The organism is Myxococcus guangdongensis (genome assembly GCF_024198255.1).
Lineage (GTDB): Bacteria > Myxococcota > Myxococcia > Myxococcales > Myxococcaceae > Myxococcus > Myxococcus guangdongensis.
On record NZ_JAJVKW010000011.1, the window covers coordinates 168,637 to 282,518 of the forward strand.

The 113,882-nt window shown below is 70.1% G+C and carries 99 protein-coding genes and 1 tRNA gene (1 of these 100 running past the window's edge); 52 read left to right on the forward strand and 48 right to left on the reverse strand.

Annotated elements, in window-relative coordinates; all coding sequences use genetic code 11:
- Positions 1-231 precede the first annotated feature (231 nt).
- On the forward strand, positions 232-1,407 hold the full coding sequence (locus LXT21_RS30315; protein WP_254041685.1) for an AI-2E family transporter: 1,176 nt from the start codon (positions 232-234) through the stop codon (positions 1,405-1,407).
- 110 nt (positions 1,408-1,517) lie between these two features.
- Here the strand turns inward: LXT21_RS30315 and bioA are convergent, their stop codons facing one another.
- Positions 1,518-2,849 (reverse strand): adenosylmethionine--8-amino-7-oxononanoate transaminase, encoded by a 1,332-nt coding sequence (gene bioA, locus LXT21_RS30320; RefSeq protein ID WP_254041686.1) that lies wholly within the window; start codon positions 2,847-2,849, stop codon positions 1,518-1,520.
- A 224-nt stretch (positions 2,850-3,073) separates the two neighbouring features.
- Between bioA and LXT21_RS30325 the strand changes: the two genes are divergently transcribed.
- The 3 genes from LXT21_RS30325 to LXT21_RS30335 all read left to right on the forward strand — a co-directional run bounded on the left by LXT21_RS30325 (position 3,074) and on the right by LXT21_RS30335 (position 6,689).
- On the forward strand, positions 3,074-3,868 hold the full coding sequence (locus LXT21_RS30325) for an acyl-CoA desaturase (protein ID WP_254041687.1): 795 nt from the start codon (positions 3,074-3,076) through the stop codon (positions 3,866-3,868).
- 169 nt (positions 3,869-4,037) lie between these two features.
- Positions 4,038-5,219: a GNAT family N-acetyltransferase gene (locus LXT21_RS30330; protein WP_254041688.1), complete on the forward strand. Its 1,182-nt coding sequence runs from the start codon at positions 4,038-4,040 to the stop codon at positions 5,217-5,219.
- A 45-nt stretch (positions 5,220-5,264) separates the two neighbouring features.
- Positions 5,265-6,689 carry a hypothetical protein gene (locus LXT21_RS30335; RefSeq protein WP_254041689.1) on the forward strand — a complete coding sequence of 475 codons (1,425 nt, stop codon included), beginning with the start codon at positions 5,265-5,267 and terminating at the stop codon, positions 6,687-6,689.
- Positions 6,690-6,701: 12 nt separating this feature from the next.
- Here the strand turns inward: LXT21_RS30335 and LXT21_RS30340 are convergent, their stop codons facing one another.
- Both LXT21_RS30340 and LXT21_RS30345 read right to left on the reverse strand, forming a co-directional pair.
- Entirely contained in the window at positions 6,702-7,307 is a 606-nt protein-coding gene (locus LXT21_RS30340; RefSeq protein WP_254041690.1) for a hypothetical protein, read from the reverse strand.
- 151 nt (positions 7,308-7,458) lie between these two features.
- Entirely contained in the window at positions 7,459-8,490 is a 1,032-nt protein-coding gene (locus tag LXT21_RS30345; protein ID WP_254041691.1) for a hypothetical protein, read from the reverse strand.
- Positions 8,491-8,685: 195 nt separating this feature from the next.
- Between LXT21_RS30345 and LXT21_RS30350 the strand changes: the two genes are divergently transcribed.
- On the forward strand, positions 8,686-9,375 hold the full coding sequence (locus tag LXT21_RS30350) for a suppressor of fused domain protein (protein WP_254041692.1): 690 nt from the start codon (positions 8,686-8,688) through the stop codon (positions 9,373-9,375).
- Here LXT21_RS30350 and LXT21_RS30355 read toward each other — a convergent pair whose 3' ends face one another.
- Positions 9,376-11,400 carry an ATP-binding protein gene (locus LXT21_RS30355; protein WP_254041693.1) on the reverse strand — a complete coding sequence of 675 codons (2,025 nt, stop codon included), beginning with the start codon at positions 11,398-11,400 and terminating at the stop codon, positions 9,376-9,378.
- 246 nt (positions 11,401-11,646) lie between these two features.
- Between LXT21_RS30355 and LXT21_RS30360 the strand changes: the two genes are divergently transcribed.
- Complete coding sequence (locus LXT21_RS30360; protein WP_254041694.1) at positions 11,647-12,723, forward strand: dipeptide epimerase; 1,077 nt, start codon at positions 11,647-11,649, stop codon at positions 12,721-12,723.
- A gap of 35 nt (positions 12,724-12,758) precedes the next feature.
- Entirely contained in the window at positions 12,759-13,127 is a 369-nt protein-coding gene (locus LXT21_RS30365) for a hypothetical protein (protein ID WP_254041695.1), read from the forward strand.
- Positions 13,128-13,137: 10 nt separating this feature from the next.
- Here the strand turns inward: LXT21_RS30365 and LXT21_RS30370 are convergent, their stop codons facing one another.
- A complete protein-coding gene (locus LXT21_RS30370; protein ID WP_254041696.1) occupies positions 13,138-14,325 on the reverse strand; it encodes a S41 family peptidase in 1,188 nt (395 codons plus the stop codon).
- A gap of 231 nt (positions 14,326-14,556) precedes the next feature.
- Here LXT21_RS30370 and LXT21_RS30375 point away from each other — a divergent pair, with 231 nt between their 5' ends.
- From LXT21_RS30375 to LXT21_RS30420, 10 genes are all read left to right on the forward strand, one after another.
- Positions 14,557-15,891: an AHH domain-containing protein gene (locus tag LXT21_RS30375; RefSeq protein ID WP_254041697.1), complete on the forward strand. Its 1,335-nt coding sequence runs from the start codon at positions 14,557-14,559 to the stop codon at positions 15,889-15,891.
- 19 nt (positions 15,892-15,910) lie between these two features.
- The gene (locus tag LXT21_RS30380) at positions 15,911-16,486 is read left to right on the forward strand and encodes an imm11 family protein (RefSeq protein ID WP_254041698.1); all 576 of its coding nucleotides are present in this window, start codon (positions 15,911-15,913) and stop codon (positions 16,484-16,486) included.
- Positions 16,487-16,656: 170 nt separating this feature from the next.
- Entirely contained in the window at positions 16,657-17,304 is a 648-nt protein-coding gene (locus LXT21_RS30385; protein WP_254041699.1) for a LuxR C-terminal-related transcriptional regulator, read from the forward strand.
- Between the two features lie 35 nt (positions 17,305-17,339).
- The gene (locus LXT21_RS30390) at positions 17,340-18,881 is read left to right on the forward strand and encodes an AAA family ATPase (protein WP_254041700.1); all 1,542 of its coding nucleotides are present in this window, start codon (positions 17,340-17,342) and stop codon (positions 18,879-18,881) included.
- Positions 18,878-19,705 (forward strand): hypothetical protein, encoded by an 828-nt coding sequence (locus tag LXT21_RS30395; protein ID WP_254041701.1) that lies wholly within the window; start codon positions 18,878-18,880, stop codon positions 19,703-19,705. Before LXT21_RS30390 ends, LXT21_RS30395 begins: the two co-directional genes overlap by 4 nt.
- On the forward strand, positions 19,702-21,363 hold the full coding sequence (locus LXT21_RS30400; RefSeq protein ID WP_254041702.1) for a M48 family metalloprotease: 1,662 nt from the start codon (positions 19,702-19,704) through the stop codon (positions 21,361-21,363). Before LXT21_RS30395 ends, LXT21_RS30400 begins: the two co-directional genes overlap by 4 nt.
- Positions 21,363-21,929, forward strand: a complete 567-nt coding sequence (locus LXT21_RS30405) for a hypothetical protein (protein ID WP_254041703.1) — start codon at positions 21,363-21,365, stop codon at positions 21,927-21,929. The genes LXT21_RS30400 and LXT21_RS30405 overlap by 1 nt, the downstream gene beginning before the upstream one ends.
- On the forward strand, positions 21,917-23,230 hold the full coding sequence (locus LXT21_RS30410; RefSeq protein ID WP_254041704.1) for a phenylacetate--CoA ligase family protein: 1,314 nt from the start codon (positions 21,917-21,919) through the stop codon (positions 23,228-23,230). The genes LXT21_RS30405 and LXT21_RS30410 overlap by 13 nt, the downstream gene beginning before the upstream one ends.
- 583 nt (positions 23,231-23,813) lie before the next feature.
- Positions 23,814-25,931, forward strand: coding sequence for a sensor histidine kinase (locus tag LXT21_RS30415; protein ID WP_407667071.1), 2,118 nt, complete (start codon positions 23,814-23,816; stop codon positions 25,929-25,931).
- 50 nt (positions 25,932-25,981) lie between these two features.
- The gene (locus LXT21_RS30420; protein WP_254041706.1) at positions 25,982-26,980 is read left to right on the forward strand and encodes an aldo/keto reductase; all 999 of its coding nucleotides are present in this window, start codon (positions 25,982-25,984) and stop codon (positions 26,978-26,980) included.
- Position 26,981: 1 nt separating this feature from the next.
- On the opposite strand, the gene LXT21_RS30425 is transcribed toward LXT21_RS30420, so the two are convergent.
- Complete coding sequence (locus LXT21_RS30425) at positions 26,982-27,785, reverse strand: radical SAM protein (protein ID WP_323395182.1); 804 nt, start codon at positions 27,783-27,785, stop codon at positions 26,982-26,984.
- Between the two features lie 256 nt (positions 27,786-28,041).
- Between LXT21_RS30425 and LXT21_RS30430 the strand changes: the two genes are divergently transcribed.
- From LXT21_RS30430 to LXT21_RS44960, 9 genes are all read left to right on the forward strand, one after another.
- Positions 28,042-29,493 (forward strand): asparagine synthase-related protein, encoded by a 1,452-nt coding sequence (locus LXT21_RS30430; protein ID WP_407667072.1) that lies wholly within the window; start codon positions 28,042-28,044, stop codon positions 29,491-29,493.
- On the forward strand, positions 29,478-30,671 hold the full coding sequence (locus LXT21_RS30435; RefSeq protein WP_254041709.1) for a glycosyltransferase: 1,194 nt from the start codon (positions 29,478-29,480) through the stop codon (positions 30,669-30,671). Before LXT21_RS30430 ends, LXT21_RS30435 begins: the two co-directional genes overlap by 16 nt.
- A 47-nt stretch (positions 30,672-30,718) precedes the next feature.
- Positions 30,719-31,525 carry an ROK family protein gene (locus LXT21_RS30440; protein ID WP_254041710.1) on the forward strand — a complete coding sequence of 269 codons (807 nt, stop codon included), beginning with the start codon at positions 30,719-30,721 and terminating at the stop codon, positions 31,523-31,525.
- Between the two features lie 177 nt (positions 31,526-31,702).
- Positions 31,703-33,130: a tetratricopeptide repeat protein gene (locus tag LXT21_RS30445; RefSeq protein ID WP_254041711.1), complete on the forward strand. Its 1,428-nt coding sequence runs from the start codon at positions 31,703-31,705 to the stop codon at positions 33,128-33,130.
- Positions 33,131-33,210: 80 nt separating this feature from the next.
- A complete protein-coding gene (locus tag LXT21_RS30450) occupies positions 33,211-33,858 on the forward strand; it encodes a hypothetical protein (protein WP_254041712.1) in 648 nt (215 codons plus the stop codon).
- 132 nt (positions 33,859-33,990) lie between these two features.
- Positions 33,991-34,887 (forward strand): S1C family serine protease, encoded by an 897-nt coding sequence (locus LXT21_RS30455; protein WP_254041713.1) that lies wholly within the window; start codon positions 33,991-33,993, stop codon positions 34,885-34,887.
- Between the two features lie 16 nt (positions 34,888-34,903).
- Positions 34,904-35,818: a S1C family serine protease gene (locus LXT21_RS30460; RefSeq protein WP_254041714.1), complete on the forward strand. Its 915-nt coding sequence runs from the start codon at positions 34,904-34,906 to the stop codon at positions 35,816-35,818.
- A gap of 160 nt (positions 35,819-35,978) precedes the next feature.
- The gene (locus tag LXT21_RS30465) at positions 35,979-36,419 is read left to right on the forward strand and encodes a type II secretion system protein GspG (protein ID WP_254041715.1); all 441 of its coding nucleotides are present in this window, start codon (positions 35,979-35,981) and stop codon (positions 36,417-36,419) included.
- Positions 36,416-36,550, forward strand: coding sequence for a hypothetical protein (locus tag LXT21_RS44960; protein WP_256572120.1), 135 nt, complete (start codon positions 36,416-36,418; stop codon positions 36,548-36,550). The genes LXT21_RS30465 and LXT21_RS44960 overlap by 4 nt, the downstream gene beginning before the upstream one ends.
- Here LXT21_RS44960 and LXT21_RS30470 read toward each other — a convergent pair.
- Positions 36,547-36,840 carry a UBP-type zinc finger domain-containing protein gene (locus LXT21_RS30470; RefSeq protein WP_254041716.1) on the reverse strand — a complete coding sequence of 98 codons (294 nt, stop codon included), beginning with the start codon at positions 36,838-36,840 and terminating at the stop codon, positions 36,547-36,549. The genes LXT21_RS44960 and LXT21_RS30470 overlap by 4 nt on opposite strands.
- 149 nt (positions 36,841-36,989) lie before the next feature.
- On the opposite strand from LXT21_RS30470, the gene LXT21_RS30475 reads away from it, so the two are divergent.
- Positions 36,990-38,444 (forward strand): MFS transporter, encoded by a 1,455-nt coding sequence (locus tag LXT21_RS30475; protein ID WP_254041717.1) that lies wholly within the window; start codon positions 36,990-36,992, stop codon positions 38,442-38,444.
- A gap of 59 nt (positions 38,445-38,503) precedes the next feature.
- Here the strand turns inward: LXT21_RS30475 and LXT21_RS30480 are convergent, their stop codons facing one another.
- From LXT21_RS30480 to LXT21_RS30505, 6 genes are all read right to left on the reverse strand, one after another.
- Positions 38,504-39,349, reverse strand: a complete 846-nt coding sequence (locus LXT21_RS30480) for a GSU2403 family nucleotidyltransferase fold protein (protein WP_254041718.1) — start codon at positions 39,347-39,349, stop codon at positions 38,504-38,506.
- Positions 39,337-40,407 (reverse strand): hypothetical protein, encoded by a 1,071-nt coding sequence (locus tag LXT21_RS30485; RefSeq protein WP_254041719.1) that lies wholly within the window; start codon positions 40,405-40,407, stop codon positions 39,337-39,339. Before LXT21_RS30485 ends, LXT21_RS30480 begins: the two co-directional genes overlap by 13 nt.
- A 219-nt stretch (positions 40,408-40,626) precedes the next feature.
- Positions 40,627-41,208, reverse strand: a complete 582-nt coding sequence (locus LXT21_RS30490) for a thioredoxin family protein (RefSeq protein WP_254041720.1) — start codon at positions 41,206-41,208, stop codon at positions 40,627-40,629.
- A gap of 40 nt (positions 41,209-41,248) precedes the next feature.
- Positions 41,249-43,558, reverse strand: coding sequence for a protein-disulfide reductase DsbD family protein (locus LXT21_RS30495; RefSeq protein WP_254041721.1), 2,310 nt, complete (start codon positions 43,556-43,558; stop codon positions 41,249-41,251).
- Between the two features lie 183 nt (positions 43,559-43,741).
- Entirely contained in the window at positions 43,742-44,995 is a 1,254-nt protein-coding gene (locus LXT21_RS30500) for a vWA domain-containing protein (RefSeq protein WP_254041722.1), read from the reverse strand.
- Positions 44,996-45,317: 322 nt separating this feature from the next.
- Positions 45,318-45,482, reverse strand: a complete 165-nt coding sequence (locus LXT21_RS30505; protein WP_170300443.1) for a hypothetical protein — start codon at positions 45,480-45,482, stop codon at positions 45,318-45,320.
- A gap of 575 nt (positions 45,483-46,057) precedes the next feature.
- On the opposite strand from LXT21_RS30505, the gene LXT21_RS30510 reads away from it, so the two are divergent.
- Entirely contained in the window at positions 46,058-48,268 is a 2,211-nt protein-coding gene (locus tag LXT21_RS30510; protein ID WP_254041723.1) for a (Fe-S)-binding protein, read from the forward strand.
- Between the two features lie 67 nt (positions 48,269-48,335).
- Here LXT21_RS30510 and LXT21_RS30515 read toward each other — a convergent pair whose 3' ends face one another.
- The 7 genes from LXT21_RS30515 to LXT21_RS30545 all read right to left on the reverse strand — a co-directional run bounded on the left by LXT21_RS30515 (position 48,336) and on the right by LXT21_RS30545 (position 53,056).
- A complete protein-coding gene (locus LXT21_RS30515) occupies positions 48,336-48,890 on the reverse strand; it encodes a DUF2378 family protein (protein WP_254041724.1) in 555 nt (184 codons plus the stop codon).
- Positions 48,891-49,006: 116 nt separating this feature from the next.
- On the reverse strand, positions 49,007-49,468 hold the full coding sequence (locus LXT21_RS30520) for an ankyrin repeat domain-containing protein (RefSeq protein ID WP_254041725.1): 462 nt from the start codon (positions 49,466-49,468) through the stop codon (positions 49,007-49,009).
- Positions 49,469-49,530: 62 nt separating this feature from the next.
- Positions 49,531-50,508: a TolB family protein gene (locus LXT21_RS30525; RefSeq protein ID WP_254041726.1), complete on the reverse strand. Its 978-nt coding sequence runs from the start codon at positions 50,506-50,508 to the stop codon at positions 49,531-49,533.
- 119 nt (positions 50,509-50,627) lie between these two features.
- Entirely contained in the window at positions 50,628-51,155 is a 528-nt protein-coding gene (locus LXT21_RS30530) for a non-proteolytic archaemetzincin-like protein (RefSeq protein WP_254041727.1), read from the reverse strand.
- A 66-nt stretch (positions 51,156-51,221) separates the two neighbouring features.
- A tRNA-Gln gene (locus tag LXT21_RS30535) sits at positions 51,222-51,292 on the reverse strand.
- 220 nt (positions 51,293-51,512) lie between these two features.
- Complete coding sequence (locus LXT21_RS30540; protein ID WP_254041728.1) at positions 51,513-52,670, reverse strand: RtcB family protein; 1,158 nt, start codon at positions 52,668-52,670, stop codon at positions 51,513-51,515.
- Positions 52,667-53,056 (reverse strand): ribosome-binding factor A, encoded by a 390-nt coding sequence (locus tag LXT21_RS30545; RefSeq protein ID WP_254041729.1) that lies wholly within the window; start codon positions 53,054-53,056, stop codon positions 52,667-52,669. Before LXT21_RS30545 ends, LXT21_RS30540 begins: the two co-directional genes overlap by 4 nt.
- A gap of 580 nt (positions 53,057-53,636) precedes the next feature.
- Between LXT21_RS30545 and LXT21_RS30550 the strand changes: the two genes are divergently transcribed.
- The 8 genes from LXT21_RS30550 to LXT21_RS30585 all read left to right on the forward strand — a co-directional run bounded on the left by LXT21_RS30550 (position 53,637) and on the right by LXT21_RS30585 (position 63,981).
- A complete protein-coding gene (locus tag LXT21_RS30550) occupies positions 53,637-55,028 on the forward strand; it encodes a dihydrolipoyl dehydrogenase family protein (RefSeq protein WP_254041730.1) in 1,392 nt (463 codons plus the stop codon).
- A gap of 447 nt (positions 55,029-55,475) precedes the next feature.
- Positions 55,476-56,738, forward strand: a complete 1,263-nt coding sequence (locus LXT21_RS30555) for a glycosyltransferase family 87 protein (protein ID WP_254041731.1) — start codon at positions 55,476-55,478, stop codon at positions 56,736-56,738.
- Between the two features lie 82 nt (positions 56,739-56,820).
- Positions 56,821-57,594, forward strand: a complete 774-nt coding sequence (locus tag LXT21_RS30560; RefSeq protein WP_254041732.1) for an energy transducer TonB — start codon at positions 56,821-56,823, stop codon at positions 57,592-57,594.
- A 44-nt stretch (positions 57,595-57,638) separates the two neighbouring features.
- Positions 57,639-58,391, forward strand: coding sequence for a MotA/TolQ/ExbB proton channel family protein (locus tag LXT21_RS30565; protein ID WP_254041733.1), 753 nt, complete (start codon positions 57,639-57,641; stop codon positions 58,389-58,391).
- Positions 58,375-58,779 (forward strand): ExbD/TolR family protein, encoded by a 405-nt coding sequence (locus LXT21_RS30570; RefSeq protein WP_254041734.1) that lies wholly within the window; start codon positions 58,375-58,377, stop codon positions 58,777-58,779. The genes LXT21_RS30565 and LXT21_RS30570 overlap by 17 nt, the downstream gene beginning before the upstream one ends.
- A 9-nt stretch (positions 58,780-58,788) precedes the next feature.
- Positions 58,789-59,214 (forward strand): ExbD/TolR family protein, encoded by a 426-nt coding sequence (locus LXT21_RS30575; RefSeq protein WP_254041735.1) that lies wholly within the window; start codon positions 58,789-58,791, stop codon positions 59,212-59,214.
- A 200-nt stretch (positions 59,215-59,414) separates the two neighbouring features.
- Positions 59,415-62,576, forward strand: coding sequence for a TonB-dependent receptor domain-containing protein (locus LXT21_RS30580; protein ID WP_407667073.1), 3,162 nt, complete (start codon positions 59,415-59,417; stop codon positions 62,574-62,576).
- 25 nt (positions 62,577-62,601) lie between these two features.
- Positions 62,602-63,981, forward strand: coding sequence for a hypothetical protein (locus tag LXT21_RS30585; protein ID WP_254041736.1), 1,380 nt, complete (start codon positions 62,602-62,604; stop codon positions 63,979-63,981).
- A 172-nt stretch (positions 63,982-64,153) separates the two neighbouring features.
- Here LXT21_RS30585 and LXT21_RS30590 read toward each other — a convergent pair whose 3' ends face one another.
- From LXT21_RS30590 to LXT21_RS30600, 3 genes are all read right to left on the reverse strand, one after another.
- Positions 64,154-64,672 (reverse strand): hypothetical protein, encoded by a 519-nt coding sequence (locus LXT21_RS30590; protein ID WP_254041737.1) that lies wholly within the window; start codon positions 64,670-64,672, stop codon positions 64,154-64,156.
- A gap of 155 nt (positions 64,673-64,827) precedes the next feature.
- Positions 64,828-65,934 carry a metallophosphoesterase family protein gene (locus LXT21_RS30595; protein WP_254041738.1) on the reverse strand — a complete coding sequence of 369 codons (1,107 nt, stop codon included), beginning with the start codon at positions 65,932-65,934 and terminating at the stop codon, positions 64,828-64,830.
- Between the two features lie 217 nt (positions 65,935-66,151).
- Positions 66,152-67,528, reverse strand: coding sequence for a hypothetical protein (locus LXT21_RS30600; RefSeq protein ID WP_254041739.1), 1,377 nt, complete (start codon positions 67,526-67,528; stop codon positions 66,152-66,154).
- Positions 67,529-67,987: 459 nt separating this feature from the next.
- On the opposite strand from LXT21_RS30600, the gene LXT21_RS30605 reads away from it, so the two are divergent.
- Complete coding sequence (locus tag LXT21_RS30605) at positions 67,988-70,813, forward strand: protein kinase domain-containing protein (RefSeq protein WP_254041740.1); 2,826 nt, start codon at positions 67,988-67,990, stop codon at positions 70,811-70,813.
- A 282-nt stretch (positions 70,814-71,095) separates the two neighbouring features.
- Here the strand turns inward: LXT21_RS30605 and LXT21_RS30610 are convergent, their stop codons facing one another.
- On the reverse strand, positions 71,096-71,725 hold the full coding sequence (locus LXT21_RS30610; RefSeq protein ID WP_254041741.1) for an FMN-binding negative transcriptional regulator: 630 nt from the start codon (positions 71,723-71,725) through the stop codon (positions 71,096-71,098).
- 130 nt (positions 71,726-71,855) lie between these two features.
- Between LXT21_RS30610 and LXT21_RS30615 the strand changes: the two genes are divergently transcribed.
- Positions 71,856-72,866 carry a hypothetical protein gene (locus LXT21_RS30615; RefSeq protein ID WP_254041742.1) on the forward strand — a complete coding sequence of 337 codons (1,011 nt, stop codon included), beginning with the start codon at positions 71,856-71,858 and terminating at the stop codon, positions 72,864-72,866.
- 138 nt (positions 72,867-73,004) lie between these two features.
- Here LXT21_RS30615 and gyrB read toward each other — a convergent pair whose 3' ends face one another.
- Both gyrB and LXT21_RS30625 read right to left on the reverse strand, forming a co-directional pair.
- Positions 73,005-75,458 carry a DNA topoisomerase (ATP-hydrolyzing) subunit B gene (gyrB, locus tag LXT21_RS30620; protein WP_254041743.1) on the reverse strand — a complete coding sequence of 818 codons (2,454 nt, stop codon included), beginning with the start codon at positions 75,456-75,458 and terminating at the stop codon, positions 73,005-73,007.
- Between the two features lie 157 nt (positions 75,459-75,615).
- The gene (locus LXT21_RS30625) at positions 75,616-76,074 is read right to left on the reverse strand and encodes a hypothetical protein (protein WP_254041744.1); all 459 of its coding nucleotides are present in this window, start codon (positions 76,072-76,074) and stop codon (positions 75,616-75,618) included.
- A gap of 100 nt (positions 76,075-76,174) precedes the next feature.
- On the opposite strand from LXT21_RS30625, the gene LXT21_RS30630 reads away from it, so the two are divergent.
- Positions 76,175-76,930: a GNAT family N-acetyltransferase gene (locus LXT21_RS30630; RefSeq protein ID WP_254041745.1), complete on the forward strand. Its 756-nt coding sequence runs from the start codon at positions 76,175-76,177 to the stop codon at positions 76,928-76,930.
- 10 nt (positions 76,931-76,940) lie between these two features.
- On the opposite strand, the gene LXT21_RS30635 is transcribed toward LXT21_RS30630, so the two are convergent.
- The 3 genes from LXT21_RS30635 to LXT21_RS30645 form a co-directional block, all read right to left on the reverse strand.
- On the reverse strand, positions 76,941-77,759 hold the full coding sequence (locus LXT21_RS30635) for a helix-turn-helix domain-containing protein (protein WP_254041746.1): 819 nt from the start codon (positions 77,757-77,759) through the stop codon (positions 76,941-76,943).
- 10 nt (positions 77,760-77,769) lie between these two features.
- Positions 77,770-79,920: a cation:proton antiporter domain-containing protein gene (locus LXT21_RS30640; RefSeq protein WP_254041747.1), complete on the reverse strand. Its 2,151-nt coding sequence runs from the start codon at positions 79,918-79,920 to the stop codon at positions 77,770-77,772.
- 140 nt (positions 79,921-80,060) lie between these two features.
- On the reverse strand, positions 80,061-80,429 hold the full coding sequence (locus LXT21_RS30645; protein WP_254041748.1) for a response regulator: 369 nt from the start codon (positions 80,427-80,429) through the stop codon (positions 80,061-80,063).
- Between the two features lie 444 nt (positions 80,430-80,873).
- Here LXT21_RS30645 and LXT21_RS30650 point away from each other — a divergent pair, with 444 nt between their 5' ends.
- Positions 80,874-81,566 carry a hypothetical protein gene (locus LXT21_RS30650; protein ID WP_254041749.1) on the forward strand — a complete coding sequence of 231 codons (693 nt, stop codon included), beginning with the start codon at positions 80,874-80,876 and terminating at the stop codon, positions 81,564-81,566.
- A 12-nt stretch (positions 81,567-81,578) separates the two neighbouring features.
- Positions 81,579-82,292: a ferritin-like domain-containing protein gene (locus LXT21_RS30655; RefSeq protein ID WP_254041750.1), complete on the forward strand. Its 714-nt coding sequence runs from the start codon at positions 81,579-81,581 to the stop codon at positions 82,290-82,292.
- Positions 82,293-82,299: 7 nt separating this feature from the next.
- On the opposite strand, the gene LXT21_RS30660 is transcribed toward LXT21_RS30655, so the two are convergent.
- From LXT21_RS30660 to LXT21_RS30675, 4 genes are all read right to left on the reverse strand, one after another.
- The gene (locus LXT21_RS30660) at positions 82,300-82,908 is read right to left on the reverse strand and encodes a TIGR02265 family protein (RefSeq protein ID WP_254041751.1); all 609 of its coding nucleotides are present in this window, start codon (positions 82,906-82,908) and stop codon (positions 82,300-82,302) included.
- 315 nt (positions 82,909-83,223) lie between these two features.
- Entirely contained in the window at positions 83,224-84,384 is a 1,161-nt protein-coding gene (locus tag LXT21_RS30665) for a pyridoxal-phosphate-dependent aminotransferase family protein (protein ID WP_254041752.1), read from the reverse strand.
- Between the two features lie 102 nt (positions 84,385-84,486).
- Complete coding sequence (locus LXT21_RS30670) at positions 84,487-85,782, reverse strand: M20/M25/M40 family metallo-hydrolase (protein ID WP_254041753.1); 1,296 nt, start codon at positions 85,780-85,782, stop codon at positions 84,487-84,489.
- 101 nt (positions 85,783-85,883) lie between these two features.
- The gene (locus LXT21_RS30675; RefSeq protein WP_254041754.1) at positions 85,884-86,795 is read right to left on the reverse strand and encodes a zinc metalloprotease; all 912 of its coding nucleotides are present in this window, start codon (positions 86,793-86,795) and stop codon (positions 85,884-85,886) included.
- 119 nt (positions 86,796-86,914) lie between these two features.
- Here LXT21_RS30675 and LXT21_RS30680 point away from each other — a divergent pair, with 119 nt between their 5' ends.
- Positions 86,915-87,076, forward strand: coding sequence for a hypothetical protein (locus LXT21_RS30680; RefSeq protein ID WP_254041755.1), 162 nt, complete (start codon positions 86,915-86,917; stop codon positions 87,074-87,076).
- A 52-nt stretch (positions 87,077-87,128) separates the two neighbouring features.
- The gene (locus tag LXT21_RS30685; protein ID WP_254041756.1) at positions 87,129-88,067 is read left to right on the forward strand and encodes an ATP-grasp domain-containing protein; all 939 of its coding nucleotides are present in this window, start codon (positions 87,129-87,131) and stop codon (positions 88,065-88,067) included.
- 12 nt (positions 88,068-88,079) lie between these two features.
- Here LXT21_RS30685 and LXT21_RS30690 read toward each other — a convergent pair whose 3' ends face one another.
- The 7 genes from LXT21_RS30690 to LXT21_RS30720 form a co-directional block, all read right to left on the reverse strand.
- Positions 88,080-88,259, reverse strand: coding sequence for a hypothetical protein (locus LXT21_RS30690; RefSeq protein WP_254041757.1), 180 nt, complete (start codon positions 88,257-88,259; stop codon positions 88,080-88,082).
- Positions 88,256-90,475 carry a peptidase domain-containing ABC transporter gene (locus LXT21_RS30695; RefSeq protein ID WP_254041758.1) on the reverse strand — a complete coding sequence of 740 codons (2,220 nt, stop codon included), beginning with the start codon at positions 90,473-90,475 and terminating at the stop codon, positions 88,256-88,258. Before LXT21_RS30695 ends, LXT21_RS30690 begins: the two co-directional genes overlap by 4 nt.
- A gap of 182 nt (positions 90,476-90,657) precedes the next feature.
- A complete protein-coding gene (locus tag LXT21_RS30700; RefSeq protein WP_254041759.1) occupies positions 90,658-91,995 on the reverse strand; it encodes a hydroxymethylglutaryl-CoA reductase, degradative in 1,338 nt (445 codons plus the stop codon).
- Positions 91,996-92,811: 816 nt separating this feature from the next.
- Entirely contained in the window at positions 92,812-94,059 is a 1,248-nt protein-coding gene (locus LXT21_RS30705) for an MlaD family protein (protein ID WP_254041760.1), read from the reverse strand.
- On the reverse strand, positions 94,056-94,877 hold the full coding sequence (locus LXT21_RS30710; RefSeq protein ID WP_254041761.1) for an ABC transporter ATP-binding protein: 822 nt from the start codon (positions 94,875-94,877) through the stop codon (positions 94,056-94,058). The genes LXT21_RS30705 and LXT21_RS30710 overlap by 4 nt, the downstream gene beginning before the upstream one ends.
- A gap of 6 nt (positions 94,878-94,883) precedes the next feature.
- Positions 94,884-95,696, reverse strand: coding sequence for an MlaE family ABC transporter permease (locus tag LXT21_RS30715; protein ID WP_254041762.1), 813 nt, complete (start codon positions 95,694-95,696; stop codon positions 94,884-94,886).
- On the reverse strand, positions 95,693-96,196 hold the full coding sequence (locus LXT21_RS30720) for a hypothetical protein (RefSeq protein WP_254041763.1): 504 nt from the start codon (positions 96,194-96,196) through the stop codon (positions 95,693-95,695). Before LXT21_RS30720 ends, LXT21_RS30715 begins: the two co-directional genes overlap by 4 nt.
- A 329-nt stretch (positions 96,197-96,525) precedes the next feature.
- Between LXT21_RS30720 and LXT21_RS30725 the strand changes: the two genes are divergently transcribed.
- The gene (locus LXT21_RS30725; RefSeq protein WP_254041764.1) at positions 96,526-96,915 is read left to right on the forward strand and encodes a DUF3488 domain-containing protein; all 390 of its coding nucleotides are present in this window, start codon (positions 96,526-96,528) and stop codon (positions 96,913-96,915) included.
- 4 nt (positions 96,916-96,919) lie between these two features.
- On the opposite strand, the gene recF is transcribed toward LXT21_RS30725, so the two are convergent.
- Both recF and LXT21_RS30735 read right to left on the reverse strand, forming a co-directional pair.
- Positions 96,920-98,059 (reverse strand): DNA replication/repair protein RecF, encoded by a 1,140-nt coding sequence (gene recF, locus LXT21_RS30730; RefSeq protein ID WP_254041765.1) that lies wholly within the window; start codon positions 98,057-98,059, stop codon positions 96,920-96,922.
- Between the two features lie 51 nt (positions 98,060-98,110).
- Positions 98,111-100,072, reverse strand: coding sequence for a sensor histidine kinase (locus tag LXT21_RS30735; protein ID WP_254041766.1), 1,962 nt, complete (start codon positions 100,070-100,072; stop codon positions 98,111-98,113).
- Between the two features lie 179 nt (positions 100,073-100,251).
- Between LXT21_RS30735 and LXT21_RS30740 the strand changes: the two genes are divergently transcribed.
- Positions 100,252-101,364 carry a DNA alkylation repair protein gene (locus tag LXT21_RS30740; RefSeq protein WP_254041767.1) on the forward strand — a complete coding sequence of 371 codons (1,113 nt, stop codon included), beginning with the start codon at positions 100,252-100,254 and terminating at the stop codon, positions 101,362-101,364.
- Positions 101,365-101,376: 12 nt separating this feature from the next.
- On the opposite strand, the gene LXT21_RS30745 is transcribed toward LXT21_RS30740, so the two are convergent.
- On the reverse strand, positions 101,377-101,667 hold the full coding sequence (locus tag LXT21_RS30745; protein WP_254041768.1) for a hypothetical protein: 291 nt from the start codon (positions 101,665-101,667) through the stop codon (positions 101,377-101,379).
- Between the two features lie 59 nt (positions 101,668-101,726).
- On the opposite strand from LXT21_RS30745, the gene LXT21_RS30750 reads away from it, so the two are divergent.
- Both LXT21_RS30750 and LXT21_RS30755 read left to right on the forward strand, forming a co-directional pair.
- Positions 101,727-102,419: a DUF1990 family protein gene (locus LXT21_RS30750; RefSeq protein WP_254041769.1), complete on the forward strand. Its 693-nt coding sequence runs from the start codon at positions 101,727-101,729 to the stop codon at positions 102,417-102,419.
- On the forward strand, positions 102,412-103,674 hold the full coding sequence (locus LXT21_RS30755) for a DUF1990 family protein (protein ID WP_254041770.1): 1,263 nt from the start codon (positions 102,412-102,414) through the stop codon (positions 103,672-103,674). The genes LXT21_RS30750 and LXT21_RS30755 overlap by 8 nt, the downstream gene beginning before the upstream one ends.
- Positions 103,675-103,829: 155 nt before the next feature.
- On the opposite strand, the gene LXT21_RS30760 is transcribed toward LXT21_RS30755, so the two are convergent.
- Positions 103,830-105,038, reverse strand: coding sequence for a hypothetical protein (locus tag LXT21_RS30760; protein ID WP_254041771.1), 1,209 nt, complete (start codon positions 105,036-105,038; stop codon positions 103,830-103,832).
- Positions 105,039-105,330: 292 nt separating this feature from the next.
- Positions 105,331-106,437, reverse strand: a complete 1,107-nt coding sequence (gene dnaN / locus LXT21_RS30765) for a DNA polymerase III subunit beta (protein ID WP_254041772.1) — start codon at positions 106,435-106,437, stop codon at positions 105,331-105,333.
- A gap of 269 nt (positions 106,438-106,706) precedes the next feature.
- Here dnaN and LXT21_RS30770 point away from each other — a divergent pair, with 269 nt between their 5' ends.
- On the forward strand, positions 106,707-107,207 hold the full coding sequence (locus LXT21_RS30770; RefSeq protein ID WP_254041773.1) for a DUF6748 domain-containing protein: 501 nt from the start codon (positions 106,707-106,709) through the stop codon (positions 107,205-107,207).
- A gap of 3 nt (positions 107,208-107,210) precedes the next feature.
- Here LXT21_RS30770 and LXT21_RS30775 read toward each other — a convergent pair whose 3' ends face one another.
- The 3 genes from LXT21_RS30775 to LXT21_RS30785 are packed head-to-tail and all read right to left on the reverse strand — an operon-like array spanning position 107,211 to position 109,107.
- Entirely contained in the window at positions 107,211-107,822 is a 612-nt protein-coding gene (locus tag LXT21_RS30775; protein WP_254041774.1) for a peptidase, read from the reverse strand.
- A complete protein-coding gene (locus LXT21_RS30780) occupies positions 107,822-108,625 on the reverse strand; it encodes an ActD-like protein (RefSeq protein ID WP_254041775.1) in 804 nt (267 codons plus the stop codon). The genes LXT21_RS30775 and LXT21_RS30780 overlap by 1 nt, the downstream gene beginning before the upstream one ends.
- A complete protein-coding gene (locus LXT21_RS30785) occupies positions 108,622-109,107 on the reverse strand; it encodes an RNA polymerase sigma factor (protein ID WP_046710437.1) in 486 nt (161 codons plus the stop codon). Before LXT21_RS30785 ends, LXT21_RS30780 begins: the two co-directional genes overlap by 4 nt.
- Before the next feature lie 292 nt (positions 109,108-109,399).
- Here LXT21_RS30785 and LXT21_RS30790 point away from each other — a divergent pair, with 292 nt between their 5' ends.
- The 4 genes in view from LXT21_RS30790 to LXT21_RS30805 are tightly spaced (at most 9 nt apart) and all read left to right on the forward strand, a layout consistent with a single transcriptional unit that may run on beyond the window.
- Positions 109,400-110,053, forward strand: coding sequence for a cobalamin B12-binding domain-containing protein (locus LXT21_RS30790; protein WP_254041776.1), 654 nt, complete (start codon positions 109,400-109,402; stop codon positions 110,051-110,053).
- A 9-nt stretch (positions 110,054-110,062) separates the two neighbouring features.
- Positions 110,063-110,767: a hypothetical protein gene (locus LXT21_RS30795; RefSeq protein ID WP_254041777.1), complete on the forward strand. Its 705-nt coding sequence runs from the start codon at positions 110,063-110,065 to the stop codon at positions 110,765-110,767.
- Positions 110,764-112,809 carry a hybrid sensor histidine kinase/response regulator gene (locus tag LXT21_RS30800; protein WP_254041778.1) on the forward strand — a complete coding sequence of 682 codons (2,046 nt, stop codon included), beginning with the start codon at positions 110,764-110,766 and terminating at the stop codon, positions 112,807-112,809. The genes LXT21_RS30795 and LXT21_RS30800 overlap by 4 nt, the downstream gene beginning before the upstream one ends.
- Positions 112,802-113,882 carry the 5' portion of a response regulator gene (locus tag LXT21_RS30805; protein WP_254041779.1) on the forward strand. The gene runs 446 nt beyond the window's last position, so 1,081 of the gene's 1,527 nt are visible here — the first part of the coding sequence; its start codon is at positions 112,802-112,804; its stop codon lies beyond the right edge, outside the window. The genes LXT21_RS30800 and LXT21_RS30805 overlap by 8 nt, the downstream gene beginning before the upstream one ends.

Sequence of the window (113,882 nt, forward strand, 5' to 3'; positions counted from 1 at the left end):
CCTTGAACGTGTGATGGCCCACCGCCCTCACTCGCCGCTGACACGCGCCCGCTGCACGCGGCATCGACGGTGCGTCGTGACCGGGAGGCTCGCCCTGGCGTGGCCCCTTGCCTGCCGCGGCGGGAGCCAGCGGCGCCCCTGACGAGCAACCCGACCTGTCGACCCGTGGACAGCCTTCTCGATGGCGGGACATCGGGCTGGAGCCCACTCCACAGCCGGGCCGCTTCGAGCATGCGGGCACTGGCGCTCCGGCCCGGGCGTGCTTACCGCGACACGGTGAACGGCGAGCCGGGGCCCGGGGGTACGGTGGCGGAGCAGGAAGGAGCGAAGCAGCGCTCTCAGGTGACACCGAAGACGGTGTTCACCGTGTGTTTCGCGGTGCTGGCGGTGCTGGCGCTCGTGGTGCTCGTGGTGCGCACCCGCGTGGCGCTCACGCTGACGGGCATCGCGGCGCTGATCGCGCTCGCGCTGGAGCATGGCGTCTCGCGGCTGCAGCGCTGGAAGGTGCCGCGCGCCCTGGCCATCGCGCTGATGCTGACCGGCGCCCTGACGGTCCTGGCGACGCTGGCGCTGCTGGTGATTCCGGCGACGGCGGCGCAGGTGGACGCGCTCGTGGTGCAGTGGCCCCAGCTCTGGCAGGAGGTGCGCGAGTCCCGCCCGTTCCGCGGGCTGAACTCGCGACTGCACAACCTGGGCTGGATTCGTCCGCTCGAGGACGCGACGCCCCAGCTGGCGACGGGGACCTTGCCCTCGCTGCTCATGTACGCCCTGGGCAGCATGGTGGGGCTCGTCGGCGGCGCGCTCAGCGTCTTCTTCCTGGTCGTGTTCATGCTCGTGTTCGGCGGCGGCCTGCTCAAGCGGATGCTCGACCTGCCGAAGCCCGAGCATCGGCTCCGCTACGTGCGCGTGATGCGCAACGTATACCGGGCCACGGGCGGCTACCTGACGGGGCTCACGCTCATCTGCACGTTCAACGCGCTGCTCACCTCCGCGGTGCTCGCGGCCCTGGGCGTGCCGTACTTCCTCCCGCTGGGCATCATGAGCGGCTTCTCCAGCATGGTCCCCTACGCGGGGCCTGTGGTGGCCGGTGGCTTCATCACCCTGCTGACCTGGGCCACGGGTGACATGTGGATGGCGCTCGGCGTGATGACGTACTTCGTGCTGTACGGACAGCTCGAGGGCAACGTGCTGGCGCCGCTCGTCTTCCGGCGCACCGTGCACGTCAACCCGCTGCTCATCCTGCTCGCGGTGCTCTTCTGCGCGGAGCTGGGAGGCATCGTCGGCGCGGTGGTGGCGGTGCCCGTCGCGGCCACGGTGCAGATCATCATCCGGGAGATTCTCCTCTTCCGGCAGGAGCGCCGCATCGCGAGACCCGAAGCGCCACCACCGCCCTCCGTGCTGACGTGAGTCACCCGGACTGACGCGAGGCAGGTGGCCGCTCCACGCGGCGGACCTCCGCACGCACGGCCGCGAGCGACGCGCCTCGCGAGACGGTGGGCCCCGAAGCGGCGAGCGCCTCAGCCCCCAGCGACCTCGCGCAGCGACTCCTCCATGCCGCCCAGCAGCTCATCGAGCGCGGCGTCCGGGATGTTCAGCGCGGGGGCGATGTACACGGTGTCCCCGAGCGGGCGCAGGTACAGCCCCCGCTTGCGCGCGGCCTCGTACACACGCCATCCACCGCTCGCGAGATAGCCCCCGCCGCCCAGGTCCACCGCGCCCACCATGCCCACCGCGCGCGGGCGCACCAGGCCCGGAATCGTCGCGGCCATCCGCTCGAACGCGGCCTTCACCTTCGGCGCCTTGCGCGCCACCTGCCCCAGCACGTCCTCGTCCCGATACACCGCGAGCACCTCGCGAGCGATGGCCGCGCCCAGCGGGTTGCCGCAGTACGAGTGCCCGTAATACAGCGCCCGGGACGACGCGCCGAGGAAGCCCGAGAAGATGCGCTCCGACGCGAGCGTCACCGCGAAGGGCATCAGCCCGCCCGACAGCGCCTTCGCGAGGCAGAGCAGGTCCGGCACCACGCCCGCCAGGTCCACCGCGAAGCGCGCGCCCGTGCGCCCCATGCCGGTGAAGACCTCGTCGGCGATGAGGAACGTGTCCACCGCGCGCGTGGCCTCGCGCACCGCGCGCAGGAAGTCCGGCGAGTACATCTGCATGCCGGAGGCGCCCTGGATGACGGGCTCCACGATGACCCCCGCGATGTCCTCCGGGTGCTCGCGCAGCGCGGCCTGGACCTGGGCGAAGGCGCGCTCCCAGCCGCCCTCCTCCGCTGGCGAGGGCACGTGCACCACGTCGAACAGCAGCGGGCCGAAGATGTCGCGGAACTCGCGCACGCCGCCCACGCTCGTGGAGCCCAGCGTCTCGCCGTGGAACGCGCCCGTCAGCGTGATGAAGCGCGTGCGCTCCGGCTGCCCGTTCTGCGCCCAGTACTGCGCGGCCATCTTGATGGCCACCTCCACCGCGGTGCTCCCGTTGTCCGAGTAGAAGACGCGCGACAGGCGCTCCCCCGAGGGCAGGTCCGCGCGCTCCGAGCCCGGGGCGATGGCGACCAGCTCGGCGGCGAGCGCGGCGGCGGGTTCGTGCGTGATTCCAGCGAGCGAGACATGGGGCAGCCGGCCCGCCTGCTCGACGAGGGTCCGCACCAGGCGCGGGTGACGGTGGCCCAGGGTGGACACCCACCAGGAGCCGTTCGCGTCCAGGTAGCGCCGCCCGTCCACGTCGAAGAGGTAGGGCCCCTCCGAGCGCGCGATGACCAGCGGGTTCGTCCCCGCGATGTACGCCTCCATGGCGGTGTACGGGTGCCAGACGTGCTGCTTGTCCAGCTTGACGATGTCGGCCCGCTCCATGGGTGTTCCCCTTCCCCTGCGTGTGACGTGTAGGCGGAGCGCTCCGTACCGGAAACCGGCCCCCTTGCGCCCCGCGTCAACGCGGCGGGCCACACGTTGGACTGATGGCGCCCTGAAGCCCGGGCCCCTTCGGAGCCCCCGGGGAGGCATCTTCCGTCCCGGGATGACGTGGCCATGACATGGGCGGTGTTGGCTCTCCTGGACACCGAACCGGGAAAAGCGCCATGGCCGTCCTCATCTTCTTCGTCTCGCACTGGCTGCTCTGTGTGTTCTTCCAGAGCTTCTTCCAGCACCGGTACGCCGCGCACCGCATGTACACCATGGGTCCGCGCACGGAGCGGGTGATGCACCTGCTCACCTACCTGGTGCAGGGCTCGTCGTACCTGTCGCCCAAGGCCTACGCGATTCTTCACCGCGAGCACCACGCCTTCTCGGACACGGAGAAGGACCCGCACTCGCCGCACTTCTTCACGGACGTGTTCCGGATGATGCTGCACACGAAGAAGCGCTACGACGACTTCGCGGCGGGCAAGGGTGAGACGGAGAAGCGCTTCCTCGGGGGCTATCCCGAGTGGCCGCTGGTGGACGACACGCTGCGCACCTCGTGGGTGGCGACGCTGGGCTGGGTGGCATTCTACGCCTCGTTCTACGTGCTGTTCGCCACGTCGCCCTGGCAGTTCCTGCTGCTGCCGGTGCACTTCCTGATGGGGCCGGTGCACGGGGCCATCGTGAACTGGTGCGGCCACAAGTACGGCTACCGGAACTTCGACAGCAGCGACAAGTCGCGCAACACGCTGCCCGTGGAGGTGCTGTGCATGGGCGAGCTGTTCCAGAACAACCACCACAAGTACGGCAGCAGCCCGAACTTCGCGGCGCGCAAGTTCGAGGTGGACCCCACGTGGCAGGTGATGCGCGTGCTGGCGAAGCTGGGCGTCATCCGCATCGCCACTCCCCAGCGCGCGGTGTGGCCGGAGCCCCGCGAGGCGGCGCGTGAGGCAGGGGTCGCCCGGGCGGCCTGAAGCCTCCGGGGGCCCGCCAGGCTCCTCGCAAGACCTTGAAGGACACGTCGCGCCGAGGGGATGACCGTCCCCCCGGCGCGAGTCGTTTCCGGCCGTTACCTCCACCGGAGGCCGGGCGAGCGGGCGGGTGGGCGGCGCGAACGCGGGGCCCGCGTTAGAACTGCTCCCCGTGCCTACAGAGACCCCGCTCCGCCTCCGTATCCTCGACGCAGTCACAGACGTCCCGGCCGCTGACTGGGACGCGCTGGCCGGCCTGGACGCACCGCCCTTCATCCGGCACGCGTGGCTGGCGGCGATGGAGGAGAGCGGCAGCGCCACCGAGGAGACCGGCTGGGCGCCACATCACCTGACGCTGTGGCGGGGCGAGAGGCTGGTGGCGTCGGCGCCCGCGTATCGCAAGTTCCACAGCATGGGCGAGTACATCTACGACTTCGGGTGGGCGGACGCGGCGGCCCGGCTCGGCGTGGAGTACTACCCGAAGCTCATCGTCGGTGGGCCGTTGTCCCCGGCCACGGTGCCGCGCCTGCTCGTGGCCCAGGGTGAGGACGTGCCCGCGATGCGCAAGGCGCTGTTGGCCGCGGCGGTGGAGAGCGCGCAGGAGGCGGGTTGCTCGTCGGTGCACTTCCTCTACCCGACGGACGACGAGGCTGACTTCCTGGAGGAGCAGGGGCTGGCGCGGCGGGTGACGCTCCAGTTCCATTGGAAGAACCCGGGGTACGGCGGGTACGACGACTACCTCTCGCGGTTCGACTCCAAGCGGCGCAACCAGCTCAAGCGCGAGCGGGCGGCGGCAGCCACGCAGGGAATCCTCCTGCGCACGGTGCGGACCACGGAGCTGACCCCGGCGCACGCGAAGCGCGCGTACGAGTTCTACACGGCCACGTGCGAGCGGCACGCGTGGGGGCAGATACAGCTCACGCCGGGGTTCTTCTCGCGGGTGTTCAAGGCGATGCCGGACCAGGTGGAGATGGTGGAGGCGGTGCGCGAGGGACGGGTCATCGCGGGGGCCTTCAACCTGGCGACGAAGGAGCGGCTGTATGGCCGCTATTGGGGCAGCACGGAAGAGCACCCGTTCCTGCACTTCCACGTGTGCCTGTACCACTCGGTGGACGACTGCATCCGCGCGGGGCGCAAGGTGTTCGAGCCGGGCGCGGGCGGCGAGCACAAGGTGTCACGAGGCTTCGAGCCCACCGCGGTGCACAGCGCGCACGTCATCTTCGACCGCAGGTTGGACGGCGCGGTGCGCGACTACGTGCGGCGTGAGCGGGCGAGGTTGAACATGGCGGTGGAGGAGGCCGAGCAGATCTGCGGCCTCAAGCCCTGGCCCTTGAAGCAGGCCAGCGGCACCTGACCCGCGTCGACTGATAAGACTCTGTGTCTGAAAGGGGCAGGGTCGATGTCGGGAATCGTCGCGCTGTGGGATGCATGGTGTGCGCGTCAGCGTCGCGCGGGCTTCGAGGGGCGCCAGGGAGTCGAGCCACTCACCCGCGAAGAACTCGAGCGCTACGAGGCCGCGTTCTGGCGACGAGGCTTCGAGCTGCCTGGAGACTTGAGGGCGCTGCTCGAGGCACGCGGCATCGTCTGGGTGACGCCCATCGAATCGGACGAAGGAGAGACGATTCCTGGGCTGCGCCTCCTGAACGACCTGTGGCGGCTCGATGACGACGACCGCCACCTGGAGCTGGCCGAGCTGAATGGCGTGGCGGCCGCGCGGCACTGGTTGTTGTTCACCACGGAGCGAGGAGACCTGGAGCCCGCGTGGGCGTTCGACCACCGCTTCGGCGCGCAGGGCGTGGGCAGTTATCACCAGGACCTCGTCTGCACCGACCCGGTGGGAGAGGACGAGCCGTTGCCCCTGGCGTCTCCCAATCTGGAGGCGTGGCTCGCCGCGAAGCTCGACGACATCGAGACACGACGACGAGGACTGAGCCTCGAGTCCCTCCCCCAGGAGCAACACCCCGTCGAGAGCTTCACGCAGCAGCAAGCGGCGGTGCTCGCGAGGGTGGAGGCGAGGCATCAGCGAGAGGCCTTGAACTGGAAGACCCTCGACCGTGACTGGCGGTACCTCGCGAGCGGGACACGAGACGAAGCCGTGCTCCGTCAAATCCTCGAGGGAGTCCGTCGAGACCGACAGCAAGGCCGCCCGGGCGTGCCCTTCGACGCGATTGCACGAGGGGGAAGCTGGCCCTGGGACTATCCAGGTCCTGCCCAGTTGGCGGCGCGGCTCGATGAGCCTTCGAGACGCAAGGTGATGGCCTGGGCGCTCGAACGGGCGGGAGGTACGGCGCTCTCCGCCGCCATCGAAACGCTGCGCTCGGGGCAACCGGGCTCACGTGAGCTGCAGCGACAAGTCTCGGCGGCCGGCTGGGTCGAGCGAGCCATCGACCTGTCGACGCCAGCGGGTCGAGGACGTGTCCTCGCACGTGCGTCGGCGCTCGCGCTGTCATCGGACCTGTCCGAGAGCAACATGGAGCGAGTGCTGACGCTCTGCGCGAACGTGGGCGGAGGGGCCCCCGGCGCATGGAACCTGCTCGACGCCTGGGACCACCTCGAAGAAGTCCTGGCCGGACGCACCCAGCCGGGCATCGAGCGAGCAGCGCCGCCACCCGAATCAGCGCTCGTCCACGAGCTGCGGGCCTATGTGCAAACCCATCCAGGTCCACAGCGAGCCCTCGCCGATGACCTGGCCACGAGCTGGGGCCCACGGCTCACCACCGCCGCGCCCACGGACCGCGAGTCGCTGACACGGGTCCTGAAATCAGCCCTCAAGTCCCCGAAGCTCGCCGAGGCACTGAGCGCACTGCTCGCACGACTGCCCTGACTGGCCCAGCGGTCAGGTCCCAGTTCCCTGCCGCAAGTACGACGCGAGGTCGGGCCACTCCACCCACTCCTGGCTCTCGGCCCGCCGATTCACGACCTTGAAACCCCGAGGGGTCATCTCGCCATGTCCGATGAGCACCAGGTCCTCGACGGCGGGGGGATATCTCCATTTCCCCTTGATGGCTGACTCACGAATCGCGGTGACGTACTCCTCCACATGGTTCGCGTCGCGCCCGTAGCCAATCATCACCCGAAGCGGCGCATAGCCGACCATGAGCTTCCAGAAGTCCTCCATGAAGGAGTGGACGTTCCAGTTGTTTTCATGCTCGAGAATCACGACCGGCTGGGTGAACGTGCCCCAATCAGAAAAGAGGGTGTAGTCGAAGAGGAACTCACGCGCCCACCCCGTCTTCATCATGCTCGGCGCCCAATCGCGGGGGGCTTCGATGCTGGTCGAGCAGGCCGCCAGATTGAGTTCGCGAGCAGCGGCCTGAAGCCTTCTCGCCATGAACTGGGTCCAGTTCTTCGACCCCTCGACGGGCTCCTCGACGTTCCAGTCCACCGGCAACGCGTTCGTCAGAGACCGCGCGAAGTCCAAGGCATTCACGGCGTCAGGCATGTACCCCCCACGTTCAGGCGCTTCGTCCGCGAAGCGTGCGCGGGTCAATCGCGCACCGTGCCGAACTCAATACCAGAAGCACGCTCAGGCATTCACTCGGCACGGCGGGGTCTGAACGGCACCTGACATCCAGACCCGCGCGGGCCCAAGCTCACCGCACCGGATGCGTCGTCCAGCGCATCCCATCCGCGCTCGAGGCCAGCACGTGGCTCCCGGCCAACCACAGCCGGTCCGCGCCAGCGATCAACCGCCCCACGTCCGGCACGTTCCTCGCCACCGAGGACTCCTTGGGAACGGCGCGCCGCTCGAACCCCGAGGCATCCACGCGGTACACCCCCTCCGCGTCCGCGACATAGAACTCGCCGCCCCACCGCTCCGCCGAGTGGATGCGACCCACGCGCGCGACCACGCGGCACCCCTCTGCCGTGCCCAGGATGACATCCCCCCGCGTCGTCCCCGCGACCACCGCTCCCGAGGGGAAACACCGCACGAACGACACCTCGCCACTCACGAAGGAGTGGACCTCGCGCCACCCCCCCTCCCCGTGCATCCAGAGGCCCTGGCCCCCCGCGTAGAGCACCCGCCGCCCGTCCGCGCCCAGGCAGCTGTCCAGCGCGAGCACCCGCCCCGGCAGCGCGCCCAGGGACTGCGCCCAGCGCATCACCCCGCCCTCGCGCACGAGCACCCCCACCTCCGCTGGCGAGTCGAGCCCGAACCCCCGGCTCCCCGCCAACACGACCTCCTCGCCGCTGAAGCACGCCTGCGTCCCCACGAGCCCCGCGGGCGCCCCCTCGTACTGCAACGCCTCCCACACCCCACCCTCGCCCGCCCGCACGGCCATGAACCAGGCTGAGCCCCCATACGAAACCAGCGCGCCGTGGCGCCCCGACCCCAACAGGCGCAGCGCGTCGACCGTCCCCGTCTGCGTCACCCGCTCCAGCGTCCACCCACCCGCCGTGCGGACCGCCACCGACTGGTACGCGTCCACCTCGAACCTGGCGTCCTCCCCACCGTCCTCGTCGTCCTCGGAGCCGGAGTCGACCAGGGTGGAGTACGCCTCCGAATCGATGGGCAGGTTCCAGTCCTCGACCGGCCCCGGCCCACCCCCGTGGTCATTGTCCGGATGGGGATGGCTGACGAGCAGCATCAGCTCCTGCTCATCGCGGATGCAGCCCGTCGACACGACGCCTCGAAACGTGTGCTCCAAGCACCCTCCCAGGACGAGGTCCGCTGCCTACACCACGGGAGGCAAGCCGGGCCAGCACCCCCTCCCCGGCCCCCTCCGGAGGCCGTCCCGTGTCTCCCACCAGCCAGGCGCGCGCCCGGCCCCTCACGGGGAAGTTGAGAAACCGGGGTGACCCTCTAGAGTAGAACCGTCATGAAAGCCCCGGAGAAGGACGAAGACTTCATCCAGTGGTACGAGGACTGCTGGGCGGACCGCGATGAAGTCGAGTACCCCAAGATGTTCGGCGCCATCGACGAAGGCGTCTTCACACTCGACCAGACGGACGCCATCCAGGCCTGGATGGAGAGCGAAATCGCGCAGGTAGAAGGTGAACCGGACCCCAACTGGGGCCCCATGGGCGTGCGAGTGGCCAAGCCCAGCCCCGACTATCCCTACTGGACCTACGTCACCAGCGGCCTGTCCAACCCCTTCACCATCGCCCCCGGTGAGGAGATCGCCGCCGACGCCACCAGCGGCATCGGCTACGAGATGGTCATCCACACCCCGGAGGAGGCCAAGTGGCCCGTGTTCCGGCTGCTGGACATGATGGCCTACAACCTCGTGTGCATGCGCGCCTTCGCGCTCAACCACCGCTACCCCGTCGAGGGCACCCTGGACGGCGGCGACTCCAAGCTCAGCGGCTTCGTGTTCGTCAGGGACCCCTCGCGCCCCGACCACTTCGCCCTGGAGAGCGGCAAGGTGCAGCTGCTCACGCTCGTCGGCGTCACCAAGAACGAGATGGCCTTCGCGCGCTCCAACGGCATGGACAAGCTGATGGAGAAGCTGGTCGCCGCGGGCTCGGGCTACATCACCCAGCCCGAGCGCGACGAAGTGAAGCTGTAGTCACCCTCTTCGCGCCACGCGCGGCAGCGGCTCCAGGGCCCTGTCGCGCGGGGGCGCGCCCTCCACCAGCGCCCTGAGCGTCCCCGGGTCGAACGGCTTCTCGATTCGAGGCAGCGGCACCGACTGGAGGAACGCCCGCGCCCGCTCCGTGAAGGCGCCGCCCGTCATGAAGACGAAGCGCGACAGGAGCTCCGGCCCGCGCGCCGTCAGCTCCGCGTGCAGGTCCATCCCCGTCAGGTCCGCCATCATCAGGTCGCAGAACACGCGGTCGAAGTCCGCGTCCCGCTCGAGCAGCGCCAGCGCCTCGCGGCCACTATGCGTCACCACCACCTCGTGGTGCCGTCCCAGCAGCCGCCGCAGGAGCGATGCGAGCTGAGGCTCGTCGTCCACCACCAGCACCCGCTTGCGCTCCGGCACGTCCCTGGGCGCGCCCTTGGCCACCGTGTCCGCCACCACCGCCGTCACTGGCAGGCGCACGCGGAACATGCTCCCCGTGCCGGGCGAGGTGTCCACGCTCAGCTCGCCACGCATGCTGCGCACCATGCCCAGGCTGGTGGACAAGCCCAGCCCGCTGCCCTCGCCCACCGCGCGCGTGGTGAAGAACGGCTCGAAGACGCGCTCGGCCACCTCGGGCGTCATGCCGTGCCCCGTGTCCGCCACCTCCACCACCACCCACGGGCCCTCCAGCCATGTGGACAGCGTGACGCGGTGCCGGGTGAAGTCGCCCTCGGGAATCGCGTGCGCCGCGTTGACGAGCAGGTGCAGGAACACCTGCCCCAGCCGCGCCTCGTGCGCCATCACCGTGGGCACCTGCGAGTAGCGCCGCACCACCTCCGCCCGGTAGCGCAGGTGCGGCATCGCCATGGCCAGCCCGAACTCCAGCGCCGCGTGCACGTCCACCGGGGACAGGTGCGGCTCGTCCGCGCGGGCGAACGTCTGCAAATCGCGCACGATGACGCGGATGCGCTCGGCGCCCTCGCGGGCCTCGCGCAGCGCATCCAAGGCCTCGGCCAGCGGACCGCCCTGCACCTGGCCCTGCAGCACCGTCTCCATCTGCTCCAGCGCGAACTGGAGGTTGCCGCTGACGTAGGAGAGCGGGTTGTTGATTTCGTGCCCCACGCCCTCCGCGAGCTGCCCCGCCATGGCCAGCTTCTCCGACTGCACCAGCCGCTCGCGCGCGGCCACCAGCTCCTGCGTGCGCTCGCGCACCAGGGCCTCGGCCTCCAGGCGCCCCGAGTGCTCACGCGTCAGCAGCGCGTCCCGCTCCGCCTCCGCGCGCTTCTTGCCGGTGATGTCGCGCGAGAAGACGGAGACGTTCTGCCCCGAGCACCACGCGTGCACCTCGTGCCAGCGCTCCGGCGCGGTGCGCACCTCGAAGATGGTGGACGAGCCCTCGGCGGCCACGCGCCGCAGCTCGCGCTCGAACAGCGTGCCCACCAGCTCCGGGCACGCCTGCCACAGAATCCGGCGGAAGACCTGCTCCTGCGTGCGCCCGGTGATTTCGGCGGCCTGGCGATTCACGTAGGTGATGCGCCACTCGGCGTCCACGGTGAAGAACGCCTCGGGTGTGCTCTCCAGCACGTCGCGCACCCAGTCCAGCGTGTCGCGAAGGCCCTCCTCCATCCGCAGCGCGCTGGTGACGTCGCGCAGGCGCAACAGCACACCGTCACGCAGCGGCACCGCGGTGCCGAGCAGCCACGCATCGCCCTCCGGGAAGCTGTCCGCGGCGGGTCGCCCGGACTCCACCACCTGCTTGAGGACGGCGAGCCGCCCCCCGAGTCCCGCCACCGGCGAGATGTCGCCCAATCGCTTGCCACGCAGCGAATCGGTGCCGTGCCCGAGCGCGCGGGACGCGGCGGGGTTGGCCCACAGCCACTCGAAGTCGACGATGGCGCCGGACGCGTCGCGCACGGCGCTCAACACCATGCACCCTTCCGAGTCATGGCGCTCCGCTTCTTCCAGCGCCTCCAAGAGCGTGTCCGCGCCCAGGGCCGGGACTGTCTGTCTCGTGTCCTTCGCCGACATGCCCCGCTCACTCCGGGCATCCGCGCCACCCGGAGGCCAAATCTCCGGAACCCTTCATCAGGGCCGCAATTCCTGGAAACGTCCGGAGTCCCCGCATGTCGCCATGAAAGGCCCGCAGGCACAAGCCGAGGATGCGAGACCCACATCCGCCTCCCTGACACCTCGGAGCACCGGGTTGAATACGATGGGCCGACCTCTCGCGTGTCCCCTTCTATCCAGGGAGCGGACCAGGATGCCTTCCCGGACATGACGCCCACCCTCATCACCGACGTCCGCTTCGAGCCGTTGGACCTGCCGCTGACGGAGCCGTTCGGCATCGCCACGGGAGCGCAGCACGCGGCCGAGAACGTGTTGGTGAAGCTGACGCTCGCGGACGGCACGGTGGGGTTGGGCGAGGCGGCGCCGTTCCCCGCGGTGAGTGGGGAGACGCAGGCGAGCACGCTCGCGGCGCTGGAGGCGGTGCGCGCGGGACTCATGGGTCGAGACGTGCGTGCCTGGCGGCCCTTGTCCGAGTGGCTCGGGGATGGACTGGCGCTGGCGCCGGCGGGGCGGGCGGGCGTGGAGATGGCGGTGCTGGACGCGCTGGCGCGGCATCACCGCGTGCCGCTGTACGTGATGCTGGGCGGGGCGGGGACGGTGCTGGACATCGACATGACGGTGACGGTGGGGGACGTCAGGCATGCCGCGGAGTCGGCGCGGTCCATCCTGAAGCGCGGCATCACCACGTTGAAGGTGAAGGTCGGCGCGCTCTCGCCGGACCAGGACGCGGCGCGGATGGTGGCCATCCACGAGGTGGCGCCCCAGGCGCGGCTGTTCGCGGACGCGAATGGGGGTTACGACGTGGCGGAGGCGCTCGCGTTCGTGAAGGAGCTGGAGCGGGCGGGGGTGCCGCTGGCGTTGTTGGAGCAGCCAGTGCCGGCCTCCGACCTGGCGGGGATGGCGGAGGTGGCGAAGCGCTCGAAGGTGCGGGTGTGCGCGGACGAGTCGGCGCGCTCGGCGAAGGACGTGATGCGGCTCATCCGCGAGGGCGCGGCGCACGGCATCAACATCAAGACGATGAAGTGCGGGGTGGTGGAGTCGCTGACGATGTGGAGCCTGGCGCGGGCGGCGGGGTTGGAGTTGATGGTGGGAGGGATGGTGGAGAGCGTGTTGGCGATGAGCGCGTCGGCGCACCTGGCGGCGGGGTTGGGGGGCTTCACGTACGCGGATCTGGACACGCCGTTGTTCATCGCGCGGCATCCGTTCCGGAGCGGGATTCGGTACGAGGGCTCGCGGCTGCACCTGGAGGAAGGGGCGGTGGGGCACGGCGTCACGTTGAGCTGACCCAAGGGGCGGCGAGGGCGCGCTAGGATGGGCGCATGGGTCTGGCCGTCTGTGTGGGTTGCGGCGAAGCGAAGGAGGGCGCGTTCGACGTCTGCGATGGGTGTGGTCTGGACCCCGCGCGCGGCGGGACGGACCGGATGCTCCAGGCGCGCAGCCTGTGGTTGTCGGAGCGGTTCTTCTCGGAGCGGGAGCTGGCGGAGCTGGGGCGCAAGCTGCGCACGGGCGAGCCGGTGGGCTACGACTCGGGGCAGCTGTCGCAGCTGGTGGATGAGCTGAAGACGCAGAAGCTGCCGGTCATCTCCCGTGCGTCGCCGGGGTGCTCCATCGTGACGTGGAGCCTGTTGGGCATGTTGCTGGCGCTGGCCGCGGGTCTCGCGTACCTGTATGGCACGTGGCGACACTGAGACTGTTGCATCAGGGTGACGGGACCGCCGCGGCGGCGACATCGAGGGCCTTGTCGAGCTGCGGGTCCTTGCCGGAGGCGTAGGGCAGTGCGTCGGGGACCTCGACGTCCACGGGGACGCCGACGCCCTCGAGCAGGACGCCTTCGACTTCGACGGCTTCGACGGCGAGGTAGAGCAGGTCTCCGGTGGACAGGCGCAGCGGGGTGCCAGCGAGCACGGCGCCCGCGGTGTGCTGCCCCACGAGGGTGGCGAGCCCGAGTCGCTTCATGGTGAAGGCGACGATCTCCTTGCCGCTTCGGGAGTTGCCGTTGACGAGGAGGACGACGGGTTTCTGCCAGGTGGCGGACCACGCGTTGCGGCGGCCGTCACGGCCGATGCCGACGAAGCGGGGGACGGCGCGGTTGAAGAGGTTGAGGAAGGTGGGGTTGCAGCCGCCCCAGCCGTCGCGGAAGTCGATGACGACGGCGTCAGCCTGGGCGAAGTCGTCCGAGAGGGCGTCCTGGAGCTTCTGTTGATGCTCGGGGCCGGCGCACGAGTAGAGCTGTTGGTAGGCGACACGGCGGCCCTGGTGGTCGACGACGCGGGTGCTGGCGTGCTGGGTGTCGAGCCACTCGGCCTTGGGGTTCACGAGGCGCGGGGTGAGGGTGAGGACGACGGGTTGGGCGCCTTGGGTGCGCTCGATGGTGAAGCGCGTGGGCTTGTTGACGCGCTGGGTGAGTGAGGCGACGGAGGTGAAGGGTTTGCCTTCGACGGAGAGGAGACGGTCTCCGCGCAGCAGGCCCGCTTTCGCGGCGGGGCCGTGGGCGAAGACGTGGCGGGCGAAGAACCCCTGTGGGGTCTCCTGGATGTCGGCGCCGATGCTGGGGACCTCGACCTTGGGGAGCTTGAGGTGGCGCTGGAAGATGGCGGAGAGGTCGGCGTGGCCGGTGGTGCCGCGCGGGTAGAAGACGGTGTGCGAGGCGTTGAGTTCGGCGAGGGCGGCCTGGGTGCGCTGGGCGAAGTCTTCGGCGGTGGTGGCGGCGGCGCCGTAGCCCTGGTGCTTCGTGGCCCAGGCCTCGCCGCGCTTCGCGTCGTAGAAGCGCGAGCGGACATGGTCGACGACTTCGTCACCGGGCTTGAGGAACGGGCTGGCGGCGTGGGCGCTCGTGGCGAGCAGGACGGTGGCCAGCAGGAGGCGGGGATAGAGACGCGTCGGCATGGCTGCGGGCTCCTCGTGGTGGACAGTATCAGGCGCGTCATTCGAGCGAGCACCCATGAGTCACGAACTGCCCCTTCAGAACTTCAAAGGCATCGAGTCAGCGAAGCTCGGTCTGGAGCGCGCGAAAGTCACAGGCGCCCGAAGCAGCCTACTCCTCGGGTCGTCTGTCAGCGTCGTCTGGTATTGCCAGGGAGTGCCCGCCTCACCGCGGGCCTCTTGCCGGGGCCTACCATGACACTTCGTTGGGTGGTGTTGCTGCTCCTGTGGATGGCCATTACGGGGTGTGCGACGGGTCGCGTCGTGAGGATGGAGACCGGGGAGGACATCTTCCTCGTCACCCCTCACGAAGAGCCTGATGCCGAAATCAGTGCGGCTGAACTCGGAGACGACGAATTCGAGGAGGCCCTCACGGAGCTGGCGCGAGATGTTCCTCTCTCTCTCAATCCCATGCAGGCCGCGCGGGAGCGCTTCGGCGTTCCGTCCCGGAGCGGGGTGTATGGGTATGAGCGTGGTTCGGCGCGACTCATCCCTCAAAGTCGAGGGGATGCGGAGGGTCCCCGGCTGCTGGAGGATTATGCGGACGAGGCACTCACGCGCGCCTACGGCCAGTGGTGCGAACGGAAGGACCGCCCTGGGGACTGCTTGCGGCTGCTGGACGAGGGCCCGCTGTTGGCCAGTGATGGCAAGTACACGTGGGCCCTGGCCATCGCCATGGACTCGGTGTGGGAGGAGACCGCCGAAGCACTGGAGGACATGACGGACCCTCAGGCTGTCGTCGCTGGCATCACCGCCTCCGCGACGATGTACCTGCTCTTGTGGTCGCTGCCCGAGCCGGTGAGCAAAGGCGTGGCGGCGACCCTGACGGCATGCCTCATCGCCTACCTGGGCGTGGACACAGTGTGGAGCATGCTGGACGGGTGGTTGACCCTGATGCGGCAGGTGGACCGGGCGACGAGCTTCGAGCAGATCCATGCGGCGGGTGAAGCGTACGGCGAGGTGCTCGGGGAGAACGCGGCACGCGTCTTCGTCATGCTGGCCACGGTGGCCATCGGAAACACGGCGGGGCTGGCGGCGAAGTCAGTGAGGCTGCCGGGTTCCGCCCAGGCGGCCCTGGCCGTGGAGTCCCAAGCGGGCTTCCAGTACGCGGCCATGGGCAGCGTGAGTTCGGTCGCCTTGACGGCGGAGGGGTTCACCATCGCGCTCGCGCCGAACGCCGTGGCCATGGCGAGCCGGAAAGGGCGCAGCGAGCGTCATCACATCGCAACGAACAAGAACGATGTCTCCGCCGCTCGCGGTGGGCCCTGGACGCCAAGGTTCAGGAAGCTATTCGCAGGAGCCGGGATGAAGCTGAAGGACCCCGAGAACGTTGTCGAAGTCGTAGGCCACAAGGGGCCACATCCGCGGCAGTATCACGAGTACGTCCATGATCGACTGGAGCAAGCCTTGGGGGAGTGCCGCAAGGTAGAAGATTGCCGGAAGGCTCTGACGGATACGCTCCGTGTTCTCGCCAGAGAAGCGCAGACCCCAGGAACCAGAATCCACAGGCTTTTGACTCGCACCCCGTGAGGACTCTAGGAAGTCCACCATGCCGAATCCGTCCCGATACTTCAGGCTCAGAGAAGACGTTCAGGGTGGGAACTGGTTCCTTGGAGACCCGCTGGATGAGACAGGCAGCGAGGTCGAAGCCATCTGGCAGTTCACCCGGGGGCGGTCCATCCAGCTTGCAGGCCGCCTGAAGTTTCCTATTGAGGAGCCCGGAAGGTGGTTGGACTACTGTACAGCCGGCGCCGGTGGCGCTCCTGTTGTCCACGTCCGGGTGGCCAACCTCTTCGCCGAGCTGGCGCCTGATGATGTGCAGTTGATACCCGTCGATGTCGAAGGTCGCCCGGAACAACATGTCCTGCTCGTCGCCACGAAGCTGATCCGCTGCATCGACGACGAGGCCTCGGAAGAGGCGACGTACTACCAGCCCGAGGATGATGTGCCGGAGAAGCTCGGCCAGTACAAAGGCATCTACGGGATGCGAATCGACCGCACGAAGGTGGGCGGCGCAAAGGTCTTCCGCACCTGGGGATGGGAGATCGCCCTCGTCATCTCCGAGGACCTCAAGGTGGCCCTGGAGCGCGCGAAAATCACAGGGGCGAAGTTCGAGGAGGTCTGAGCGGACACGCAGACTCCGGGCGGCGAGGGGTACTCCTACCCCGGCTCCGTGAGTCCCCGTGCTCCTGACCTCTTCCGGACTCGGTGACTCCACCCCTTCGCGCTCAGTCGTGAGCAATCACGGCGCCGACGCGAGCGACGCGTGGGGCGCCCCGTTATGGAAGAGGCTCCGTGTTGGATGCATCCCTCTCACCCTTGCGTCTCGCGTTGGTCGCGGAGGACCCGCTCGCTCGGGGTGCGCTCTCACGGGTGCTCGGGGACCAGGGGAGCGAGCTGCAGTTGCTGGCCTCGGGCACACAGGTGGAGCTGGAGACCACGCGAGGCGAAGCGCCTGACGTGGTCCTCTGGGACACCGGTCTGCGCCTCGCCGATACAGAGGCGCGAGTGGACACACCGGACCTGGGCGCGCCGGTGCTCGCGCTGGTCGCGGACGAAGCAGCGGGCGAGCTGGCACTCGGAGCAGGAGCCAAGGGACTGTTGTTCCGAGACGTAAGCCCGGGTCCGCTCACGGCGGCGCTGTACGCCGTGGCGAGAGGGCTCTCGGTGTTCGACCCGGGGCTCTCGGAGCTGCGGGCAAGCACGAGGACCTCGGCCGCCGTGAGCACGAACACGCAGGGACCAGATGCCCTCACGCCGAGGGAGCGAGAGGTGCTCGCGTTGCTGGCCGAGGGCCTGTCGAACAAGGCCATCGCGGACCGACTCGGCATCAGCGAGCACACGGCCAAGTTCCACGTGAACGCGGTGCTCGCCAAGCTGGGGGTCCAGCGACGCACCGAGGCCGTCGTCCGCGCCGCCCGAATGGGCCTCGTCACGCTGTGAGCCAATCGCCCCAGCGATGCTAGGCTCCCACCCGCATGGCGAACCAGGATTGGGTGTCGCGCCTGCTGTCCGGGCGCGCGTCGGTGGACAAGGGGCTCAACGTCCACCTCTCCGAGCGTGACGGCGGCAGCCTCCACGACAAGATGCGGCAGGCGTACTGGTGGATCACCAACAACGCCGTCATCTGCCCCTACTACGACATCGAGTTCGGCGGCTCCGCCGCCCTCAAGAGCAGCGCCGGGGACGAGCTCCACCTCCCCGAGGACATGAGCTACAGCTCCTTCGTCCTCATCCCCCTGCTCACCCTCTTCACCTGCCGCCGAGCCCTCCTCATCGGCGGCCCCGGCCGCGGAAAGACCACCTCCGCCGTCCTCATGGCCCTGCTCTCCGGCATGTCCCGCGAGGACATCCACCGCTCCATCCAACGCGGCCACCCCCAGCTCTCCATCGCCGACCTGCTCGGCGCCCCCCTCCCGTCCGACATGCTCAAGGCGGAGGACCTCTCCGCCGTCAAGGTGAGCTGGCGCAAGTGGATCACCCAACGCGTCAAGATCATCGACGAGTACAACCGCATCCCCACCAAGACGCAGTCCGCCCTGCTCTCCCTCATGGCCGAGGGCTACGCGGAGATGATGGACCAGTACGTCTACGCGGGCCGCTCGTCCTGGTTCCTCACCGCCAATGACGACCAGGGCGGCGGCACCTTCCAGGTCATCGAGGCCCTCAAGGACCGCCTCGACGTCGTCGTGCGCGCCGTCCCCTTCAACTCGAACTTCATCGACACCCTCCTCCAGCGCATCGAAGCCGACAAGTCCCCGGAGGAGATGCTCCCCAAGGACATCGTCTTCACCCCTGGCGAGCTGGAGCGCGCCTACACGTCCATCCTCGAAGTCGAGGTCCCCCGCGACGTCCTCGAGCGCGTGGCCTTCTTCCTGGGCCAGCTCGACTTCTGCCGCATGGCGTCCCCCCGCTTCGAGTTCAAGCACAAGGACACCCTCAAGCTCGCCGGGCAGACGGTGTCCGCCGTGTGCAACGAGCAGTGCCCGCTCGACAAGAAGGTGCACCTCTGCACGCAGACGGAGAACGGCGTCAGCGTGCGCGCCTACCAGACCATCCTCCACTACGCGAAGGCGCTCGCCTTCTTCCGCGGCCACTCCGTCGTGGAGCTGGAGGACTTCCGTCAAATCGCCCCGTGGGTGCTGCACGAGAAGCTGGTCCCCAACACCCGCAGCGCCTTCTTCGAGGTGAAGGGCCACAAGCTCCTCCTCCAGGACCGCGTCGCGTGGATTCGCCACATGTTCGACATGGCCATGGGCCACCACGACAAGCACGAGCCCATCCGCCGCAAGGTGGGCGTGCTGCGCGAGCAACTCGACAAGGGCCTGTCAGGCATCGACCTGCCCACCACCGAGAAGCGCCTCACCACCGTCACCGCGCTGATGAACGAGCTGCTCACGAAGCAGGAGCTCTCCGGCCCCATCTATGAGGACCTCATCCACTTGAAGTCCATGTACAGCCGCTATCGGAACTACGCGACGTGGCTCAAGGAGAACCCGGGCGGCGGAGGTCGGCCATGAGCAGCTACGCCGACGAGCTCGAGTCCAGCGCCCGCGCCCGCTACGTCCGCTGGGACGCGGACCTGTGGCGCGAGCTGATTCAAGGCCCCGCCCGGAAGCTCGGTGACGCCCTCACCCAGTCCGGCGCCGCGCCAGAAGAAGCCGAGGAGCTCCTGCGCGCCTACCTGCGCCTGGGCGCCGAGGCCATCGGCCTGGGCTACCTCTACCCCGCCACCGCGGGACGCCAGAACCTCTTCACCCTCGCGTGGTCCGACCTGGTGCCCCGCCTGCTCACCGGCGTCCCGGCCTCCGAGCGCGCCGGTGTGCTCGCGCAGCTGTGGAACGTGGGGGAGAACCTGGAGTCCGCGCCGCCGTGGGTGCAGCGCATCTTCTACCGCGTGAGCCAGCGGCTCGGCTCGCTCGAGGGCATCGAGGAGCGGCTGCGCGAGACCGCCACGCTCGCGATGGAGCCCCCTACCGCCAAGCTGGGCGACAAGGCCCAGCCCTTCCTCATCGACCTGTCGCGCGAGGACAGCCGCTTCCTCCCCGGCGCGATGCACTTCCTCGCGCCCACCGTGCTGTGCGTGCATGACCGCCACCGACACGCGGTGGCCGGACGCGAGGCCGCGACGCAGGGCCTGCTGCTCGCGGACACGCCGATTCCGCTCGGCGCCATGGGCTGTCGCGAGACGCCCGAGGTGACGCACCAGCACACGCCCCACCTGGGCGCCGTATCGTGGAACGACCCGCGCGTGGACGCGTGGTACGCCACCCTCACCAACGACTGGCGCGCCGCCGGCACGCTGGACACGTCGCAGCACGTGCTGGTGCTCGTGCCCGCATGAGCCCGTCGCGCTTCACGCCCGAGCACATCGAGCAGTGCTGGCATCGAGCGCTGGCGCTGTGGGACGTGCAGGTGCGGCTGAGCCCTCCGGAGCCCCACGTCCCCTTCCACCCGGACGCGGACCACGCGAACGAGCCGCTCGCGTACATCGACCTCGTCAAGCGACAGGTCTTCGTACACTTCGAGCTGCTCCAATCCATGGGCGCGGCGGACAGCTTGATGGCGGTGCTCGCGCATGAAATCGGCCACCACGCGAGGTTCCCTCACACGCTCGGCTGGGACGCGGAGCTGCGCGTCGTGGAGCAGCGGCTCCTCCCCGGGCTGAAGCAGTCGCTCACCAACCTCTTCTACGACTTGCAGGTAAACGAGGTGGTGGGGCGCACCCACGCGGAGGACCTGTGCCGCGTGTACCGGGGCTTCCAGCGCACGAGTGGCGACGCGCCGACCTCGCCCCTGTTCTTCTTCTACCTCGCCATCTACGAGGAGCTGTGGGGCCGCGCGCCCGGGGACCTGGTGCCCCCCGCGGCGATGGCGCCGATGGAGGAGCAGTTCCCAGGCCTGCGCGCGGAGGCGCGGATGTTCGCGCAGACGTTCTACGCGCTGCCGAACCCGCGGCTTCAGTTCCTGTACTTCTGCGCCACCTTCATCCGCTACCTCGGCAAGCCCGACGAGCTGTCCTACGTCCTGCCGCTGGGCGACGACGTCTCACAGCCGGACGTGGATGACTGGGACGCCGCGCTCCAGAGTGGGGGCCGCTGGGAGGACGTGCTCGACGAGGCGCGCAAGCGCGGGTGGCTCGACGCGGTGCCCGCCACGGAGGCGCCGGACCTGCTGGACCAGATTCGCCGCATCACCCATCACCTGCCCGGCACGGGGGATGGGAGGCTGCGCAGGGCGCTCGTCGCGCGGCACTACCGGCGGCTCGTCGACCAGCACCTGGTGAAGCTGCCGTCCGCGCCGTCCCGTCCGGAGCCGTACCTGCGCACCACGCCCGAGGCCTGGGAGTATGGCGACGACCCGTCCGCCATCGACTGGACGTTGACGGTGCTCACGCAGGGGCATCTGGCCGCGGTGTCGCCGCTCCGCCGTGAGCTGGAGGCCGACGTGCCGCCTCCGTCCGAGCTCGGCGTGCCGTCGGTGGAGATCTACCTGGACACCAGCGGCTCCATGCCCAACCCCGCGCAGCAGCTCAACTCGATGACGCTGGCGGCGCAGGTGCTGTCCGCCTCCGCGCTGCGCAAGAAGGCGAAGGTGCGCGGCATCATCTATTCGCACCACGCGCCCGTCGTCTCGCCGTGGATGTACGACGAGGAGCGGGCGCGCGACTTCCTCCTGGGCTACATCGGCGGAGGCACGCTGTATCCCTTCGACATCCTGAGCGGGCTGTCCCAGGAGGAGCCGGACGCGCTGCGGGTCATCATCTCCGACAGCGACTTCCTGGCGAACGTGACGGAGAAGGGGGCGATGGAGGCGCTGGTGCGCGCGGCGAGGCGCTCGCGGTTGCTCGTGGCGTTCCTCGCGTTGGGGGAGGACGTGCGAGCGCGGCAGGTGCTCGGGCCCGTGTTGAAGGAGCGCAACTTCCGCCTGGTGGTGGTGAAATGGCTGTCGGACTTCGGCCAGGCCGCCGCGGCCCTGTCCCAGGCTTTGCTGGAGAAGTGATGGTCTTCGACGTCAAGGACATCCAGAAGCAGCTCACCGCGGCGCCCATCGTGTCGCCGTATCCGCACGACCTGGCGATGGCCATCGTCTGCGACACCTTCCGACTCGCGGGCTTGAGGCCGCCCTCCCGTGCGGATTGGGAGGACCTGGAGCGGCGCGCGAAGCAGGGTGCGCTCTTCAGGGAGCAGGTGGTGATGCTCGCGTACGCGCTGACGTCGTCCTCGCTGCGGGCGGACTCGGTGGCGTCGCTGCGCAAGAACGTCGACACGTCGAGGCTCCTGCGCGGGTTCTTCCTGGAGGTGGAGCCGCTGACGGCGGAGATGATTCGCTCCAACGCGTTCCGACAGGAGGAGTTCCTGCGCAAGTGGGTGCACGCGGTGGACGGGCAGGTGAAGGACGAGTCGCCGAAGGAGTCCGCCGCGCGGCTCAACCAGCTCGACTACCGCACCGCGCTGCGGGAGATGGAGCGGGCGGAGGAGGCCCGGAAGAGGGAGGCGGACCGGCGCGCGAAGGAGCTCCAGGAGGCGGCCCAGCGCGCCACCGACGCACGAGGATGGCGCGAGTGACGTTGGGGCTCCCGTCGGACGCGCGCGTGGCACCTCGCGCGAACATCCGCCGGGACACCGCCTCGCAGCGAGTCCATGTCCCCTGGGCGAGGGGCCTCGCCCGCGAGCTGTCGCACTTCGCGTCGCTCGAGGACGAGGGAGAAGCCCGCGCGGCGCTGGAGTCGCGGTTGGGAGCGCTGCGCGGCACGCTGCTCGCCTCGCCGTACTACACGCGGCGGCTTCGTGAGGCCGGATTGCATTCGGGAGATTTGCGAACGCTCGCGGACCTGGAGCACTTCCCCACGCTGGAGCGCGGCGTGCTCGCCACGCACTGGGACGAGGTGCCTCGCCCCCTGGAGCCCGAGGACGAGGGCGTGGTGGTGCGCAGCTCCGGCTCCACGGGGGAGCCGGTGAAGGTGGTGAGGGACAGGCTCGACTGCCTTCACATGTGGGCGGTGCTGCGGTTCTGGCTGGAGCGTGCGGGTGCGGTATTGCCGCCGCGTCCACGCGTGGTGTTGCTGGACGCGTTGCCTGGAGGGCTGGAGTACTCGGTGCGGCTGCGCATCCTCGAGGAGGGGGCGCTGCATCGAGTCTCGGTATTGCGGGAGGACGCGCGAGAGCGGCTGTGCCGGGTGCGGCCGACGGTCCTCTTCTCGGACCCGGAGGGTCTGCGCTGGCTGGCGGAGCAGCGCGAGGTTCCCACGCCCGCGCTGGTGCTCACCTCAGCGCAGCACCTGCCCCAGGACACGCGCGAGGCACTGGCGCGCGTGGTGCCGGCGCCGGTGCTCAACTACTACGCCTCGACGGAGACAGGCCCGCTCGCGTGGGAGTGCCTGCAGGGCGTGGGGCGCTTCCATGTCCTCGCGCCGGATGTGTGGCTGGAGCCGAGGGAGGGCGAGGTCGTGGTGACGCGGCTGCGGCCCAGCGTGTTGCCCCTGTTGCGCTATCGCCCCGGGGACTCGGGCGCCGTGCGACGGGACACGTGTCCCTGCGGCTTCCACGGCTGGACACTGGAGGGCTTCGGGGGACGAGGCGCATGTCACTTCACGACGCCCTCGGGTCGACAGGTGGACGCGTGGGCGCTGGCGTGGGTGTTCAAGCACCACACGCTGCGCGCCTTCCGTCTGACGCAGGTGGAGGGCACGCGCTTCGAGCTGGAGCTGGCCGACGCCCGAGCGCAGGACGTGCCCGCGCTGTGCGAGCGCCTCCTCGCGGCCCTGCGCAACCTCGGCTGGCGCGAGTCTCCGCGGATTGACGTGCGCGCCGTGAGCGCCGAGTCCCTGGCCACGGGCACCAAGCCCCTGCCCTTCCGCGTCTTGTGAGCGGCCCCTGAAGCGCTGTCCGCTTGCCTCGACAGGACAGGGCAGGCCGTCAGGAATTGCGCCCCCGTGTCAGGGCTTGGTCATCCGCGAGCAGCCACACCCACGCCGCTGTCACCGTGTGCGCAGGTCCGCCACACCGCCCACTTGGAGGTACACGCCACGCGTTTGGACATGACAGACGCCCTGGACCTTCGTCGGAGGCGCCGCATGCTGGATGCCCCCATGTATCCTCTCTGACTCACGCACGGCGCGGCGCCACTCCATACCCAAACAACACACCTGAAAGTCTTCATCACCAGCGTCAGACAACTCCGGGTCAGCGGCGCCCCGTCCGACGGACGCGCCGCCATCCATTGAACAGGTTCGTGCGGGAAGCACCTCGGCGAAGCACCGAGCGTGTTCATTCAATCACTTGCATCATCTGGGGGAGCGAAGGACTCGCGAGTCGTACCATCATGCGTGACCTGCCTCTCACCGCGAGCGCCTCCCCATCGGGCGCCCACGGTGTCACCCCGCCGTGAGGAGGCCCTTCGCCTTGCCCACGCCCGCCTCGCATCTGGAACCCTCGCGTCCGTCCGGCGCCATGCGCGCCCTGGCCCCCCTGTCTCCCGACCCCCGGAAGGCCTGGAGCTGGCTGCAGCGCTCCCGGCTCGGACGCTATGGCGTCGCGCTGCTCTTCTTCTGCTTCGCGCTGCTGCTCCAACTGGAGCTGTGGCCGCTGATGTCCACCAGCCCCTTCCTCTTCTTCTACGGCGCCGTCATGGTCGCCGGCTGGTGGGGCGGCTGGGGGCCCTCCCTCATCGTGACGACGCTGTCGCTCGTCGCCGTGGACCACTACTTCCTCCCCCCGCGGCTCACCCTCCAGATGCGCTCCGCGGACGTGCTCGCCCTGGGCATCTTCGCGCTCCTCGCCATCTTCATCACCAAGCTCAACGTGTCGCTCAGCCGCGCGCTGGAGGAGCGCGCCAGCCTGCTCGAGCGCGCGCACCAGGCCCGCGCCGCGTCCGAGGCCGCCAGGACACGCCTGCACACCATCTTCATGCAGGCCCCCGCGCAAATCTTCTTCCTGCGCGGCGCCTCGCACGACTTCGACTTCTCCAACGCCCGAAACAGCTCGCTGCTCAAGCAGCGCGACGCCCTGGGCAAGCCCTTCCAGCCGGGCGTGGTGAAGGTGGGCGAAGAGGACGCGCGCGACGTGCTGGACCGCGTCTACACCACGGGCGAGCCCTTCGTGAGCGGCGCCGTCCCGCTGCGCTTCCTCCAGTCCGACGGCATGGAGAAGGAGACCTTCCACAACCTCGTCTACCAGCCCACGCGCGACACCCAGGGACAGGTGGACGGCATCGCCGGCTTCGGCTTCGACGTCACCGACCTGGTGCACGCCCGCCAGCGCGCCGAGGCCCTGGCCACCGAGCTGCGCCAGGCCGAGTTCCGCACCCGCGTGCTCGCCGAGGTCAGCACCGTGCTCGCCTCGTCGCTCGACTACGAGGGCACCATGCGCAACCTGGCGCGGCTCGTGGTGCCCGCGCTCGCGGACTGGTGCTTCGTGGACCTGGCCCAACCCGACGGCACCTTCCGCCGCCTGGAGGTCGCCCACGCCCGCCCCGAGGACGCCCCCACCGCCGCCGAGGTCCTCCAGTTCAACCTCATGCCCGAGGGCAACCCGCGCCACCCGCCCACCGCCGCGCTGCTGCGGGGCGAGGCCATCCTCCTGGAGGAGATGACGCCCGCGCACATCAAGCGCAGCGCGCACAACGAGAACCACGCCCGGGTGATGCTGGCCACGGGGCTGCGCTCGTTCATCGCCGTGCCCCTGGTGGTCCGCGGCCACACCATGGGCGTGTTCAGCTTCTTCACCTCGTTCTCCAACCGCCGCTACACCCAGGCGGACCTCGCGTTCGGCTTGGAGTTGGCCTATCGCGCGGCGCTCTCCATGGAGAACGCGCGGCTGTACCGCGAGGCCCAGGAGGCCATCCGCCTGCGCGACGAGTTCCTCTCCATCGCGAGCCACGAGCTGAAGACGCCGCTGACGCCGCTGAGCCTCAAGCTCCAGGCGCTCTCACGCGAGCTGGAGCGGCACCCGGACAACATCCCCTACGCCGTGGTGAAGGGCTACGTGGACACCGGGGCCAGGCAGGTGAAGAAGCTGGCGGAGCTGGTAGGCGACCTGCTCGACGTGTCGCGCATCGCCGCGGGCAGGCTGGCGCTGGAGCTGGAGGACGTGGACCTGGGGGCGCTCATCCGCGAGGTGGCGTCGCGCTACGAGGCCCATGCGGCCCGGTCCGGCTCCTCGCTCCAGGTGGAGGGCGGCGATGCGGGGCTCGTGGGGCGATGGGACCGGCTGCGGCTGGAGCAGGTGGTCACCAACCTCATCGACAACGCGGTGAAGTACGGCGCGGGCAAGCCCATCGTGTTGAGTCTGGAACAGGGCGCGAGCCGCGCGCGCCTCAAGGTGCGAGACCAGGGCATCGGCATCGCGCCCGAGCACCTGCCGCGCCTGTTCGGCCGCTTCGAGCGCGCCGTGTCCGAGCGCCACTACGGCGGGCTGGGACTGGGGCTCTACATCACCCGGACCCTGGTGGAGGCCATGGGGGGACGGGTGCGCGTGGAGAGCGAGCAGGGCCGCGGCTCCATCTTCACCGTGGACCTGCCTCGGGAGCGTGTCGTTCCAGTTGACGTGTCGGCGTCCCAGCCGCAGTAAAGGCCCCCTCAGGTGTAACGGGACGCCGCGCTGGCGGGAGGGATGTCGACATGGAGACACGGACACTCGGCAAGCAGGGCCTGAAGGTGTCGGCCCTGGGCCTGGGCTGCATGGGGATGTCGGACTTCTACGCGGGCCGGGACGACGCGGAGTCGGAGGCCACGCTGCTGCACGCCCTGGACAAGGGCGTCACCTTCTTCGACACGGCGGACATGTACGGCTCCGGCACCAACGAGGAGCTGGTGGGCCGGGTGCTCAAGCCGCACCGGGCGAAGGTGGTGCTGGCCACCAAGTTCGGAATCGTCCGCGACCCGAACAACCCCCAGGCCCGCGGCATCAACGGCAAGCCCGAGTACGTGAAGCAGGCGTGCGAGGCCAGCCTGCGCCGGCTGGGGGTGGACGTCATCGACCTGTACTACCTGCACCGCCTGGACGCGACGACGCCCATCGAGGACACGGTGGGCGCCATGGCGCAGCTGGTGCGCGAGGGCAAGGTGCGGCACCTGGGCCTGTCGGAGGTGGACGCGGACACGCTGAGACGCGCGTCGAAGGTGCACCCCATCGCCGCGCTGCAGAGCGAGTACTCGCTGTGGAGCCGCGAGCCCGAGGACGGCGTGCTCCAGGCGTGCCGCGAGCTGGGCATCGGCTTCGTGCCGTACAGCCCGCTGGGACGCGGCTTCCTCACGGGGCAGCTCAAGCGCTTCGAGGACCTGGCCGCGGATGACTACCGCCGCAACTCGCCACGCTTCCAGGAGGAGAACTTCACGCGCAACCTGGAGCTGGTGGCGAAGGTGGAGGCGCTGGCGAAGCAGAAGGGGTGCTCACCGGCGCAGCTCGCGCTCGCGTGGGTGCTGGCCCAGGGGCAGGACCTGGTCCCCATCCCGGGCACCAAGCGCCGCAAGTACCTGGACGAGAACCTGGGGGCGCTCGCGGTGAAGCTCTCGGAGAAGGACTTGAAGGACATCGACGCCGTCGCGCCTCCGGGTGTCGCTGCGGGCGCGCGCTACCCGACGGCGATGCAGACCGTGCTGCCGAAGTCCGGCAAGTAGCTCAGGCGGGGGCGCCCGCGGGCCTCGCGCGAGGGAGCTGCGCGTGGGGCTTCCACGGTCCGCTGGCGCCCAGGCAGTAGCGGCAGGTGGCCAGGGGCGTGTCCCGCTCCAGCAGGCCGAGCATGCGCTCCAGCAGGTCTGGGGCGTCCAGGCGCACGCCATCCACGTCACCGAGCGCGGGCATCTGGGGGTACGTGGGTCCGAGCACCGTGGCCACGTGAGGTGGACGGGTGCACGAGTAGAAGCGGCCCTGGTGGACCAGGTGGCAGCGGACCTTGAGCCAGCAGCGCGCGTGGACCTCGCGGACCTCGGCGTCCGTCGCGAGGGGTGCGTCCGGGGTGATTTGCTGGAAGGCGTCGATGCGCTTCACGGTGAGGTGGACGCGGTGACGCTCGCAGCGCTCGGTGATGCGGGACAGGGACGCGTCCGTGAGCGGGGCCGAGGAGTAGACGGACAGGGTCATCCGGTCCAGGCGCTCGTAGACGGCGTCCGGAGCGCTCTGGGCGAGCAGGCCGTTGGTGGTGACGGAGAGCTGCTCGGAGATGCCGGAGGCGCGCACGGCGTCGAGGACCCCGGCGAGGTCGGGATGGAGGAAGGGCTCGCCGCCGGTGAGCTTGAAGACGTTGGGTTTGAGCACCCGGGCGAGGCGGGTGAGGTCGGCGCCGAGGGTGGCCGGGTCCACCGCCCAGGCGGGCAGGTGCGGCGACATGGGGCAACACTGCACGCAGCGCAGGTTGCAGTGGGTGACGACGTGCGTCTCCAGGGACCAGGTGAGGATTCGGCCGTCGTGCAGCTCGTAACGCACGGAGGGGACTATAGCGGGGTTGCCGGCCAGGCCCGCGGCTTGCGACAGTCCCAGCGTGTCCGCGTCCCCCGGCGACCCGAGCGGCCCGCTCGCCATCCTGCCCTCCTACCAGGCCACATCCGAGAGCACGGAGGAGTCCGTGTGGAGGTTGCTCGCACGGCCGTGCGCGGACGCTGGGGAGCAGCCCGGTGACGCGCTCCGGGGGCCTGACTCCGAGACGGACACCCAAGATGCGCCTCGGCGCGATGAAGGAGGGCTGGAGCCCACTGCCGTCGCCGCGTTCCTGAACCACGCGCTCATGCCGCACCAGAGCCTGTTCGAGGCAGTCCGCCGCGCGGCTCCGCCGCTGCCACGCGTTCATCGGGTTCATCTCCGACAGGAGGACGATGCACAGGCGACAATGGGGGGGCCACCCCGGTTCACCACGCATCGCGAGGCCCAGCGGCAGAATGACGGACAGGCCCGCCTCGCCGCGCATTGCACGGCCCACCGACAGGAGGACGGACAGGCGCCTGCCGTTGCTCACGATGACGATGAGCTCGCCCGGACGCTCCTGTCGGCATGCTCCGACGCCGTCGCCGTGAGACTGCGTGAAGGGGCACGGGACGTCAGCCTGAGTGGCGGCGTGGACAGCGCGGTGCTGTGCATGCTCGCGGCCCGCCACGCGCCGGGGCGGATTCGAGCCTGGAGCATGGACGTCCACTTCGCCGATGAGACGGAGCGCCGCAACGCGCGCACGGTGGCCCGGCTCGCGGGTGTGGAGCATGTGGACGTGCCGATCCCGGATGCCGTGCTGCCCGAGTTGTTCGAGCAAGCCGTCCTCGCCAACGAGAGTCCCATCCTCAACGCCCGAGCCATCGCGAGCTTCGCGTTCTACGCGGAGGCACGACGACACGGCGCCTCGGTGATGTTGAGCGGCGCCGGCGCGGACGAGGTGTTGATGGGCAATCCCGGCGCGCTCACGGCGGCCATGGCGCGCATCGAGGAGGACCGCCGACTCGTTCAAACGGTGCTTCGCCCCTCTGTGGACAAGTTGCGGATGGGCCACTCGCGCCTGTCCGCGCCCGGTTCGGCTGGCGCAGAGGAGGACCGACGGCGCTCTCTCGACGCTGTGGACAACTTGCGGGCAAGCCCTCCCGCGCGCGTCGCGGAGGCCCTCACTGTGGACAACGTGGGGACGGCCCCCTGGTCCTTCTCGGATACCTCCGCTTCCGAAGAGGTCTGTTACGCGGCCTGGGTCCTCCGTGAGCTGGTGCTACCTCCCGAGCTTCGCGGCGCACGTGCGCACGGCATCACCGTGCACACACCCTATCTCGACACACGCTGCGCGGACGTGGCGCTCGCGCTCCCCGAGTCCTCGCTCCGGCGCGAGGGCGTGGGCAAGTGGCTCTTCCGTCACGCGGTCCGCGGGCTCGTCCCCGATGAGGTCCGCCTCGCGCGCAAGACGCCCCGCTACGGACACACCGCGCTCTCCAGCCCCGTGCGAGCCCGCTGGCTCGAGCTCTATCGTGAATGGCTGTCCCCCGCGCGAATGGAGCCCCTCGGGGTCATCCTCCCGCAAGCTCCACTCACGCTCCTGGAGCGCTACACCCGCCTGGCCCCCGATGCACCGGAGGCGAGCGTCGTGGACCGCCTGTTGATGCGCTTGTCCTCCCTCGCCATGCTCCACGCGCACGCCGTGCGACTCCGCTCATGTCCCGAATCCTGATCGCCACCTCCCCCGAGAAGGGCCACATCAACCCGATGATGGGCATCGCGCAGTGGCTGCGCCGCCTGGGACACACCGTGGGTTGGCTCTGCATTCCCGAGCCATCACCCCAGCTCTCGACGCTCGGCGTGGAGGTGCTCCACCTTCCCACCGCCGCGCACGAAGCTCCTGGCATCGAGACCGGAGGCGAGGCCCTGGCGCGACTGGTGCGTGACGAAGTCGCGCTCGGGAAGTGGATTCGCGGACTGCTGCTGGACGCGGTGCCCGCGCTGCTCGAGCCCGTGAGCGAGGTCGTCCGAGCCTTCCGTCCGGACGTCATGGCCCTGGATGGGATGCAGTACGCGGCGGTGCTCGCCGCGCATCGCGAAGGCATTCCCTGGGCCGGCGTGTCCTCCGCGCTCTCCCTGCTCGAACCGATGGAGGACTACGGCCTGCGCCGAAACGTGCGTGCCCTCGCGTCCGAGCGCGCCGCACTCTTCGCCCAGCACGGCTTCGACGCGCGCTTCCGCAACTGCGAGTGTCTCTCCCCGCGCCTCAACATCATCTTCGCCACCGAGGACTTCCTGGGGCCCGACGCGGGCCTCCCACCGTCCACGCAGCTCGTCGGCCCCTCGATTCCACCCGAGCCTCGAGGCGACGAGGTGGACTTCCCCTGGGAGCGGCTGGGCGCCAGGCCCGTGGTGTACGTGTCCTTCGGCAGCCAGATTTCGTGGCAGCCCACGTTGTTCCGCACCATCGCCGAGGCCGCCGCGCCCCTCGGTGTCACCCTGGTCCTCAGCGCCGGAGAGCTGGCCGACACGGACTTCTCGCGCGCGCTGCCCGGTGACGTGGTGGCGGTGCCCTATACGCCTCAACGTCAGCTCCTCCCACGAGCCTCCGCCTTCATCTCGCACGGCGGCGCCAACTCCGTGATGGAAGCGCTCACCGCGGGCGTCCCCCTGTTGCTGCTGCCTGTCTGCAATGACCAGCCCATCCAGGCCCACTTCCTCCAGAAGTCCGGCGCGGGACTCGCGCTGTCGCCCGACACCTTGAGCGTCGAGGGCTGTCGCGCCGCGCTCCGTCAGCTCCTCGATGCGAGTACACCCCTGCGCGCGAAGGTGTCCGTCATCGCCAAGGCCTACCAGGCGCGCGACGGCGCGAAGGAAGCCGCCGAGCGCATCGCCGCCCTCGTCGCATGAGCGCACCGAAGCAAGGCTGGCGCCCACGCCGATATCACGCCCCCGACGTGAAACCGCTGGAGGTGTGGAACCTCCCGGTGCTCGGCCACGAGCTGTGGGAGCTGCTCAGCACGCCACGCGTCGAAGCGGACCGAAACGCCGGAGTCCCCGAGCACGAGCTCGCGACACGCTTGATGCCCGCGCTCGCGAGCGCACTCGAATCCCTGGTCCATCAGCACGCGGTGGACGCGGTGTGGCTCAGTGGCGGACTCGCGTGCATCGATGGTTTCGAGCAGGCGCTCACCACGGCCACGACGAAGCTCGGTCGTCCCGTGGTCCTCGCCGATTCCCCGCGCTTCGCGCCCGTGCATGCGGGCCTCGGGTTGCTGAAGTCCTCAGTCGCCGCACGCGAAGCGCTGTGCCTCGACGTGGGCCAGACGAGCCTCAAGTGCGCGAGCCGCGAGGCCCTCCAGGTCTTCGAGCGGGACATTACGGCGCTGCCTCGACTCTTCATCGGCATGCCTCGCCCCGAAGATGGACACCACATCATCGCGGCGGTGCGCTTCCTCGCGGGAGCACTGCGAGCCCTGGCCCAAGACGCCTCGGTCGACGCACTGTGCCTCGCGCTCCCGTGTCCTCTCGATGAGGCACTCGTTCCTGGCGGCTGCACCTACGGCTGGGAGGGACACACGACGCTCGTGGCCGACATCCTGGCCGAGGCGCGACTGCCAGGAAGCGGAGCGGTGCTCGTGCTCAACGACGCGGAGCTCGCAGCCGAGGCCGCGCGCGGCGCCCCCCGTCTCGCGAGTCATCGTCGCATCCTGTGCCTCACCCTCGGCTTCGGTCCGGGAGGCGCGCTGCTCCTGCGCGACTGACACATCACAACTGCTCCACGGCCCCCTGGAACGACCCGTCCCTCACGAACGGTCCGTAGTCATCATGATACCGTCCCTCACGCCGTGTTCTCCGAGCACGCCGCATGAGTCCCCGAGCAGACGTCGGCGCTGCCCTTCCCCGGTCTTCGCCATCCATCCCGCCGCCTGCTCCCAGACATGAACCTCCCCTCCCCGCTCCGAGTCCTCGCGCTGACGGTCCTCGTCACCGCCTGCGCCACGTCGCCCAAGCCCCTCCCCGCGCCCAAGCCGAGCGAGCCTCGCTACGTCGTCGGCTTCCTCTCCCTGCGCCCCGCCACCCCCGAGGCGGCCGAGGAGGCCCGAGCCCAGGAAGCACGCCTCCTCGCCGCGCTGACCGAGCTGGCCCGGAACACCCCCATCGACGTGGTCCGCCCCACCGTGACGGTGCCAGCCTCGCTCGAACAGGCACCCGCGCTCGCCCGTGAGGCGAAGGTGAACATGCTGCTCTGGGGTGACGCCACGGTGGACGCGGGCAAGCTCACGGTGAAGCTGAGCGCCTTCGAGACGCTGCTTTCCCTGCCCTCGTCGTTCTGGCCCATGGAGTACGCCGCCGGCGACGCGAAGCGACCCGAGGCCCTGTCACTGGACGCCCTGCGTCTCTCGCAGGCGGTGCTCCAGGAGACGCTGCTGCCGATGATGATGCTCGACCAGCCGACGAACACGCGCGCGGTGCTGGACGTGCTCGTGGTGAAGCACCCCAAGGACTGGGTCGACTGGAACATGGACATCATCCAGCGACGCTGGGGCATGCTGGGCCGGCTCCTGCGTGACGGCGCGCTGACGGAGAAGGGGTACCGGGCCGCGCTCGACGACGTCCTCGCCTGGCGCAAGGACCACGCGGCCACGCCGAGCTCGGACATCAAGGAAGCCTTCTACAGCGTCGGGCTCGCCCGGGGACTGTTGTTGCAAGGCAAGCCCCAGGCCGTGGTGGACCTGCTCTCGCCCATCGTCGAGCGCATGCCGAAAGACCTCGAGTCCCGCCTGCTCCTCGGCCGCGCCCAGCTCGCCCTGGGCCGCACGGAGGACACGGCGAACACCCTGGAGCCGCTCGCGCGCGAGGGCACGTCCGTTGGCGCCACCCGCATCTATGTGGCAGCGGTGACTGCATTGCCCGCTGGAACGTCCCGCGCGAACATGGCGCTCGACACGCTGGTGGAGAAGAACCCGGAGGACGCCATGGCGCATCTGCTCCGTCACCTCACGGCTCCGGGCACTCGGGATGCCTCCGCGCTGAAGTCCTTCACCGCCACTCATCCCGGCGAGGACTGGCCGCTCCCCCTGGCGCGCTACCTCACGGGCGAGGCCCCGACCTTCGGACCCGACCCGGACGAAGGGGACCCGACAGACCACGGCGTACGCCTGCGCCGCATCCAGCTCCACTCCTACCTGGGCGAGGCCGCGCTCGCGGGTCGACTCCCAGGCAAGGCAGGTGTCGTCGACCCCAAGGTGGCCCGACAGCACTTCGAGGCCGCCCTGGCCACGCACGCCTTCCACCATCCCACCTACGACGTGGCGGACTTCCAGCTCGAGCAGCTCGCTCGGACACCGCCGACCGAGGGGCCCTGAGCGCCGTTGCGCAAGAAGCACGACTCCGGGGTGATGCCGTGATGTGGGCTGCGAAGGGAGCACGGATGCGGCTGGGACGAATGGCGACGCTCCTCGGGCTGCTCTGTGCCTGTGGCACGGGCCTGCAGAGCTCGCCTCAGGACGCGGGAGAGGCTCCCCAGGAGGAGACCCTCCCGCCCGTCACCCTGGAGGAAATCACGGTGACGAACCACGAGAACGGCGCCCTCACCGTTCGCGTGCGTGGCGAGAACTTCAGCGAGGGCAGCCTCATCGTGATGACGCGTCGGACGCTCGCCACCCAGGTGGTGAGCAGCACCGAGCTGCGGGCGACCATCCCTCCCGCCTTCCTCGAAGAACGCGAGCACCTCTACCTCGAGGCGCTGACCACCTCGGCCCAATACCCGCATGGCGCCAGGTCCCCGCGCCTCGGGTTCAACCTCCCCGCGCCCGAGCTGACCTCCGTGGAGCCCGCCAGCGTCCGGATGGGCTCGCCCGACCCCACCACCGTCTTCCTCTACGGAAAGAACTTCGTGAAGAACAGCACGGTCACCTTTCGTGGGGTGCTGTACCCGTTCCATGTCGTCAGCCCCACCAGCGGCGTGGTGAACCTGCCCGCCAGGCTCACCCTCGGCGACGACGAGTTCGAGCCCATCCGCGTCAGTGTCCCCGCTCCGATATCCGCGGACACCAACTCGGGCCTGCTGAGAGTGTCGGTCCCCTTCCCGTGAGGTGAAGGAGCGGCGACGGACTCCTCCGGAAGGAGGGGGGACCTGGCCGAATGGGCAGGTCACCGTCCTGCCCGGTCCGCCGATGTGGCGCGCCTTCGAGGCTTTTACCTTCCGCCTCGAAAGGAACACGCCATGTCCACCGACCTCTCCTCCCTCTCCCAATCCCTCGCCTCCGTGGTGGAGCGCACCGCGCCGAGCGTCGTCCGCGTGGACGCCCGCCGTCGTCGCAGCGCCACCGGCATCGTCTGGAGCGCCGACGGGCTCATCCTCACCACCAGCCAGGTCGCCGAGCACGACAGCCACCTCCAGGTCAGCCTGGCCGACGGGCGCACCCTCCCCGCCGAGCTCATCGGTCGGGACGGCAGCACCGACATCGCGCTGCTGAAGGTCGACGCGACGGGACTCACACCGCTCCCCCCCGCGCCGCTGGACGGCGTGAAGGTGGGGCACCTCGTCGTCACCGTCGCGCGACCTGGGCGCACGGCGCGGGCCACGCTCGGCATGGTGAGCGCGCACGGCGAGGGCTGGCGCACGCACGCCGGGGGTCGCGTGGACCGCTATCTCGAGACGGACGCGGACCTGCCGCCCGGCTTCTCCGGTGGCGCGCTGGTGGATGCGGCGGGGCAGCTCGTCGGCGTGCTCTCCGCGGCCTTCTCGCGCACCGCGGCGGTGGTCATCCCGCACGACACGCTGACGCGGGTGACGTCGTCGCTGCGAGAGGACGGCGGCATCCGCAGGGGTTACCTGGGCGTGGGCGCGTATCCCGTGAAGCTGCCGCAGCACCAGTGGGCGGCGGCCGGGACGGAGGCGGGGCTCATCTTCCTCTCCGTCGACCCGGAGGGTCCCGCGCAGAAGGCCGGGCTGCTGATTGGCGACGTGCTGGTGAGCCTGGACGGACAGGCGCTCCACCGCGTGGAGGACCTGCTCGGCTACCTGGGCGACGCGAAGTCGGGCACCTCCATCCAGGCGCGCGTGCTCCGCGCCGGAGAGATGAAGGAAGTGCCCATGACGCTGGGCCGGCGCTCCTGAGGAAGGGACACGCACGATGAAACTCCTGCAACAGTTCTCGGATGACCTGGAGACGCTGGTCTCGCGCGCCTCGCCCGCGGTGGTGGGCGTGGAGCACGCGCGAGGCCATGGCACGGGGCTCTTCCTCACGCCGGATGGCTACGTCCTCACCAACCGCCACGTCGTCATGCGCGGCTCACGCAAGCTGACGGTGCAGTTGTCGAATGGAGAGGAGCTGCGCGGCTCGCTGGTGGGAGGCGACGCGCCCACGGACCTCGCGGTGGTGCGCGCGGAGGGGACGGACTTCCCGACGCTGCCACTCGCCGCGCCGGAGACGGTGCGCGTGGGCCAGCTGGTGCTGGCCATCGGCAACCCGTTCCGGTTGGAGCAGTCGGTGGCGCTCGGCGTGGTGAGCGCGGTGAACCGGAGCGTCACGCTGCCGGACGGCGTCATCCTGGAGGGCATGCTCCAGACGGACGCGGCCATCAATCCGGGCAACTCCGGCGGGCCGCTCATCAACACGCGGGGCGAGGTGGTGGGACTCAACACGCTGGTGCTGCCTTACGCGCAGGGCATCGGCTTCGCGGTGAGCGCCACCACGGCCGCGTGGGTGGCCAGTCTGCTCATCCAGCGTGGGAAGGTGGAGCGGCGCTTCCTGGGCATCGCGGCGGCGGCGGTGAACCTGGGCGCGGAGCACGTGCGAGACCTCGGCCAGCCCCGGGCCGTGCGGGTCATCAAGGTGCAGGGTGGGACTCCCGCGGATGACGCGGGGCTCCAGCCGGAGGATCTGCTGCTCGCCATCAACCGACGGCCGGTGAGCAGCGTGGACGACCTCCAGCGACTGATGGCCCTGGCGACGGATGACGAGGTCTCGCTGGAGGTGCTGCGCAAGGGACGGCGCAAGACCGTCGCTGCGCGCACGCGGCCCCGCATCGAGCCGGTGGCCGCGTGAGCACGGCGTGGCTCCGAGGTCTTGTGCGCCTCGGAGCCACGGCTGTCATTCCGGCCGATGCGGACCCGTGGCCTTGACGGAATGACAGACATCAAGGGGCGTGAGTCCGCGGGCTCCAGGGGAGCGCCACCTCGGCACGTGACTTGAAACGCGGGCGGCGATGACCGAATCCGTCCCTCGTCGCCCGTTGTCACGAGCACTCCGACAAGCTGGCCTCGCGCTGCTGTGGGTCGCGGGGCTCGGCGGGCTGGTGTTGTTCGCGATGCTCCTGGTCTCCGTGGAGGTCTGCTCCGAGGCCGCACGACGCGACCGCGCGGCAATCGACCTGAGCGCCATCCAAGGGGCGCTCCTCATCCACCAGGAGCAACACCGCCGTCTCCCCACGGAGGCCGAAGGGCTCAAGCTGCTCGTCGAGCACCAGGCGCTCCAGGCCCTACCGATGGACCCGTGGCAAAACGCCTACGAGTACACGGTGCGCGACGGACAGGTGCTGCTGCGCAGCCTCGGCGCCGATGGAGACCTCGGCGGCGAAGGAAGCGACGCGGACATCGAGCTGAGCTTCCCCGTGGAGACACTCCGCGACGGCGGGCCGACGCCATGAGCCCCTCCACGCATCAACTCCTCACGGGCCTCTGGCTCCACCTCTCGGGAGTCCTGGCGGCGCTGCTGCTGGCGATGCTCCTGATGGGCTGCTTCGCCAGCCTATTCCGCGAGGACCGCGACAGGGCCTAGACGCGAGAGCCTTCTTGCTGCTCCGGCCTGTCGTCCATGAAGAGCCGGTCCTCGAAGCACCACACCCACGTCTCACCCGGCTCGAACGACTGCACCACCGGGTGCTTCGTCTGATGGAAGTGCTTCGTCGCGTGCTTGTTCGGCGACGAGTCGCAGCACCCCACGTGCCCACACTCCAGGCAGCGACGGAGGTGGACCCACTGGGCATTCATCTTCAGGCACTCCTCGCAGCCGTTGGTCCGCGGCTCGGGGTTGCCCGCCTGCTCGATGTGCTTGCACTCGGTCGCCATCGTTCGTCTCCGTTCGAAACACGTTGTCCGCGGACAGGGTGTGCACGGGGCCTTCGCCCCACCATGTGCTGGGCATCCGGGCAGACAGGCTCACGGCTCCTCGAAGTCCTCCGTGGCGCGACGGCGACGCACGTCCCACGCTGAAACGTATGCCTCCCGACACCCCGTCCGTGGCCTACGCCAGCACCCGTGGGCGCGGAGTGCTGCTGGCCAGCGTGCTCGGCAGCGGCATGGCCTTCCTCGACTCCACGGCGGTCAACGTCGCGTTGCCCGCGCTCGGGCGCGAGCTCCACACGGGGCTCGCTGGCCTCCAATGGGCCGTGGATGCGTATCTGCTCACGCTCGGCTCCCTGGTGCTCACCGGCGGCGCGCTCGGCGATGCGTGGGGACAGCGACGCGTCTTCGTGCTCGGCCTGGTGGCCTTCACGCTCATGTCCGTGCTCTGTGGACTCGCACCCAACGCCTGGACGCTCGCCCTCTTCCGGGCGGCGCAAGGCATGGGCGCGGCGCTGCTGGTGCCCGCGAGCCTCGCGCTGCTGCGCACCTCCTTCCCGGAAGCGGACCGACAGCGCGCCGTGGCCGCGTGGGCGGGGCTCTCGGGTGTCACCACGGCCTTGGGTCCGCTGCTCGGTGGCTGGTTGGTGGACGCCGCGTCCTGGCGCTGGGTGTTCTTCCTCAACATCCCCATCGCCGTGCTCGCCGTCTGGGCGGCCCTCCGCTACGTGCCGGATGACCGGCCCACGCGAGACACCCGGAGACTGGACCTCGCCGGCTCCGTCACCGCCGCGCTCGGTCTGGGCGGCGTCATCTACGCGCTCATCGAAGGTCCCTCGCGGGGCTGGTCCATCGCGCCCGTGCTCGCCGCCGTGGGAGGCCTCGCGCTCCTGGGAGCGTTCCTTGGCATCGAAGCACGCGCGAAACACCCGATGCTCCCACTCGGACTGTTCCGCTCGCGGACGTTCTCCGGCGCCAACCTCACCACGCTCGCGGTGTACTTCGCGCTGGGCGGCGTGAGCTTCCTGCTCATCCTCGCGTTGCAGCAACAACTCGGCTACTCGGCGCTCGCCGCGGGCGCATCCCTGCTGCCCATCACCGTGCTGCTGCTCACCCTGTCTCCGCTGGTGGGAAGACTCGCGGGACGCATCGGCGCGAGACCGTTGATGACGGTGGGGCCGCTGCTCGCGGGCGTGGGCATGGCGCTGCTCACGCGGCTGCACCGTGGCGGTGGCTACGTGGACACGGTGCTGCCAGGGGTCCTCGTGTTGGGCCTGGGCTTGAGCCTCACCGTGGGACCGCTGACGGCGGTGGTGCTCGGCGCGGTGGAGGACCGACACGCGGGCATCGCCTCGGGCGTGAACAACGCGGTGGCGCGCATCGCGGGGCTGCTCGCGGTGGCGCTGTTGCCGTTGCTCGGTGGGCTCGCGAACAAGACAGGGGACGCGTTCCTCCAGGGAACGCGCGAGGCACTGTGGGTCTCCGCGGGACTGTGTGGAGTGGGAGCGCTGTGCTCCCTGCTCCTGTTGCCTCGTGACGTCGGTCGGGTGGAGCCAAGGCCACCTCGCTCCGAGCGCCCCTCCGCTCCAGGGAAACCTTTACGCGTGTGACGGATAGGCGCCCTCGGGACGGAGAAGGCGCGCTCCTTCCATCGGGGCTTGTCGCCCAATCAGCTCGCGCGAAGGGCCGAGAGCAGTTCGTTGACGAGCGCCCGACATGACTCGGCGACTTCATCAGGGTCCATGAGGATGCCGACAGCACGAACCGTCATCTCGACCCCGATGCTCCGCGGCGCCAAGAACTGCTGCTCAAGCAACACAAGTCCGAGTTGCGTCGTCTCCGAGGACGTTGGGTCGTCGAGCAGCTTCTTGAATCGCTCCACGAGCACATCCACATCCGTGCCCCGCAGAAGCCGGAAGATGTCCAGCGCGTCCTTGTCGCTCAGTCGATCAGTCCCCTGCCTGTCCTGAATCTTGCGAGCCTTGGCGACGAGCAATGCGGCAGGCCCCGCCACCCGCACGTCGAAGGAGCGGGAGTCCCTCTCATCGAGCGCGGAGAGTCGCATGACATCCGCATCGACCAATGCCCCGTCGAGACCCTCCACTCTGCGCGCCGCACGGGAGTCGTGTCCTGGGAGTTTGGCGGAACGGCCCTTTCCTGGACTGACCGATGCGGGAACGAGCAGGTCCACCGCGACCTTTGTTTCAGCACCGGCGCTCGTGGGTTGCGTCGCAATCCAGATTCCCACCGAGCTCTTGGACTCGGGGAAGAACCCCGCCTTCGTCAAGGCCTCCTCCAAGGGAGGAATCTCCTTGAGGACCTCCGGGTCGATGGCCAAGTCACCATCCGTGGTGAAGGGAGCCACGGCGAGGTCTGCCTCACCCACGCGCAGATACACCGCTTGAGCCCCGACCAGCACGACCGCCTCGAGGTGAGGCCCCAGTGCCTCGAGCGCATCGAGAAGAACCCGCCGCGCCAGGACATACAACTCAGCGGGCTTGTTCACCTGCGCCACTTCTCTTCGTTCTCCTGCATCCATCGAATCAGTTCCTCCCCCTCGGCGGGCCCGCGGCCAGGACTCGTCAACAAATCCATCGCGGCCTGGCTCGGAGCGACGTACCAGACCCCATCGCGCTGAATCGCCCCCTCGAATACGCCTTCATCATCGGGTTCGATGAACAGCACGTTCGCCCCTGACTCCGCGGGGCGGAGCCCCAACCGCTTCGCGGCCTCAATAACATCCCGGACCCACACCGTCGCAAGCCGCACCGGGGCCGTCGGCGCGAACACCTCGGAAGCGAGTCCTCCCGTCAGGGCATACCGCTCATCCGACTTCACGAGCCGACCGACCAGCGCGGAGAGCCCTCTTGGTTCGAGGTAGGTCCGCGCTTCGCCACGGGACTCCAGTGGCGCCTGCTGTGCGCAGTACCTGAGCAGCCCAGGCCAATCCACGCTCTCCATCCGTCCATGACCGACACGCGTGATGAGCGCTTCCTTGTCGAGAAGCGCGAGGACCCGAGAGACGTACCCCGCATCGACGTGGGTCAGGGTGGCGAGTTCACGCACTCCTGGAGGCACCTTACGGTCGATCAACGCGCGTGCGACCCGACGCGCCTTCGCGCCACGCATGGAGAGCGCGGGACGTCCCGAACGTTCAGGGTCTTCCCTGGCTCCCTCCGCTTCGATGTAGAGGCCAGGTGTGGAGACGACAAGCCGCACGTTCCCGGTCAGGTCCAGGTACCCCACCTGAGCTTCTCGCAGGCGCTCTTGGGTGAGTTTGCTCAGATAGGGAGCCAGGAGCACCAAGGTACGGGTTGAGCGCAGGGCCTCGGTCCGCGACACGAGGGCGGCGACATCCCTCGGTTCGACCCGGGCACGGGCTTCCAGCGCCAACACTCCCGTACGCCCGTCTGGTGCCCGGAGTTCCGCCAGGGCATCGACGGAAAGAAGCGCCTGTTCAAATGGCAGTTCACCGACCTGCCAACCTGGTGGAAGTCGCGCCCGTAGCCCCCGGACTCCTTCGCGGATGAGCTTGTTGTCCGAATCGGCCATGTTGCGCAATATGCGCAACATGAACAACCCAGGCAACTATACTCACTTGTTGCTGGTCATCCCGGTGGTGCACAACGGGTACAACTCAGCAGAGTCGAACAACAACCACATTTACCGACATAGGCAGCTAGCAGCCTGAGCAGTATCCCGGCGAAGACAGGGGATTCTGCCCCGGTAGACACGAAGGCCCTCCTCCCGTGACGGGAAGAGGGCCCAGGGTGCCACACGGTGGCCAGCGTCTCAGCTCTTGTACTTCACCGAGCAGCCGTACGGCGTGGTGGTGGAGGCGGGCACGGGCTTGCCGTTGAGCACCGCGTCCACGGCGGTCTGCACGTGGTTGCTCTTCTTCTCGTTCTTGCCGCGCGGGTCATCGTCGATGGCACCCGCGTAGCGGACCACGCCCTCGGCGTCGATGATGTACATGTGCGGCGTCGTCTTGGCGCCGTACGCCTTGCCCGTGGCGCCGCTCGCGTCCTGGAGCACGGGGTAGCTGAAGCCCTCCGTCTTCTTCCAGGTCGCGGACTTCTCCGGCGTGTTGTGCGCCGTGGAGTCCACCGCCAGCCACACGACCTTCTGGGCATCGAAGCCCTTGAGCGTGTTGGCCATCGTGTGCGCCTTGTAGTGGCGCTGCACGAAGGGGCACTCGGGGTTGGTCCACTCCAGCACCACCACCTTGCCCTTGTACTTCGACAGCGCGTGCTCCTTGCCGGCCTCGTCCTTCAGCGTGAAGGCGGGGGCGGGCTTGCCGACCTCGGCATCCGCGAGGGCGGGCATGCCCACGAACAACGAACCGAGCGCGAGAGCGGTGAAGACCTGCTTCATGGCGTTCCTCCGGGTTGGGGACTGAGGACTGCGGGATGCATCAAGGCCGCGGGAGCTGCGCGGCGCACAACACCTTCGAGCCGTCCGGACGCGGCGCACACGCCGACGCGCGCTTCACCGAGGCCACCACTGAATCCACCGTGAGCAGCTCCGGCAGCACCTCCGGCTTGTCCGGCGTGCTCGGGCTCAGCACCAGATACATGGGCACACCCGCGCGCCCATGGTCCGCCAGCCGCGCGGTGATGCGCGCGTCGCGGCGCGTCCAGTCCGCCACGAAGAAGGCCACCTGGTGCTCGGTGAACGCGGCGCGAACCTCCTCGCGCGACAGCACCGTGCGCTCGTTGAACTTGCAGGTGAGGCACCAGTCCGCGGTGAAGTCGATGAACACCGGCTGCCCCGCCGCCAGCGCGGAGGCCACGGCCTCATCGCTCCACGGCTGCGCCATCGCCACGGTGGAGGACGCCTTCGCCGCCGGAGCCGCGGCCTCGTCGAAGCGCAGCGCCGCCACGCCCGAGCCCACCAGCACCACCGCCGCGATGCCCAACGACGCCCAGCGCCTGCCACCCTCCTGCAGCTGCGACTGGCCGTACACCCACGTGCCCAGGCCCACCGCCACGAGGAACGCGAGCAGCCGCGCCATGCCATCCACGCCGGCAAGCCCGCCCATCACCCACACCAGCCACACCGTGGTGCCCAGGAGCGCGAAGCCCAGCACCTGCTTGAAGCGCTCCATCCACGCGCCCGGCTTCGGCAGCTTCTGCACGAGCCCCGGCACCAGCACCAACAGACAGAACGGCAGCGCGAGCCCCAGGCCCAGCGCGGTGAACACCGCGAGCACCGTCAGCGGCCCCGCCGCGAACGCGAAGCCCACCGCCGTACCGAGCAGCGGCGCCGAGCAGGGCGTGGCCAGCACCACCGCGAGCACACCCTCGCCCGCGCTGTGAAGCAATCCGTGGCTCTGGTCCACCTTGCCAGCGAGCGCCGTGCCGTCCAGGCCCACGTTGAAGACACCGAAGAGGTTGAGCGCGAACGCCACCAGCACCGCGCTCACCGCCGCGACGAAGAGCGGCTCCTGGAACTGGAAGCCCCAGCCCACGCCCGCCCCGCCCGCGCGCACCGCCAGCACTGCGCCCGCGAGCGCCAGCATGCTGGCCACGATGCCACCCGCGTACGCCGCCGCGTGCGCGCCCACCCGGCCCTGCTCCTGGCGCACCATGCGCGTGAAGCCATACGCCTTGAGCGCCAGCACCGGGAACACACACGGCATCAGGTTGAGCAGCGCGCCACCGAGGAACGCGAACAGCAGCGCCATGCCCAGGCCCATGGAGGCCTCCTGGGGCGCGGCCGGCGCGGCGCTCGTCACCGGCTTCACCGCCGCGATGGAGTCCTTGATGGAGGGCGCCTTCGCCACCACGGTCGTCGGCACGGAGCCCGGCGGCGCCGCCACGACGGGCGCCAGGGCCAGGTCCACCTCGAGCGCCTGATAGCCCGTGGCCTTCGTGCCCAGCCGCAGCACGCCCTTGAGGCGCGGCTCGGCCTGGGGCACGTCCGGCTCCGCCTTGCCCTTGAGCGCATAGCGGCCCGGGGCCGTCTGCGTGAGGGTGACCTTGTCCACGCCAGGGTTGCGCTCGGGGACGAAGAAGTCCTGCTCCGTCGCGGGCACCGAAGCGCCGCCGCCCGTCAGGGTGACGGTGCCGGAGAACTCCTTACCCGCGGTGAGCTCCTTCGCGTCCAGCGCGAGCACCGCGCTGTGGCCGGTGTCCTTCGCCGGACGGGGGACCTGCGCCTTCGCCGCGTCGAACGTGGGCGCGGCCTCGGCGTCCGCCATCGTCGCGGGCCCCACCGGGATGGAGCGCGTGAGCATCAGGTCCGCGGGGATGCAGTGCACCTCGCACACCAGCGCGTTCACCGCGGCCGACAGGTTGAGCGAGCCGGTGGCCTGCTCGGAGGCGCGCGCCTGGGCGAACAGGAGCACCTCACCCTCGTAGCCATGCGTGGTGATGAAGCCGTCAGGGGTGCGGAAGGTGCTCGGGAACGGCCACTGGAGCGCGCCCACGGTGGAGCCGGGCGTGTCCCACGCGATGTCCGTCTCCAGGCCGGAGTCGCCCGGGTTCTTCCAGTAGACATGCCAACCCGGGTCCAGACGGAAGCGCACGCCCACGCGGAAGGTGTCGCCCGGCTTGACCTGGGTGGCGTCCACCAGCAACGAGGCCTCGATGCGCGGGTCGCCCTCGTCGGGTGCGCCCGTGGCCACCGCGGAGGGAGGCAGCGCCGCATGCGCCACCGCCGCCGCCAGCCACAGGCCGATACCGCCCACCAGGGCGAACCTCTTGGACACCGAGTGCTTCATGCGCCTCCCGTTAACCCAGCCGCGACGGGCCCGCCAGCATCCGCGTGCGGACCACGTCCGTGCCAGAACCTCCCAGGCAGGCGGACATTCCCCGCGCCCGGCCGTGGCCAGGGGAGGTCACGAGACACACACACCGGCGCCAACAAGAGGGTGGCCCACCCGGGAGGGGCAGGCGGCCGAGCCTCAGTCCTCCGACTTCCAGGGCGCCAGGGCGGGCAGGGGCAGCGCCGGACCGATGCGGCTCAGGGTGATGCGGGACGCCTCCGAGTGCGCGCGGCGCATCACCAGCGCCTGCGGCTGGGCCGCGCGACGCTCGACGATGCGGCGCAGGTCCGCCAGCCGCTCCAGGTGGCGCTGTGGGGGCACCTCGGGCGCGCCCAGTCGCGCGAGCTTGTAGAGGGCCAGGTCCGCGGACTCCAGCGCCTGCTCCGCGGCGGACTGCTGCTTGCGTCCCAGCGACTTCCAGGCGGCGGCCTCGGCGGCGACCAGCTCCAGCTCCGCGGACACCGCGCGCACGAAGCGGCCCTGGTCGCTGTCGGTCTCCACGCGCGTGACGAACACGGGTCCCCGGCGCGTGTCACTGCCCTCCACGAAGGACGTCGTCACGCCCAGGCTCCACTCGGTGGACACCGGACGTCCCGCGAAGAGCACGCGGCGAGGGAAGGACTGGGACACCGAGCCGAGCGACGCGCTCATCGCGTCCCCCTCCACCCGCGCGGGGTAGCGGTGCCGGCAGCGCAGCTCCAGGAAGCCGGAGGGGAGCACGTACACGCGAGCGTCCGAGCCCACCTCGCCGAACAGCTCCGCGGACAGCGAGCCCACGGCGTCGGGCAGCCCCTCCGGGTCATCCACGTGCACGAAGCCCGTGCCGGACGGACCGGTGAGCGCCTCCAGGATGTCGGGCAGGTAGTGGCGCCCCAGGCCCAGCGCGTGGAGGGCGACGCCGGACTCGACGACGCGCGCGCCCAGCGTCTTGAACTCGGAGAGGTTCGACTGTCCGACGGACGGCTCGCCGTCGGTGAGCAGCAGCACTTGCGGACGCGCGCCGGGGACGAGCACGCGGCGCACGGCGTCCGCGCCCCGCTCCACGGCCTCGTGCAGCGCGGTGCCCTCGCCGGACTCCAGCCGGGAGAGCGCCTTGAGCAGCGCCGCCTTGGCGGGCGCGTCCATCGCGCGCACCGGCAGCACCTGCTCCGGCTCCGCGTCGAAGGTGAGCAGGCCCAGGTAGTCACGGGGACTGGAGCGCTCCACCAGCGCCTGGGCCGCCTGCACCGCCGCGAGCAGGGGGATGCCGCGCATGGAGGCGCTGCGATCCAACACCAGGTTCACCGCCACGGGCGCGCGAGGCGTGTCGACGTTCGCCTCCAGCGTGACGAGCAGCAGCACTTCCCGGCCGTGCTCCGCGTCCCGCTCCACTGCCAAGGCCGTCTGCTTCATCCGCGCTCCCGTGCGAGCCCACGACCCATTTTGCCGCGAACTGCCCCAGGGAGACGGCGTCTCCCAAGGCCGGAAGTCTCGTGGACCACACAGGGGGCGCCTCGCGGGGGTGAGGCCAGCACCGTCGAGGATGTCGGCAGTCACACCCCGGACGCAAGAGGGGCCGTCCGCACCCCACGCGGCTGACGACACACACCGTCGCGATTCATGTCTTGTCCGGGAAATCCCACCGGCCCGGGAGCCACCACGAAGGGGCCACCGCGCGAGCCTTCCGACGTCTCAGCAATGCCCCCGCGCGTCCACGAGCCGCGGGGGCCGCGTGTCACTCCGCCGCGTTCCACCCCCCCCACGACTCCTCGGCGTAGCCCCACCTGCGGCCACCGGCGGAGCCATCCACGGGCGTCACGCTCTCGCACTCGCCATCTTCCGCGAGGTCCACATACGGCAGCCCCTCATCGTCCATGTACGTGGTGTCATCGTGAACCATGTCCGGCTCCTCCACCGGGCGCTCCGCTCGACGAGGGTGAACGGCCTTCCGGCTCGCCTCCCCGCGGACGCCCCTTTTTCGGTCCTCGTGGGCCCGCCCCATGCGGTACCCCGTCACAACTCGTTGACCGATTTACATGCCATGGTGACCATGTCGCTTCGCGTTGTAAAGCCCTTGGGACGTCAAAGTTTCGGGCCCTCCCTCGCTCCGCTGCTCCCCTGCCTGCCCTCCAGCCATGGACCCAACAAATACAGCCAGTTGGAGCAACATCCGGTGGCGGACAGTCTAGGGAGCCATCGTACAAGGTAGGGCCTACCCCCGCCGGATGGAAGCACACACCTGTCAACACTCGGCCGTTTTCAAGCCGGTGAGCGCTGAGTGCGGGTGTTGGTAAATCGGTGTAGCGAGCCAGCTTGCTCGCCCAGGGCATCGCGCCGTGCTTCAGTCCCAAACACCCTGCCCGCTCGATGCTTGATTCGAGAATCACCCCTGTTAGGGTTGACGGGCACTCAAGTTTTGCCGCATCGCGGCAACGGGCCTACCGCAACATCCCCTGAGAGGTCCCCCGAGTCCCAATGAGCCCCATCATCACCGGCCTTTTGCTCGCCATTGCCATCCCCATCTTCGTGATGACCATGTCCGGTCGCGTGGGCGTGCTGCTCGCGATGAAGAAGGAGGGGCGGCTCGACAACATCCCCCTGCGCATCAAGCGGCTCGTGCTCTTCGGGCTCGGGCAGAAGCGCATGGTGGACCCGGAGGAGTTCACGCCCGGGTTGATGCACGTGCTCATCTACGCGGCGTTCATGGTGCTGCAGGTGCGCACCCTGATGATGTTCGCGATGGGCTTCTCCACGGGCGCGCTGGAGCTCTTCACGGATTTGAACCACCCGTTCTGGCTGGAGAACGCCGGGGTGGGGATGCTCTACCGCGTCTACCTGCTGGTGAAGGACGTGGTGGCGGCGCTCGCGCTGGTGGGCTGCGGCTACTACGTGTGGACGCGCTGGAAGGTGAAGCCGGACCGCATGTCCCAGTCGTGGGAGGCGTACCTCATCCTGGGCTTCATCTCCGGGCTGATGGTGTCCGAGTTCATGTTCGGCGGCAGCCACATGGTGGCCGCGAACGCCGCGGCGCAGGTGGCGGTGGGTGCCACGCAGGTGCCCGCGTCCCCGGCCGCGCTGGTGTGGTGGGAGCCGTTCACCAGCCTGACGGGCCTGGCGATGATGCCCCTGGGCGCCACCGCGGCGCACGTGCTGGGCACGGCGGGGTTCTGGATCCACCTGGTCATCGTGCTGGCGTTCCTGAACTTCCTGCCCATCGGCAAGCACTTCCACATCATCACCGGCCTGCCCAACGTCTTCTTCCAGCGCACCCACTCCACCGGGAAGCTGTCCACGCCCAACCTCGAGAAGGAGGAGTTCGGCGCGGCGACGGTGACGGACCTGACGTGGAAGCAGGGCCTGGACCTGTACTCCTGCACCGAGTGCGGTCGCTGCCAGACGCACTGCCCCACGTACATCACGGGCAAGCCGCTCACGCACAAGGCCGTCAACCAGGACCTGAAGCACTGGCTCTGGGACAACGAGCAGTGGGTGGAGGAGGGCTACGGCCCCAACCACATGAAGGAGGCCCTGCCGGAGATCGTCGGCAGCGCGCTCAAGTCGGAGACGGTCTGGGCCTGTACCAGCTGCGGCTGGTGCGAGCAGGCGTGTCCGGTCTTCATCGAGAACGTTCCGCGCCTCATCGACATGCGCCGCTACCAGGTGCAGGTGAAGGCGGACTTCCCGCCCGAAATCCAGCGCGTGTTCGAGGGCATCGAGCGCCAGGGCAACCCCTGGGGCCTGGGCCAGGACCGTCGCGACGAGTGGGCGGAGGACCTGGCGCTGCCCACGTGGGGTGACGACGGCGGCCCGTACGAGTACCTGTTCTTCGTGGGCTGCGCGGGCAGCTACGACGACAAGCAGAAGAAGGTCAGCCGCTCGCTGGTCAAAATCATGCGGGAGGCGGGCGTGAGCTTCGCCACGCTGTCCAAGCAGGAGATGTGCAACGGCGACTCCGCGCGCCGCATGGGCAACGAGTACCTGTACCAGACGATGGCGAAGACGAACGTCGAGTCGTGGAACTCGATGGGCGTCAAGGCGGTCATCACCCAGTGTCCGCACTGCTTCAACACCATCAAGAACGAGTACCCGGAGTTCGGCGGCGAGTACCGCGTCATCAATCACACGGAGCTCATCAACGAGCTCTTGCGTGAGAAGCGCATCAAGCTCTCCGCGGTGATGAACACGAAGCTCACCTACCACGACCCCTGCTACCTGGGCCGGCACAACGGCGTGTACGACGCGCCCCGCGAAGTGCTCAAGGCCATCCCCGGCCTCGAAGTGGTGGAGATGCAGCGCAGCAAGCGCGAGGGCTTCTGCTGCGGCGCCGGTGGCGGCCGCATGTGGATGGAGGAGCACATCGGCACGCGCATCAACCACAACCGGTTGAACGAGGCGGCGCTGACGCTCAAGCACGCGGAGGACCCGACCACGCCGTTCCCGGACGCCGCGGACCGGAAGAAGCCCGGCCAGGTGGGTGACTACAAGGAGAAGGGCGGCACGGGCATCGTCGCCGTCGCGTGCCCCTTCTGCTCCACGATGCTCGGCGACGCGGTCAACGACACGGGCCGCGAGGAGAACATCAAGGTCAAGGACATCACCGAGCTGGTCGCCGACGCGATGGAGACGCGCGGTGGCCCGGCCGGCGGTGTCACGCCCGGCGCCACGCTGAGCGCCAAGCCGGAGTAGTCCCGCCGCAATCGCCTCGAGCGAGGGCCCGGAGGCTTCCTTCAAGGAGCCCCGGGCCTTCGTCGTTTCAGGGCGCCCACTCCAGGAGGTACGTGCAGGACGGGCCCTCGCGGTGGAGGATGGCGACGCGGGGCATCCGCGCGCCGGAGAGCGTGAGCACCGACTCCAGCACGCCCACGTAGTAGTCAGGCCGTCCGTTGATGTCGCTGAGCCACAGCTCCACGCGGCCCGGTGCGCTCGCCTTCACCTGGGACGTCACGTAGTTGTCCGCGCCGCGAAACCCGCGGTTGAGCTGGAACAACATGAACTGGGGACCCAGCGCGCGCGCCCCCACGCCGAGCATCCGCCCCACCACCGTGCCCAGCATCCCCTGCATCACGGTGTGGCCCAGCTGGCGCCACGCCTCGTCCTCGGGGAGGTCCGGCCACACATCCACCAGCACGATGCGCTGCCAGCGCAGCCACTGGGACAGCGGATAGGTGGGCAGCAGGGGTTTGGACAGGTCCAGGCCCGCCTCGCGCAGCGCCTCCCAGCCGGCGGCGGAGAGCCGGTCCTTCAGCGCGAGCTGGAACAGTCCGTGGACCGTCCCGCCCTGGACGCGCTTCGGTTCAGGGGTCTCCATAGGGTCTCGCTTCACACTTCCAGACCACCGTATGTCCCGCGGGCGGAGTCGGTGACCGCTTCCACGCACGCGTGGCGGGTGGTGAACGGCGCGACTGTCGCCGTGCCGACGCGCGCTCAGGGCTTGCGTTGCTTTTGCGAACGCAGCGCCCGCTCCAGCCGCGCGGTGGGGCCGTCATCGCCCAGCTTGCCGGCCACGTACGCACCGGCCGACGCGAGCTTGTGACCGAACCCCTCGGGTCGAGCGGGCGCGGAGGAGGTGCCCATCCGCCCGGTGGCCATGTGCGCGCGGGCCATGTCCTGGTCGGCCTGGGAGCCCGAGTCCCACAGCAGGCGGACGCTCTCCGAGTTGCCATAGGTGGCGGCCAGCACCAGGGCCGTCTCGCCCAGGGCGTTGGTGAGGATGGGGTCGCCGCCCGCCTCCATCAGCAACGCCACCAACTCGGAGTGGCCCTCGCGCGCCGCCACCATCAGCGGCGTGAGCCCCTCGTCGTCGAAGGGGTTGGGGTCGGCGCCCGCGGCGAGCTGGGCGCTCAGGGACTTGCGGTCATTGGCGAGCACGGCGTCGAAGAGGGACATTTTCAGCCTCCGTGCTCGCGAGCATCGCGCCTTTGGGGGCGCGGATGCCACCCGCCGTGGGACTACAGGGGGCCGTACGAGGGCTCGGCGGCGCTGGGCACCGCCAGCGTGACGGAGTTGGACGGCGCCGCGGCCACCGTGGCGCGGTAGATGCCCGGGTCGCTGCCCGCCGAGTCAGCGAAGAGGAAGCCCACCTGGCTGGCGCCCGTCCACATGGGCCACGTCTCCTGCGCGCTCGCGCCGCCGTAGCTCGTCACGCGCCGCAGCGCGCCCAGCCGCCCGTTCGACAGCGGGGCCACGTAGGTGCGCACGCTGCCCGAGCCCCCGCGCCCATCCAGCGCCACCTGCGTGCCGTCCGGCGACACCGCGACGCGGTTGGCCACCGCGACCACGTCGCCCAGGGACGAGGTGTACTGGATGGAGCCAGCCGTCAGCGGCACGTACGCCACCTGGGTCAACTGCTGCAGGCCGCTGCCCGCGGGCGCCACCACCGCGCTCCCGTTGGGCACGAACGACGGCGCCCCGTAGGCGATGGTGGTGTTGGGGGTGAGCTCCTGGAAGCCGCTGCCGTCGGTGTTCACCCGGCCCAGCGACGTGAGGGAGCTGTTGCTCGGGGAGAAGACGAAGACGACGCTGCGGCCGTCCGGGCTGAAGGTGGGCGTGCGGAAGTTGGAGCAGCCGCGCGCGCACGCCGGGTCATTGGAGGCGAACAACGTGGCCACCGTGCCGCCCGTGGTGGGCACCGTCTGCAGGGCGGTGGCGCCATTGGCGGCGCGCGCCACGAAGACGACGCCGCGGCCATCCCGCGACACGGAGGGCCAGTACGCCCCGCCGGAGCTCGTCAGCCGCTGCGGACTGTTGGGGTCCCCCGCGTCATCCACCACGTAGACATTGCGGTCGGCCTCCCGCACGAAGGCGAAGCCCCGGCGGAAGTCGACGTCACCGATGCCGCCGCCGCCACCCGCGTCGTCGAGCGCCTCGCACCCACCCAACAGCCCCACCGCCAACACGCCACCGACGAAAACCCGCATGCCCGTCATCAAAGTCGTCGCTCCACGTTGCCCGGCCCGGTCCAGAGCCCCGCACTACAGGGCGCACGGGGGCGGACGTCAACGCATCCGACGGCATTCACGGGCAGGCGGGCGAGGGCGCCGCGGTCTCACCGGTTGAGCTTGTTGAGCTCGTTGCGACACTGGTTGCAGAGCGACAGCTGCTTGCGGTCGCAGTCCTGCGGCGTCTGCGCGAAGAACATCACGCACCGGGGGTCCTCACAGTAGGACAGCCCGAGCAGGTGACCCGCCTGGTGGATGGCCTCCACCTGGAGGCGCCGTCGCAGGTGCTCGCCGTCCGCGCCCTGCCGCAGCCGGAACAGGCTCACCACCGCCGTGCGCGACTCCCGGTCCGCCTCACCGAAGACGAACGGCGAGTCCGGCACGAAGAGGTCCACGTCCGTCACCCCCAGCACCAGCTGCTGCCCCGGCTCCATCATCGGCGTGAGCCGCTTCATGATGGCGTTGCAGTGGTACTGCGACCGGTCCTTGTTGAACGCGTAGGCGGGCGTGGTGAGGACGACCTTCGACACCACCGAGGCGGTCCCCATCTGGGTCGCCAACGGGTCCTGGAGGTCTTTCAACAGGGAAGCAGTCTGGCTTCCCACGGAGACCAGCAGGAGTGTCTTCTGCGGCATCGGGCCACCGTCCTTCATGCACGCGGACGGACGCGCTGGCTACCGCGTCCCCCCGGAGCGGATTGACTGGGGCGCAAGGATTCGAACCTTGATACTCAGAGTCAAAGTCTGATGTCCTGCCATTAGACGACGCCCCAGCAGGTTCGCACGTGTACTTCTGGCGGCCGATTCTACGGCATCTGGACGGGCTCGGGAACCCACTCTGACGTCAGGTTCGGCGCGGAAGTGGATCAACCCCGGAAAGAGCCGTCCCCAGGCGCCGAATTCCACCTGGGGTGAATACAATGCTCTGGCTGTATCGGCGGAGCCCGGCGCTGGCCTGCCGCCGGGCCCCGTTTCAAGGTGATGCAGGGTGTTTCAGCCCTTGAGGACGGCGATGGGCGTCAGCCGGCGGACCGGGGTGACGAGGTCGGCCTCGTCCTCGAGCACCTCGGCGATGTCCCGGTAGACGGCGGGAGCCTCCTCCACCAGGGTCTCCGCCTTGCTGGCGTCGTGCACCACCCGGCGCAGGGCGTGCGCCAGGGCGGCGGGCCGGATGCGTGCCCGTGCCTCCGTCCGGGAGAGGACCCGTCCGGCGCCGTGGGAGCAGGAGCGGAACGAGCGAGGCTCGCCCAGCCCCTCCACCATATAGGAGGCGGTGCCCATGGAGCCGGGGATGAGGCCCCGCTGTCCGGCCTCCAGGCCCACCGCGCCCTTGCGGTGGACCCAGAGCGTGCGGCCGAAGTGCTCCTCCAGGGCCACGTGGTTGTGGTGGACGTCCACCGTCGCGTCGGCGTCGGGGGTGAGGCCGAGCACGTCGGACAGCACCTCCAGCGCGCGGGCCGCGAGCGCGTCGCGGTTGGCCCGGGCGAAGCGGCAGGCCAGCTGCGTGTCCGCGAGGCACGCGGCGCCCTCGGGGGTGTGCAGGCTCAGGCCCGGCAGCGTGCCCTCCCCGAGCGCCGTGGCGACGCGGAGGTGGTGGTCGGCGATGGCGGAGCCCACGCCCCGGGAGCCGGAGTGCAGGAGCAGCCAGAGGTCTCCGCCCGCGTCCCGGTCCAGTTCGACGAAGTGGTTGCCTCCGCCGAGCGTGCCCAGGTGCCGGGGCGCCAGTCGCTCCCACTCGCGGCACAGCCGTTGGGTGGAGAGGGGGGGTGACTCCAGCTCGACAGGCAGCGCGAGTCCCCGGCCCCGGTGCGTGGCGTCTCCCACCGGGATGACCCGGGACAGACGCGCGAGCAACGACTCCAGCAGGTCTCGACCGAGCAACGCGGCGGGATGCGCGAAGCGGTACGCGCGCACGCCGCAGCCCAGGTCTCCTCCGAGCGCGCCGGGCACGATGTGATGCCCGGTGGCGAACACGGAGCCCACCGCGACGCGCCGCGCGACGTGGAGGTCCGGCATGGCGGCCACGTGCTCGACGACATAGGGCTGGGAGGCGATGAGGCGCAGCTGCTCCTCCGCGCCCGGTGGCAGACGACGTGTCCACGCGAGGATGGGGATGCTCCCAGGCTCGGAGGGGAGGACGCGCGGGCTCATCGCGCACCTCCAGGCTCGGTGACTCCGATGAACGTGAAGCGCAGCCGCGGGATGCGCTTGAGGTTCAGGTGCTCGGCGAGCAGGGAGCGCAGGTAGCCGTGTGACCTGGCCAGCGCGTCCTGCACCTCGCGGGGACTGGACTCGGATTCGGGCGTGAGGGTGTAGCCGATGTGGATGAGGCGACCGTCCGGTGTCAGCTCGAACGACGCGAGCTGGAGCCCCTCGAAGCAGGGGTCCGACAGCTCCGAGCGGAAGAGGTGCGCCACCTCCTGGGACAGCGAGGACTGCACGCGCAGGTGGTGCGCGGAGAAGGTTTCAGAGGACGACGAGGAAGCACCCTCACGCCGACGCGGCGCGCGGGAACGACGGTTCCAGGAAGAAGACATGAGTGGACGCAAGGATTTCCAGCCGAGCCACGTGCGACGGGGTGTCGGGGCTCACGCGCCCGAGCACACCCGTGTCACGTCGTCGGATTGCACGGTGACAATGGCTTCACGCCCTGCCCTGCCGTCCGGAAACCGTCCCGCTTCGTCCCACCCAGCATCGATGGCGGATGAGGAAGCGGTGCTCAGTCTCCGAGGGAGGCGCACGACGCGAAGCGACCCGAGACACCGTTGAGCGCAGTCCCCATGGCACACCTCCCGCCGCGCACGGACACATCCGCCACGGACCTGACTGGATTCACGTCTCACGCGAGGAGGCGCTCATCGCCTGCCCGCGTTCCACTCCGGACGCGGACGATGAATCGGACGCCGTCCTGACAGCGGTGCTCGAGCGCGTCGCGCCCTCCTCGTGGGAGGGGCTGTCGTCTCCTGGCGGACAGCTCACGGCGTCGTCTTCACGAGCGAGCCGCGCGGATGTCCGCTGGTGGCCACCACTTCTTTCCACCATCCGACGAGGAGCCCCCAGTGGGATTGGCCCGCCCGCACCTTGCTGCCTACGCAGCAGGAGCGCGAGGGCGAACACATGGCGGAAGTCTTCGATGTGGTGGTGATTGGTGGCGGGCCCACGGGAGAGAACGCGGGAGCGCGAGCCGCCGCGGCCGGGTTGTCGGTGGCCCTGGTGGAGCACGAGCTGCTCGGTGGTGAGTGCTCGTACTGGGCCTGCATCCCGAGCAAGGCGCTCCTGCGTCCGGGCGACGCGCTGTGGATGGCGAAGCAGGTGCCCGGCGCGAGGGAGACCCTCAAGGGGCCGCTGGTGGCGAGCGCGGTGCTCGAGCACCGCGACGCGATGGTCAGCCATTACAAGGACGACTCGCAGTTGAAGTGGGCGGAGGGCGCGAAGCTGAAGGTGGTGCGTGGCCACGGCAAGCTCGCCGGTCCGCGCAAGGTGCGCGTGGAGGCCAGGGACGGCGGCGTGAGCGAGTTGGAGGCCCGACGCGCCGTGGTGCTGGCCACGGGCAGCCGGCCTCGCATCCCAGACATCCCGGGCCTGAAGGAGGCGCGGCCCTGGGACAACCGCGAGGGCACGGCGGCCAAGCAGGTCCCCCGGCGACTGTTGGTGCTGGGAGGCGGCGCGGTCGCGGTGGAGCTGGCGCAGGCGTGGCGCTCGCTGGGCTCCGAGGTGACGCTGGTGGAGCGCGGCAAGGCGCTCCTGTCCCGCTTCGAGCCCTTCGTGGGAGAGCAGGTGGTCCAGGCGCTGCGCGAGGACGGCGTGAAGGTGGTGATGGGCGCCACCGTCACCCACGTGAGCCGGCCCGGAGGCCAGGGCGAGGTGACGGTGAAGCTGTCGACGGGCGAGGAGCTCCGCGCGGACGCGCTGCTGGTGGGCATGGGCCGCGTGCCCCGCACGGACGCGCTGGGCCTGGAGACGGTGGGCCTGAAGCCCGGCGAGACGGTGCAGGTGGATGACCAGCTTCGCGCGAAGGGTGTGGAGGGCGGGTGGCTCTATGCCTGCGGGGACGTGAACGGACGGAATCTGCTGACGCACATGGGCAAGTACCAGGCGCGCCTGGTGGGCGACGTCATCGCGGGGAAGAAGGCGAGCGCGTGGGCCGACACCAAGGCCACACCGCAGGTCATCTTCACGCACCCTCAGGTGGCCAGCGTGGGGCTCACCGAAGCGAAGGCGCGCGAGCAGGGGCTGCCCGTGCGCACGGTGCAGTACGACTTGGGCAAGGTGTCGGGCACGTCGCTCCTCGGGGAGAAGCTGGGCGGCACCGCGAAGCTGGTGGTGGACGAGAAGCGCCGCGTCGTCCTGGGCGCCACCTTCACCGGCCCGGAGGTGGGCGAGATGCTGCACGCGGCCACCATCGCCGTCGCGGGCGAGGTGTCGCTCGACACGCTCTGGCACGCGGTGCCGTCGTTCCCCACCATGAGCGAGGTGTGGCTGCGACTGCTCGAGACGTACGGGCTGTAACCCATCGCCACCGGCGTCACGCCGGCGAGCCAGCCCGCATGCATGTCTGACTTTGCGTCCGGGCGCACAATCCCAGACACCCCCGCGCGCCACGGTCGCGCGGGCGGGCCCGTCATCGCCCGTGAGACATGACGTCGAGCGCCCGCACGCTCCCTGGCCAGGCCCGTGTGCCCCCAGGTCCGTGAAACACCCTCTCCGCGCCAGGCCCACACCGCCGGACACCCTGTCCTGGCTGGAGCGCCCCGGCACCCGGAGCCCGCCCCTCCGTCCACACACAGGCCGTTGCCCGGCAGGGCCCCGGCGTGAAATGGTGAACACCTCCCCCGCCCTTCATTCCCCCGCGATGAACGTCGATGTCCTGGGGCCGTGCCGACACCACGGCCTTCCCCGCCCATGGCCCTCACTCCACGTGATTGGGCCCGTCCACCCGCCCAGGAGCCTGGCCCCGTGACGACCTCGTCCCAGTCCGCGAGTGCGCTCAGCGAGCCCTCCAGCCCGACGACCTACACCTCCACGAAGTGGGCCCGCTGGCTGTGGTGGCTGGTCCTCGCCGTGCTCCTCGTCGCCGCCGTCGCCGTGGGTCAGCACCCTCGCCGGGGCGTGGACTTCCGCGTCTACCTCACCGCGGCCGAGCGCTTCATGGAGGGCACCGACCTCTACCGCGTCTCCGACGGCACCATGCCGTTCAAGTACGCGCCCATCACCGCGCCCCTCTTCATCCCCTTCTCCCTCATGCCCTCGCGCATGGCCGTGGCCCTGTGGAACGTGGGCTCCATCCTCGCGCTCATCGCCGTGGCCCGGCTCACCCGCCGCGCGCCCCATGGCGCGGGCGAAGCGCCTCCCTGGTCCTGGGGCCCCGCGCTCGCCACCATCGCCCTGCTGCCCGCCTTCACCTTCGAGCTGTTCTACGGACAGGTCGACGTCGTCATGCTGCTGCTCGTGGTCGTCTCGGCCCTGGGCGCCGAGCGCGGACAGGTGTGGCGCCCCGGCGCGGCCTTCGCCGTGGCCTTCCTGCTCAAGCCGCCCGCGGCCCTCATCGGCCTGTTCTTCCTCTGGCGCCGGCACTGGAAGGTCATCGGCGCCACCGCCGTGTTCGGCGTGCTCCTGTGCCTGCCCACCCTGGCGCGCTACGGCTGGGACGGCACGCTCGCCCAGTTCCAGATGTGGAGCGAGACGCTCGCGCGCACCACCCCACCCTGGGTGCTCAGCACCAACGCGCAGGGCCTGCCCACGCTGTTCATCTCCCTGTTCTACCCGGGCTCGCTCGAGACGCCGCCCGGCTCCACCATCACCCTGGCGCAGCTGGTCGCCCTCACCGTGTTCCTGGTGGGCGTGGCCTGGGCCCGGCCCGGTCCCGCGGACCTGTTGGCCCTGTGCTGCCTGGGCGTGACGCTCCTGTCACCCTTGGCGTGGCGGGCCAACTACGTGCTCGCGTGGCCCCTGGTGCGCGCGGCCATCGAGGGGCGTGTGCGCGGCAACCTCACCCTCATCGGGGTGATCGCCTTCATCGGCACCGTGTTCTCCGACAAGGGGCTGGGGTTCGACTGGTCGCAGGATGTGATGCTGATGCGCCCCTTCGCCCTCATCTACTCCGCGTTGCTGATCGCCACGTTGTGGCAGGTGCGCAAGCAGGGCTCGCTGTCGGCCATGACGCTCGGTGACACCCTGGCCCGTCTGCCGCGCACCCTGCGTGGCATGCGGGCGTCGTGACGCTTCCGTCATCTTCCTGGCCTGAAAGTGTCACGGGGGCCGGACACCCCTGAAACATGGCGTCGCTATATGCGCGTCAGCCATGTTCGAAACGTTCGACAGCGCCTCCGATGTCGCCTCGGCGCGCAGGTTCGCGCTCTCCACCTCGGCATCCGTCGCCGTCTTCGTGCTCATCGGCGTCGTGGTCGTCACCGCCGCCGACAAGGTCCGTGATGTCATCAAGGAGCAGAAGGGCACGGACGTCGTCTTCCGTCCGCCCCCGCCTCCCGTCGTCGAGGTGAAGCCGCCTCCGCCGCCGCCTCCCGCGCCGCCCAAGCCCAAGCTGCCGCCCAAGGCCGCCCCGCCCGCGCTCGCCAAGGCGCCGCCTCCCACCGCGCCGCTCGTCGCGCCCGCCGCCATCGTCGCCCCGCAGGCCGTGCCGCTCGAGAAGCCGCCCGAGGCCGCCACGGAGACGGTGGCCGCCGCGCCCATCGCCGTCGGTGGCACCGGCGCGCTGGTGCCCGGCGGCGTGGCGGGTGGCACGGGCTCCGGCCAGGCGCTCGTCGGCGGTGGCGGCCGCGCGGCCCCCATCAACCTGCCCGAGTCGGCCACGCCGCCCGAGCCGCTCGAGTCCAACCTCATCCCCGAATACCCCTCCGACGCCCGCTCTCGCGGTCAGGAGGGCATGGTCATCCTCAAGGGCGTCGTCGAGGTGGATGGCCGCGTCACCCAGCTCAAGGTCATGCGCGGTGACGAGCCGTTCGCCAGCGCGGCGATGTCCGCGGTGCGCACGTGGCGCTTCAAGCCCGCCGTCGTCGAGGGCCGCCCCACGGCGGTCTTCCGCATCTTCAAGGTTCCTTTCCGTCTCAAGTCGTAGGTCGTCTGTCTCATCCCGCACCTGCCCCCCAGGAGCACCTCGTCATGAATTTCAATCTTCGGGACATCTACAACCACATGGGCGTGTTCGCCCTGGGCATCGCCTGGACGCTGATGCTCTTCGCCGTCGCGTCCCTGGCGGTGTTCTTCGAGCGTCTGTTCGTCTTCTTCCGCTCCCGCAGCAAGTCACGCGTCTTCGCCGCCCGCGCAGGTCAGCTCCTCATGCAGCAGCAGCACGAGGCGCTGGTGAAGGAGGCGGAGGGCACCAAGGGCAGCCACCTGGCCATGTTGCTCGGCGGTGGCATGAAGACCTTCCTCGCCAAGTCCAAGCTGCCCGCGGGCAAGCTGGGCCCGGTGGAGCTCACCCGCCGTGAGCTGGTGCGCATCAACGAGCGCGTCAGCGCGGACGTGCGGCGCGGGATGTCCGTGCTCGCCACGGTGGGCTCGGTGGCGCCGTTCGTCGGTCTGCTCGGCACGGTGGTCGGCATCATCGAGGCCTTCTCCGGCATCGCCAAGGAGGGCTCCGGCGGCCTGGGCGCGGTGTCCGCGGGTATCGCCGAGGCGCTCGTCGTCACGGCGCTGGGCCTGCTCGTCGCCATCCCCGCGGTGCTGATGTTCAACTTCCTGTCCACGCGCGCCGACTCGCTCCAGCTGTCGCTGGACGCGGCGCGCAGCGAGCTGATGGACCACCTGGAGGACATGTCGCCGGACAAGCGCCCGGGCACGAACAACGGCGCCGTGGCCACGGGCCCGGAGACGGTGGCGCGCCGGGAGGGGCTCGATGTCCGCCCGGCGTAGTCTCACCCCGGAGATGAACGTCACGCCGCTGGTCGACGTGGTGCTCGTGCTCCTCATCATCTTCATGGTGGTGACGCCGCAAATCGAGTCGGGCGCGTCCGTGGAGCTGCCCGCCGCGACGAATCCGGACAAGGAGAACAAGGAGCTGGAGCCCACCACGGTGAGCCTGGCCTCCAACGGGTTCTTCTACCTGGACCGCAAGGAGCTCAAGAAGGACGCGCTCATGGTGGAGCTCAAGGCGCTGCGCGAGAAGAAGCCGGACTCGCCCGTGGTGCTCAAGGCGGACCGCGGCGTGCGCTACTCCGAGGTGCGCGGGCTCTTCAAGAGCATGCAGGAGATGGGCTTTCCGGGCATCAACCTCCAGGTCGTCGAGAAGAAGGGCCCGTAGGAACACGCCATGGCATTCGACCTCGGAGGAGGAAAGGGCGGCCTTCGCCCTTCGATGAACGTGACGCCGCTGGTGGACGTGGTGCTCGTCCTCCTCATCATCTTCATGGTCGTCACGCCGTTGATGACCAAGCAGATGTGGATGACGGTGCCCGCCAAGCCGGACAAGGAGGACACCACGCCTCCGCCTCCGGACGCGCTGCCGCCAGTGGTGCTCACGGTGGACCGCTCGGGCATCTTGCGCATCAACCGGGAGGAAGTGCCGAGGGACCAGGTGGTCACGCGGCTGCAGCGCATGCTCAACGCGCGCCCGGACAAAATCGTGTTCTTCGACGCGGGCGACGACGTGCCCTACGGCGCCGCCATGGAAGTGCTGGACCTCGCCCGGGGAGGCAATCTCACCGTGGGCGTGCTGCCTGACAAACTCGCGGACTGAGTCTTCCGCGCGGCGGCGGGTCGTGACCTCGAGTTTGCGATCCGCCGCCTGAATCGTCACAAGCCATCCATTCCAATGCCATCCGTATCGCGTTCTTTACGGCGCGACCGTTGGCAAGGAGAGTCGTGTTGTCTCCCGCAAGCTTTTCGCGCGCCCTCGTGGCTGCGCTCACCCTCATCACCACCCCCGCGTTGTCGCGGATGAACGGCCAGGAGCCCGTCGCTCCCGCCATGGTGGCCCTCGGTCAAACCCCTTCCACCCCCGGCGGGGAGAGCACGCCGTCCGGGACGGAGACGCAGGTCGTCCCGCCCGTGACGGACCCCAACGCGCCCCCGTCCGAGGAGCTGCGCCCCTCGGCGCCCGGCATGGCGCCCGCGCCCGACGGGACGAAGCAATCACAGACACCTCCGCCCTCACCCGCGCCGAACGCGCCCCAGTCCGGCGCCGTGCAGCCGGATGGCTCGCAGCCGGGCGCCACGCAGGCTCCCGCCGCCGTGCAGCCGGATGGCTCGCAGCCGGGCGCCACGCAGGCTCCCGGTACGGTGCAGCCGGATGGCTCGCAGGCCCCCGCCACGGTGCAGACGCCGGGCGCCGAGGAGACTCCTGCCGAGGGCACCGTGGCCGATGAGGCCGTGACGGCCGAGGACGAGGCGATGATGGCCGAGGCCTCCGAGCCGCCCGCGGGCTTCACGGGCGTCTACGGCAAGGTCGTCGACGAGACGAACCAGGAGGGCCTCATCGAGGCCACCGTGAAGGTCGTCACGGGCGCGCAGAAGCAGGCGCTCACGGACCTGGACGGCAACTACCGGCTGGCGCTGCCGCCCGGCAAGTACGACCTGCGCGTCTTCTACGACGTGTACCAGGGCCGCCGAATCACGGGCGTCATCGTCACCCAGGGCAAGGCCACCAAGCTCGACGTCGCGCTCAGCGCCGACGTGGGCGCCGTGCAGGAGGTCGTCGTCGAGGCCCGCGCGGACCGCCGCGCCGAGGGCGCCCTGCTCCAGGAGCGCAAGAAGGCCGCCGCCGTCTCCGACGCCATCAGCGCCCAGGAAATCGCCCGCACCCCCGACTCCAGCGCCTCCGACGCCGTCAAGCGCGTGGTCAGCGCCACCGTCGTGGACGGCCGCTACGTCCTCCTGCGCGGCCTGGGCGGCCGCTACACCACCACCCTGCTCAACGGCGCGCTCCTGCCCAGCCCTGAGCCCGACGAGCCCAGCGTCCCGCTGGACCTCTTCCCCACGTCGCTGCTCGCCAACCTCAACGTGGTGAAGAGCTACACCGCGGACCTGCCCGGCTCCTTCGGCGGCGGCACGCTGCTCATCGAGACCAACACCTACCCCAGCCAGTTCGAGTTCAAGCCGCGCATCACCTTCGGCGGCGACACCGAGTCCACCTTCCAGGGCCGCAACGCCCAGCGCGGCGGCGGCGCCATGGAGTTCCTCGGCTTCCCCGGCGACTCCCGCCGGCTGCCCGACGCCATCCCCACCGACCACTCCCTGGGCAACGGGGGCGAGTCGCGCGAGGAGCTGACCAACCAGTGGAAGAGCTTCAACAACGTGTGGAACGCGCGCCGCTCCACGGCCCTGCCGAACATGGGCCTGAGCGCGTCGCTGGGCGACACGCTGCGCTTCGAGAACAAGCGCCTGGGCTACCTGGCCACCGTCAACTACGGCCACCGCGAGAACACCCAGCGCACCCAGTACACCAAGGCCGCGTACGACATCCGCGGTGACTTCGTCAGCTACGACGACGCCCAGACGCAGCTGGGCACCGAGGTCGCCAACCTGAGCGGCCTGGCCAGCGTGGGCTACCAGCTGAACCGCGACAACGAGCTGACGCTCTTCAGCCTCTACACCCGCGGCACCGAGACGCGCACCACCACCAGCGACGGCGTGGACTCGCTCAAGGGCGACCTCTACCAGGGCAGCCGCCTGCAGTTCATCGTCCGGCAGCTGTCCTTCAACCAGCTGCGCGGCTTCCACCGCATCGGCCTGTTCGGCGACTCGGAGGTGGACTGGCAGGCGAACTTCTCCCGCGTGGACCGCGACGAGCCGGACACCCGCGACTCGCTCTACAGCGACAACCTGGGCAACCCCTCCGGCGGCATGTCCTTCCCCAACCAGGCCAACAGCGGCGAGCGCTTCTTCGCCGACCTGGGTGAGACGTCCTTCGGCGGCAGCCTCAACGTCACCGTGCCCTTCAGCGACGTGCGCGTGAAGCTGGGCGGCCTCACGCAGCTGTCCTTCCGCGACTTCCGCGCCCGCCGCTTCCGCTACAGCATCAGCCCCAACTCCGACGTGGACCGCTTCCTGCCGCCCGAGGTGCTCTTCAGCGCCGACTACCTGGGCAACGGCATGCGCATCCAGGAGAGCACCCGTCCGGATTCGGACGCGTATGACGCGTCGCTGGGCATCTTCGCCGGCTATGTCACCGCGGACGTCACCCCCACCGAGTCGCTGCGCCTGGTGGGCGGCGTGCGCCTGGAGAGCTCGCGCCAGGAGCTGGTCGCGCTCAACCAGTTCACCGACGTGGAGGCCTCTCGCAACAACGTCAACTACCTGGACTGGCTGCCCTCGCTCAACGCCATCTACGCGCTCACCCCCACGGTGAACCTGCGCGCCGGCTACAGCTACACACTGGCGCGGCCGTCCTTCCGGGAGCTGGCGCCCTTCACGTTCTACGACTTCGTGCGCCGCCGGAACGTCTCTGGCAATCCGATCCTGGTCCAGACGCGCATCCACAACGTGGACGCCCGCGTCGAGTGGTTCGCCGGGGAGAACGAGGTCCTGGCCGCCAGCGCCTTCTACAAGCGCTTCCAGAACCCCATCGAGCGCGTCATCAACTCGGTGGGCGCTGGCGACATGAACTTCGAGAACACGCCGGCCGCGAACACCTACGGCATCGAGCTGGAGGCGCGCACCTCCCTGGGGCGCATCACCCCCGCGCTGCAGCCGCTGAAGGTGGGCGCCAACCTCACGCTCATCCAGTCGGAAATCGACCTGGGCAACGTGCAGGGCCTGCAGACCAACTCCAAGCGCCCGCTGCAGGGCCAGTCGCCCTACGTCATCAACGTCAACCTCGGGTACGAGCGGCAGCAGAGCGGCACGGAAGTGGCGCTGCTCTACAACGTGTACGGCCGCCGCATCGCCGAGGTGGGCACGGACAACCTGCCGGACGTCTACGAGCAGCCCTTCCACCGCGTGGACCTGGCCGTCACACAGAAGCTCACCGAGGCGACGCAGCTGAAGCTGACCGCGTCCAACCTCCTCAACTCCCGCATCAAGTTGCAGCAGGGCGACATCGCCCTCGTCGAGTTCCGCCCGGGCCTCGCGTTCTCCGCGTCGCTGGGCCTGTCCCTGTAGTTCCCTCCCGAAAGGAAGTCTCGTCATGAAGCGCTTGTTCGCATCCCTCTTCATCATGTCCAGCCTGGCTGTTGGCGCGTACGGCTGCGGCGACGACGACAAGAAGGAGCCGCCCACCACCAACCCGGAGCCGACCAATCCCGAGACGGTGGAGGTCTCCCAGGACATCACCGCGGACACCACCTGGAAGGCGGGCAACACCTACATCCTGAAGAAGTACGTCTTCGTCAACAGCGGCACGCTCAACATCGAGGCGGGCGCCACGGTCAAGGGCGAGGTCGGCAGCGCGCTCATCATCACCCGCAACGCGCGCATCAACGCGGTGGGCACGGCGGAGAAGCCCATCGTCTTCACGTCCTCGAAGGCGGCCGGTGAGCGCGAGGCGGGCGACTGGGGCGGCGTGGTGCTGCTGGGCAAGGCTCGGCTGAACGTCTCTGGCGGCGAGACCACCATCGAGGGCTTCTTCGCCAGCAGCGGCAACGACCAGACGAAGTACGGCGGTCAGGACGACGCGCACAACTGCGGCACGCTGAAGTACGCGCGCATCGAGTTCGCCGGCTTCGAGCTGGCGCCGAACAACGAGCTCAACGGACTGACGGTGGGCGGCTGCGGCTCGACGACGAACATCGACTACGTGCAGGTCCACCTGGGCCTGGACGACGGCATCGAGATGTTCGGTGGCACCGCGCCCCTCAAGCACATCGTCATCTCGCAGGCGGACGACGACGGTCTGGACTACGACCTGGGCTACTCGGGCAAGGTGCAGTTCCTGGTGGTGCAGCAGAGCGCGCGCGTGGGCGACCGCGGCATCGAGGCGTCCAGCCACAAGACGACGCCGACGCAGGAGCCCATCAGCATCCCGGAGATCTGGAACGCGACGTTCATCGGCTCCAACGCGGACCCGGGTGGCAACCCCTCGCAGGAGGGCCTGGTGTTCAACACCGGCGCCGGCATCCGCCTGCGCAACGCGGTGGTCGCGTACTTCAAGGACCAGGCGGTGGACGTGGACGGCGAGGCCTCCGCGGCGCTCTTCAACGAGCCGGGTGACTCGCGGCTGTCCATCCGCAACACCTTCTTCTGGGACAACGCCAACCTGACGGACACCATCCCGTTCGCGCCGAACCCGAAGGTCGAGGGTGGCGTGACGGTGGACCCGGACGTGAGCCGCTTCAACGAGGCGGAGAAGATCATCGTCGCCGCCAACGGCGTGAAGGTGCAGGACCCGCAGCTGACGGACGCGACGAACCTGACGGCGCCGAGCTTCATGCCGAAGACGGGCTCGCCGCTGCTCAACCCGGACAACGCCGCCACGCCGGGCGCGGGCTTCGACACGTCGGCTCGGTTCGTGGGCGCGTTCGGCACCACCAACTGGATGGCCGGCTGGACGTCCTTCCCGACGAACTAAGCCGTCTCGGGTGTACCCGTCCGGCGTCCGCGGCCTGAATGCGGAAGCCGGGCGGTCTCGTGGCCCGGTCGCGGGTCTTTCCGGAGGGGGGCTCCGGGAGACTTCGCGTCCGGGCCGCGGTTTTTCCAGGCAGCAGGTGCTGCCCTCACGTCGTGACGCGACTTCCCTCGCGCTACGCGGAGGGCAGCACGCCGTTGCCCTCGTGGGCGATGGCCAGCGACTCGGCCGTGGCGCCCTCGGAGAACAGGGACGCGCCCTGCGCGGGACGCGCCTTGGGCGGACGGCCCCGGCGCTTCGGCGCGTTCTCCTCGTTGCCGTTCGCCGCGGCCACCGGCTCCGCCGCAGTGCTCTCCGCCTTCGGCCCCTTGCGCATCGGACGCGGCAGGTGGATGGCGTCCAGCTTCGTGGCCAGCTCCGGGTTCTCCTCGGAGAACACCCGCGCGTAGGCCAGCGCGCGCTGGCCCTTCTGGAGCAGCGCGTCCTGGCTCTCCTGCAGCCCCTGGCGCGCCGCCTCCAGCGCCGCCTGCGCCTGGGCCACCGCCTCCGCCTTCGCTCGCACCTGCGCCGCGGCGTCGTCCAGCACGTCCCCGCTCATGTCCGGGAAGCGCACCTCCGCCAGCTCCGTGGTGAACAGCTCGAGCAGCGCACGCAGCGCCGGGGAAATGGGGTCGTTCTCGTTCGAATCGAACATGGCGGGCCTCCTGGCTCCTCGCGGTAGGGCCGCCATCTGCTCACGTGTTCAGTGTCAGATCAAGAGGGTACGCTGCGAGGCCGGATTGTCGGCCCCGCACGCGTTTGCTCCCACACACCGCCGGCTGACGCTTCGTTCAGTGCCAGCGTCCGGCGTCAGTCCACACGCACCAGGGCCGCTTCGCGCAACCCCTCGTTCGCGCCGACGTCCACCGAGAGGTAGTGACGGCCCACCCCGTCGAAGGTCTCCGGAATCGCGCCGCCGCCCCCGGAGATGAACGCCGGGATGCCCGCGTTGGTGAACGAGTAGTACGAGTGGATGTGTCCGTAGAGCGTGAGGTCCACGCCCTCGCGCGCGAGCTTTCCCACCAGGCCCGCGGACTCGCCCCGGTTCGCGAAGCCGCCGCCGCGCAGGCCCACCGGGTCTTGCGGCGGCACGTGCATCGACACCACGTGCGTGCCATGTCGCGACGACGCGAGCCACCCGTCGAGCTGCTCCTCCACGATGGGGTCCAGCGTGCCGCTGCTCGAGTCCACCACCGTGAAGCGCACGTTCTGGAAGACGAAGCTCTGGTTGCCGCGGCCCACGAGCGACGTGTACTCCTCCGCGTCCTTCGAGAAGGTCTCGTGGTTGCCCAGCGTCGCATACAGCGGGATGGGGGAGCCTGCTTCGAGGCGCTCCTGGAACTCCAGCAGCTGCTCGCGGGTGCCGTTCTCGGTCAGGTCTCCGGAGAAGAGGATGAAGCGCAGCGTGGGGTCCTTGGACAGGCGCGCGTAGATGTCTCCCACGCGAGGCAGCGCCTCCTGCACGTCCGCCAGCGCCGCGAAGCGGAACGGCTCCGAGGAGTCCCAGCCCGGCGGGGCCACGTGCAGCTTCGCCACCGCGCCCGCGCGCAAGCCCACGCGCCAGGCCTTCACCGTGCGAATCGACTGGGGCACGGGCTCCACCGCGAGCAGCTCGCCGTCCTCCAGCTCCGCGACGAGCTCCGCGTCCGGCATCGCGTTGCGCACGGTGAAGAGCCAGTTCGTCGGCGCGCTCGCGTCCAGCGTGACGCGCGCGGAGAAGACCGGGGCGTTGCCCCACAACGTCACGCCTCCGGACTCCACGCCGCGCACCGCCGCGAGCCCGTCGGCCACCACGAGCGAGAGCCCGCTGCCCTCGGCCTGCCCGACCTTCAGGTCGCGCATCGCGCGGTTCTCCGCCGGACGCAGACACCCAGCCAACAACAGCGCCGACACCACGCCCACGCTTCCGAGCCGCATCACAGCGCTCCTCCCGACAACGGCCGATGACTCGGCACGCCGCGCGTCCGCGCACCCTGCTTCGCGGCGCGACGCTCGATGCTGCATCGATGCGCCCTTCAGCATCCGCTCGCGCATCACAGGTCACCGCCAGGCGCGGAGATGAGCGACGGGCGCCCCGCCCCGTCGGTCCGCTCACGACGTCCCGTCGTGGAGTCGGTCCACGTCCGCTCGCGCATCACAGGTCACCTCCGAACGCGTAGATGAGCGACAGGCGCCCGACGAGCGCGCCACCGGCCTGCGCCTCCGCGGCCACGCCCCACGAGTCCGTCAGCAGCACGCGCCCGCGCAGACCGAAGTTGCCCACCACGCCTCCACCCAACGAGCGCACTCCGCCCGCGAAGTCATCCTTGCGGTGGTCGTAATAGAGCATCGCCTCGCCCCGGAACGGCCCGCCGCCGCGCCCCAACCACACGCCGTAGCCGAAGGTGAAGAGCAGCTGCGTGTGCAGGTTCCCGTCATCCACCGGGCCGAAGTAGCTGTAGCCCTGCAGCGACATGCCCAGGCTCACCTCGGCGAACGAACCCGCCAGCGCCGGGCTCACCCGCGACATCGCGTAGCGGCCTCGCAGCCCCAGGTCCGCACCGATGACGGCGAAGCCCTCCGTCGGAAAGCGGTGGAACAGCCCGACCAGCTCCGCGTCCAGCGACGACCCATCCGAGCCCTCGAGCCGACGCTCCGGAACCCCGAGCAACCGATACGCCCCACCCACCCGCACCTGCGTGTTGCCCTCGTCCGGCGCCAGCCTCGCGGTGGCCCGCAGCTTCACCTCGTCGAAGCGCGCCACCGCGCCCAACGACACGAAGTGGTCGTAGTCGAACGACGTGTCGCTCACGTACTGGTAGCCCATCTCCAGCTCCAGCGGCGGCAACGACGGCGGAGGCACCCCCGGGTCGAACGTGGGCGACACCACCGAGTACAGATTCGCGAGCGCGGAGATGCCGAACACGCTGAAGCCCGCCAACGTCACCGCGTACAGCGGCGCGATGGTCTTCCGCGATGCCCCCGTGAGCACGATGGGCACGCCACCCGCCGCGATGAGCCCCAGCCCCGCGCCCTCCAGCGCGAACAGCCGCTTCGCCGTGTGACCATCCCCCGCCACCGCCGGCGCCAACCCGTGGAACAAGAGCCCCGGCACCACCGCCACCACCGCGGGCAGCACCTGGAACTCCCGCGGCTCGCTCGACGACGACGCGGGCATCAGCGTCAACGCACCTTCGCGCGCCGCCGGCGCCGCCGTGGATCCACTCTCCAGGTCCCCATCGGTCACGACCCTCAACGGGAAGTCCGACTCGGGCTTGCGCTCCTCCTGGGAGGACGTCTCCGCATCGAGCGGCTCCACCGTCGGCCGCATCGCGGGGCCCACCGTGACGCGACCCGGCAGGTCTCTGGGGATGTCCGACCCGCCCAGCTCCGGACTCCGGGCGAGCAGATCGAACGCGGAGGGTCTCACCGCCTCCAGCTCCTGTGCCCGGCCGCGCATCGGCAGCGCGAGCAACGCGCCCATCACCACCAGGGCAAGGGGCCTCGAGCGGGAGGACAGCTCGGACAACATCGGCGTCGCCTCGTTTCTCCGGAAGAAGGCCGACCGCCCTCCACCACCGGCCCGTGGCCGCGCCCGCCTACATAACCGCCCTTGCCCCGCGCGCGCCGGACACGTCCGTGAAGAAATGTGAAGCGACCCGACAGTCTCGCGCGTCGCGCCCACAACCCTCTGGAATCACGGCGACTCTTCGCAACAATCCCCCGGACCCCGGATTATCCCCCGACCACGACGAATCATTCTGAGACGCCGCGCCCCCTCAGTCCGAGAGCTGTCACCCCCCCGAGACACGCCACCCGGACGAGGTGAGGGATGACTCAGGTCTCGGTTTTCCACGCGCTTTTCCACCACGTCCCGAGGCATGGCACACCCCCGTGACGCCTTCGCATGCGACTTGAGCCCGTTCCGGGACTTTCAATGGAACAAGAGTATGCTTGGTGTTTCACAACGACCTGACCTGGCCTTGTCAACGTGGCGGAATCCCCCCCTCAGCAGTTCGGCAAGTACGTCCTTCTTTCGAAGATTGCCGCGGGCGGCATGGCCGTCACCTACCGCGCCCGGATGACGGGAGCCGCGGGCGTCACGAAGCCTTGCGTCATCAAGCAGATCCTCCCCCACTTCGTGGACGAGGCGGACTTCGTCGAGATGTTCATCGGCGAGGCGCGGCTGGTGGCCAGCATGAGCCACAGCAACATCGCGCAGGTCTTCGACTTCGGCGAGGTGGACGGCCAGTACTTCATCGCCATGGAGCTGGTGCAGGGCCAGCCCCTGTCCAAGGTGCTGCGCCGGGCGCAGCGCGCGGGCATGGGGTTCTTCCCGGAGCCGCTCGCGCTGCACGTGGCCAGCAAGCTGTGTGACGGCCTGGACTACGCGCACCGCCACGTGGGCGAGGACGGCGTGGAGATGGGCCTGGTCCACCGGGACGTCTCGCCCGACAACGTCCTCATCTCCTACGAGGGCGAGGTCAAGGTCATCGACTTCGGCATCGCCAAGGCCACCAGCGCCGTGGAGGCGAAGACGTCTCCGGGCACGCTCAAGGGCAAGTACCCGTACTTCTCTCCGGAGCAGGCGCAGGGCCGACAGGATTTGGACGCCCGCACGGATGTGTACGCGGCGGGTGTGGTGCTCTACGAGATGGTGTGCGGCAAGCGTCCCTACGAGGGCGAGTTCGTCACCGTCCTGCCGCGCATCCTCACGGGGGATTGTCTGCCGCCGTCGGCGAACAACCCGACGGTGAGCCCGGAGCTGGAGACGGTCATCGGCAACGCGATGGCCATGGACCGGGAGGCGCGCTACCAGACGGCGAAGGAGCTGAGCGAGTCGCTGGTGCAGCTGCTCTACCGCGACAACTCGCGCTTCACGCCGACGATGCTGTCGCAGCTGATGGCCTACCTCTTCGCCGAGGAGTTGATGGCGGAGGGGCGCAAGGCGGAGGTGTCGCCCGCCTTCAAGGAGCAGGTCGCGCTGTGGCAGGCGGGCATCGTGGAGCCGTCGCAGGGCCGTGCGCGGCCCCTGTCCTCGGGGAGCGTGTCGCGGCCCTCGAGCCCCGGCGTGCGCGTGAGGCCCGGCAGCGAGGGCGGCGCGCGCCCCCCGAGTGACGGCGCGCGACGCTCCTCCCCGGGCAGCAACCCCGACATGCGCAAGGTGTCGAGCGCGGGCGGACGCCGCGCGACGAACACGGGCATCCCTCGCGCGGAGGGCACCGGCCCGGGCCGCAAGTCCGGCTCCTACGAGCGCCCCGGTCCGCCCGTCCCGGAGCTTCCGGACGAGCCCGCCACGGACGCGGGCATCGACATCCTCAAGACGTACGTCCCCACCGTCGTCCCCGCCGCCGTGGCCTCGATGGCCGACGACCCTCGGGACACGCCGGTGGAGAGCCCCGTCGTCACCGCGCAGTCGGTGGCGCCGCAGCCGGCGCGCACGTTCACGGGGACGGGCTTCCGCACCGCGGCGGACGAGGCTCGCGAGAAGCTGGCCCGCGAGGAGGCCGAGCGCGGGGCGAAGCGTCAGAAGGACATGCGGACGATGACCCTCTACATGTTCGGGTCGGCCATCGTCCTGCTGTTCGTCGCGCTCTTCTATCACTTCGTCATCAAGTCCGACCCGCCCCCGGAGGCGGTGGCCGCCCACACCACCACGCTGCGAATCACGTCCACGCCCTCGGGCGCCAGCGTGAACCTCAACGGCAAGGATGTGCCGGGCAAGACGCCCGTGACGCTGGACGGCGTGCGCGTGGGCGAGGCCAACACCCTGGCGCTCACGATGCCCGGGTACTCGACGTGGATCCGCCGCTTCACCCCGGCGTCGGTGTTGCTGGAGCCGATGAACGCGGAGATGGAGGCGCTCAAGCCTCCGGAGCCCGCGCCCGTCGCGGCGGCGCCCGTGGAGGACAAGGCGGATGACGACGTGGTGCCCCTCGTCACCGCCGCGCAGGATGACGGTGGCGTGGCGGAGGGTGACGCGGGCACGGTCGCCGTGGCCGCGGCGGTGGAGGAGAAGCCCGCAGAGCAGCAGCAGGGCGCACTCGAGAAGATGAGCGCGTCGCGAAGGGCGCTCCACGAGGTGGACTACCCCACGCGGCTCCTGGTGCTGCGGCCCCAGTACAACGCGGCGCCCATCCCCGAGTACTCGACGGCCTCCATCGACCTGAACCCCTCGCTGTCCTATTCGGTGTGGACGCAGGGCAGCGCGTCGCTGGCCGAGGGCCGGAGTACGGCGTCGGGGACGCTGGTGTACTTCATCGAGGGCGAGGGCCCGGCGGACTCGAGCTTCGGCCTGCTGAGCGCGTCCACGCGGACCATCAAGAACGCGCGCAAGCTGCATGTGTTCGCGGTGGATGACAACGGGCCGGAGGACAACAGCGGCACCGTGCGCGTGAACATCCGGCAGTCCGCGTATGTGCCTCCGCGCTCGTTCACGTTCGACGCGAAGGAGCACGCCGTGCAGCTCAAGCCCGAGCACCAGGTGATGCTGCGCGGCCTGAATCCGCGCGCGACGTACCTGTTCACGGTGCGCGACGACTTCGCGGAGGTGCGCCCCGGGGTCAATGGACGCATCCAGCAGATGCTGTGCGTCGAGCGGGGCACGGAGCCGGCCTCGGTGCGCGCCACGCACCGCATCCTCGAGACGGGCAAGCGCTACCAGATTACCGACACCGAGGACCTGCGCTGCTTCTTCCCGGACATGAAGCGCGAGGACAACCAGGGCGCGCTCGAGGTGGACATCGTCGATGCCACCGCGATGACTCGCAAGGAGCGGGCCGCCGCGCTCAAGGGCTCGCGTCGCTCGGAGCGGTAGTCCGTCAGTGTCGACGTAGCAGGCGACAAGGCGAGCCCTCCGCGCTCCTCCCGGGCGGCGAGCATGAGCCGGAGCCATTCATCGGGGGCTCGGCGGCATGCGTTCCCGGGCCTCGGCGCGGTGGCTAACCTGTTTCTGGTCGCGCCCGCATCGAACGGGCACGAGGCGATGACAGCTTCCCGCCGTAAGGGCTATCGGGGCCCGGTGGTACTCGTGGCCCGGCTCGACAAGACGGGAAAGGCACGTGGGCGCGGAGCCGAGGAGGGCACCGGGCCCACGAGTCTATCCAGGCTCCTCGCGTGAGCGCATCAGCGCCGCCAGCTCGCCGTCCCCTGGGAACGGGCTCTGCTCCAGCGCCGAGATGACGGCCTTGCGGTCCGCCTCGCCCTTGTTCTGGCTGAGCTTGAACTTGCCCTCCAGCCGCGTCACCCGGAGCTCGAACGCGACGATGCCGCCGAGCAGCCGGTTCACGTACTCCTGGGATTGCTCCATCGTCCACGGCTGGGCGTTGCCGGACTCGTAGCGCGCCGCCGTGTCTCGCAGGATGCGCAGCACCTCGTCACGCGACTCGAGGATGCGCGGCCGACCGTACGCGTGCACCGTGGCGTAGTTCCACGTGGGGACCTGAGAGCCCGTCGTGTACCAGGTGGGGGACACGTAGGCATGCGGCCCCTGGAAGATGACCAGCGCGTCGCGCTCGGCGGGGAACGTGCGCCACTGCGGGTTCGGCAACGCCATGTGCGCGAGCAATCGCAGCGCACCCGCCGCGTCCCGCTCGACGAGCAATGGCAGGTGCGTGGCGATGGGTGCGCCGTCCTCGCCCATCGTCACCATCACGGCGAAGGCGTGCCGCGTCATCAGCGACAGGAGACGCTCCGCGTCCCGTTCCTCGAAGTGGCGGGGGATGTACATGCCCCATTGCGTCCCTCGGGAGGGGCCTCGCCGTCAACCCGGGCTTAAGAACTGCGCAAGGTTTGTCCCCTACCTTGGGTTGTGTGCGCGGGGCCGGCGCGCGCTTCGACGTGTGTTGCGGGGAGACACCATGAAGCTCAAGGCAGGCATGCTGGCGGTCGCGCTGGTTGGCGCGGGTTGTGGCGCGGAGAAGACGCAGGACACCACCGAGCAGCAGTCCGTGGTCGCCGTCGCGGGAGCCATCAACGAGGCACAGTCGGCGGACGTCCCCCTCGGCTCCCGGTTCCTGGAGGGGTTGCCGCTGGAAGTCCGTCGCTGGGAGCACGAGGGCTTCCAGTGCGACGCCGAGCCGGAGACCGCCGAGGTGGAGGTCTGCGGACAGAGTTTCCCCTCCGAGCTCCACCTGTCCTGGACCGACTGCGAGGCGCGCGCTCGTGGCCCCCGGGGCGGAGGTTGCGGCTGGGAGCGACCGCCCGCGCCCGGTGGCGGCCCCCGGCCCGAGGACTCCGAGCGCGGCGAGGCCACGGGTGTGGTCTCCTCCGGCACGGTGGATGTGGTGACGGCCATCGCCCCGGCCGAGGCCTGTGGTGAGGACGCGCCGCTGCGCTTCGAGCAGCAGTCCACGCACGACATCACCCACGCCATGGAGGATGGCCGGAGCGCGAAGATGGCGGGCAGCATCGCCTCCACCTCGGTGCGGGTGCCCGGTGCTCGCCAGACGCTCAGCCGCTCCGTCACCGTCGACACGACGCGCACGCACCTGGACGCGGAGGGCGTGGTGCTCGACAGCCTGCACCTCACGGGCTCGCTGGAGGAGCACTTCGACGCGGAGGCGGAGACGCCCACGCGCACCAGCAACGGCACGCTCACCGCGACGCTCGCGGATGGCAGCTCGTCGTCGGTGACACTGACGGGCATCGTCCGGGTGCCGCCGTCCGTCTGCGCGTGGCCCATCGCGGGCACGCAGGCGCGGACGAACGCGGAGGGCACCACGAACACGCTGGTGTTCGGACCGGAGTGCGGACAGGCCACGCTCGATGGCGAGGCCCTCACCCTGCCCGCGCGTCCGCTCGGCCCGCGTGACGGCGGCTTCGGTGGCAAGCCTCCCCGGGGCGGTGGACCTCGCGGCGGCGGGCGCTGAAGCCTCGACGCACGGCGAGTCGGGCCAAGGCGCGCGCTCCCACCACTGGGCCCTGAAACGACACGGGGCGCGGCGCCTGCTCCGGCACCGCGCCCCATGAGTACGCGCATCCCCGGCTTCACGCCGGGCAACGCCGCATCAGATGTCGAGGTTCTGCACGTCCAGCGCGTTGCGCTCGATGAACTCGCGTCGCGGCTCCACCGCCTCGCCCATCAGCAGCGAGAAGATTTCGTCGCTCTCCACCGCGTCCTCCACCCGCACCTGCAGCAGCGTGCGCGTGATGGGATTCATCGTCGTGTCCCAGAGCTGCTCCGGGTTCATCTCGCCCAGACCCTTGTAGCGCTGCAGGCCCAGGCCCTTCTGCGCGTCCTTGCGCAGCGCCGCGTGGACCTCCTGCACCGAGTACGCCGTCACCGTCCCGGCATCCACCTTCACCTTGTACGGCGCATCCCCCAGGGACTTGAACGCATCCCGCAGGGCCACCAGCTCCACGTACTCGGGCGACGACAGGAACGCGTGGTCGAACACCGTGGGCCGCATGGCGCCGTTCACGTCCGTGCGGAACACCAGCTTCTTCGTCCCGTTCTCCGTGTCCGTCTCCACCTCGTGCGACACCCGGCCCAGCACGTCCGGCATGCGCCGCTCGAACTCCGCGTACGCGCCCTTCACCGCCGCTGCCAGCGCCGCGTCGTCCGCCAGCATCTCCGACGTCAGCCGCGAGCCCTGCACCACCGCGTCCACCACCCGCGCGTCGCGCCGCTTCGCCTGCTTCTCCAGCCGCTCCTCGTACGTAATCACCTTCTCGAGCAGCGCCTTCAGGTCCGCGCCACCCACCTCGCCCGAGGGCGTCAGCACCCGCCCATGCTCCGTGGCGATGCCCAGCAGGTACTCGTCCAGCGCGCGCTGGTCCTTGACGTACTTGTCCTTCTTGTTGCGCGTGACTTTGTAGAGCGGCGGCTGCGCGATGTAGAGGTAGCCCTTCTGGAGCAGCTCCGGCATCTGGCGGAAGAAGAACGTGAGCAGCAGCGTGCGGATGTGGCTGCCGTCCACGTCGGCGTCCGTCATCAGGATGATGCGGTGGTAGCGCGCCTTCTCCGGGTTGTAGTCCTCCGGACCGATGCCCGTGCCCAGCGCCGTGATGAGCGTGACGATTTCGGCGCTCGTCAGCATCTTCTCGAAGCGCGCCTTCTCCACGTTCAAGATCTTGCCGCGCAGCGGGAGGATGGCCTGGTTGCGCCGGTCACGCCCCTGCTTCGCGGAGCCACCTGCGGAGTCACCCTCGACGATGTACAGCTCGCTCTCGTGCGGGTCGCGGCTCTGACAGTCCGCCAGCTTTCCGGGAAGCCCGCCGCCGTCCAGCACGCCCTTGCGGCGCACCGTCTCACGCGCCTTGCGCGCCGCGAGCCGGGCCCGGCAGGCGTCGCCAATCTTCGCGATGATCTTCTTGCCGATCATCGGCGTCTCTTCCAGGAAGGTGGCGAGCTGGTCGTTCACCATCTGCTCGACCAGGCCCTTCACCTCGCTGTTGCCCAGCTTCGTCTTCGTCTGCCCCTCGAACTGGGGGTTGGACAGCTTCACGGAGATGACGGCGGACAGGCCCTCGCGGGCGTCCTCGCCCGTGGGCGTCTCCTTGAGGTCCTTCCAGAGGCTGCCCTTCTCCGCGTAGCTGTTGAGCGTGCGCGTCAGGCCCGCCTTGAAGCCGGACAGGTGGCTGCCACCCTCATGGGTGTTGATGTTGTTGGCGAAGGTGAAGACGCGCTCGTCGTAGCCGTCGTTCCACTGCATCGCCAGCTCGAGCGACACGCCCTCCTTCTCCACCTTGAAGGAGATGGGCTTCTCGTGGAGCACCTGCTTCGACTTGTTGAGGAACTCCACGAACGAGGAGATGCCTCCGTCGAACTTGAAGTCGTGCTCCTTGTTCGTGCGCTCGTCGCGGATGCTGATGTGCAGCCCCGCGTTGAGGAACGCCAGCTCCCGCAGACGCTGGCTGAGCGTCTCGAAGTTGAAGTCCACCGTCTCCATCACGGTGTTGTCCGGCTTGAACGCGATGAAGGTGCCGCGCTTGTCCGTGGTGCCCACCTCCTGCGGCGACGACTGGGGGACGCCGCGGGCGTACAGCTGCTCGAACACCTTGCCGGCGCGCAGGACGCGGACCTTGAACCACTCCGAGAGGAAGTTCACGCACGTGACGCCCACGCCGTGCAGTCCGCCGGAGACCTTGTAGGCCCCGTTACCGAACTTGCTGCCGGCGTGAAGCTCCGTGAGGACGACCTCCAGCGTGTCCTTGCCCTTGAACTTCGGGTCCGGGTGCGGACCGACGGGGATGCCGCGCCCGTTGTCCAGGACGCTCAGCGAGCCGTCCACGTGGATGACGACCTCGATGTCCGTGCAGTGGCCCGCGAGCGCCTCGTCCACGGCGTTGTCGACGACCTCGTACACGAGCTTGTGGAGCCCGTAGGTCATCGTGTCGCCGATGTACATGCCAGGGCGCTTGCGAACGGCCTCCAGGCCCTCGAGCTTGGTGATGCTATCGGTCCCATACTCCACGGGCGGCGGAGCGACCGCGGCGCCAGTAGCGGGGGTCTTTTCCATGTGATGCTGTCCTTGGGAAAAGGAGCCTTGCAGAAGGCTTGTGCGTACCATTTAGAGGCACACTGAACAAGAGTAACGAGCCCGCGCAAAGCTGCGTAAATATTCGTGAAAATCGCTTGGCCGCCCCCTCGGGCGGCGGCGCCCCGGAAGCGGGGGTTCAGGCGTCGAACCGCGGCGGTGGGAGGCGCTCCTCCAGCGCGGAGATCAACTCTTCGAAAACAGCTTTGCGGGCGAAGAGATGCCGGGTGACGAGCACCCTTCCCTCTTCCTTGAGGAACAGACCGAGCACGTTCCCCCTGCGGCCGAGCCGGCGCACCGAATCAATCTGGCCCCAATGCAAGTCCAGCTCGCTGGCGCTGAAGGGGCGGGCCACGCGCACACCGCGCGCGTCCAGCGTGACGCCCCAGCCGGTGCGAGGCCGCAGCCGGTGGAGGGCCACGAGGAAGGCGAGCATCAGCCCCGCGCTCACCCCCGCGCGGGCCATCTCCTGCACGCCGCCGCCTTCCTGGGCGTTGGCCAGGGCCCACGCCGTCAATACCGCCAGCACGCAGGCGCCCAGGAAGAGCGCGATACGGGGGACGCGAGGGTCGAAGGCGTAGAAGCGCTGGCTCGTCATGAGTGCGGGCGCACCCTACCCGTCCTGGAGGACGGGCGCGCGCTTTTGCGCGGTGCGATGTTCGCCGTCCGGCGCGGAGCCCCTAGGCTCGGGGCATCCCATGACCGATGCCGAACTGAACGACCGCCTGCGCGCCAACGTCATCGCCTTCAAACACCTGCAACGGGAGCGGGGCATGCTGCGCCACTTCGGCGCCCCGGGCCTGGACGCCTTCTGCCTGCCGGCGTACCCCGCCGAGTCCCACTTCCAGCAGGCCTACTTCCAGACGCCCCAGGCGCTCGCCGAGGGACTGCCCGCCCTGGAGGACTTCTACCGGCGCCAGGGCATCCAGGGCTGGCGCGTGGCGGTGCTGCCCGGCCAGGACGAAGGGGCGCGGCTGCTGGGCGCGCACGGCTATCGCCCCGACAACCGGCTGCCCGGCATGGGGCTGGCGCTGGCGGACATCCCGGACGAGCCCCCCACCTTCCCGCTCGTGGAGACCGACTCCCAGGAGGAGATGGTGGCGCTCAACGTCCGCGTCTGGGGCAAGTGGGACGACATCCTCTCCGTGTGGAACCAGCCGCCCCGGCTGCCCGTGCGCACCCTGGTGGCGCGCGAGGAGGGCCGCGCCCTGGCGTGCGGCTTCAGCCTGGACGTGGACGACACCGCGGGCGTGTACATGGTCGTCACGCTGCCGGAGGCGCGGGGCCGGGGGCTGGCCGCGGAGGTGATGAGGGGCCTCTTGTCCGGCGCCCGCGCCCGGGGCATGGCGGCCTCCGTGCTCCAGGCCACCGAGCAGGGCCGGGGCGTGTACCGCAAGCTCGGCTACCGCGAGCTGGGGGACTGGGTGAACTGGGCGCGCCGCGCGGAGGATTAGCAGCCCCGCTTCAGCGAAGCGCCTCCAGCTCCTCCAGGACGGAGAGCACCTGCGCGGGCTGGCGCGCCTCGCTCAGCCGCGCGGACAGCCCTCGCGCGGCCAGCCGGGCCACATGCGCCATGCGCACCAGCCGCACGCGCCCCAGTTCACCATCCACCGCCGCCACCACCAGCCGCAGCGGACGGCCATCGGGCGTGTCCACCGCCAGCCCCTTGGCCAGCGTCACCAGGGCCGCCACGGGGGCCGCGCCCGGCACGAAGACGTGGGGCACGGCCACCTCGCCGCCCACCGCGCACGAGGACGTGATGTCCCGCCGGCGCAGGCTCTCCGCCAGGCGCGGCGCGTCCACGCCGGGCAGCTCCACCGCCAGCCGCCCCGCCACCACGTCCAGCACGTCCTCCCACCCCTCGCAGGACAGCTGGAGCACCATCCGCTCGGGCGCCAGCAGCGGCGCCAGCGCCGGCACCGGCGCGTCCGAGGGCCCCCGGCGCACCGGGAACTCCGCGTCCAGGAAGTCGCGCACCCGGGCCAGCTGCGCCCCCGACAGCCGGCGCCGCGCCAGCTCCAGGAAGAGCGTCCCGGAGCCCGGCACGTCCTCCAGGTACTCCGTCACGTAGGGGCTGACCCGGTTGGCCACGTCCATCAACAACCCGGGAGGCACGTCCAGCTCCCGGGCAATCGCCGTGAGCCGCTCCACCGTGGGCGGCGCGTCCACGCCATTCTCCACCCGGCTGAGGTACGCGCTCGACACACCGATGCGCCGGGCCAGGTCCCTCAGGGACAGGCCCGCGTCCACCCGCAACAGCCGCAGCGTCGCACCCAGGTGCATGGCGGTGTGCTCAGCTCCTCGAGGCCACCGTCTGCGGGGAGACGGGCTGCCCGGCGGCGACCGCGTCCGCGACCGGCTCCGACTCGTGCACCACCAGCAGCGAGCCCGGCGCGTCCCGGATGATGCGCTCGCGGTGCAGCCCGAAGACGCGGTCCTCCAGGCCCCACTGCGCGCCCATGCCCACCACCATCAGGTCATAGCCCCCCTGACGAATCTCCTCGAGCACCGCGTCCTCGGGGGACTCGTGCCGCACCACCTTCAGCCGCACGCCGGAGCCCTCCGCCGAGGGGAACAGCTCCTCCACCTGCGCGCGCGCGTGGGTGTTCTCGTGGGACGTCACGTGCAGCACGGTGATGTCCGCGCCCGCCTGCTTCATCAGCCGCCGCGCCAGCTTCAGCGCCGCCCGGTCATGCCGGCTGCCGATGAAGGGCACCAGCACCCGCTTCACGTCGGCCAGGCCCCGGTCCACCAGCACCGCCACCGTGCCGCCGGCCGCGTCCTTCATCACCTCGTGCACCGTGCCGCCCAGCACCGTCTGGCTGAACAGCGGCTTGTGCCAGCCCAGCAGCACCAGGTCCGCGCGCTTGGCCTCCGCCGTGCGGCGGATGTCCTGCGCGGGCTCCGTGGACACGAAGGACAACGGCCGCACCGACAGGCCCAGGCCCCTCGCCCGTCCGAGCAGCGGCGCCAGCGCGCCCTCGCCCTCGACCGACTCCTCGGACGCCCCAGCGCGCGGCTCGGCCTCGCGCAGGGACACCCGCTCCGGATGCACCAGGTGGAGGGCATGCAGCTGCGTGGCCTCCGTGCCGGAGAGCGCCTTGGCCAGCGTGGCCATGCTCGGCCCGGCCTGCTGATGGGAGACGCACATCAGCATCGTGTAGGGCGTCAGGCCCGGGGCCGTGGCCGGCGCCAGCTCCACCTTGTCCCGCGCCATCTCCTCCATCGGGTAGATGAGGCGCAAGAGCGGCGTGGTCATGAACGTGGTCACCAGCGCCATGATGACCATCATGGTGAAGAGCGTGGGCGAGATGACGCCCAGGTCCAGGCCCAGGTTGAGGACGATGAGCTCCATCAACCCGCGCGTGTTCATCAGGACGCCGACGGCGCCCGCCTCGCGCCAGCGCATGCCCGTCAGCCGCGCCGCCACCGCGCTGCCGCCGAACTTGCCCAGGCAGGCCAGCAGGATGATGACACCGCAGGTCATCCAGGCCTCGGGCGTGTTGAGCAGGCCAATCTGCGTGCGCAGGCCGCTGAAGGCGAAGAACAGGGGCAGGAGCAGCACCACCGCCGTGTCCTCCAGCTTCTCCACCAGCGCCTCGGCCAGCCCGCCCTCCTTGGGGATGACGGCGCCGAAGAGGAACGCGCCGAAGAGCGCGTGGATGCCAATGAGCTCCGTGGCGAGCGAGGACGCGAGCAAGAGCAGCAGCGTGCCCGCCACCACGTTCTGCGTCAGCCCCTCGCGGCTGGCCACCCGCGCGCCCAGCCGGGCGAGGAACGGCCGCACCGCCAGCAGCATGAAGGCGATGTAGCCCACCGCGAACGCCGTGGTGAGCGCCGCCTCCGCCAGGCTCGCCGCGCGGACGATGGACACCACGAAGGCCAGCAGGCACCACGCCGTGACGTCATCCACCGCGGCGCACGTAATCGCGATGGCGCCGATGCGCGACTGCAAGAGCCCGCGCTCCGTGAGGATGCGCGCGAGCACCGGGAAGGCCGTGATGCTCATCGACACGCCCATGAAGAGCACGAACGAGGAGAACGGCACGCTCGGGTCCGACAGCGACTTGTAGAGCCACAGCGCGCCCGCCACCGCGCCCAGGATGAAGGGCACGACGATGCTCGTGTGGCTGATGGCCACCGACGCGTGCCCGCGCCCCTTGAGCATCCTCGGGTCCAGCTCCAGGCCGATGAGGAACATGAACAGCACCAGGCCCACCTGGCTCAACATCTTGAGCACGGGCATGGAGCTGGCCGGGAACAGCGAGTTCATCAGGTCCGGCGCCAGCCACCCCAACAGCGACGGCCCCAACACGATGCCCGCCACCACCTCCGCGATGACCAGCGGCTGCCCCAACCAGCGCGCTCCGCGGCCGATCAACCTCGACACGCCGATGATGACAATGAGCTGCGTGATGAGCAGCGTGAGCGGGTTGAAATGCATCCGGCCTCCTTCGGGAAATGCGCCTGTTAAGTGAGCACTTACCAGCCCACCTCGCGAAGCGTCAAACGCGCATTGCCCCCGGGTACGAGAGGCCCCGCTCCGCTGGAGCGGGCAGGCGGACGACACACACCGGAGCGGCGTCAGGCCGCCTGGTGTCTGCGAACGGCGTCCAGCAGCGTGTCCACGTCCACCGGCTTGCGCAGATGTCCACACGCGCCAATCTCCTCGGCCACCTGGCGGGCGTTGGCGGACGCGGAGAAGACGAGCACGGGGATGTCCCGCCATGCGGGCACCTGGCGCATGGCCCGCGCGAAGCCCGCGCCATCCAGCACGGGCATCATCATGTCGAGCAGCACGAGCGCGGGCAGCGCCGACATGTCACCGAGGACGTCGAGCGCGTGCTTGCCATTGATGGCCCCCGTCACCGAATAGCCCGCGTCGCGCAGCACCTCCTCCAGTGCCTCGCGCAGGTCCGCGTCGTCGTCCACCACCAGCAACGGCCCAGTCACGCACTCGCCTCCTTCTCACGACCCCACCACCCACCGGCCTCGAGAGTATCTCCCGCCACCGACGCATACGTCATATGTCTCGACGGGAGGCGGTCGCTCCGTCCCAAGCTCGTGTCGTGTCGTCGGCGCGGTGTTGAGCATTGGCCACTCCACGGCGACGTGCACGTGTGCATCTAAGGATTCCTCGTGAAGCCGTGAAGCACGCTGGGTGACGAGCGACCGCGTGGGCTCTCGGGTGCTGGGAGTCGATACGCGTCCTGGGGCGAACGGGGCCTCGCCCTGGCGACCTAAGGGTGCGACACCCTCTGTCTCGGAGACACCGTCGCCGTGTTTCACGACGTGCGCGCGAGCGGGCCCGCCCCCATCTCCTTGCCTTGCTCGCGCGGAGCCGAGGGGCCATGGAGGCCCGCTGTCACCCGCGCGGGCAGAGCCGGGGGACGCGCCATGACCGAAGCACTCTCACGCCGTGCCGCGTTCGGGCACGCCGCCGCCGTCGCGGGGCTGGGCCTGCTCACGGCCGCCTCGCGCGCCCACGCCCAGCGCAGCCTCAAGGAGGACCTGGCGGTGCTGCGCGCGCTGCTCGTCGCCGAGCGTGACGCCGTCGCGACACATGACGCCCTGGCCGGCGTGCTCGCGGCCGCGCCCGCCACCGACGCGCTGTTCGCCTTCCGGGGCCTCTTCGAGGCGCTCCGCTCGCGCTTCCGCCAGCAGCACGCGGAGCACGCCGAGCGGCTGGTGGGCGCGCTCGTCCAGCAGCGGGGCGCCGACGACGTGGGCGCGGGCACGGCGCGGCTGCCCGAGGACTTCGCGCCCTGCCTCCAGAACGCGCTCGATTTGCTGACCAACCTGGAGAAGGCGTGCGCCATCGGCTGCGTCCAGGCGCAGACGACCCTGAGACTCGACGCCAACGGGGGGCTCGCCGCCGGCATCGGCGCCGTGGCCTGCCAGCGCTTCGTCGTGCTGAACCTGCTCGCGCGGGGCTTCGCCACGCCGCCCGCGTCCACCGCGAACCAGCCCGCGGACGCGCTCGCGAGCCTCGCCGCCGCGTGGGTGCCGCGCGCGCTGGCCATCAGCCTGGAGGACGGCGTGGGCCTCGACGACGAGACCGGGCTGCCTTTCTACGACGTGACCCGCTGAAGGAGACCCCCCATGAACTCGAACCCGCTCCTCGCGCGCCGCCGCGTCCTGCAGTGCCTGGGCCTCGCCACGGGTGTCCACGCGCTCGGCGCCTGTGCCGACCCCCTGGAGTACCGGCCGAACCAGGAGGTGAACCCCATCGAGCGCGCCCGGGAGGTGGGCGCGCTCAACACGTTGCTCGCCGCCGAGTACGCGCTCGTCGACGCCTACGCCCAGGCCACCTCGCACCTGGTCGCCGCGCGCGATGACTCGACGCGCTCCCCGTCGGAAAGGGAGCAGGCGGTGCTCGCGCTCGGGATGGCGCGGGCCTTCCAGCAGCACCACGTCGCGCACGCGGCACTGCTCGCCCGGACGATGACGGACCTGGGCGCCGTCCCCGTGCGCGAGGACACGCTCTCCTACACGCCGCCCGCGGGCTTCAAGCCCTCCGTCGGCAACGTCCTGAAGCTGGCCGCCAACGAGGAGCGCCGCTCGGTCATCGCCTTCACGCGCGTGCTCGCGTCCCTCCAGACGCCGGACACGCGCTTCGTGCTCGCCTCCATCCAGGGCATCCACGCGCAGCACTTCGCGGTGCTCACGGCCCTGGTGGAAGCGCGCCTGGAGATGGCGCCCGCGCTCGACGCCGCGCGCGTGGTGCCCCGCCCCTTCGTCGCGTCCACCGAGGAGCTGGGCGGCGGCGAGGGCCTGGGCACGGAGCCCGACCTCGCCGTCGGGGACGCGGGCTGAAGCGGCCCTACCGCCAGGTCAGCTCGAACTCGCTGTCGAGCAGGGCCACCTGCCGCCCGCTCACGCACACGTCGCGGGCGCCCACCGCCTCCAGCGCGCCCCGCAGCACGCCCTCGTGGTACGCGGCGGGCATGAAGTCGCGGCGCATGATGAAGCGCGCGCTGCGCTCCCCCGTCCACACCGGGTAGCGCTCCCCGTAGCTCACCGCCATGCGGTACGCGTCACCCAAGGACTCGAGCAGCAGCCGGGGGCTGCCCGCGGCCTCCGCCAGGAGCTCCCGGCCGAACATCGACGCCAGGAAGTCCACCGTGGCCTGCGCGCCCATGCGCTCGAGCACCTCGTCGAAGCCGCCCTGCCGGGGCGCCAACAGCCGCGCCGCCGTGGACACCATGCGCAGGTAGCGCGACACCGAGTAGAGCTGGAACGGGTTGATTTCCCACACGCCCGCCACGCCCTTGCACCGCGCGACGGCGCCCTCGCCGCCCAGGAACGCGATGACGTGCAGCGCGCCCCGGAAGAACATCCCGCGCGCCTGGTCGTCCTCGGTCGCGGCCAGTCGACGCTGCTCCAGCTCCCACGCCGCGCCACCACCGCTCACATCCAAGCTCACGTACATGGTCGTCTCCCCGAGGGACTCGCACTGCCTCGGCTCAGGGGACACGTCCGGCGTTTGCTTAGGTTTTTCTGTGTTCGCCGGATTCCCCCCACTTCCTAGGTACCAACCCTCTCATATTTTTCTACCCCTGTCGAATGGTTCGAGATGGCCCCGGGGTCCGGGCGGGGCTTTGGCCAGCGTACGAAACGCCCGGATTCCAGGCACATAGCGCTCGCGCAGGCCCAGCGCCGGGAGGTCCCCCGGGGTGCGGGGGACCTGGGACGTGCGGGGGAAAGGGCGTGCGGGCGGCGAGCACCGGCTTCCGCGGCGCGCGGGTCAGCGGGCGGCGAGCACGGACTCGGCGGCGCGCAGGCCCGCGCCCGCCTCCGCCCGGTGTCCGGCGGCGAGGAGGGCGCGCTCCACGGCGCCCACGGTGACGAGCACGTCGCCGGGGCCCACGCGGTTCATGTGGCCCACGCGGAAGTAGCGCGTCTTGAGGTCCGGGTGGAGTCCGCCGGCCACCACCACGCCCTCCGCCTTCACGCGGCCGACGAGCGAGGCGTCCACGCCCTCCGGGTAGTAGACGGCGCTGAGCGTGTTCGCCGTCACCGCCTCCGACACGGGCAGCAGGCGCAGGCCCAGCGCGCTCCACGCGGCGCGGAAGGCGCGGGCCAGGCGCTGGTGACGGGCGAAGCGCGCCTCCATGCCCTCGGCCAGAATCTGCCCCAGGCTCACGTCCAGCGCGGTCACCAGGTTCACCGGCGGCGTGGCGAAGTACGACGGCTTGCCGCCCGCGTACGCCTCCATGATGGGCAGCCACTCCGCCCAGTCCGAGTACACGCTGGCCACCGGCGCCTTACGGCCCTTCCACGCCTCCATCGCCCTGGGGCTCGCGGTGACGAGCGCGAGGCCCGGCGGCACGCCCACCGCCTTCTGGCTGGCCGTCAGGTACACGTCCGCGCCCCACGCGTCCTGGTGGAACACCTCGCCCGCGGTGGCGCAGACGCCGTCCACCACCGACAGCACGCCGAGCGCCCGCGCGGCCTTCACCAGCCCCTCCACCGGCGTCAGCACGCCCGTGGACGTGTCCACGTGGGTGACGGTCATCACCTTGAAGCCGCCGCGCTCGAGGTGCGTCTTCACCTCCTCCACCGTGGGCGCGTCGCCCGGGGAGGCGCGCACGTGCGTCACCTTCGCGCCGTGCCGCTCGAGAATCTTCGCCATCCGGTCACTGAAGTAACCGGTGTTCACCACGAGGGCCGCGTCGCCGGGCTCCACCAGGTTGGCCACGGCCATCTCCATGGCCAAGGTGCCGGAGCCGGAGACGACGAAGGGCTGCGCGGAAGGGGCCAGGCACACCTCGCGCAGACGCTGCAGCGCCCGGCCGAAGGTGACGATGAAGGCCGGGTCCGTGTGGCTGAGCGAGGGGGCGCCCAGCGCGCGCAGCACCTCTTCCTCGAACTCCACCGGCCCCGGAATCATCAGCAGTTCTCTCACGGCGTCACCACTCCTCGCGGGCTCGGGGGCTCCGAGCGGTTGGGCGTCACGGTATAGGCACGGGGGACGACGGGCGGGAGCGGCGTGCCCCCGGGGGCGCACTCACAGTCGCTCGAGCAGCTCCCACAGGATGGAGAAGCCCTGCCGGAAGTCCTTGAGGTGCGCCTGCTCGTTCGGCGCGTGGTAGTACTTCATGTCGCCGAAGCCCGTGATCTGCACGTCGCAGCCCTGGCGCTGCAGGTCCCTCACCAGGGGCAGCGAGCCGGTGAGCGAGAAGGGCTGCGCGTCCACGCCGCGCACGGCCTTCATCGCGTCCTTCAGCGCCTGCAGCCCCGGCGAGTCCAGCCGGCACGCGATGCCCTCGGTGCCGCCGCCCTGGAAGCGCAGGGCCAGCCGGCCGCGCCGCCCGTCCTCCGTGCGCGTGCGAGGCCAGCCCGCGGGGACGTCGCCGCGCTCCAGCCGCGCGTCCAGCTCCCGCACGAAGTCCTCGGTGGCGCGCCGCACCTCGGCCATGTCGTGGAAGGGCGTCAGGCGCACGTCGCCCTTCACCACCACGTCGCCGGGAATCTTGTTCTCCTTGGTGTTGGACGCCTCCATCACCGTGGCCTTGAGGCTGGAGGTGGCGAGGAAGCCCCAGCGCTTCTCGTCCTCGTTGGGCGGGTAGCGCGCGTGGAACCAGCGGCCCAGCTCCAGCGACGCGGCCATGGCCAGCTCCAGCGCGTTCACGCAGTTCTGCGGCATGCCCGAGTGGCCCCCCACGCCCGTCACCTTCAGCTCCCACACGCTGTTGCCCGCGGTGCCCACGGTGGGGCCGAAGTTGGCGCTGTCCAGCCAGTACACCGGCTGGCCCACCAGGTCCTTGAGCCGTCCCTGCTCGGCCACGTAGCTCAGGCCCAGGCCGGGCAAGTCCCCCGCCTCCTCGTTGGCGATGAGCACGACCTTCAGCGTGCGGCGCGGGCGCACGTTGGCCTCGGCCATCTGCGCGAGCAGGTCCGTGGCCACCGCGACGTGGCCCAGGCAGTCGGTGACGCCGCGCCCGTAGAGCAGGCCGTCGGGGCCCTCCCACAGCTCGAAGGGGCTGCGCTCCCAGCCCTCGGAGACCTGGTCCGCGGGGACCACGTCGAAGTGCGCACCCACGAAGCCCACCGCGCCCTCGCCCGTGCCCTTCACGGTGAGCACCAGGCTGACGCGCGACTCGTTGCCCTGGGAGGCGAGGGACTCGGCGTGGATGAAGCCGCTGGCGATGTGCGGGGCCAGCGTGTCCAGCACCACCTGCGCGGCCAGCCGCTCCTGGGGCACCAGCCCCGCCTCCAGGTTGTTCTGCAACCGGGGCGTCAGGGCGATGAGACGCCGGAGCACCTCCAGAAAGCGGTCTTCCTTCAACTTGAGCGCGGACATGGGCGCGGATTGGAGCCCAGGTGCCGGATGGATGTCACTGAAAACGACGACGCCGGGGCCATGTGCAGGGCCCCGGCGTCGAGGACTTCATGCGTCCGCGCTCAGCGGTAGGTCAGCGCCTGCGAGTCCATGCGGGCCGACTGGCCGGCCGTGAAGCTGTTCATGCAGGAGTCGTCGGAGTAGTCCATGAAGTTGGTGATGGGGTCGTTGCCGGCGGCGGGGCAGGTGTTGCGGCCCGTGGGGCAGCCGTACGCGGGCGAGGACTCCGCCGGCGTGTCGCTGACCGAGTCGTTCGTGGTGGAGCAGCCGCCCTGGAACGTGTGGTACAGGCCCAGCCAGTGGCCGACCTCGTGCGTGCCCGTGTCACCCAGGTTGTACGGGGACGCGCTGCCGCCCGGCACGCTGGAGTACAGAATCACCACGCCGTCCATCGACGGGTTGCTGGCGTAGCTGGAGGGGAACGTCGCCCAGCCCAGGAGGCCGCCGCTCAGGTTCGCCGAGTAGATGTTGAGCGCGTTCTTGCCGCCCTTGCGCAGCGCCGTCTTCATGGCGCGCTCCGCGGACGAACCCGAGCCCAGGTTGTACCAGGTGGCGTTCGTGGTGCGGTCCGTCGCCGTCAGCGTGAACGTGAACGGCGTGCTCGCGTACGCGGCGTTCAGCACCGCAATCTGGTTCGTGATCATCGCCGTGGTGATGTCGCCGTTCGCCACGCCCGTGCCCTTGTTGATGACATGGAAGTAGACGGGGATGTTCACCGAGCCGTTGGGACGCGCGAAGGCAGACACCGCGCGCTCCGACTGGAAGCGGCGCTCCATGTCCGCCATCTCCTCGTGCGTCGGGTTCACGCCGCAGCCGCGGCCCTCGATGGCCTGCTGACCGGGCTGCTCCTCGGCCGCCGGCGGCGTGGGCTCGGGCTGCTGGGCCTCCGGAGCGCTCGAACAGCCGGACAGCAACGCCAGGACACCGATGACCACGGAGAAACGGCCACTGCGACGCGCAACGAAGCTGGACATTCCCGACTCCTCGGAAAATGCGTGGAATACGTACTTTCCGCGAAAAGCCGTCTCATAGTCAAACCCTCTCCTGGCGCGGCGGCGCGGAGTCGAAGTGGAATGTCCGTGGAGGACACACCATGACGCGCAAATACATTCATCCCAGGCTGGGGCTGTTCATCACGGAGCTGGGGGCGACGCCGAAGCCGCCCGGGACGGGGAAGCCCGGCGGCCCCAAGCCGATGACGACGATGGCGGTGGGCGAGGAGTCGAAGCAGCCGGACAGCGGCCCGCGCGATTGACGCGGTGCGCGTCCCTGGAGCTCCCACCGGGCATCTGCTTCGCTTGGCGTCCATGACGACTGGCGTGGTGGCACTGGTGGGCTCGCGGGAGGACATCCACATCCAGGAGGTGGGCCGGAGGCTCGAGGCGCTGGGTGTGGAGAGCGTCGTGGTGGACACGCTGACGTTCCCCGACGAGACGCGGATGTCGCTGACCGAGGACCTGGCCGGCATCCGCGTGGACGGGCGCGAGCTGGGACGTCCCGCCGCGGCATACCTGCGCGGGCTGTACACGCATCCGTTGGCGCACGGCGTCGACGCCTCGGAGGCGATGGCGGAGGACTGGCGCACCACGCTGACCGTCTTCCGTGAGAAGGCCACGTTCCTGTTGGGGCTGCTCGGCCGGTGGGAGCGGTTGGGCGTGCCGCTGTACAACCCGACCTCGGCGGACTGGGTGCTGCACAAGCCCGTGCAGTTGAGCGCGCTGGGGGCCGCGGGGCTGCCGGTGCCTCGCACGCTGTGGACGAACGAGCCGGAGGCGGTGCGCCGCTTCGCCTCGGGCGGACGCGTGGCCTACAAGCCCGTCATGGGCGGAGCCGCCACGCAGGAGCTCCTGCCGGAGGACCTCACCGACGCGCGGCTCGCGGCGCTGGCCGCGTCTCCCGTCACCTTCCAGGAGCTGCTGCCCGGCGAGGACCTCCGCGTCTTCGTGCTGGATGGCGAGGTCATCGCGAGCCTGCACATCGTCACCTCCGCGCTGGACTTCCGGCAGAACGAGGAGCGCATCGAGCAGGTGGTGCTCCCGGACGCGGTGGCCCGGCAGTGCGTGAAGGCGTGCGAGGTGCTCGGCCTGCGCTGGACGGGGCTGGACCTCAAGCGGGGCCTGGATGGCGAGCTGAAGTTCCTGGAGCTCAACGGCTCGCCCATGTTCCTCGGCTTCGACGCGGGAGGCGGCACCGACGTGGCCGGGCACTTCACGCGAGCGCTGGCGAAGCACGCGCGGGGCGGATGAACCCTCTGGAGGCTATCGCCACAGCGTCGCGAGCACGGTGCGCGAGGCCCCCCACGCCAGCGCGCCGAGCACCAGCACCAGCGCCGCGGTGAACAGGAGCGGACGATGGGGACGCGGGTGCATCACCGCGCGCAGCTCCTCGGTCATCGCGGGGTCCGAGTCCAGGTCCTCGTCGTCACGGGGGGACGTCATCGCTGCTCCATCTGGTTCTCGACGAGCGCGCGGTAGCGGCCGCCGGGGATGAGCACCAGCGCGTCGTGGGTGCCTTCCTCGACGACGCGGCCCTTGTCGAGCACGACAATCTTGTCCGCGCGGCGCACGGTGGACAGCCGGTGGGCCACGACGACGAGCGTGCGTCCGGTGGCCTCGCGCCGCAGAGCCTCGGTAATCGCCCGCTCCAGGGATGCGTCCAGGTGACTGGTGGCCTCGTCGAGGAAGAGCACGCGCGGGTCGCGGTAGATGGCGCGCGCGAGCTGGAGCCGCTGCTCCTCGCCTCCGGACAGCCTCACGCCCGCTTCGCCGATGCGCGTCTTGAGGCCGTTGGGCAGCGCGAGCAGCTCGTCCAGGCACGCGGTGCGCCCGGCGTGCAGCAGCCGCTCCGCGTCCGGCGTGTCGTCGCCCAGCGCGATGTTCTCCGCGAGGGTGCCGTCGAAGATGTCGGTCTTCTGGAAGACGAAGGCCACCGAGCGGCGCAGCGCTACCGGGTCGAAGGTCTCCAGCGGCTGGCCGTCGTAGAGCACCCGACCCTGCTCGGCGCGATACAGGCCGTAGAGCACCTGGGTGAGCGTCGTCTTGCCCGCGCCGGAGCGGCCGACGATGGCCGTCATCTTCCCCGCGGGCAGCGTGAAGCTCACGTCGTCGAGCACGGGCGGCTCGTTGGGGGAGCCGTAGCGGAAGGTGACGTGGTCCAGGCGCAGCTCCGGAGCGCGGGTCAACGCGCCGGTGCCGGGCGCGGTGTCGTCGCGCAGCTCGGGCGTGGACTCATAGACGATGTCCACGCGGCGCAGGGAGATGACCACGTCCTGGAGCTGGTGGATGAACATCACCAGGTTCTGCATGGGCGCGAGCGCGAGGCCCAGAATCGCGAGCGTCGCCACCATCTGCCCCAGCGTGAGCCGGCCCTCCAGGACGAGGTGCGCCTCGTAGACGAGGATGCCCATGGACACGGCCTGATTGACCAGCTGCGCGCCGGAGGTGTGCACGGTGTCGTGCAACCAGATGCGCCGCGCGGCCTCGGCCTCGCGGGCCTGGAGCTTCTCCCAGCGCGTGCGGGCCTGTCGCTCGGCGCCGCAGGCCTTGAGCGTCTGGATGCCGCCGAGCATCTGCATCTCCAGCCGGCTCGCCTCGGCCGCGACGCGGAAGCGCTGGTGGTCCAGCACCGTGCGGCGCGGCATCAACAGCAGCGTCCACACCGCGTACACGGCGGCCCCGCCCGCGAAGAGGGCGAAGACGGCGCTGTCGTAGAGGAAGAGCACGGCGCCGTAGCCCACGAGCATCACCAGGTCCAACAGCACGGACACGGACGCGCCTTGGAGGATGCGCCGGATGCGCTGGTGGTCCTCGATGCGCTTGAGCAGGTCCCCGCGATGACGCCGCGCGAAGAACGTCACCGGCAGGGACAACAGGCGCCGCCAGAACTGCGCGAGCAGCAGCGCGGAGAAGCCCCGGGACAACAGGAAGAGGCCCGCGCCGCGCGCAATCGACACGGCGATTTGCGCGACGAGCAGCACCGCGAGCCCCACGCCCACCGCCGTGAGCAGGGAGATGTCCCGACCGCCCACGGCCTTGTCCACGAGCCCCTGGATGAGCAGGGGCTGGGCGAGCGCGAGCGCCTGGAGCAACAGCGTGGTGAGGAACACCTGGAACAGCAGCAGGCGGTAGCGCAACAGGCCGCGTCCGAAGCGTCGCAGCGCGCCGAAGCGGCGGGACGTGACGGGCGCGGCGGGGACGGGGATGGGACGGAAGAGGGCCTCGGTGGGCTCCAGCGAGAGGAGGATTCCGTCCCAGTGCTCACCGAGCTTCGCGCGCGGGATGCGCCGCAGGCCCTGCTCCGGGTCCCCGACGACGGCCTCCTTCGGGGTGACGGAGTAGAGGACGACGAAGTGGTGGTCGTCCCAGTGCGCGATGCCGGGGAGGAGCGCCTGGCCCTCCGCATCCTCCAAATCGGTGGGGTCCTCCACATGGAAGCCGCGGACCTTGAAGCCGACCTTCTCCGCGGCGCTGGCGAGGTCCGGCAGCGAGGTGCCCACCGTCTGGACGTGGGAGAGGTCCTTGAGCGCGGCGAGCGAGTGCGCGGCGCCGTGATACGCCGAAATCATCTCCAGACACGCGGGCCCGCAGTCCGCCTCCTCGAGCTGGTGGCGCAGTGGATACGGTTCCAGGGCGACGGCGAGCCGGGAGCGGGGCACACCGCAATCGCTATCACGGAGCGCCGGGGGCAACCAGCCACAGGCCGACACGACGCACAGCGGCTTGCCCGCGCCCCGGCGCACAGCCTCTGGTCAGGTGGACACGACCCGGCGCATCGGGCTCGTGTGGTGCCGACTGCGGCGGCCCTGGGATTCGCGGGTGGGAGGGTTCACGGCGGGCGTCACGTGTCCTCGTTGTGCGGCGACACGAACGGCAACACGCCGCCCTTCAGCTCCCCGAGCACCCGCCGGGCCCGGTCCACCTTCACCTCGCCTTGCTGGACGAGCAGCGCGGCCACGGCCTCCACCCACTCGGGCGGCGTGCCCGCGCTCACCGCCACCGAGCGCGCGTGCAACGCCATGTGGCCCTTCTGGATGCCCACCGAGCCCAGGGCCCGCACCGCCGCCAGGTTCTGCGCCAGCCCCACGGAGGCGAACAGGCACGCCAGCTCCCGGACACCGGGATGTCCGAGCACCTTGAACGCGGCCTGCACCCCGGGGTGCACGAGCAGCGGCCCGCCCACCGTGCCCAGCGCGAGCGGCAGCTCGATTTCGCCCACCAGGTTCCCGTCCTCGCGCTTCCACGTGGACAGCGGCCCGTATCGACCCGTGCGCGAGGCATACGCATGCGCGCCCGCCTCGATGGCGCGCCAGTCCTGGCCCGTGGCGAGCGCGATGGCGTCGATGCCGTTCATGATGCCCTTGTTGTGCGTCGCCGCGCGGTAGGGGTCCGCCTGGGCGAAGCGGCTGGCCTGGACGATGCCCTCCGCGATGTCCGCTCCTGGCAGGCCGTTGTCGGCGAGCAGCTCCTCGGGGATGACACACCGCGAGCGCGCCAGCCGCCGGTCCGCGAGGTTGGAGAGGATGCGCAGGAAGACGCGGCCCCGCGTGAGCTCCTCGATGCGAGGCGCCACGCCCTCCATCATCGTGTTGATGAGGTTGGCGCCCATGGCCTCCTGGGTGTCGATGTGGAAGTGCACCACCAGGAGCGGCTCGCCCAGGGGGCCCTCGGGCGCGTCGAGGAGGCGGACCTCGAGGTCCTTCGCGCCGCCGCCTCGCCGCACCAGCTGGGGCTGCAGCGCGTTGGCCAGGTCCAGCAACTCCGAGCGCGCGGCGAGGATGCGCGCCCGCGCGGACTCCGGGTCGCCGTACCGCGTGAGCTGTATCTGTCCCACCATCAGCGACGGCTCGGCCCCCGCGACGAAACCTCCCGCCGAGCCGACGAGCTTCGCGGCGAACGAGACGGCCGCGATGACGGAGGCCTCCTCGATGACCATCGGCGCCACGTACGCGCGCCCGTTCACCGTGAGGTGGAGTCCCAACCCCAATGGCAGGCTGAAGCAGCCCAGCGCGTTCTCCACCATCGAGTACGCCTTCTCCGCGCCCAGGCCCTCCTCACCGGTGAGCGCGGCCAGGTCCGAAGCGCTCAGCCCCAGCTCGGCCGCGACCCGTGCACACCGCTCCTCCAGGGAAAGCCGATGAAAACCCGAAAAGATGCTGCGGCTGATATCGATGCCCATGGGGATTCATCCTCGATGTATTTCTTTGCCGGGAACCCACTCGCGAGCCGCTGCGACATGGCTTCAAACCATAATCACCCAGACAACGTCTCGCAGTGGATTCCTTGAACGTCTCTCCGTCACAAGACCCGCACCCAAACACAGACATCACCCGCATGGGGAACGGCGGTTCCCCGCACCGTGAATCACGGCACGGTGTCAGGGATGTGGGGGGCGCCACGAGAGGGCGCATCGGGTTCGAGGTGCCGACGGCCACGGCCCTGGGATTCGAGGTCGCGCCACCCTGGGGACGTCCGACGTCGACGGAGAGCGCGCAGCCCGAGGCACGCTCGGTGAGGTCGACCATCGCGTGGGCGTAGCCAGAGTCGCGGCACAGCGACATGAAGCCTTCCACGGTCTGGGGAACACGGCTCCTCGCCACCGGGCCTCTTCGACGAACGCCTCGAGACCTCCACGTCCGGGTGGCACCGCGACACGAAGGGCATGGGGAAATTCACGGCGGGAAGCACGTCTTCCTCCTGGCGCTCGGATGGCCATTCCCACGGCGGACGGACGTTGGGGCAGGGCCCACTCCGCCGTGAACGCAGTCACGAGCACCAAGATAGAGACATTGAAAACCCAGACAACCCCCGACCCTGGTACAAAGCCCGTCATGCCGCGGACTGCGGGTCCATGTCTCGACAGACGCGGGGACGGTGACAACCCGCCGGGTGTCCTCACAGGGACAACCAGACACGGCCCGTACCTTGAAACATCTGGCGGCAAGCAGCCCCCGGGCGCATCACCCCGAGGGCTCGCCTCCGTGTCGGACCTCGCTCACTCCGCGGCGGTCGCCGGAGTCGTCGGCGCGGGCGGCGTCACCGACTCCCCCACCGTGACGGAGGCAGGCGGCCGGGTCTCACCCGCGGGCGAGGCGGGCGCCTCGGCCTTGGGCTCCACGCGCTTCACCTTGCCCACCTGCTCCAAATCCTCGCGGTTGTTCAGCGAGAAGCGCACCAGCGCGCGGAGGATGCGGTTGCGCTTCACGTTGCCCAGCACCTCGCGCAAATCCTCGTACACCGTGGGGTCGCTGATGAGCCCACCCACCGTGCCCTCGCCCTTCGCCACCGTCGCGGTGATTTGCTTCAGGTCCGCCGCCGCGCTGCCCAGGTCCGCGAACATCCCGCTCGCGTCCCCGTACACCAGCTGGTGCACCGCCCCATTCGGGCTCTTCTTCGCGTCCTCAATCAGCCCCGCCAGCTGCCCCGCCGCCTCGCCCAGCTCGCGCAGCGCCGTGGCGCCCTCGTTGCCGTAGATGAGCGCGTGCGCCGTGCCGTCGCCCGTGCGCACCTCGCGCAAGAGCGCCTCCACGTGCCCCACCGCGCCATCCACCCGCTTCGCCGCGCTCGACGCGTTCGCCATCATCGTGCGCACCTCGCGCCCCGCCTCCTTGTCGTAGATGAGCGCGTGCAACACCCCGTCCCCGTTCTGCACCTGCTCCAGCACCGCCCTCAGCGACGCCATGCCTCGCTGCACGTCGCTGGCGAGCCTGGGGTCCCCGTACGCATCCACCGTCTTGAGCAGCGACTTGCTGATGGCCACCGAGTTGTCCATCACCTCGCTCGCGCCGCTGAGCAGCTTGGACAAGTCCCCGCCCGTCGACGACGCCAGCACCCCGTCCGGCTCCATCGGGGGCGCCGCGGGCGTGCCCAGCGAGATGTCCACCGCCTTGTCCCCGAGCACCCCCATGCTGCTCAGCTGCGCCATCGAGTCCTTCTTCACGCGGTCCGCGTACCTCGCGGACACCTGCAGCTGGACCTCCAGCTTCGGGTCGTCGGGGTCCTGGGAGAAGTAGATGCCCGTCACCTTCCCGACCTCCAGGCCGCCCAACCACACCGGGGACTGGTCGTTCAGGCCCTGCACGTTGGCGAAGTACGCGCGGTACGTCACCTTGCTCTGGAACAGCCGCGACTCCTGGCCGATGAAGAACACCACCACGCCCGCCACCGCCAGGCCCATGGCCACGAACATCCCGGCCTTCAGCGCCAGCCGCTTCTCGCCCGACGTCGACGTGAACAGGCTCATGACGCCCCTCCCGGCTCCAGCTCCACCCGCCGCGCGTCCAGGAACGCCCGCACCTCCGGCACCCTCGAGCGTCGGAACTCGTCCGGCGTCCCCACCTGGACGATGCGCCTGTTGGCCAGCATCGCCATCCGGTCCCCCACCGCGAACGCGCTCACCAGGTCGTGCGTCACGACGATGGAGGTGCTGCCGAGCTTGGTCTTCATCGAGTTGATCATCGCGTTGATGGACTGCGTGGTGACCGGGTCCAACCCCGTGGTGGGCTCGTCCCAGAGGATGACTTCCGGATTCGTGGCGATGGCCCGCGCCAACCCCACCCGCTTCTTCATGCCGCCCGACAGGTCCGCCGGCATCAGCCGCTCCGTGCCCGGCAGGTTCACCAGCTCCAGCTTCTCCGCCACCCGGTCGCGCACCTCGGACAGCGGCATGTCCGGGTAGTGCTCCCGCAGGGGATACGCCACGTTCTCCCCCACGCTCAGCGAGTCGAACAGCGCCGCGCCCTGGAACACCATGGCCACGTGCCGCCGCACCGGGATGAACTCCCCTTCCGAGAACCCCGTCACGTCCCGGCCCTGAAAGAGGATGTGTCCGGCGTCCGGCCGCTGCAGCCCGATGAGGCACTTGAGCAGCACGCTCTTGCCCGTGCCCGAGCCCCCCAACACCACCAGCGTCTCCCCCGCGCGCACGTCCAGCTCCAGGTCGTCGTAGACGCGCTTGGGGCCGAAGGACTTCTGCAAGTGCTGGAAGTGGATGAGCTGCTCACCCGGCGTGGGCTGCTGGAACTCGAACGTCGGTGCTTCCTTGCGAGGGGCGAAGGGCATGGCACGTCACAGGTACAGCGTCACCTTGGTGATGAAGAAGTCGGCCAGACACACCGCCACGGAGGTAATCGCCACCGTCTGCGTGGTGGCGCGTCCCACGCCCTCCGTGCCGCCCTCCACCGTCAGCCCCTTGAAGCAGCCCACCAGGCCGATGATGAAGCCGAACACCGCGCCCTTGAACACCCCGGACACGAAGTCCTGCATGAACACCGCGTCCAGCGCGCCCTGGAAGAACAAGTCGAAGGAGATGGCGTACTGCGTGTTCACCACCACCGCGCCCGCCACCAGCCCCACCACGTCCGCGAACACCGTGAGCACCGGCATCACCAGCAGGCACGCCAGCACGCGCGGCACCACCAGCTTGCGCAGCGGGTCCGCCCCCAGCGCGCGGATGGCGTCCACCTGCTCCGTCACCGTCATGGCGCCCAGCTCCGCCGCCATGCCGCTGCCCAGCCGCGCGCCCACCGTGAGCGCCGTCAGCACCGGCGCCAGCTCGCGGAACAGCGTGAGGATGACCACGCGCCCCACCGTGTACTGCACCCCGAAGCGCGCCAGGAAGTAACCGAACTGCAACGAGATGACGAGCCCGGCGAACATCGCCGTCAGCAGCGCGATGGGCAGCGAGCGCACCCCCAGCGACTCGATGTGGAAGATGAGCGTCTTGAAGTCGAACGGGGGCCGCACCACGCGCTGGAGCACCTGCCCCGTCATCACCGTCATCGCGCCCAGCGACTCCAGCCGCTCCTTCGCCTTGTCCCAGAGCCCGGGGCTCGGGGTCGACACGTGCTCGTCCGCGTCCGCTTCCGTCGAGGCGTTCATCCGACGTGCTCCGACTCGAAGCCCGCCAGGAGCGCGTCGAAGTCCGCCATGCGCTCCATCGCCAGCCCCGGCGGCGCCACGTAGGAGAAGTCGAACACGCAGTTGTCCTTCTTGAGCACCACCAGCTCCAGCTCCACCGGCACGCCGTCCATCTTCGCCAGGTAGCGGCTGCGCAAGGCCTCGCGCCCGTCCATGGCGACCACGCTCGTGGCCACCTCCTGGCGCTCGGTGAAGCCCATCAACAGATGGCGGGTGAGCACCGGGAGCGGCGGGTCGTCATGCCCCTCACACGTGGCGTTGATGGAGAGCGCGCGGCCGGTGCCCTCCTCGGCGAAGGCCAGGTCGTTGCCGTCCAGCCACACCCGGCGCCAGTGCTTGGGCAGCTCACCCACGCGGTAGCGCACGTCCGGCTTGGACAACACGGAGTCCTCGAAGCTCACGCGGCGGCAGCCCACGCAGGAGGCAAGAAGCAACACGAGCAGCAGCGTCATCCTCGGCATGGCACCGTTCTTCGCGGCATCTACGTCCGGCCCTTGCGGGCAAGTCATGCGACAGCCCAGCCGTCGCTGCAAGAAATTCCGTGTACTGGAACGCCCACGACCTCGCCCTTTCTCCCACCCCTGGATGGTGGGTACCGGACACTGAACCTCGCGGGTTGCACGAAGAGGTGCGTGATACCGGAACACTGCCGTGGCATTCCCTCCCTGGAAAAGGGGGCTGGCCCGTCCGCCCCGTCCTCGGACAATCACGCCCGGCTCCGGGCGGGGGCAGTGTCTGGGAGGAACACCCGTTCGCAGGTTCCAGGTGTCACCCCTCGGAAGGAGGTCCCATGGACGGCGGACTCGCGGTGTTCGGCTTCGGCGTCTTCCTACTCTCCATCGCCGGCCTGTTCGACCGCACGGCGTACGGCATGGTGGCCGCCCTGCTGGTGCTCTCGGTCGTCGCCATGGGGATGGCCTTCAGCGAATCGAAGCGGCTGCGCGACTGGGCGGCGGGGTTCAGCATCGCGCTGTTCCTGCTGGGCATCGTCGCGCTGGTGAGCGGCACCGTGTGGTGGCTCACGCTGGGGACCTTCCTGTTCGCCGCGGCCTTCGGCGTGCTGTGGGCGGAGTTCCGGTTCAGCGTCTTCGGCAACGTGCGACAACAGGACTTGCCCGTGCATCACGCGCGGCGGATGAACGTGCACTGGCCCTGGCACCGGCGTCGCTCGGTGCACTGAGCCGTCAGCCGGCCGGGGGCGCGGTCTGTTCCCGCAGCGTCACCGTGCCCGAGTGCACGGAGAGCCACAGCGTGTCCTCGGCCGCGGCGCCCCTCACCAGCGAGCCATCCGTGGTGGACAGGAAGACCTGCGCGCCGCTCCTCGCCAGGTAGTCCATCAGGTAGGCGTTGCGCTCCGGGTCCAGCTCGCTCGACACGTCGTCGAGCATCAGCAGTGGCAGGAAGCCCGTGCAGGACTCCAGGTTCTCGATTTCAGCAATCTTCCAGCCGAGCACCAGCGCGCGCTGCTGCCCCTGGCTCGCGTAGGCCCGGGCGCTGCGGCCCCCCAGCGTCACCGACACATCGTCCGAGTGCGGCCCCACCGAGGTGAAGCCCCGGTCCAGATCCCGCCGCATCCGGGCCGTCAGGGCTTCGCGCAGGGACGCGGCCAGCGCGGGCTCGTCCGCCGTGGCGAAGTCACCCGCCAGGTGCGCCGGGTGATAGCCATACACGGCCGGGTCCACCGTGCGACCAATCGAGGCGAAGGTCGCCTGCGCGCGCGGCGCCAGCTCCGCCATCAGCGCGCGCCTCCGCGAGTAGATGCGCGCGCCGGCCCTGGCGAGCGTCTCGTCGTAGGCGTCCAGGTAGGCGGGGTCCACCGCGCCGCCCTCGCGCAGCAGGCGGTTGCGGTTCTTCAGCGCGCGCGCGTACTCGCGGCTCTCGCGCAGGTACGCGGGGAAGCGGTTGAACACGGCGCGGTCCAGGAAGGCCCGCCGTGAGTCCGGCCCACCCTTCACGACCTCCAGGTCATCCGGGGTGAAGGCCACCACGGAGACGCCGCCGAAGTACTCCTCCAGGCTCGCGGCCTTCTTGCCGTCCACGAAGGCCTGCCGGGTGCCGCCGCCCACCTCCACGGAGATTTCGCGCTCGGCCCCCTTGAGCAGGAAGCGGCCGGACACGCGGGCCGTCTGGGTGCCCCAGCGCACGAGCTCCGACAGCCGGCCGGCGCGCAGCGGCTTGAGCGTGGCGAGGAAGTACAGCGCCTCCAGCAGGTTCGTCTTGCCCTGCCCGTTCTGCCCCACCGCGATGGTGGCGTGGGCACTCGGGGTGAGCGACACCTGCGCGAGATTGCGGAAGTCCTGGACGTGGAGTGCGAGGAGGCGCACGGCGCCCCCCGTATACCCGCGTTGGGACCGACAAGGGAGGTTATCTCGCGCTCAAGACGCCAGGTCCGTGGCGGCCACGTCGAGGGGCCTCTCGGGCGCGAGCGGGAGCTCCACGATGAAGGTGGAGCCCTGTCCCGGGTGGCTGTCCACGCGGATGACGCCCCGCATGGCCTCCACCAGCGTGCGCGCGACATACAACCCCAGGCCCAGGCCGCCGTAGTTGCGCTCGGACACCGCGCGCTCGAACTTGTGGAAGATGCGCGCCTGGGCATCCAGGCTGATGCCGATGCCCTCGTCGCGCACGCTCAGGCGCGCGAGCCCCACGTCCTGCTCCACGCGCAACAACACGGGCCGCCCCGCGCCGTACTTCAGCGCGTTGGACACCAGGTTGGTGACCACCTGCTCCAGCCGCATCCGGTCCCACATCCCCACCGCGGGCGGCCCGCCCTCCAGCTCCACCTGACACTCCGCGCGCTCGGCCTCCGGCTGGAAGCGCACCACCACCTCCTGCACCAGCGCGCGCAGGTCCACCGGCTCCAGCTCCAATCGCAGCCGTCCCGTGCCGATGCGCGACACGTCCAACAGGCCGTTGACCAGGTCCGCCAGCCGCATCACCTGACGAATCATCCCCTGCACCTCGCGGCCGTGGCGCAGCGCCCAGGCGGAGTCCGGGTCGGAGAGCGTCGCGCGCGCGAAGGCCTGCAGCCGCAGGCTCAACACCGTCAGCGGCGTCTTCAGCTCGTGGCTCGCCACGGAGAGGAACTCGTCCCGCGCGCGGATGGCCTCCTGCAGCCGCTGCTCCACCGTCTTCAGCCGGGTGATGTCCAGGAAGGGCAGCAGCGTCACCGCCGGGTGGCCATGCATCGCGGGCAACATCTCCGAGGAGATGCTCAGCACCCGCTCGCCCACCTCCGTGTGCCACACCGCCTCCATGCCCTCCAGCTTCTCGCCCCGCGCCGCGCGCGAGGACGGCAGCTCGTCTGCGGTGAACCTGCGCCCCTGCAGGTCCGTGACGTGGAACAAGGCGCCGTACTCCGACGCGGGCACCCGCGTGGGGATGTGCTGGCCATGCAGCCGGTCCGCCGCCGCGTTGGAGAAGACGAGGTTGCCCGTGCCCGGCTCCGCCATCACCACCGGCATGGGCATGGAGTCCAGCACCGCCTCCAACCACCGCTGCTGGTTCTCCACCGCGTGCCGGGCGAGCACCTGCTCGGTCACCTCGAAGGCGAACGTCACCAGCCCATCCACGCGCCCCCGCTCGTCGCGCAAAGGCTCGTAGAGCATGTTCCAGTAGCGCGTCTCCACCTGGCCCTGGCCCGCATAGTCGATGGCCAGCGGGTACTCGTGCGCCGCCACCGGCTCGCCCGTCTCCAGCACGCCCAGGTACAGGCTCACCAGCTCCGGGGAGATGTCTGGAATCGCCTCCAGCAGCGCGCGGCCCACCAGCGCGCGCCCGCCCATCAGCTTCTGGAGCAGCGGGTTGGCGAACTCGAACCGCAGCTCCGGGCCGCGCAGGAGGTTGATGGCGACGGGGGACTGCGTGAGCAGCTGGTAGAGCCGACCGCGCTCGAGCTGCTCCGCCTCGCGCGCGGCCAGCTCCGCCGTCACGTCCTTGTAGGCCAGGGCGATGTGGCGCACCTCGCCTCCGGACGCGGTCAGCGGGAAACACGTACACGCGATGGCGATGCGGTGCGCGTCCTTCACCTCGATGTGCCGCAATTCCTTCACGTCGTACCAGACGACCGGCGTCTGCACCGTCTCACCCGCGAAGGCCCGGCGCAGCAGGACATCCAATCCCAGCTTCGCGACCAGCTCGTCGCGAAAGAGGCTGTACTCGGGCGGCGGCACCGAGCCGAACATCGCCCGGTACGCCGGGTTGCTCAGCCGGCAGCGGCCCTCCACGTCGAAGATGGCGTAGGGCACGGGCGAGTGGAGGAACAAGCCCTCCAGCAGCGCCAGCGGGTCCGTCACGAAGGAGAGCTGTTCTCGCAGCGCGGGCTCGAATGGGCGCACGACGCCCTCCACACCGGCCGTACGGCCCGTCTGCTTGCGCTGCTTCCCACCCCGAGAGCCGTGGCCTTTGCGTGTCGGCACGGCCCATACGACTAGCAGAAGACTGTCATTCCTGGCAGCGCGGAAAGGTAGGACACGTCTTGTGGGCCACGTCCTGACAGGGTTTGTTGGAACCCATCATGGCGGAGCCACTCAAGACCTTCTTCGACGCGCGACTGGTGGAGCGGCTGGGCACCTCGCTGCACCGCGTGCACCCCTCCTTCCCCCTCGACACGTTCCTGCGCGAGGCCCGAGCGGGCCTGGAGGCACACGAGCTGGTGGGCCGGGCCCGGCACCTGTGTCTGGCCATGCGGCGCTCGCTGCCTGAAGACTATCCGAAGGCAGTGCAGGTGCTGTTGCGCTCGCTGGGGCCGGTGCGGGAGGTGGACCGGGTGGGAGGCATGGAGGTCTTCTTCTACCTGCCCCACACCACCTTCGTGGCGGAGTATGGGTTGGGGCACTTCGAGGAGTCCATGAAGGCGCAGCACGCGCTCACCCAGCGCTTCACCGCGGAGTTCTCCATCCGGCCGTTCCTGGAGAAGCACCCCGAGAAGACGCTGGCGCGGCTCGCCGAATGGGCCTCGGATTCGAACGTGCACGTACGGCGGCTCGTCTCCGAGGGCACGCGGCCGAGGCTGCCGTGGGGCTCCCGCCTGCGGGCCTTCCAGCAGGACCCGACGCCGGTGCTCGGGCTGTTGGAGCTGCTCAAGGACGACCCGGAGCTGTACGTGCGCAGGTCGGTGGCCAACAACCTCAACGACATCGGCAAGGACCACCCGGACGTGCTGGTGAAGGTGGCCAAGAAGTGGATGAAGGACGCCACGCCGGAGCGCGAGTGGCTGGTGCGTCACGCGCTGCGCTTCGCCATCAAGCGCGGCGAGCCCTCCGCGCTGGAGGTGGTGGGCGCGGGCAAGCCCTCCGGCATCGAGGTGCGCGCCACGCAGCTGCCCAAGCGCGCGAAGCTGGGCGGCGCCATGGACGTGCGCTTCGTGGTGGCCAACCGCTCCCGGAAGGAGCAGTCGCTGGTGGTGGACCTGGCGGTGCACTTCTTCAAGTCCCGGGGCGAGGCGCCCCAGCCCAAGGTCTTCAAGGTGCGCGAGCTGGTGCTCGGCGCGGGCCAGGAGGAGGAGGTGGGCAAGCGCGTGTCGCTGGCGCAGCTGTCCACGCGCCGCCACTACGCCGGGCCGCACCGCATGGACGTGCGCGTCAACGGCGTGGACCTGCCGCTGGGGACGGTGGACGTGGTGGAGTGATTCGGCGGGCCTTCAGCGCGAGCCGAGCAGCTTCACCAGCTTGTTGTAGACGCCCATCACCAAGAGGGGTGACACCCACGAGCCGATGAAGCGCGCGGGCTGCGTGCGGCCCGCCAGCTCCAGGCCCAGGGACACGCCCATCGAGCAGAGGCTGGCGAACAGGAAGACGTGTGAGGGCACCTTGGCCGTCTGCTGTTCAATCAGGCGGGTGAACGAGCCGTCGGCGTGTTCTGCGCGCACGACGGGCGGTGCCTCGTAGTCGTGCTTCGAGGCCTCGCTCGCTGGGTTGACGTCCAGGCTCATGCTCCCTCCCCTGGCGGCCGGTCAGGCCCGCCCATGCCCCGCACGGGCGAGGAGGCCCCATGCCTCCCGTCGTGGCGGTCCCCATCATGGTGGGACCGGACCTGGCGAAGGGCGAGAGGGTGAACCACACACCAGACACGACAGAGGGCGAGGCGGGCGACCTCCAGCTCCCGGAAGCGGGCGCGGGGCCGCTGCTGCAACGCGACTACTGGGCGGTCATCCGCCAATGCCATCACCGGCCGTCGGACCTGGTGGACTGGGTGGCCCGGCGCTTCCCGGAGCTGGCGCCGGACGAGTTGTGTGTCTTCGAGCGGGAGGGCCCCTCGCGCGAGGGGCAGCCGCTGGAGTTGGGGGAGCACCTCACGGTGCACATCCAGGGCGCGGGGACGTTCGGCGTGCGCGTCATCCACAAGGACCGGCAGAGCCTGACGCTCGCCACGCTGCCGGGGCACCCGGAGGCCGGGCGCATCACCTTCGGCGCGTACCGCAACGAGTACGGGGACGTGCTCTTCCACATCCGCAGCCGGGCGCGCTCCGGCTCGCCCTTCCACTACTGGGGCTTCGTGGCGGGGGGCGAGGCGATGCAGACCAACACCTGGACGGAGTTCGTGCTGCGCGTGGCGGTGTCCACGGGCGAGGGCGTGGTGGGTGTCATCCACGCGGAGACGGCGGAGCTGGAAGACGAGCCCCAGGGGGGCGACGTGACGGCGGGTCCCACGTTCCTCGCGCGAGGAGACGAAGCCGATGATTGAGTGGCGATGGCTCTCGGGTTGGACGGACGAGGAGCTGGCTCCGAGGCTGGAGGCGGCGCGGGCGCTCTCGCGCAACTTCGAGGCGGCGTCGGGGGAGATGACGCTGGAGGGCGGATGGAACCAGGTGCACTCGGTGGCCTCGTTGGGCCGCGAGGCGCCGGGATTGCCGGTGGCGGATGGGCTCTTCGCGCGCGCGAAGGGGGTGCTGGAGACGTTCGACTTCTCGGACCCGCGCATCGTGCGCTGGCACTTCAACGCGGACTCGCCGCTGCATGGGCGCACGGTGCTGCTGGAGCTCAAGTCGCTGGCGCAGCGGCTGCGCTTCCTGTGCGCCGCGCGCGTGGGGGATACGCGCGAGGAGCATGGGGAGACGTGCAGCGTGTTCGGCTTCAGCTTCGAGACGCTGGGGGGCCACATCGAGGAGGGGCGCGAGTGGTTCCTCCTGCGCAAGAGTCACGAGACGGGCGAGGTGCGCTTCCACATCGAGGCGGCGTGGCGGCCCGGGCGGTTCCCCACCTGGTGGAGCCGGGTGGGCTTCACGGTGGTGGGGCGGCGGTATCAGCGCGCGTGGCATCGGCTGACGCATGCGCGTCTGCGCGCGTTGACGTGGCATCACCCGGAGCTCGCGGGGCGGCCCGCGGAGCACGGCAAGGTGGACCACTCCGGCCATGAGCTGGAGGAGTTGGGGCCGGTGCGCTTCTTCGCGCAGCGGGCACCGGGGCGACTGAAGTCACAACTCGAAGAGGAGGTGGAAGCCGTGCAACGAGGACACTGGTTGACGCCCGTCGGGCTGGGAGTGATGGCGGGGATGCGGAGCATGAGCGCGCCGGCGCTGGTGAGCCATCGGCTGGCGGAGTCTCCGGAGCCGAGGACGGACCCGCTGTCCGTCGCGCTGTCGAAACCCTGGGTGCCTCGGGTGTTGGAGGTGCTGACGCTCGGGGAGCTGGTGGGGGACAAGCTGCCGACGACGCCCGCACGCGTGAAGCTGGTGCCGATGACGGGCCGCATCTTCATGGGCGCGGTGGCCGCGGCGACGTCGGCGTCGGGGCAGACGCGAAGGCGCGTGGTGCTCGCGGCGGCGCTGGGTGGGCTCGCGGCGGCGGCGTCGACGTGGACGTTCTATTCGCTGCGCAAGCTGGCCACGACCCGGTTCCGCGTGCCGAGCATGGCGGCGGCGTTCGCCGAGGATGCGCTGGTGGCGGCCATCGCGTCGCGGTTGATGCCGCTGGTGTCCCATCGCCCCGCGGAGGCATGACGGACCGGGCCTCTCGCCTTCATCGCGGGAGGCCCATGCACGCGGGGGCCGCGCATGGGGCCTCGCGCAACGACGAGCACGTCGCGGCGTGGCGTGCGCCTCGCGATGCGCTGAGCGTGCGTCCTCAGACAGGTCCGACGCGTCGGGGCATCCGCTCAGCCCTGGCGCGTGGCCGCGTGCCTCGCGGCCTGGACCAGCGCGGGCAGGTCCTTCATGTCCCGCACGTCGCGCCCTGGCTCCTCGGAGGCACGGGGTGACGCGCGCGATGGCGAGAACAGTCGGGCCGGGGTCTGCTCCGTGCCACGGAGGATGACGAACAGGCGCAAGGCATCGCGCAGTCGCTCCACGTCCGTGCCGCTCTCGTCACGTGCTCGCCGCGCCGCGCTCCACAGCCGCGTCCACGCGGCCTCCTCGTTCCACGCGCCCGTGGGGCGCTCGTGGGACAGTGACGCCAGCTCCGCGGCCAGCTCGAACAGACCCGCGCGTCCCTCGTCGAAGGACTCCCCCGCGCCGAGCTTCGCCTCGCCTCCCGAAGCGGCCTCGCGCGCGGCAATCCACGGCAGCAGCGCGGGCACCTCTGGCTCCAGTGGCAACACGGGCGCAAGGCGCGCCTCCAGCAACGCGCGCAACCTCGCCCGCGCCACGCCGTGCCAGAAGGCCGCGTGCAGCACCAGCTCCGGCCCGCTCCGAGGCGCATGCAGCGGCGTACGCGAGGCCCGGCGCGACAGGAACTCCTTCACCCGCCCGCTGGTGTCGAAGTGCTCCAGCCGCGCCCACAGCGCGCCCAGCGCGGACTCCGCGAGTGGCAGGGCGCGACGCAGCTCATCCGCCTCCGCCTCGCTGAAGGGCAGGGCCCCCGGCTGCGAGGGCCGCTTGAACACGCGCTCGAACACCTCGGCCGCGGCGCACGCGGCGCGCAGCTCCGGGAGGTTGCGTGGCAACAGCTCGATGGCCCGTGCCCACGTGCGTCGGCCGAGCAGCGGCCCCGCCTCCAGCACCACCTCCTCGAGCCCCAGCAACATCTCGCCCAGCGACGACGCGCGCTCCGCCTCCGGCAGTCGCTTCCGGGCCACCTGCTGCACGGCGTCCCGCAGCCGCGTCACCTCGGCCATCAACTTCATGGGCGCGGCGTCGCGCGGCCAGCTCTCGGCGGTGGCGCGACGCTGGAGCGCGGCGAGCGTGGCGTCGACTTCGGGCTGCACCTGGGCCACCTCGCGAAGCAGCTCGAAGTGCGCGCGCACCCGGTCCTTCCAGAAGAAGGCATCCAACATGCCGCGCAGGGCGACGTAGCGCAGGCGCGTGGCCTCCAGGAGGTCCGCGCGGTCCTCCAGTCGTGCGCGCAGGTTGTCCGGGTGCGTGGCCACGGCCTCACTATAAAAGCGCGCCCCGCATCCCGCAGGCCCCCGGCCCCGCTCTCCTCGGAGAGCGTGCACGATGTGTCACCTGGGACCTCGCCCTGCCCTCCTGAGCGCACACCCCGCGCGGTCCCCGTCCAGAATGAGGCATCACGCGAGCCGCGCGGGGACCCGGACTCCACGACCAGGCGAGCGCGGAGCCGTCCCCTCTTCTTCGCGCCCACGAAAAAGCCCATGCGGTCCGGCCTCGGAGGCTCGGAGACGCATGGGCTCGCACGGCGACACGCCGGCCTTGGCCGACTCAGACGCGCATCGGCATGACCACCGCGGTGAACGTGCGGTCCCCCGGCGCGTGCAGCACGCCCGGGCTGTGCTCGTCACCCAGCTCGAAGCTCACCTCGTCCGTGTCCGTCACCGCGAGCACGTCCATCAGGTAGCGCGCGTTGAAGCCCACCGTGATGTCCTTGCCCTGGTACGCCAGCTCCACCTCGTCGCGCGCCTCGCCCAGGTCCGGGTTGCTCGCGGTGATGATGAGCTTGTTCTCCGCCAGCCCGATTCGCACCGCGTTGCTCTTGTCCGCGGACAACAGCGCGATGCGCTTGAGCCCCTCCAGCAGCCTGACCTTGGGCACGAGGACGACCTTCTCGCCCTCCTTCGGAATCACCCGCTGGTACTCGGGGAACTGCCCGTCGATGAGCCGCATCACCATCGTCAGGCCCGGCTTCTTGAAGAGCGCCGAGTTCTCCGCGAACCCCAGGTGGCACTCCGCGTCCGGCGCCTCGTCCAACAGGCGCTTGAGCTCCATCAGCCCCTTGCGCGGGATGATGACGCCGCTCTTGAGCTTGAAGTCCCCCGTCAGCTCCCGCTCGATGAGCGACAGCCGGTGACCGTCCGTGGCCACCATGCGGACCTTGCCGTGGGTCTGGGGCTCGAAGAAGACGCCGTTCAGGATGTAGCGCGTCTCATCGCTGGAGATGGCGAACTGGGTCTTCTTGATCATCTCCAGGAGGGTGTTGCCGCCCACCTGCACCAGCGGGGCGTTCTCCTCCTTGGGCAGCTTGGGGTACTCCTCCGCCGCCATGCCGACAATCTTGAAGTGGGCCGAACCACTGGCGATGTCCACGTAGTTGTTCGCCAGCTTCTTGAGCGTCACCTGCGCGTCCGGCAGGTTCTGCACGATGTCGAAGACGTACTTGGCGCTCAGCGTGACGGCGCCCGTCTTGATGACCTCGGCGGGGTGCTCGGACACGATGCCGATGTCCAGGTCGAACGCGGTGACGGTGATGCCGCCCTTCGTCGCGTTGACGAGCACGTTGGCCAGGATGGGCATCGTCGTCTTGCGCTCCACGATGCCCTGGGCGCGGTAGAGGGCCTTCTTCAGCTCGTCGGCGGCGATGCGGAATTCCATCGGAGGGCGTCCTTGAATCCCGGCCCCCCGGAGGGGGCCGATCAGGGGGGTCGATGTAGCCCGTGAGTACGAGCGGGTCAACGCGACAAAACAGTGCGAATCCCGCCGTCAGGACGTCAACTCACCCCCATCAGCCACCCTACCCGCGCTGTACGGGCATTCAGCCACGGACAGTCCAATTGACCGCCAGTCAGCCGGGTGAACGGGAGACTGGCCCAATCGCCGGGGGCGATGGACACTAGGTGCCTTCCCGCCTTCCGGAGCTTCCCATGAACGTCCGCCCGCTGTTGCTCGCCGCCCTCGCGCTGGGCTTCGCCGCTGGATGCAGCAAGCCGTCCGCCTCCTCGTCGTCGGCCGCGGGCGAGCCCGGTACGCCCTCCTCGGGCGACACCCGCCCGGCCGCCGAGAACGCCGCCCCCGACAATGACCGCAGCGGCACCCCCGTCGCCCCGCCGCCCTCCTCCGGCAACGGCGGCGAGGCCAAGGCGGGTGAGAGCGCCGTCTACATCGTCACGGACAGCGGCATCCGGTGCATCGCCCCGCCCTGCCCCTCGTACAACGCGGTGCTGGCGGACAAGCCGGGCATGGACGCGATTCCCGTCCACGAGCTGGACCTGACGGCGGTGACGGGCGGCAACGAGCAGCAGATGGAGTCGCTCATGCAGCAGACCACCAGCGGCGGCCTGCGCATCCGCGCCACGCTGGAGACGCGCGCCAAGGCGGGGCCCGCGGGCGACGCCACGGTGCTGCGCGCCAGCAAGGTGGAGTAGCCGTCAGAAGTGCAGACCCAGCTGGAGGCCGGGCCAGTGCTGCAAGCGCTTGTCGGCCTTCGGGTGGCTCTCGCTCACGGAGATGCGCGTCACCGACGCGAAGTCCGGCTGTCCCCACACGAGCCACGCGTTGTACGTGGGGCCGACGAACACCGCGAAGCGCGGCATCACCTGGACGCCCAGCATCAAGCGAAGCTGGCCCAGCACGTTGCCGCCGTCGCCCTCGAGCGGCTTCTGCACCGGCTGCACCGCGCCGCCCGTCACGTCCAGGTCCAACCAGAAGCGGTGCGACAGCACGATGTGCCCGCCCACGCCCAGGCCGAAGTTGAAGCGGGCCTCGTCGCGGCTGCCCGGTTCGATGCCCGCGAGCAGCGTCAGGTAGAAGGGGCCACCACCCAGCTTCACCGCGAGGTTGGCGAGCTGGATGTCGCTCGACCACAGCTCCATGTGGACGTTGCCCTTGCGCAGCCCGCGGCGGCCCGGCTCCGGGTTGGGGTCCGCCGACTGCGCGAACGCACCTTCACCCTCCTCCATCGCGAGGGGACGCGCCGCCCGGACCTCGGCGACCGCCACCCCCGCCCACAGCCACAGTGCGAGAAGGGCTCGGGGATTCATCACTCCTTCTTTTGAAGCGTGAAGGACACCTGCGTCAAGCCCTCGGGCAACATGAGCGACGAGGTGTCGGCCCCGGCCGACACCGCCAGCCGCCGGGCCGCCTCCACCACCGGCTCCACCGCGAAGGGCGCGTCCGAGGTGACCAGGAAGAAGCGCTCGAAGCGCGGCGCGTCGTCCAGCTCGTAGGCCCCTGGCAGCCGCTGTGTGCCGGAGGGGGACAACGTGGCGGCCTGGGCCCCGTGCTCGGGCGCGTGCAGCGTGACGGAGCCCCGCCCGTCCACGGAGAGGATGACGCCGTGCGCCTGTCCCGCCGCGACGTACGCCAGCTGCACCACGTCCCCCGGCGCCGCGCGCGCGCCGTCCGGGAGCATCTCGTCCGCCTGCCCCCGCTGACGGTGCACCTCCAGCTTCGGCTTCAGGCCCTTGGAGCGCGTGGTCTCCGTGTCCCACCCGGCCACCGGCGCGTCCACGCCGTCCGCGGGCCGCGACGACGGCTTCACCACCATGAACAGCGCGAGCGCCGCCAGCACGGGCACCATGCCCAACGCCGGCGTCAGCCAGGCGGGACGGGACGCAGGGCGCTCGGCGCCTCGGCGAAATCGCGCATCCACCTCGCGGGCCACACGCTCGGCGGGGAGCCGCGCCAGGGTGGCGCGCGTGTCGGCCTCCAGCGCGGCCAGGCGCGCGCGCCCCTCGGGCTCCGCTTCGAGCCGCGCTCGCGCGGCGGCCAGTTCGTCGGGGGGCAGCTCACCCAACAGGATTCGCTCCAGCAGCCAGTCCGGGGTGCGTTGGGGGGAAGTCATGCGGCCTCCAGCTCGAGCTCCTGCAACACGGACGTCAGCGCGCGCAGGCGCTTGCGCACACCGGACACGGACAGGCCCACCTCGCGCGCCGTCTCCTCCAGCGTCATCCCATCCACCAGGTGCAGCACCGCGATGTCGCGGCTGGACGCGGGCACCCGTCCGAACAACCGGTCCAGCATGCCCCGCGCGCTCGCCCGCGACTCGGTGTCGTCCGCGGAGGCGATCTGCAGCACCAGCTCGTCCTCGCGGTCCTCCGGACGGCGCCGGGCGCCGCGCAGGCGGTTGAGGCACACGGTGGTGGAGATGCGGTGCAGCAGGCTGGAGGGAGCGGCGTCCTTCAGCGCCCCCTGATAGCGCAAGAGCTGCACGAACACGTCGTGCATGGCGTCCACGGCCTTCTCCTCGTCACGCAGGAGGAAGCGGCAGCGCCGGAGCACCTGGGGGCCGTAGCGGCGGTAGTAGGCCTCCACATCGATAGACACCGGCTCGCGCCTCCCTCGTTCCGCGAAAGGGAACACCGGTGGCTTCGAAAAGTGTCACCAGCCTCTTCGCGTCCGGATTCCCTATCCCGATTCCTCCTGTCGGCGAAGGCCGATGCGCCCACGCCACCTGCAAAATCTACAGGACGGGCGGCCTCACGAGCGCTCGTCTTCCCAGGCGTTCAGTGTCAGGTTGTCGATGAAAACACCCCCTCGCGCGTGTACTCGACTGTATCGAGGCAGGTTCCCGTCACTACTTTCCGATACTCGACGCCCCCCCGAGCTCGTGACACCCGTGACCGAAGACGCCCTCACCCAGCTCAGGACGCGCTACCTGGCGGCGCAGCTCGCGGGCAACCGGAAGGAAGCCCTGCGCCTGCTCGTGGATGACGGCCTCCTGCGGGGCATCCCCCTGCAGATCATCCACCTGGAGGTCATCCAGCTGGCCCAGTACGAGATTGGTCGGATGTGGCAGGAGAACATCATCTCCGTGGCCCAGGAGCACCTGGCCACCGCCGTCTCCCAGCTGGCCCTCGCCCACCTCTACCGCCACCTGCCCCGCGACCCGCCCAACGGCAAGGTCATCATGGTGTCGTGCGTCGAAGGCGAGCTGCACGAGGTGGGCGCGCGCATGGCCAGTGACTTCCTGGAGATGGCGGGCTTCGACGTGCGCTTCCTGGGCGCCAACGTCCCCTCCGAACACCTGGCGCGCATGCTGCGTGAGGAGACGCCGCACCTGCTCGCCCTGTCCGTGACGATGTCGTACCACTTGCCCGCGCTGCGCCGCGCGGTGGATGCCGCAAGAGCAGTCGCCCCCCACCTGCCCATCGCCGTCGGCGGACACGCCTTCCGATGGGCCCCCGGCCTGGAGAAGGAGCTGCACGTGACCTTCCACGGCAAGGACGCGCGCGAGCTCGTCTCGTCCGCCTGCCGCACGCTGGGAGTTTGAGGAAAACGCATGGAGACACCGAGTCGCCAGTTGGCAGCGCGCGCTGACGTCATTGCCCAGGCCTCCGTCGAGCCGATGTATCAAGACCCCTTCTGGGAGGCGCGCTACGGCCCCGAGCGCGCACGCCGCTTCGGCGACGAGGATGCGCGCTTCCATGTGCGCTACCTTGTGCAATCCCTCGACGAGCATCGCCCCTCGGTGATGGAGGGCTATGCGCGCTGGCTGCGCACCTTGCTGGTGTCGCGGGGAATGTCCACCTTCCATCTCGACGCGAACTTCGCCGGGCTGGCCTCCGCGCTGGAGGCCGAGGGGTGGGGCCCCGGCACCGAGCCGTACGAGCATGTGCGCGCCGCCCGGGAAGCCCTGCGCTACCCGGAAGGTCCCTCTCGCACCCTGCAGGACGATGCGGCGGAGCTGTCCCGTGCCGCCACCGCCCGGCTGGCCCTCTACCTCACCCAGGAGGACCGCCCACGATTGGAGGAAGAGCTGAGACTCCAGCTTTCATACCTGGCCGACGCGTTGGACGCGGACAAGCCCGAGCTGATGGCGGACCACGTGCGCTGGTACGTGGGCTTCTGGCCTCGGCGGGGCTTCGGCCTGCTCGCCTTCCCCACGGTGCTGGGGATGTTGAAGGCGGTGCTGGGAGGCCGGCATCCCGAGGCGCGCGCGCTGCTCGCCACCGCGGGTGTTTCGTGGGAGGAGACTCGCTCATGAGACTCTCCGCTCCCGACATGGGCCTCGCCGTGGACGAGCTGAGCCGCGAAGTCGCCATGATGTGCGACGCGCAGGGCGTGCTCACGTGGGTGGACCCGCGCGCGCAGGGCGTGCTCGAGGCCGCCCCGGGCAAGACGCTGCGGGCCCTGGCGGCCCAGGGCACCGAGGACAAGGTGGACCGGCTGTTGATCCAAGCGCGCGACGAGCGCGTGGACGGCTGGGAGCTCATCCTGTGCCGCGGCCAGACGCCCACCACGTTCGCCTTCCGCGCGCGCCCGCATGAGGGCGGGGTGCTGCTGGTGGGCAGCCTGGTACCGGAGGACTACGGCCACGCGCTGGAGCAGGTGAGCACGTCGATGAGCGAGCTGTCCGCGCTGCACCGCGAGGCGGAGAGCCAGCGCCGCGAGCTCAAGCGCCGCGCGGATGAGCTGCTGCGGCTCAACCGCGAGCTGGAGGAGTCCAACCGCGGCGTGCGCAGCCTGCACGCGGCCCTGGACGAGAAGGCGGAGGGGCTGCACCGCGCCGCGGAGATCAAGAGCCGCGTCGTCGCCAACGTCAGCCACGAGTTCCGCACGCCGCTGCACTCCATCCTCGGCCTGTCCAAGGTCCTGCTCAACCCCATCAACGGGCCGCTGTCCTCGGAGCAGGAGAAGCAGGTCCAGTTCATCCGCAACTCCGCCGAGTCGCTCTTCGAGCTGGTCAACGACCTCTTGGATTTGTCCAAGGTGGAGGCGGGCAAGACGACGCTGCGCCACAGCCGCTTCGTGGTGCACGATTTGCTCAGCGCGCTGCGCGGCATGATGAAGCCCATGCTGCCGCCGGGCTCGCCGGTGGACCTGCGGCTGGTGGAGCCGGAGGCGCCGCTGGAGCTGGAGACGGACGAGACGCGGCTGAGCCAGGTGCTGCGCAACCTGGTGTCCAACGCGCTGAAGTTCACCGAGGCCGGCCACGTCACCGTCAGCGCGGCTCCGGGCCCGCGCGACACGGTGGTCTTCACCGTGAAGGACACGGGCATCGGCATCGCCCCGGCGGACCACGAGCGCGTCTTCGAGGAGTTCACCCAGCTGGACAGCCACCTGCAGCGCAAGGTGAAGGGCACGGGCCTGGGCCTGCCGCTGGCGCGCCGGCTGGTGGAGCTGCTCGGCGGCACGCTGTCGCTGCACAGCGTGCCGGGCGAGGGCTCCACCTTCACCATCATCCTGCCCCGCGTGCACATGGAAGTGTCGGAGATGGCGGGGCTGTCCGAGCGCAGCCAGCACCTGGACGCCAGCCGCGCGCCGGTGCTGGTGCTGGAGGACGACCGGCAGACCTTGTTCCTCTACGAGAAGTACCTGGCCCGCTCGGGGTTCCAGGTGCTGCCGGTGCGCAGCACGGACGAGGCGCGCCGCGTGCTCCAGCGCGTGCGGCCCGCCGCCATGGTGCTGGACGTGATGCTGGAGGGCGAGACGAGCTGGAGCTTCCTGGCGGAGATGAAGAACGGCGAGACCACGCGCGACATCCCCATCCTCGTGGTGACGGTGACGGACCGCGAGCAGAAGGCGCGCGCGCTGGGCGCGGACGAGTTCTGGCTCAAGCCGGTGGACGAGGTCCGCCTGCAGAAGAAGCTCCAGGAGCTGGCGCGCAGCGGGCCCGTGGAGCGGGTGCTCATCATCGACGACGACGACGTGCACCGCTACCTGCTCAAGCAGCTGCTCAAGGACACGCCCTACGTGTTGCTGGAGGCCGCCGGTGGCAAGGACGGCGTGCGGCTGGCGCGCGAGCAGGTGCCGCAGCTCATCTTCCTGGACTTCGTGCTGCCGGACATCACCGCCTTCGACGTGCTGGACGAGCTGAAGGCGGACCCGCGCACGCGGGAGATTCCGGTCATCCTCCACACCTCGCACGAGCTGCGCGAGGACGAACGGGCGCGGCTGGCGAACGAGACCGCGGCCATCCTCTCCAAGCACACGCTCAGCCGCGAGGTGGCCATCGGCCGCATCCGCGACGCGCTGGCCAAGGCGGGCCTGGGCTCCCACATCCCACAGGAGGGGCGCCGTGGTTGAACCGCGACTGGCCACCGTCCTCAACGTCAACGACGACGACGCCAACCGATACCTGGTCAACCGCATCCTCGAGATGGCGGGCTACCACGTCATCGAAGCGGCCACCGGCATGGCCGCGCTGCTCCTGGCCGAGCAGCACCGCCCGGACGTCGTCGTCCTCGACGTGAAGCTGCCGGACATCAGCGGCTACGAGGTCTGCGCGCGCCTGCGCGCCAATCCGGACACCGCCGCCATCGCGGTGATGCACACGTCCGCCACCTTCGTCACGTCCGACAAGAAGGCGCGCGGCCTGGACGCCGGCGCGGACGCGTACCTCACCCAGCCCTTCGAGTCCTCGGAGCTCATCGCCACGGTGCGCTCGCTCCTGCGGCTGCGGCACGCGGAGCAGGCGGCGCGCCGGCGCGCGGACGAGCTGGCGGAGATGGACCGGCGCAAGGACGAGTTCCTGGCCATGCTCGCGCACGAGCTGCGCAACCCGCTCGCCGCCATCATGACCTCCATCGGCATCCTCGAGCGCAAGCCGACGGATGACACGAAGGAAGCCCGGATGCGCGGCATCATCCACCGCCAGACGAACCACCTGGCGCGGCTGGTGGACGACCTGTTGGACGTCAGCCGCATCACCCGCGGCAAGGTGGAGCTGCGCTCGGGCCGCCTGGACTTGCGCGCGGTGCTGCTCCAGGTGGTGCAGATCATCCGCCCCATCACCGAGGCGCGCGGCCTGGGGTTGGAGGTGTCGCTGCCCGAGGGGCCGCTGGTGCTCAGCGGCGACGCCACGCGGCTGGAGCAGGTGTTCACCAACCTGCTCGACAACGCGGCCAAGTACACCGACAGCGGGCACATCTCCCTGCGCGTGGAGCGGGAGGGCGTGGACGGCACGGCGCAGGCGGTGGTGCGGGTGCGCGACACGGGCATCGGCATTCCTCCCGACGTGCTGCCGCGCATCTTCGACTTGTTCGCGCAGGCGGACACCTCGCTGGAGCGCACGCGCGGGGGCCTGGGCATCGGCCTCACCCTGGTGCGCCAGCTGGTGCACCTGCACGGCGGACAGGTGCAGGCGGTGAGCTCCGGCA

Bases quoted from the DNA above. Each gene is read 5' to 3' on its own strand.
- LXT21_RS30315 (WP_254041685.1), top strand. From the start codon at position 232: ATGCGGGCACTGGCGCTCCGGCCCGGGCGTGCTTACCGCGACACGGTG.
- bioA (WP_254041686.1), bottom strand. From the start codon at position 2,849: ATGGAGCGGGCCGACATCGTCAAGCTGGACAAGCAGCACGTCTGGCAC.
- LXT21_RS30325 (WP_254041687.1), top strand. From the start codon at position 3,074: ATGGCCGTCCTCATCTTCTTCGTCTCGCACTGGCTGCTCTGTGTGTTC.
- LXT21_RS30335 (WP_254041689.1), top strand. From the start codon at position 5,265: ATGTCGGGAATCGTCGCGCTGTGGGATGCATGGTGTGCGCGTCAGCGT.
- LXT21_RS30340 (WP_254041690.1), bottom strand. From the start codon at position 7,307: ATGCCTGACGCCGTGAATGCCTTGGACTTCGCGCGGTCTCTGACGAAC.
- LXT21_RS30350 (WP_254041692.1), top strand. From the start codon at position 8,686: ATGAAAGCCCCGGAGAAGGACGAAGACTTCATCCAGTGGTACGAGGAC.
- LXT21_RS30355 (WP_254041693.1), bottom strand. From the start codon at position 11,400: ATGTCGGCGAAGGACACGAGACAGACAGTCCCGGCCCTGGGCGCGGAC.
- LXT21_RS30360 (WP_254041694.1), top strand. From the start codon at position 11,647: ATGACGCCCACCCTCATCACCGACGTCCGCTTCGAGCCGTTGGACCTG.
- LXT21_RS30365 (WP_254041695.1), top strand. From the start codon at position 12,759: ATGGGTCTGGCCGTCTGTGTGGGTTGCGGCGAAGCGAAGGAGGGCGCG.
- LXT21_RS30370 (WP_254041696.1), bottom strand. From the start codon at position 14,325: ATGCCGACGCGTCTCTATCCCCGCCTCCTGCTGGCCACCGTCCTGCTC.
- LXT21_RS30375 (WP_254041697.1), top strand. From the start codon at position 14,557: ATGACACTTCGTTGGGTGGTGTTGCTGCTCCTGTGGATGGCCATTACG.
- LXT21_RS30380 (WP_254041698.1), top strand. From the start codon at position 15,911: ATGCCGAATCCGTCCCGATACTTCAGGCTCAGAGAAGACGTTCAGGGT.
- LXT21_RS30390 (WP_254041700.1), top strand. From the start codon at position 17,340: ATGGCGAACCAGGATTGGGTGTCGCGCCTGCTGTCCGGGCGCGCGTCG.
- LXT21_RS30395 (WP_254041701.1), top strand. From the start codon at position 18,878: ATGAGCAGCTACGCCGACGAGCTCGAGTCCAGCGCCCGCGCCCGCTAC.
- LXT21_RS30400 (WP_254041702.1), top strand. From the start codon at position 19,702: ATGAGCCCGTCGCGCTTCACGCCCGAGCACATCGAGCAGTGCTGGCAT.
- LXT21_RS30405 (WP_254041703.1), top strand. From the start codon at position 21,363: ATGGTCTTCGACGTCAAGGACATCCAGAAGCAGCTCACCGCGGCGCCC.
- LXT21_RS30410 (WP_254041704.1), top strand. From the start codon at position 21,917: ATGGCGCGAGTGACGTTGGGGCTCCCGTCGGACGCGCGCGTGGCACCT.
- LXT21_RS30415 (WP_407667071.1), top strand. From the start codon at position 23,814: ATGCGCGCCCTGGCCCCCCTGTCTCCCGACCCCCGGAAGGCCTGGAGC.
- LXT21_RS30420 (WP_254041706.1), top strand. From the start codon at position 25,982: ATGGAGACACGGACACTCGGCAAGCAGGGCCTGAAGGTGTCGGCCCTG.
- LXT21_RS30435 (WP_254041709.1), top strand. From the start codon at position 29,478: ATGTCCCGAATCCTGATCGCCACCTCCCCCGAGAAGGGCCACATCAAC.
- LXT21_RS30445 (WP_254041711.1), top strand. From the start codon at position 31,703: ATGAACCTCCCCTCCCCGCTCCGAGTCCTCGCGCTGACGGTCCTCGTC.
- LXT21_RS30450 (WP_254041712.1), top strand. From the start codon at position 33,211: ATGGCGACGCTCCTCGGGCTGCTCTGTGCCTGTGGCACGGGCCTGCAG.
- LXT21_RS30455 (WP_254041713.1), top strand. From the start codon at position 33,991: ATGTCCACCGACCTCTCCTCCCTCTCCCAATCCCTCGCCTCCGTGGTG.
- LXT21_RS30460 (WP_254041714.1), top strand. From the start codon at position 34,904: ATGAAACTCCTGCAACAGTTCTCGGATGACCTGGAGACGCTGGTCTCG.
- LXT21_RS30465 (WP_254041715.1), top strand. From the start codon at position 35,979: ATGACCGAATCCGTCCCTCGTCGCCCGTTGTCACGAGCACTCCGACAA.
- LXT21_RS44960 (WP_256572120.1), top strand. From the start codon at position 36,416: ATGAGCCCCTCCACGCATCAACTCCTCACGGGCCTCTGGCTCCACCTC.
- LXT21_RS30470 (WP_254041716.1), bottom strand. From the start codon at position 36,840: ATGGCGACCGAGTGCAAGCACATCGAGCAGGCGGGCAACCCCGAGCCG.
- LXT21_RS30475 (WP_254041717.1), top strand. From the start codon at position 36,990: ATGCCTCCCGACACCCCGTCCGTGGCCTACGCCAGCACCCGTGGGCGC.
- LXT21_RS30485 (WP_254041719.1), bottom strand. From the start codon at position 40,407: ATGTTGCGCATATTGCGCAACATGGCCGATTCGGACAACAAGCTCATC.
- LXT21_RS30490 (WP_254041720.1), bottom strand. From the start codon at position 41,208: ATGAAGCAGGTCTTCACCGCTCTCGCGCTCGGTTCGTTGTTCGTGGGC.
- LXT21_RS30495 (WP_254041721.1), bottom strand. From the start codon at position 43,558: ATGAAGCACTCGGTGTCCAAGAGGTTCGCCCTGGTGGGCGGTATCGGC.
- LXT21_RS30500 (WP_254041722.1), bottom strand. From the start codon at position 44,995: ATGAAGCAGACGGCCTTGGCAGTGGAGCGGGACGCGGAGCACGGCCGG.
- LXT21_RS30505 (WP_170300443.1), bottom strand. From the start codon at position 45,482: ATGGTTCACGATGACACCACGTACATGGACGATGAGGGGCTGCCGTAT.
- LXT21_RS30510 (WP_254041723.1), top strand. From the start codon at position 46,058: ATGAGCCCCATCATCACCGGCCTTTTGCTCGCCATTGCCATCCCCATC.
- LXT21_RS30515 (WP_254041724.1), bottom strand. From the start codon at position 48,890: ATGGAGACCCCTGAACCGAAGCGCGTCCAGGGCGGGACGGTCCACGGA.
- LXT21_RS30520 (WP_254041725.1), bottom strand. From the start codon at position 49,468: ATGTCCCTCTTCGACGCCGTGCTCGCCAATGACCGCAAGTCCCTGAGC.
- LXT21_RS30525 (WP_254041726.1), bottom strand. From the start codon at position 50,508: ATGACGGGCATGCGGGTTTTCGTCGGTGGCGTGTTGGCGGTGGGGCTG.
- LXT21_RS30530 (WP_254041727.1), bottom strand. From the start codon at position 51,155: ATGCCGCAGAAGACACTCCTGCTGGTCTCCGTGGGAAGCCAGACTGCT.
- LXT21_RS30540 (WP_254041728.1), bottom strand. From the start codon at position 52,670: ATGAGCCCGCGCGTCCTCCCCTCCGAGCCTGGGAGCATCCCCATCCTC.
- LXT21_RS30545 (WP_254041729.1), bottom strand. From the start codon at position 53,056: ATGTCTTCTTCCTGGAACCGTCGTTCCCGCGCGCCGCGTCGGCGTGAG.
- LXT21_RS30550 (WP_254041730.1), top strand. From the start codon at position 53,637: ATGGCGGAAGTCTTCGATGTGGTGGTGATTGGTGGCGGGCCCACGGGA.
- LXT21_RS30560 (WP_254041732.1), top strand. From the start codon at position 56,821: ATGTTCGAAACGTTCGACAGCGCCTCCGATGTCGCCTCGGCGCGCAGG.
- LXT21_RS30565 (WP_254041733.1), top strand. From the start codon at position 57,639: ATGAATTTCAATCTTCGGGACATCTACAACCACATGGGCGTGTTCGCC.
- LXT21_RS30570 (WP_254041734.1), top strand. From the start codon at position 58,375: ATGTCCGCCCGGCGTAGTCTCACCCCGGAGATGAACGTCACGCCGCTG.
- LXT21_RS30575 (WP_254041735.1), top strand. From the start codon at position 58,789: ATGGCATTCGACCTCGGAGGAGGAAAGGGCGGCCTTCGCCCTTCGATG.
- LXT21_RS30580 (WP_407667073.1), top strand. From the start codon at position 59,415: ATGAACGGCCAGGAGCCCGTCGCTCCCGCCATGGTGGCCCTCGGTCAA.
- LXT21_RS30585 (WP_254041736.1), top strand. From the start codon at position 62,602: ATGAAGCGCTTGTTCGCATCCCTCTTCATCATGTCCAGCCTGGCTGTT.
- LXT21_RS30590 (WP_254041737.1), bottom strand. From the start codon at position 64,672: ATGTTCGATTCGAACGAGAACGACCCCATTTCCCCGGCGCTGCGTGCG.
- LXT21_RS30595 (WP_254041738.1), bottom strand. From the start codon at position 65,934: ATGCGGCTCGGAAGCGTGGGCGTGGTGTCGGCGCTGTTGTTGGCTGGG.
- LXT21_RS30600 (WP_254041739.1), bottom strand. From the start codon at position 67,528: ATGTTGTCCGAGCTGTCCTCCCGCTCGAGGCCCCTTGCCCTGGTGGTG.
- LXT21_RS30610 (WP_254041741.1), bottom strand. From the start codon at position 71,725: ATGTACATCCCCCGCCACTTCGAGGAACGGGACGCGGAGCGTCTCCTG.
- LXT21_RS30615 (WP_254041742.1), top strand. From the start codon at position 71,856: ATGAAGCTCAAGGCAGGCATGCTGGCGGTCGCGCTGGTTGGCGCGGGT.
- gyrB (WP_254041743.1), bottom strand. From the start codon at position 75,458: ATGGAAAAGACCCCCGCTACTGGCGCCGCGGTCGCTCCGCCGCCCGTG.
- LXT21_RS30625 (WP_254041744.1), bottom strand. From the start codon at position 76,074: ATGACGAGCCAGCGCTTCTACGCCTTCGACCCTCGCGTCCCCCGTATC.
- LXT21_RS30630 (WP_254041745.1), top strand. From the start codon at position 76,175: ATGACCGATGCCGAACTGAACGACCGCCTGCGCGCCAACGTCATCGCC.
- LXT21_RS30635 (WP_254041746.1), bottom strand. From the start codon at position 77,759: ATGCACCTGGGTGCGACGCTGCGGCTGTTGCGGGTGGACGCGGGCCTG.
- LXT21_RS30640 (WP_254041747.1), bottom strand. From the start codon at position 79,920: ATGCATTTCAACCCGCTCACGCTGCTCATCACGCAGCTCATTGTCATC.
- LXT21_RS30650 (WP_254041749.1), top strand. From the start codon at position 80,874: ATGACCGAAGCACTCTCACGCCGTGCCGCGTTCGGGCACGCCGCCGCC.
- LXT21_RS30655 (WP_254041750.1), top strand. From the start codon at position 81,579: ATGAACTCGAACCCGCTCCTCGCGCGCCGCCGCGTCCTGCAGTGCCTG.
- LXT21_RS30660 (WP_254041751.1), bottom strand. From the start codon at position 82,908: ATGTACGTGAGCTTGGATGTGAGCGGTGGTGGCGCGGCGTGGGAGCTG.
- LXT21_RS30670 (WP_254041753.1), bottom strand. From the start codon at position 85,782: ATGTCCGCGCTCAAGTTGAAGGAAGACCGCTTTCTGGAGGTGCTCCGG.
- LXT21_RS30675 (WP_254041754.1), bottom strand. From the start codon at position 86,795: ATGTCCAGCTTCGTTGCGCGTCGCAGTGGCCGTTTCTCCGTGGTCATC.
- LXT21_RS30680 (WP_254041755.1), top strand. From the start codon at position 86,915: ATGACGCGCAAATACATTCATCCCAGGCTGGGGCTGTTCATCACGGAG.
- LXT21_RS30685 (WP_254041756.1), top strand. From the start codon at position 87,129: ATGACGACTGGCGTGGTGGCACTGGTGGGCTCGCGGGAGGACATCCAC.
- LXT21_RS30690 (WP_254041757.1), bottom strand. From the start codon at position 88,259: ATGACGTCCCCCCGTGACGACGAGGACCTGGACTCGGACCCCGCGATG.
- LXT21_RS30700 (WP_254041759.1), bottom strand. From the start codon at position 91,995: ATGGGCATCGATATCAGCCGCAGCATCTTTTCGGGTTTTCATCGGCTT.
- LXT21_RS30705 (WP_254041760.1), bottom strand. From the start codon at position 94,059: ATGAGCCTGTTCACGTCGACGTCGGGCGAGAAGCGGCTGGCGCTGAAG.
- LXT21_RS30710 (WP_254041761.1), bottom strand. From the start codon at position 94,877: ATGCCCTTCGCCCCTCGCAAGGAAGCACCGACGTTCGAGTTCCAGCAG.
- LXT21_RS30715 (WP_254041762.1), bottom strand. From the start codon at position 95,696: ATGAACGCCTCGACGGAAGCGGACGCGGACGAGCACGTGTCGACCCCG.
- LXT21_RS30720 (WP_254041763.1), bottom strand. From the start codon at position 96,196: ATGCCGAGGATGACGCTGCTGCTCGTGTTGCTTCTTGCCTCCTGCGTG.
- LXT21_RS30725 (WP_254041764.1), top strand. From the start codon at position 96,526: ATGGACGGCGGACTCGCGGTGTTCGGCTTCGGCGTCTTCCTACTCTCC.
- LXT21_RS30740 (WP_254041767.1), top strand. From the start codon at position 100,252: ATGGCGGAGCCACTCAAGACCTTCTTCGACGCGCGACTGGTGGAGCGG.
- LXT21_RS30745 (WP_254041768.1), bottom strand. From the start codon at position 101,667: ATGAGCCTGGACGTCAACCCAGCGAGCGAGGCCTCGAAGCACGACTAC.
- LXT21_RS30750 (WP_254041769.1), top strand. From the start codon at position 101,727: ATGCCTCCCGTCGTGGCGGTCCCCATCATGGTGGGACCGGACCTGGCG.
- LXT21_RS30755 (WP_254041770.1), top strand. From the start codon at position 102,412: ATGATTGAGTGGCGATGGCTCTCGGGTTGGACGGACGAGGAGCTGGCT.
- dnaN (WP_254041772.1), bottom strand. From the start codon at position 106,437: ATGGAATTCCGCATCGCCGCCGACGAGCTGAAGAAGGCCCTCTACCGC.
- LXT21_RS30770 (WP_254041773.1), top strand. From the start codon at position 106,707: ATGAACGTCCGCCCGCTGTTGCTCGCCGCCCTCGCGCTGGGCTTCGCC.
- LXT21_RS30775 (WP_254041774.1), bottom strand. From the start codon at position 107,822: ATGAATCCCCGAGCCCTTCTCGCACTGTGGCTGTGGGCGGGGGTGGCG.
- LXT21_RS30780 (WP_254041775.1), bottom strand. From the start codon at position 108,625: ATGACTTCCCCCCAACGCACCCCGGACTGGCTGCTGGAGCGAATCCTG.
- LXT21_RS30795 (WP_254041777.1), top strand. From the start codon at position 110,063: ATGGAGACACCGAGTCGCCAGTTGGCAGCGCGCGCTGACGTCATTGCC.
- LXT21_RS30800 (WP_254041778.1), top strand. From the start codon at position 110,764: ATGAGACTCTCCGCTCCCGACATGGGCCTCGCCGTGGACGAGCTGAGC.